Consider the following 115027-nt stretch of genomic DNA (forward strand, 5'->3'; position numbering starts at 1 on the left):
GGAGGCGTTCAACGTCGGTAGCGGGGAACAGGTGAGCATCGCCACCCTCGCCGAGCACGTCCGGAACGCCATCGACCCCGAGATCGAGATCGTCCACACCGGCCCGCGTTCCGGCGACGTTCGTGCGAGCTGTGCGGACATCTCGAAGGCCGAAGCCGAACTCGGCTACGAACCGACACGGGACATCGAAACCGGGATCGGGTCGCTCGTCCAGTGGAAACGACGTCTCCCCGTCAACCGAGGGTGAGGGTCGGACGTCACAGCGCGAAAGCTCACGAGACGAACCTGTCGGAACCGGTCTTCCCGTTCGGCGGGAAAGCGACCGGAAGACTGCTCCCTGCGACACACGAACGCTTCCTTCGGCCCGCGAGGACAGTCCTCGGCACAGCACGTGGGATCCGGCGTACGTATCGCTCGGAACGATCGGGGCTGGGAGAGACCCGACGAAACCGCCTCTCCCGGGCGACCACGCGACCGGTCTCGAACTCGTGGTCAGAACCACACCCGGTGGTCACGACAGCGCTATGTGAACACTTGCCCAAGTACGGGTGTGTTCAGTGAGTGGCTAGAACGACCCCGTTTGCGAGCGGGCGGCGACGTCGAAGAGCGGAGCGCGACGTGGCTCGAACTGTTCTACGACCTCGTGTTCGTGGTGACGGTCGCCGAACTCGTCGGGCTTCTCAGCGCCGGTAGCTCCCCACCGAGCGTGTTCGCGTACGTTGCATTGTTCGTCCCCGTGTGGTGGGGTTGGATCGGCTCGACGTTCTATGCGACCCGCTTCGACACCGACGACCTCGCTCACCGACTCATGACCGCGGTCGAACTCTTCGCGGTGGTTGCACTCGCGGTCAACGTCCACGGGGCGTTCGGCGAGACCTCCCGTGGATTCGCGCTCGCCTATGCGGTCCTCCGGGGCGTCCTCGTCATCAAGTATATCGGTGCCAGTCGAGCCGTTCCCGAGGCACGGCCACTCACGATACGATACGCACGCGGCTTCGGTCTCGACGCCGGCTTGTGGTTCGCATCGGTGTTCGTCCCGCTCCCCTATCGCTTCGGTCTGTGGGCGCTCGGTCTCCTGGTCTCGTTCGGCACGCCCATCACCGCGGGGAGCCTCCACGGCGAACTCCCACCCCACGCCTCACACCTCCCGGAACGATTCGGGTTGTTTACCATCATCGTCCTCGGCGAGTCGGTCGTCGGGCTCGTTCACGGCGCGAGCGAACAGACGTTTTCGCTCCTCGCGTTTCTCGTCGGCGCGTTCTGCGTTGCAGTGGTGTTCAGCCTCTGGTGGATATACTTCGACAATCTCGATGGTGCGGCCATCCGGGCGGCGGTCGCAGCGGGGCGCACCGCCGACTACCAGCGCTGGCTCTACGCCCACTTCCCGCTCGCGGTCGGTCTCGCCGCCGTTGGCGTCGGGATCGACCATCTCCTCGTCGCCGATCCAGCTCTCCGGCTACCGGCGGCCGACCGCTGGCTGCTCTGTGGCGCGCTCGCGGTCGTGTTCTCGGCCATCGGGCTCATCCACCGGACGACCGACGCCTGCGCTAACCGTCCCGTACGAACCCAGTCGTTACATCGCTTCGGCGGCGCAGGTGCGGTGCTCGTCGTCGCCGTCCTCGGTGGACCGCTGACGCCGTTCGCGGTCGCCGGAGTTCTGGTGGTCATCTGTGTGACACAGGTCATCCTCGACCTGCGCGAACGGGAGTCGACAGCCGAGTTCTCGGTCGGTGGATAGCCATTCCCGTAGGAGCGACTCCCTCGAGGAATGTCGTACATCGGCCGTGAGCCGTCACTGGCATGGCTGAACTCCTCGCCCCGTTCTCCCGGTTACGGGTCTTTGTCGTGACTGGTGATCATGTGTCCGGCCTCCTGATATGGGCCACACAGCGCGTCAGAGGACTGACGACAGGCGATCTCCGTGAGCGAGCGCGAAGGGGTGGCCAGCGAGCCCCGTTCGTTCGTGGTATCCGCTGTGGATCCGATGGCTGTATCGGGGAGATAGCGCCACGCGACCACCCCCAGCACGAGACAGCCCGCGGCCGCGAGCGCCGCGTTAGCGAAATAGCCCGGTCCGAAGGCGGTGAAGACCACACCCGCGAGCGCCCCGCCGATGGCGAACCCGATCTGCCCGGTGGCGGCCGTGAGGCTCATCAACGACCCACGGTGGTCGCCAGGAACGAGTTCGGTCAGGAGAGCTTGGAACGAACTCCCGCGCGAGGCGAACAGTGCCATCGCAACGAAAAAGACGACGTAGATCGGCCACAGATCGGCGGCCACGAACGGTGTGACGAGGATCACCAGCGTGACCACGAGCGAGGCACCGACGATGACCGGTTTGCGGCCGACACTATCGGACAGCCGTCCGGCCTCCGGCCCCGCAAGGACGTTCCCGACCCCACCGACGAAAAAGAGGAGCGCGATCGTGCCACCTGTGGCCCCCAGCGTAGTTTCGAGCCAGAGCGGAAGGTACGCAATGTACAACGGAAAGCTCAAAAACACCAGCGCGAACATGAGCGAGGCCGCCCCAACACCGGGGCGTCGAAGCAGGTCGGTGTACTCTTCGATCGCGGTCCGGACACTGAGTGGCGCTTCAGCGCGTTGTGTCTCGGGTTGAGGGACGAACCGCCAGACGAGTACCGAGGCGATACCCATCACGACGGCGAACGCGACGAACGGGGCGCGAAAACCGAACGCATCGGCGAGAACGATTCCGAGGGGGATACCGGCGATCTGACCGGCCGCGAGACCGCTCATGACCCAACCGCTCGCCCAGCCGCGGCGTTCGCGGGGGAAGTAATCACCGACGTACGCGATCGCCGCCCCGTTGAGAATTCCACCGGCCGCCCCGGCGAACGCCCGCACGCCGAACAGCATCGCGAAGCTCTCGACGAACCCGTGCGCGGCGAGCGCGACCGTCATCATGGCGCTCCCGGCCAACAGGATACGTCGCCGACCGACGCGATCCGAAATCGGACCTGCCACGAGCGCGAACATCCCGACGGCGAACGCATAGGCCGTGATGAGCGTTCCCAGGAGACCGGTCGTCACACTGAGCTGTTCGGCGATCCGGGTCAGGATCGGCGCGACGATCATCACCTGACTGGCGAACGAGAACACAACCACCCAGAGCACGAACAGTATCAGGTGGTCGCTGACATCGTCGTGGGTCGGCGCATTCACGCCGTCAGACAGGTGTCCGTAGCGCATAACCCTACCGTCAGACCACCTCGAACGCCTCCATCGGAGTCACACCGAGTATTCGGTGGTGTGTATCGTCGACGACCGACCTCCGGGGCGGTCTCCCGCATCGCTCTCCGACCGCTAACGTGATCTGAGATATCTCCCCTTGGGCAAAACAACTCACCCAGCAGTGAGATGGATGGTCGACGGTTCACCATCGTGAAGAACGAACCCCACGGGGTTGCATTATAAGCCCAGCGACTGAACCGCGAAGCGGACCGATTCGAGCGTACAGTGACCCGAGAAGAGCAATACAGCATCGTCTCCAGCGCCGATCTGTCGCCCGTGGATTTTCTCACCCGGAAAGAACAGTGGCGAGAGTGGGTCCTCCTCGACGGGAACCGATACGTGATCGCCGGTGGACTGAGCGTCGGCTTCGGGGTGTTGACGTTCGCCATCCTGTACGGCCTCGGCGGGATCACGTCGAACACGCAGTCGCTCTTCTACGTTTTCAGTAGCCTCATCGGGGGGAACATCACCCTCATCACCGTCGTCGCGTCGATCAACCAGTTGCTTCTCTCCCAGACGATCCAGACGCCCGGTCAGCTCCAATCGCAGGTGGAGAACATCATCGAGTACCGGTCGGAGGTCGAGGAGGCGGCCGGCGAGATCGCTCCCGCGGAGCCGCTTGGCTTCCTGCAGCTCCTCTTCGAGAACACGCGGGAGGAAGCACAACGCGCCGGCGGTCTCGCGACCGTGGACAGCGACCGAAGCGAGACGGCCATCGACGACCTGGTCGAGGAGCTCACCGATCACATCGACGATATACGCGGGTATCTGGACCAACCGGACATGGAGACGTTCGACGTCCTCTCGGCGACGTTGACGACCAACTACGCGAACCAGATCAACCGTACACGGCAGATCCGCGACGAGTACGACGGACAGCTCTCCGATGCGACGCTCGGGGCCCTCGATACGCTGATCGACCGGCTCCAGGAGATCGACATCGCCCGACAGTACTTCAAGAGCATCTATCTCCAGCGGGAACTGTCGCTCCTCTCGCGGCTGCTCCTCTACGGCGGGATCCCCGCCGAAGCCGCCTCGATGGGTGCGCTGGTTCTCTTCGCGACCCCCGTGACGGGGACGTCCCGGCTGTTCGTCGCCATCGTCCCCGTTCTCATCACGGTCAGTCTGATCCCGTTGGGGCTCCTCCTGTCGTTCATCGTTCGGATCACGACCGTTACCCAGCGAACGGCTGCGACGATCCCGTTCACCACCCCCGGACAGGAGAAGTAAGGTCGCGGTTCCGCGTGACCCGTTCCCGAGGATCGAAACGGGGACGTGTCGGATTTCGCACCGACCAGGGTTCGCCTTCCGGAGCGGGGCGAGGGCGGCTATCGTTTCGTGCATCGAAACCCGATAGCTACCGTCCTGAACCGTCCTCTGTGGGGTCCGTCTCCCGACTTCGAGAACCCGCCGGCCGGAAGTTTTAGGTGTGCCAAAAATCCGAAGTCCTTATTGCTTTTAGGCTTGCCTAAAGAGCTGCATGTACCGGACGAACCACCGAACGGGACGCATCGGAGAAATCGTCGGTCGAGGAGGGGGCCCGCTGTGAGCTACCTCGATGGGGGCAATAGCGAGGTCCTCACACGGCAATCCGAACGCGAATCGAACGCGCGCACGTACCCGCGCCACCTGCCCTTCGCCATCCGTGAGGCGACGGGCGTGACCGTCACCGACATGGACGGGAACGAGTACTACGACTGTCTCGCGGGGGCCGGGACGCTCGCCCTGGGACACAACCATCCCCGGGTCGTCGAGGCGATGGAGCGGGTCATCGACGAGGACCGACCGATCCACACCCTCGATATCTCGACGCCGACGAAGGAGCGATTCGTCGACTCGCTGTTCGAGAGCCTCCCCGACGAGTTCACCGACCGGGCGAAGATCCAGTTCTGTAGCCCCGCCGGAACCGACGCCGTCGAAGCCGCGCTGAAACTCGTCAAAACCGCCACCGGGAACCGAAGCGTGCTGGGATTCCAGGGTGCCTACCACGGCATGACCAGCGGGGCGCTCGGCCTGATGGGCGATGTCGACGTGAAGGGGACGCTCCCCGCTTCGACGGGCGAGGTCCATCACCTTCCGTACCCCTCCAACTACCGTCCGCCGTTCGGCGTCGGTGGCGAGGAGGGCCACCGTATCGCCAGCCGGTACGTGCGGAACCTCCTCGCTGACTCGAAGAGTGGAATTACCGACCCCGCCGGGATGATCCTCGAACCGATCCAGGGCGAGGGTGGGTCGGTCCCTGCCCCCGACGAGTGGCTTCGGGAGATGCGGCGCATAACACGTGAACACGACATCCCACTGATTCTCGACGAGATCCAGACGGGTCTCGGCCGCACGGGCGAGACCTACGCCTTCGAACACGCCGACATCGTTCCCGACGTCGTCACGCTCTCGAAGGCCATCGGTGGCGGCCTCCCGCTCGCGGTCGTCGTCTACGACGAGTCGCTCGACGTCTGGGAACCGGGTGCCCACGCGGGCACCTTCCGGGGCAACCAGCTCGCCATGGCGGCCGGCGAGGCGACCATCGATCACGTCGTCGAAAACGACCTCGCGGAACACGCCGCGGACGTGGGTCGTCGACTGCGCGAGGCGTTCGAAGCGACGGCCGAACGCTTCGAGGCCGTCGGCGACGTTCGCGGGCGCGGGCTCATGCTCGGGGTCGAGTTCGTCGACCACGGGGCCGAGTGGCAGGGACCCGGACCGCACGCCCCGGACGGGGACTTCGCGGAAGCCGTTCAGGCGGCGTGTTTCGAGCGCGGCCTCGTCGTCGAACGCGGCGGGCGGGGGGACGCCACTGCGCGATTCCTCCCGCCCCTGATCGTGACGAGGGCACAGGTCGACGAGATAGCCACCATCTTCGAGGAGGCGGTGGCGGCCGTCGCGGCCGAGCGGTGGGAGGTGACGGCGTGACGCCCGACGAGCTGTTCCTCGGGAGCGACGCGGGCAACGCCGCCTACCGCGAGGCGATGGAATCGGCGACCGAGACCGTCCTCGAAAGCGTCGTCGACGGGGAGAACCCCTATTCAGGGCAACCGCCGGACGTCCTCGCCGAACAGTTCGACGACCCCGTGATCCCGGAGACGGGGGTGGGCCTCGACGAAACTATCGAGGCGGTCGGCGAGCACGTGCTCGCACACTCCGTCGACCCGTCGAACGGCCGCTGTATGGCCCACCTCCAGTGCCCGCCGATGATCCCCGGACTCGCCGCCGAGGCGCTGTTGACCGCGGCGAACCAGTCGCTCGACTCGTTCGACCAGGCACCCGCCGCGACGGTGCTCGAAGGACGCGTCGTCGACGCCCTCTGTGACCTGTTCGACCTCCCGTCAGACGGGGACGGCGTCTTCACCGGCGGCGGCACGGAATCGAACTTCCAGGCGCTGTTGCTCGCCCGCGACCGATGTTGCAGCCAGCGGTTCGACCACGACGTGCAGGCGGACGGACTCCCGGCGAACGCCGATTCGCTTCGAGTGCTCTGTTCGGACGCCGCACACTTCACCGCGAAGCAGGCCGCACACCACCTCGGCCTCGGCGAGAACGCTGTCGTCACCGTGGCGACGGACGACGAGGGACGGATCGACGTGACGGCGCTCGACGCGACGCTCGCGGAGCTCCGCGCCCGTGACCGCGAGCCGTTCGCGCTGGTCGGCACCGCGGGGACGACCGACTTCGGGAGCATCGACCCGCTCTCGGCGCTCGCCGACCGGGCCGGGGACCACGACCTCTGGTTCCACGTGGACGCGGCCTACGGCGGCGCGCTCGCGGTAACCGACCACCGCGCCCTGCTCGACGGTATCGAACGAGCGGACTCGGTCGCCGTCGACTTCCACAAGCTGTTCTTCCAACCCATCAGCTGTGGAGCGCTCTTGCTCCGTGACGGCGACGAATTCGGCTGGATGAGTCGCAACGCCGCGTACCTCAACCCCGCGGGCCACGACGACGCCGGCATCCCGAACCTCGTCGCGAAGTCGGTCCGGACGACGCGTCGGTTCGACGCGCTGAAACCCTACGTCGCGTTTCGCAGCCTCGGGCGGGAGGGGATCGCGGCGCTGGTGGAGTCGACGCTCGAGCTGGCCGACGGGGCGGCAACACTTCTCGACGACGTCGACGACTTCGAACGCCTGCACGAACCGACGTTGAACACGCTGGTGTTCCGCTATCGACCCCACGACGGGATGGACGACCGCGCGGTGAGTCGGTTGAACGCCGCCATCCGGCACGACCTCCTCCACGACGGCCGGGCCGTCGTCGCCCGGACCGAGGTCGACGGCGTGACCAGCCTGAAGTTCACCCTGTTGGATCCGACGGCGACGCTCGACGACGTGGCCGCGACCCTCGATGTCCTCCGGGACCGTGGTGCGTCGGTCGTCGCCGAACGGGGGGCGGTCGTGTGAGCCTCGAAACCGGAGGGGACGAACGCCGCGAGGAGCGCGCACCGGAGCTCGACCCCGAGGCCCGCGCCGACGACGCTACCGTCCACGCGTTTCTCAACTGCTACCTCCGGGAGACGGGCGACTACGAGGTGGTCGACGAGCGCGTCGCCGGGGTCGACCCCGGCGCGGACGGGCTGTTGTGTGCGACGCTCTCCGGACAGGGGGTCGACCTGCTGGCTCCGCTCGCCTACCGTTCCCCGACCGAACGTCACCTGTTCGAGACGCCCGTTCGCTACCGGATGGGAAGCCCGAGGGGGCTCCCCATCGACTCGGCCACGCTCGCCGCGCTGGTGATCAAGGACCTCTCGCTCACGCAGGCGGGGACGGCCGTCCCCGACGAACTGCTCGAACGGGTGCTCCGGAGCAAGCGCGCCACCGAGACGTTCGTCCGGGCGCGTGCCGACGACGAGGAGCGCCTCTACGCCGAGCGGCTGTCGTTCCGCGACGCCGAGCAGGCGCTCGTCTTCGGCCACCACCGCCATCCGACACCGAAGAGCCGGCAGGGGATCGCGGCACGGGACCGCTCGACCTACGCGCCGGAGCTCCGGGGGAGCTTCCCGCTACACTACTTCCGCGCGGACCCGACCCTGGTGTCGGCCGACTCGGCGCTCGACCGGAGCGCCACGCGGTGGGTGACGGACGCCCTCCGTGAGGACCCCGACGTGTCCGAGTCGTTCGTCGCCGAACACGTCGAGAGCGACGACGTCCTCCTCCCGGTGCATCCCTGGCAGGCCCAGTACCTCCTCGATCGACCGGTCGTCGAGGAACGACTCGGCGACGGACTCGAACACCTCGGGGCGGTCGGTCGGGCGTTCTCCCCGACGACGTCCGTCCGGACGCTGTACAGCCCGGCGTCGCCGTTCATGGTGAAGTCCTCGCTGAACGTGCGGATAACCAACTCCCGCCGGACCAACAAGCTGCCGGAGCTGGAGCGGGGCGTCGCCATCGCCGAGCTGCTCGACACCGCGTTCGGCGACGAACTCGCCGCGGCGTTTCCGGACTTCGACGTGATCCGGGACCCGGCGTATCTCGCGCTCGACCTCGGCGACGGCGAGTCGGGGCTGGAGACGGTGTTGCGTGCGAACCCGTTTTCGGGTGTCGACGAGCCGAACGCCACGCCCGTCGTCTCGCTCTGTCAGGACGCCATCGCCGGACGGTCGCGCCTCGGTCGCCTCGTCGCTTCGGTCGCCGACCGGGAGGGCCGCTCGACCGAGGCAGTGAGTGCCGACTGGTTCCGGGACTATCTCCGCGTCTCGGTCCGGCCCGTGCTCTGGCTCTATCTCGTCCAGGGCGTCGGCGTCGAGGCGCACCAGCAGAACACGGTGCTCGAACTCGACGCCGATGGCTACCCCGTGAAGTGTTACTACCGCGACAACCAGGGATTCTACCTCCCCGAGTCAAAACACGCCGACGTCGAGGCGTACCTCCCGGGAATCGGCGAGCGTGCGGGCACCGTCTGTGCCGACGGGATCGCCGACGAACGGCTGCGCTACTACGTCGTCCTCAACAACGCGCTCGGGGTGGTGAACGCCTTCGGGAGCGCCGGCCTCGTCGACGAACGTCGACTGCTGGGGCTGCTCCGGGACGAACTCGAACGTGCTCGCGAACGGTACGACCGACCGAGCTCCGGGCTCCTCGATCCATTGCTCGAATCGCCGACCGTGCCCTGCAAGGCGAACCTGCTGACCCGCTTTCGGGGGTTGGACGAACTGGAGAACGACCTCGAGAACCAGTCCGTCTACACGGACGTCACGAACCCCCTCGTCACCGAACTCGACAGATGACAGGACCCCACACTACTCACTCGACCGACGACGAGTATCGGGCGTACGACCCGGATATCGACCGCACGATATCGCTCCGCCGGGCGACCATCGAACGCGACCTCGACCGACTCCACACCTGGCTGGGGAGCGACCACGTGAAGCCGTACTGGGACCTCGACCTCCCGTTACCGTCGTTCCACGATCGCCTCCAGGCGAAGCTCGCGGACGACCACCTCACGCCGTACGTCGGCTGTCTCGACCACGTCCCGATGAGTTACTGGGAGTGCTACTGGGCCGCCGAGGACGACGTCGGCAACCACTACGACGCCGACCCCGCCGACCAGGGCGTCCACCTGCTGATCGGTCCCGAGGAGTATCTGGGGCACGGATACGCGTCCGCACTGCTGCGGGCGGTCGTCGCCATGCAGTTTGCCCACGCCGACACCGACCGGGTGATCGCCGAACCCGACGTCCGGAACGAGCACGTCATCCACGTGTTCGAGCAGTGTGGCTTCGAGCCAAAGACGGAGTTCGCCTTCGAGGAGGCCGAGAAGGACGCGCTGTTGCTGGTCTGTGAACGCGACCGCTTCGAGCGCGAGGTGATGCCCGGCGCGACCGACGCGACCGCCGGGGCGGCTGAAACGACGGGTGGTGCCGATGGCTGAGCGGTCGAGTGGTGGTGAAGTCCACGACCTCGTCGGTATCGGGGTCGGTCCGTTCAACCTCGGTCTCGCGGCGATGGTGGACGGCGTCGAGGAGGACGTCGAGACCGTCTTCCTCGAACGCGAACCCGAGTTCGACTGGCACGAGGGGATGTTGCTGGAGGGGACGACGCTCGAAGTCCCCTTCCTCGCCGACCTCGTGACGCTCGCGGACCCGACGAGCCCCCACAGCTACCTCAACTACCTGCGGGAGACGGGTCGCATCTACGAGTTCTACTTCTACGAGACGTTCCAGATCCCCAGACGGGAGTACAACGACTATCTCCGGTGGGTCGCCGAATCCCTCGGGGGGCTGGAGTTCAGTCGCGAAGTGGTCGAGATCGGCTGGGACGACGACCACGAGCACTACGTCGTCGTCGCTCACCACCCGGAGACGGGCGAGCGCTTCGAGTACCGCGGCGAGAACCTCGCGCTGGGGATCGGCTCGCGGCCCCAGATACCCGAGCACCTGCAGGGACATCCTGAGAAGGACGTCTTCCACACCGCCCGGTACCGCCACAACCGCGAGCGGGTCTCGACGGCCGACTCGGTCGCCGTCGTCGGATCTGGCCAGAGCGCCGCCGAGGTGTTCGAGGACCTGCTGGAGCGCCAGCCCGAAGCGGGCTATCGGCTCGACTGGCTCACCCGCTCGGACGGGTTCTTCCCGATGGAGTACTCGAAGCTCGGGCTGCAGCACTTCACCCCCGAGTACGAGCAATACGTCTACGACCTGCCCCAAAAGGTCAAGGACGACCTCGTCCCGAACCAGGACCGCCTCTACAAGGGCGTCGACCCCGGGACGAGCGCCGCGATCTACGACCTGCTGTATCGGCGCTCCATCGGCGACCGGGACCCGGACGTGGGACTGTTCGCGATGACGGAGGTACGGGACATCGAGGCCGTGGGGGATGCCTACGCGCTCGACTGTCACCAGTGGCAGGCCGAGGAGTCGTTCGTCCACGAGAGCGAGGTCGTGGTCCTCGGGACCGGCTACGAACGCCCGACCCCGGGTTTCCTCGAACCCATCGAGAACGCGATCGGGTGGGACGACCGGGGCCGGTTCGAGGTGACCGAGGACCACCGTCTCGCTATCGACCACCCCGGCGACGTCTTCCTCCAGAACGCGGAACTCCACACTCACGGCGTCGGCGTGCCGGACCTCGGGCTCGGTGCCTACCGCAACGCGCTGTTCGTCAATCGGCTCGTCGGTCGCGAGGCCTACCCCGAGGACACGAACACCGTCTACCAGGACTTCGCCGTCGAACAGTTCGTCGAACGCTCGTCGGGCGCTTCCCGCCACGGGAGCGACCCGGCACCCACCCGGAACGATTGACATGGATCCCAACGACACGACCCGACAGGACGCACTGACACCCGAGATATGGACGACGACCGAGCGCCGCCTCCTGACGAAGATGCTCGAAGCGTTCGCCTACGAGGAGATACTCGCGCCGCGGAAGGTCCGGGACGGCGACGAGCGTGCCGGCTTCAGGTTCGACCTCGGGCCGGCGAGCTATCGCTTCGAGGCCACCGAGCGGCTCATGGATAGCCTCCACGTCCACGGCGACACCGTCGAGCGCCGAACGGACGGGGAGTGGACGGGGTTCGAGGACCCGTTTCGCCTGCTGCGCGACCTCGGCGAAACCACCGACCTCGACGGGCTCACCGAGGGAAACCTCGTCCGCGAGTACAAGCGAACGCTGCTCGCGGACGCCCACATCGAAGCCAGAAAGCGCGAGCGCGAGGGGTTCGACCCGCTGGACCTCGGCTACGCACAGCTCGAAGGCGAGATGGAGGGCCACCCCTGGATCACCTACAACAAGGGTCGACTCGGGTGGGGATACGACGACTACCGACGGTACGCCCCGGAGATGAAAGACCCCGTGAGGCTCTCGTGGGTCGCCGTCCGGAAGACGGAGTCGACGTTCGCCGCGACCGACGACATCGACCACGACTCGCTCGTTCAGGGCGAACTCGGGGCTCGCTACGGCGTCTTCCGGGACCGTCTCGCCTCGAAAGGTCTCGACCCGGAGAACTACTACCTCCTGCCGGTCCACGACTGGCAGTGGGAACACAGCGTCGTCCCGCTGTTTCCCGACCACATCGCCGACGACCGCATCGTCCCGCTCGGCGAGGGTCCCGACGAGTACCTCCCACAGCAGTCCGTCCGGACGTTCGTCAACGTCGACCACGACGGGAAACACCACGTGAAGGTGCCGATGCGGATCCTCAACACGCTCGTCTGGCGGGGGCTCCCTGGCGAACGGACGGAGCTCGCCCCGACCGTCACCGAGTACATCGAGGGGATCTACGAGAACGATGAATTCCTCCAGGACCAGGGACTCGTTCTCCCCGGCGAGATCGCGGGTATCAACTACGACCACGCGGATTTCACGGCCATCGAGGGCTCCCCCTATCAGTACCACGAACTGCTGGGTGCGGTGTGGCGCGAGTCCATCCACACGTTCCTCGACGGTGACGAGCGCGCGGTCACGTTGTCGGCGCTGATGCACGTCGACGGCGAGGGCGTCCCGTACGTCTCACGGCTCGTCGAGCGCTCCGGACTGACGCTCGACGAGTGGCTGGAGGCGTTCTTCGACACCGTACTGCCGCCGCTGTTGCACTTCCTCTACCGCTACGGAACGGTGTTCTCCCCGCACGGCCAGAACACCATCCTCGTCGTCGAGGACGGCGTGCCGACGCGGCTCGCGGTGAAGGACTTCGTCGACGACGTGAACGTGAGCGACCGGCCGCTCCCCGAGCTGGAGGCCCTCCCAGACGGGATGCACGATGTGCTCAGGAAGGAACCACCGGAGGGGCTCTGTCAGTTCGTCTTCTGTGGACTGTTCGTCTGTGTGCTCCGATACGTCGCGGACGTGCTCGTCGAACACGAGAACTACACCGAGGAACGGTTCTGGCGGCACGCCCGGACGGCCGTTCTCGACTATCAGACGCGATTTCCGGAACTGGAGGAACGCTTCGAACTGTTCGACCTGCTCCAGCCGGAGTTCACGAAGCTCACCCTCAACCGAAATCGTCTGTTCAACTACGGTTACGACGACGCCCCCGCCCGCCCGCACGCCGTCGAACACGGAACGGTGACGAACCCGCTCTACGAGGTCGCGGACGAGCGCTCCGGCTGAGTCGGCCGTGACCGGGTCGGTCACCGGCGGGGTCCGAGAGGAGGAGACGGTGTCCCCGAGTCGGGGTCAGCTGTTACTGATACCGACGTGGAGGGGTTCGTCCGTTTCGAGGTTCTCGATCACGATGACTACTTCGCCGTCCAAGGCGGTCGTGGAGACGTTGGGGATTCCGGCGCTCGCGACCCGTTCGCACGTTATCTCCAGTCTGCCGTTTTCGTCGGCTCTGGTTTCGTAATACTCCATCCGCGATATCTTCCCTGTAGCGTCATCACTCCGCTGCAGGCGAGAGCAGCCCTGGAACTCACGAGAGTCGAGCGGGCTAGGTCGACCATCACCAACCCTCGAGGTCACGACGAACCAGTGTCGCTTACTCACCGCAGCGAGGAGCGCGGCTAATGGAACTCGTCCTTCTCGTGATTCTCGTGGCGGTCTCGTTCGCCGGCGGTGCTGTGGTCACCTCCGTCGGTCCCGGCGGGATATTCGTCGTCGCGGCACTGTACGGGTTTACGGCGCTTCCGGCGGCGGTCGTCGCCGGTACCTCGAGCGTGACCTTCATTGGCGGATCGGTTCTCGGAGCGGCGGGATACGTCTACTCCGACGACATGGATTGGGGAATGGCGCTCCTCATCGGAATCGGCGGTGCCGTTGGGACACAACTCGGGGTCCTCCTCAACGGTGCCGTGTCCCGGCGATCGTTCGGCGTCCTCCTCGGCGTCCTGTTGGGGACGGTCGGCGCGACGATCCTCCTCCGCGAGCGAGGCGACCTCGACCGACTTCCGACGGAAGCACTCGACGTCGCACCGACCAGCGGTGCCGGAGTCGTGGTCTTCGGGACGATCGGTCTCCTGGTTGGAGCGGCCGGCGGACTGTTCGGCATCGGTGGCGCGGCACTCGTCCCGCCGGCCTTGGTAGTGGTCGGCGTCTCGATGATCACCGCGCTGGCGGTCACCCAGGTCGCAGTCGTGTTCATCGCGTCGGCGTCGGCGGTCTCTTACACCCTTCAGGGGTCGGTCGCCGTGCCACTGGTGTTCGCCATCGCCGCCGGCTATCTCCTCGGCGCGCTCGGTGGGTGGCGAGTCGCGAAACGTGTCGACCCGGATCGACTCACCACCGCCTTGGGCGTGCTCTTGATCGGATCGATGCCGGTTCTCGTATATCGATCCCTCCTCCTCTGAGACGCTCCGTCGACCGTTTTCGCTCCCGGGCGAAACGTCTCAACAGCCTGAGCCCGGAGATGGAGGTACCGAAACCGTAGCGAGCACCTCGCTGATAGCTGTCACGACCGCAACGGCGGGTTCGATCTCGCCTCGAGGTTCCCCGAACCAGGGTGGCCATATGCCGCTCAAACTTCCGTCCTTTCGAGTCCGGCGAACGCCCAGCGCAGGATCGGGACCGCAACCACGGTCGTGAGGATAGCCACGAGCACGACGACACCGTACATCGCTTCCGTGAGGACTCCTAACGACAGACCGACGCTAGCGACGACTAGCTCGAGCGCTCCACGCGCGTTGAGGCCCGCTCCCATCCCGATCACCTCTCGACCCCTTCGACCGACGAGTGACGCCCCTGCTGCGGTTCCGACGAACTTCCCACCTACTGCGACGGCAACCGTGACAACTGCAAGGGCTGCGACTAGCGGGTCGGCGAGCGTCGTCAAGTCGGCTTCGAGCCCGGCAGTCGCGAAGAAGACCGGTGCCAGCACTGCGAGAGTCAGGCCCTCGAAGTTCTGCTGTACTTCCCGTGCCAACAGGTCCGTCCGACGAACGAGTATTCCCACGACGAACGCGCCGAGAAACGCCTCGATCCCGAGCTCTTCCGCTAGCGCTGCGATACCGAGTGCGAGAAGGATAAGCGTCGAAAGCTGGCCGATAGGGGGGCCTCGCTGCGTGTGTCGATAGACCGTATCGACGACGCGCTGACCGACCGTAAACATGACAACGAAGAATCCAACGAGGACCCCGACAGTAACGGTCGTGGCGAAAGGATCCACCGAGCCACGTCGAGCGATCCCTGCAACCACCGACAGGAGTATCCACCCGATCACATCGTTGATGAGGGCTGCGGCAAGCAAGATCTGTGTCGGATCGTGGTGAACAACGTCGAGGTCGATGAGGACACGCGCGATAACGGGCACCGCCGATATTGAGAGGGCCGTCGCAAGAAAGAGCGCGAAGAGGAGCCGCTGTCCGGGGTCGACGAGGTAGGCAGCAGGAATCACCCATCCAAGTGCAAAACCTGAGATGAACGGAACCAGAATACTCCCCGCGGCAACGGCTATCGCCACCGACGCTCGCTGCCGGATCAGGTCAAGGTCCGTCTCCAGACCAGCGAGAACGAGCAGGAACAAGAGGCCAAGTTGGCCGACAGCATCGAGCGCGGGCGCTCCGCCAACACCGTCCGGAAAAAGCGTGGCGAAGACGCTTGGGGCTGCCCATCTGAGCAACGACGGTCCGAGGAGGATCCCCGTGAGTAATTCCCCGACGACCGGCGCGAAGCCAAGCCGCTTCGCGATCTCCCCTAAGAGCCGAGCAGTCAGCAGGATCACGAAGAGCTGAAGCGTGAACCGTGTGAGCGTCGGGGCCTCGATGGCGAGCAGCATCTATCTAGTAGAACCCGTAGCCGTGGCCGTCTGTTAAGTGGTCGTGGTCTCCAGCGGTCCGTAGGTCCCCACTTCCCTCGCTACCGTTCAGTGACCGATGTGCGGTCTCGAAACGCCCATCACTTCTGCCCCATGTCGCGTAACGGTTCACGCGGTGTGCACGGGACAGAGGGTGCTAGTCGATCACTCGATCTCTACCTGACCGCTTTCACTACCCTCCCTCGCTCTCGTTTTCGTCCCATTCGAGTTCGAACTCGATACTCAACTTAGCGAAGGACGAGCACCCTCCGCACTACAGTCGGGACCGAGACGCTCACGAACCACGTGGATCGAACGTGTTCCATTCCGTTTAGTACCTCGGACACGTATCGTCACCCGAGACATGTCGGACGACCTCTCCCCCGACGACTTCGACCGAATCCGTGACCAGGCGCTCGAGGCGATCGACCAGGAGGAGGTCGTCTCGATGTATGTGGGACTGATCCCGGAGGACGGAACGAACGAGTATTATTTCGGGAACACGGTCGAGGACGCGGAACTCAGGGAAATGGCCGGCAAGCAGCTCGGGATGATGGCCCGCGTACTCGCGGACCAATCGGAGTGGTCCGTCGAGGAAGTCGCACAACATGCCGTTGAGCAGGCCGAATCGATGCGCCTTCAGCCCTGACGGGTACCGACGCTGTGGTCTCAGAAAACGGCTGCGTCCCCGACGACTCGGGCTACAGCTCTGTCCCATCCGCCCGTTCGACCACCACAAGACCCGTCCGCTGGCATCCGACGGTGATGGTGTGACGCGGTCGCTTTCGCGAGGCCTCGCCAGTACTTTTATGCGAAACAGTAGCGAAATCGACGATCGATGGCGGGTCAACACCGAGCGGTGCGAGAACGTCCGGTACTCGGCTTCGTTCTGCTGAGCATCGTCCTCTCGTGGGCGATGTGGGGGGTACAGCTCCTCTGGCCACGGAACCTGGTCGCCTCGTTCGCACCCCTTCCGTCCGCCGGGCCGGTCGTCGCCGCAGTGGTCGTCGTCCACCTCTCGGGCTTCGATCTGCGCGCATGGACGGACCACCTGAGCGGGCGGGACGTCGAGCCGTACTGGTACGGCGTCGGCCTCGCCCTGCCGCTGGTCTGCGTGGTCGCCACCACGATCGCCGCGGCACTGTTCTTCAACGGGTCGTGGGCCGTTCCGTTCTCCACTCCCCGAACGGCTGCCGGCTACGCCGTCTCGCTGTTGTTCAACGTGGTACTCGCACTCGGCGTGGAGGCGGGATTCCGCGGCTTCGCCCTGCCTCGCCTCCAACACCGCTACAACGCACTCGTCGCCAGCACCCTCGTCGCCGTCGCGTGGGCGGTCTGGAGCCTCCCCTTGTTCGTGTTTCCCGGTACGTACCTCGCCGGGTTCTCGCTCCCGGTCTATATTCTGTTGCTGTTGGTCGTCTCGGTGTTCCTCACCTACGTCTACAACAGCACGGACGGGAGCATCCCGACCACCGCCCTGCTCAACGGCGGCCTCGTCACGATGCTCACGTACGGCGCGGTGGGCGTTTCGGGAATCGAGATACAGGTGACGACGCTGGCGGTGTGGGCGATCCCCGCACTCGTCGTCGCCAACCTCTACGGCCGTAAACGCCTCGCGGATGAGATATCGACACCACGATTTCTCGCCGAATCTTGACATCCTCCCTTCCCTCGTGTTCGGACGAATTGTATGAGGGACAGACGTCTGCCACTATCACGCCGGAAAACTCCTCAGTCTCGGTCGAGCGGCATCCGAAGACCGTAGAGGATGAACACCAGTCCGATGATTTCGCTCACCTTGCCTGCGATCCCGAAGGCGGCGTTCACCGTGACCCGGATGCCAGGGCCGAACTGCGAGAGTTCCCCGGCGAGGACGAAGCCCGCGAGGAGAACTACGGGCGTCCAGAAGGTGAAGAAGAATCCGGTGGCCACGAACAGCATCGGCAGGCTCCGATTCCGCCAGTAGCCACGGAACGCGATGTAGCCGACGGCGATGCCCAACACCGAGGCCGTGAGTGTGAGTGCGATCGATATCGGTTCACCGTTTTGCGTGCCGATCTGGACGAGGGGGTCTATCATCTCATGTCTCCGATGAACTGGGTGAATCGGTCGGCCATGCGGTCGCGGCGGGTGAGTCGTAGATTCAAGCCGTCCTCGGTGAGGTCGACTTCGATCCGGTCGAGCGTTGCCGTATAGACGTTGTAGTGATGGCCGTCCGCGTCGGGTTGGATTCGTTTGCTGACGAGGTCACGTTCTTCGAGGATTTCGAGTCGCCGATAGACCGTCGGTGGTGACACCCCACAGCGTTCGCTGAGTTCCTCGGCCGAGAGGGATTCCTCGACGGTCTCCGTGAGGATGGTTCGCGCACACTCGTCGGCGAGCAGCGAACCGATGGTGTCCACATCGGAGTCATCACCCACACCTATCACCCGTCATACGTGGATATGAAACCGTGAACACGGCTTCAATCGCTGAAGTCGATGGTTTCGGTTTATACTCTTCGCCCCCTTTCTATTGAATTGTCATGGTGGCAATCAACGAAACAACCATCGCGATGGCCTGTGCGGTCCTCGGCGTCGTGTTCTCGGTCGCCTGGTTGGCGCTCGGCCTCTACGGGATCAACTCCCTGCGGGACATCAGGGACAAACTCAACGAACGGGAATCAGCCGACGGGTAAACTCCAAATTCCACTCTCCTATCAGCAACCACTGGGCTACTGACAAGGGAGACCGTCAAACACCATCGATTGTTCATCTGGTTGGTGGCTTCGTGCGCCATTCACTCCCCCGCCAAAGCCCAAGGCATAGGTTTCCGGCTCGAAAGAATCCAGCGTAATGGTTGATTCTGAGACCGCCGAGTCAAAGCTAACCGTCGTGTGCACGGACGGAACGACGATCGGGTGTACGAACTTCGAGGCGATCGAAAACGGGCTCCTCTTGACCGAGGACGAGGAGCGAAATCGAGTGTTCGGATTCGTCTCCGAAAACGAGGTGCGGTTCGTACTACCGACAACGACTGCACAACAACTCGTCAGTGGTACGAAATCCGAAGACAGATACAACGACCCGCTGACACGGATCTCCGGTATCGGTTCGACCTATGCGGACCGCCTCCGGTCGACGGGTTACACCTCCGTCAGTGGAGTAGCTACAGCAAAACCGGACGAGCTCGCTGAAGCAACTGAAACCAACGAGAATCGGGCTTCGGAATGGGTCGAACGTGCAAGGCAAATCGATACCGATGCCGAAGCTGAAGGTAGCACATAGCGGAGGGGCTGAAAGGGCCTTCGAAGACTCATCAGTGAAAAGACGGTCGATAGGGAGAGCTGTTCTCTATCTGAGGAGGATACTCAGCGGTCCGCCTGCGATCTCGAAATCGAATATGGTGGGGATATACAGCCATGATAGGGCCAGACAAGCCGCTTTTCATGGCTGTATAGGTTTGCCCTCAGCCATACGGCCTCATCGGGCGCTTTCTTGTAGTGTGTTCAACCCCCGTTGTGTTCGTGCTCCAAGGGAGGGGTTATCGGATACCGGGAGTTCTATCCTTGACGAACATAAAAGGCACGAAACGCTTTGATTCCTCAGAGTCCTGTGCCATCTAAGGACTATAAATGAAGAAATAGTCAACATTTGCGGCCAAAATTACAAGAGAGTGGGAGAGTCTCGATTACCACGCATGGATTTGTGAGTGATCGCAAAACTGTAGGTATATATAGAGGAGCGACATTTCTAAGCGCCTCTCGGTATAGCTTTTTCCCTGGTGTAAGTACGCGTTTGAACATTATCAAAACTCATTTATTAGCTGGCTCTCAAGGGTCGGTGTAGCGGATTTCGCTCCGCCCTTTCTTCGGTTGCCCATCGGCCGCCACCACACGGGAGGCGTCCTCCGATGGCACTGCTCTGAGATGCGCCGTGCCGGATGCCGCCCCCTCTATTAGCGGTTCATGGGCATAGACAGGGCTGGGTGTGCGCTCTCACACAAAGCCATGATAACCGAAAAAGACCTCCCCTGTTCGGAGTGCGGTGTCGAACTAAAAGAAGAAACCATACCCAGACCCAGGTCACGTACTTCGGATTCGACGCCTGAGTTCGTCACTGTCGCTACGTGCCCTGCTTGTGGTATCCAGTACTATCCGAGCGAGACGCTTTCAAAGCTGTCTGCCACCCCCCAGAGTCCAAATTCACGAAGTCGAGGTGAATACGAATGACCGATCCAGTCGGGGCTTCATCTGACCAGGATGTCGTCGTAGAGGGGTTCCCTAGCGAGCTTTCGCCAAACGCGACGATTCTCGTCACGGGGAATGTCGACCCAGCCCGATATGGAATCGGACTTCGATCTCTGTGTCGATATGGGTCAGTGGGTGACTCCGGTCTCGTTGTAACGACGACGGATAGTGCGGACCAAACCCGTCGGTCGTTCGAGAACGTGTGTGAAAAGTCCGAGGAGTTGCCACTGGGAATAGTAGATACAACGTCTCAACACCAGTATGTGAACCAGCTTTACGGTGTCCATCCGACGGTTCATATTCCGACCCCGGGCGATCTCGAGAAGCTTGTCGTCGCTCTCTCGGACCTCGGGAGAAACGGCTCCTTACCGAATGGTACTCATCATCTGGTGGTCCGTTCGGTAACCCCGATCCTGGAAGCCGCACCACCAGCGCACGTGTATGCAGTTCTGGATCGTCTTTCTCAGTATCGTACGAAGGGGGGATATTGCTTTCTCGGGGTGACCGCAGCAGAGCACGATGCGAAACTGATCGACGAACTGGTTGAGAGGGTAGACGGGGTACTTTCAGTTACAAAATCCCCGGAGAATCGGGTCAAGGTTGCATTACACACCAGAGATAGCTATCTGCACTCTTCTAAGCGAGGTGAGCGATAAAGATGGCCGATCTCGGTATGGATATCCCTAATAACTGGGATAAAATAGCGTCAGCCAACACCTCCGAGGTCATAGCTGCTGAGTATTCAGGGAGTCATGAAAAGGCATTGAGGTTCGTCGTTGCAGTTCATCGACGGGGAATAATGGGCGAACGATATCAGTTGCAACTGTCAACGATCGGTCCTGGACCGGACCGAACCCGACACGATTACTTGGTGGAGGAGTACGATTCACGGGTCGAATCGTTGCGTGATATGGAGGAATTCCTTGTACATGTCGGCTCGAAGCTCAATAGTAACGATCCCTCACGCGAATATCCTGATAGGGGAGACGTACAGGAGATAGTAGATGGATTCACCGACAGTAATCGCCTTCTAGATATGCTTGGAATCTCGAGTGCGACGTCGAAGTAAAGAACGGCCGAGAACACGACCGGACTTAGTTACATTTTCTCCATAGGGAGTACGACCACGTTGAGATCATCGACGTGATCGATGCTGAGTTCGAGATGAGCAGTCAGGTGGCTGAGTGGGTAGATCAGCGTGCTTTGATTATTTCTGCGATCTCCTTTAGAGTTTCATACTCGTCCCGAGAGTAGGCGATGACACGAATATCAGTAAGAGTGGCTGACTCAGCATTCGAGAGTGCCTCACAAACCGTGTGAGCACCTTCTTCGAAGGGGTAGCCAGCAGCTCCCGTCCCTAACACCGGCACGACAATGGAGTCACATTCGAGCTCCTCAGCTTTCGCTATCGTATTTTCTACTGCAGTGCGAATGCTTTCGTCCGATGCTCGTCCATCACCGTAATGTGGCATTGCTGCTGCGTGAACGACGTACTCTGCGTCGAGGTCGTACGCGTCGGTGACTACTACGTCGCCGAGGTCGATCGGACCGTTCGAAACTGCGTCGTCGTTTATTGGACCATTCGCTCCCCGCCTCAACGCGCCAGCGACACCACTCCCCATCTCTAAGCTGGTTCCAGCAGCATTTACGAGAACGTCCGCGCTTTGTGTGGCGATATCTCCCTGAATCACCGTGAAATCCATACCCGCGGTTGGATTGACGACCACATCAATCATGCCACCTGTAGAGGTGGCGTGATCACATAAATCCGAAGGATATCGGATATTCACCCAACACAGTTTTGCTTTTTTGATTCTATAGTAGCAACAAACACTATCTCAAATTATATATGAGGATGCTGGAGATCGTATGTTTTAGGCGGGAGGAGGAATGCTGACCCGATATGGGATTTGGTAGTTACGACGAATCTGAACAGCAGAATCAGGCTGTAGATAGCGACGAAGAAAACGGGGAGGAAATCAACGTCCATGAGAACGATTACGAGGGAGAGATGAAAGTGGAATCCGACATGTCCACAGATGACCTTCTCGACCGTCTCAACGAGATGAAGAACGATTCCGAGGAGGATCGATAACTAGGCTCTGATTCGATCGTTAGCAGGATGGAGCCGTATAGTGTCTCAGAGCCGGTCTAGAATGGCCACAGTAATTATTCGGTGAGTACTGCAGCCACGTGACTAATATCTTGATCGAATCCCAATACTTGCGCTAAAGCTTTCGAGCTCTCCTTCAGTTGCGGCTACACCAGTTGGATGGTGTCCCCGTTCGAGGTCGCGTGGAGGTCACGGCCCAATCTGTACCCCTGACTCGAAGCAAGGTCGACGTAGCTGGCACGTGCACTCAGATTCTGGTGGGCGGGGACGATGTGCTGAGGTTGGAGCGTGTCCAGCATCGTATAGTGCCCTTCTTGTGAGAGGTGTCCGGATACGTGGACGTCGTCGTAGATGCGTGCCCCTTGCATCCCGAGCAACTGTTCGGACTGGTAGCGCTGCCCCACGTTGGTGGGTTCCGGGATGACTCGCGCACTGAAGATGACCTTGTCGCCCTCGTCGAGTTGATAGGGCGTTTCACCGCGACCCATTCGTGTGAGCATCGCGCGGGGTTCGCCCTGATGGCCCGTGACGATCGGCAGGAAGTTCTCCTTGCCCTCGTTCATGACCCGTTCGAACGTGTTGTTGATATCGTGGCGATAGCCGTACATCTTGAGGTCCTCGGGGAAATCGACGATCCCAAGACGTTGAGCCGTGCCCGAGTACTGTTCCATCGACCGGCCGAGGAGGATGGGCTCCCGGCCGATCTCCTTCGCATACTCGACGAGACTCGTTACTCGTGCGATTTGGCTGGAGAAGGTGGTGGCGACGATGCCACCCTTGTAGTCCTCCATGCTGTAGAGCACGTCCCGAACCTCCTTTCGCGCGACCTGTTCGCTCGGGGTTCGGCCCTTGCGGCCGGCGTTGGTGCAGTCCTCGATGTAACAGAGCACGCCCTCGCCCTCGCGGCCGATCTCGCGGAACCGCTTCATGTCGATCGGGTCGCCGATCACGGGCGTGTGGTCGAGACGTTTGTCGAGTCCGTAGACGATCGCGCCTTCGGGGGTGTGGAGCACGGGGTTGATCGCGTCGATGATCGAGTGGGTGACGTTGACGAACTCGAGTTCGAGCCCGTTGCCGATCTCCATCGAGTCGCCCGCGTCCATCGCGACGAGGTCGTTTTGAAGATCGAATTTGTCCTCGTCCTCGATCTCCTCTCGGACGAGTTCGAGGGTGAACGGGGATGCAACGATCGGAGCATCGTATCGATGGCCGAGCTTCGTGATAGCGCCGATGTGGTCGAGGTGACCATGTGTCGGCACGATGGCTTTGACCTCGCCGTCGAGGTCGGCCATAACGCGGTCGTCGGGGATCGCGCCCATATCGATCAGGTCGAGCGAGTGCATGCCCTCCGTCTGCACGTTGTCGTGAATCAGTACCTTCGAGAGGTTGAGCCCCATGTCGAAGACGACGATGTCGTCCCCGGCACGGACGGCCGTCATCTGGCGTCCAACCTCTTCGTAGCCGCCGATGGTTGCGATTTCGATTTCCATAGTCGGAGTCCGATCAGAGCGATCCCAGAACTCTATACAGAGAACGTCTGGTAAAGGAGAGTACGGCGTAGGACACGATGGCGAGCGATTCCCGCAAAATAGCGGTGATCGACCCGCGAGTCTAGCGCCCTTCTCGGGACAGCGCGTGTTTCGGTACGTAACGGTGTGTGGTTGAGACATAAATAGTCCGTGGAGTAGTTGGCAGCCGGATTCAGGATCCGTGTCGCCCACTTCAGGGAAGACGGTCGGGTATTCTGGAAGCATAGCTGTAGCTCCGAGATGGGTTAGTAGCCGTGGTCGGCGACCGGACACCCACTATAGACCTCTAGAAGAGAGGATGTGCTGGAACGATACGTCTGGTGAGCGTGACTCCCAGAACGAGTTCCAGAGGACCGTGAGAACACGATCGAGACCAAACGGTATACGGATGTCGTGTTCACGTTTGAGCGCGGATCGATTCCCGATCACGCTCGCTGCTCTCAGCAGGAACGAGCGAGGCCGTCTCCATAAGGCACTGCAGAACGGACGCCATCCCGATGGAGGGGCTCACGAAAGACTGGATTCAGCGCCATCAGATCCTCGTCTACGCTGTCGGCGTCCTGCTCGCGGTTTTTGCGAGTTCCGCTCAGGCCGGGTCGAGTTCCGTTCTCGAACGGCTCATCAATCCCGTTCTGGCAGTGCTCCTGTACGTGACGTTCCTCGAGGTTCCGTTCGTCGAACTTCGTCGCGCGTTCGCGAACGGTCGGTTTATGCTGACCGCGCTTGGGATGAACTTCCTCATCGTCCCGGTCATCGTCTTCGTTCTCACCCGGTTTCTCCCGCAGAACCCGGTCATCCTCGTCGGTGTGTTCATGGTTTTGCTAACCCCGTGTGTCGACTACGTCATCTCGTTCACGGAGCTCGCGAACGGCAATTCGGAGCAGGTCACGGCCGTGGCACCGGTGCTCTTACTCGCCCAGTTGCTGCTTCTTCCGGCGTATCTCTGGATGTTTATGGGGGAGCGGGTAGCGGAATTCATCCAGGCGGGGCCTTTTATCGAGGCGTTCGTCCTCATCATCGCGCTCCCACTGACGCTCGCATGGCTTACTGAAGCGGGGGCAGAACGCACCGGGATCGCGAGACGGTGGAGAGACACGATGGAGTGGTTGCCCGCTCCGATGATGGGCGCGACACTGTTCGTGGTTATTGGGTCCCAACTTCCGCGTGTCGAAAACTCGATAGGCCAGATCACCGCGGTCGTCCCCGTTTACATCGCGTTTCTCGTCGTCATGTCGCTGCTCGGATGGGTGACCGCCCGAATCGTAGAGATGGACGTGGGCGAAAGCCGTGCGCTCGTGTTCACGTCAGTTACCCGGAACTCACTGGTGATCCTACCACTTGCCCTCGCGCTACCGGCCGGATACGAACTCACTCCTGCGGTCGTCGTGACGCAAACACTCGTCGAGTTGGTCGGAATGGTCGTCCTTACCCGAGTCGTGCCCGCGTGGCTCGTTCCGGAATCGGAACCGGTAGCAGGCGATGGAGGGACGACATCATAGCTGGAAGCTGTCGCATGTTCTAGTCAGTATCGTCTCGTCTTCTTCGTCGTGATTCCCTCGAAACGGGGTCGGTCCGGGGTTGCCCAGCACCTCGTTTAGTGAGCCCCCGTGGCATAGCATCGCCTCCCCTTCTCTCCGAACTGCGCATCAACGGTCGGGATATCGGTACGGTTATGAGTAGCCCTACACCGTCCGGTGACTCTCGATCGATTCGTAAGGAAGCGGGCGCGACGGGATTTGAACCCGCGGCATCTTGGTCCGGAACCAAGTGCTCTGTCCACTGAGCTACGCGCCCTTATCGACTCATACGGGGTCGGCGGTTTAGGCGTTGTGAAAGCCGCGTGGCTCAGGGCGTTTCACGCGTTTCGAGCGTGAGGTCGGCCTTCGGGTAGCCGACACAGGTCAGGGTGTAGCCGTCGTCGAGCTCCTCGGCTTCGAGCATCTCCTGGTTGTCGTGGACCACGTAGTCCTCGGAGGGACCGTCGGCGACGTGACCGCCACACGAGAGACACTGTCCCTGTCGGCAGGCGTAGGGCATGTCCCAGCCCTGGTCCTCGCCGGCTTCGAGGAGGGTCTGGTTCTCGGGGACGTCGAGGGTCTCGCCCTCCTTCGCGTACTCGACCGAGAACACCTCGGCCTCGTCGTCCGAGATCTCGCCGGGGCTCGATGGGGCTTCGGTCGCCTCGCCCTCCGCGAGTTCGCCCTCGGCCTCGCCGCCGCCGACCGCGCCGGCCGGGGCTCCACCACCGCCGATCGAGCGGTTCATCGGTTCGGGGAAGTCGGTCTCGGGGACGCTCGCCGCCCGGCGTTCGAGCACCGACTGGGAGATGTCGTCGGGGATCGGCCGGTCGGTGCCCGAGGAGAAGTGCAAGACCACCATCACGCCGACCAACAGCAGTCCGATCGCGACACCGAGTACCTCGACCATGACCGCGCTACGAAAGCATGGTATAATTAGCTGTTGTTTGTCCCGGTCGATCGTCGTGGTGGCCTACGGGAAGACCAGCACCGTCGCGCCCTCGACGTCGAGCACCTCGACGGTCTCGCCCGCCGCCCGACGCTCCTCGACCACCGAAACCATCTCAGGGTCGAGCACCACCACCTCGCCGCCCGCATCGAGTTCGATCTCGCCGTTCTCGCGTTTCTGGCGTGCGACTTCGGCAGGATCGGCGGCTTCGAGTGCGCCCACGACCGCGCCGGCCCGGTCGCGGAACTCGGGGCCGATCTCGCTGTGGTCGGGGTCGACCGCCACGGGGGTCATCTCGACGTCGGGCTCGCCCGCGAGCACCTCGACCGGCGCGTTCACCGTCGCGGCGAGGTCGCCGGTGTCGAAGTCGGTGTCGTCGTCGGGGTAGACCTCGACGCGGTCGAGCTCGGCGTTGAGCGCCATCCCGGAGTCCGACTTCCAGGCCCGCACCGCGCTCGCCACCGCCGCGATCCGCTCGCCGCGCGCCTCCGCCGCTTCGTCGCCGTCGTCGAGGTCGGGCCACGCCGCGGCGTGAACGCTACCCGAGGTCCCCGGGAGGTGGCGGTAGGTCTCCTCGGCCAGGAACGGCGAGAACGGCGCGAGCATCCGGATCGAGGCCGAGAGGGTCGTCGCGAGCGTCTCGCGGGCGGCGGCCCCTTCCGCTGGCGTCCCCTCGTAGAGCCGGCCCTTGATCAACTCGACGTAGTCGTCGGCGAGGTCGTGCCAGACGAACTCCCGGAGGGTGCGGAGCGCCCGGTCGAACCGGTAGTCGTCCATGTCGGCCGCGACCTCGTCGGCGACCCGCGCGCACTTCGAGCGGATCCAGCGGTCGGCGTCGGTGTGGGCCGGGTCCGCTTCGTTGGTGTCGTCGAGATGCTGGCTCGCGAAGCGGGTGATGTTCCAGAGCTTCGTGAGGAAGCGCGACGCGCTCGTGACCTCCTTGGGCTGGAACTGGATGTCCGAGCCGGGCTGCCCACCGAGCGCGAGCGCCTGCCGGAAGGCGTCGGCCGAGTGGTCCTCAACGACCGCCGCCGGGCTGACGGAGTTGTCCCGGGACTTGCTCATCTTGTTGCCGTCGGCCCCCAGCACCATCCCGTTGACCAGCGCCTGCTCCCAGGGCTTCTCGCCTTCGAGCGCCGCGGTCCGGAGGATGGTGTAGAAGGCCCACGTCCGGATGATGTCGTGGCCCTGCTCGCGGAGCTGGACCGGTTCGAAGTCGGCCTCGGGCCACCCGGTGATGTAGAGCGGCGAGATGGACGAATCCATCCAGGTGTCCATCACGTCGGTCTCGCCCACCCACGCGTCCGCACCGCAGTCCGGACACGTCTCGTCGGGGGTGTCGCTCGTGGGTTCGACCGGGAGCTCGTCGGGCCCGGCGACGTACCAGTGACCACACTCCTCGCACGACCACGCCGGGATCGGCGTCGCGAAGACGCGCTGGCGACTGATCACCCAGTCCCAGTTCATCCCCTCGGTCCACTCCTCCAATCGACCGTACATGTGTTCGGGGATCCACTCGACCTCGCGGGCCTTCGAGATGATCTCGTCCTGGTCGACGCGGACGAACCACTGTTCCTTCGAGAGGATCTCGATCGGGGTGTCACACCGCCAGCACGCACCCACCGACTGCTCGACCGGCTCCTCGTCCACCAGATAGCCCTCCTTCTGGAGCGCGGTGACGATCCGCTCTTTCGCCGCGTCGAGCTCGAGCCCGCCGAACTCCTCGACGTCCTCGTCGAGCCGGCCGTCCTCCGTGACCACAGGACGAAGGTCGAGGTCGTAGGTCGCCCACCAGTCGACGTCCTGCTTGTCTCCGAAGGTCGAGATCATCACCGCGCCCGTACCGAAGTCGCCGTCGACCTCCTCGTCGGCGATGAGTTCGACCTCCTGGCCGAAGACCGGGATCTCGAACGTCTCACCTACTCTATCGACGTAGCGCTCGTCGTCCGGGCTGACCGCGACCCCGACGACGGCCGGGAGGAGTTCGGGTCGGGTCGTCGCGATCTCGATCGCCTCGCCCTCGACGCCGGGGAAGCGCACCGTCGAGAGCGTCCCCTTCGAGTCGATCGCCTCGACCTCGGCGTCGGCGATCGCGGTCTCGCACCGCGGACACCAGTTCACGGGGTGTTCGTCGCGGTGGACGTAGCCGTCGTCGTGCATCTCGACGAACGAGCGCTGGGTCGTCCCCCAGTACTCCGGATCCATCGTCCGGAACTCCTGGTCCCAGTCCTGGGAGAACCCGAGCTCCCCCATCATCTCCTTCATGCCCGCGATCTGGTCCTCCGTGTGCTCGATACAGAGCTCGCGGAACTCCTCGCGCGGGACCTCCGTCCGGTGGATGTCGTTGTTCTCCTCGACCTTCACTTCGGTCGGCAATCCGTGGCAGTCCCAGCCCTGCGGAAACGAGACGTTCTCGCCGAGCATCCGGTGATATCGGGCGGCGAAATCCATGTAGCTCCACCCGAGCGCGTGCCCGATGTGGAGGTCGCCCGTGGGGTAGGGTGGCGGCGTGTCGATGACGTACTCGGTGTCGGAGCTCTCCGCTTCGTGACGATACAGGTCGGCGTCGGCCCACGCCTCGCGCCACTTGGCTTCGAGGGCGGCCGGGTCGTAGCTCTCAGATAGCTCTGTCATTGGTGGATTTGGATGGTCGCGGCCCGATAATCGTACCGAAAACTCGCGCGGTGGTCAGCGACGTACTACCGACGGGGTCACGCTCATAGCAGGAGTTGGGTTCGTTCGGCGTATAAACGTTCGCGTTCGAGGGATCGAGCCTCGGGTCCCGTCGTCGTACGTAAGTGGTCATCAATCATTACCGTGTGCGACCCCAGTCGATCCCATGAGTACCCTGTTCCGCCTCCTCGTCGCGGCGTTCGTCTGCATCGCGCCGACCGCGCTGTTCCTCGGGCTCTGGCACGGTCTCCAGCGGATGCAGAACGGCGAACTCGTCGAACGTGTCGCCACGAATCAGGGCGTGACCGTCGAGGACCTGATCCCCGGAGCCAACCCCTACGGATCACGCGACCTCGATTCGACCGACCGATACACGATCCCGCCGGACCACGACCGACGGCCGTAGCGGCCGATTCGGAGAGCAGTTCGAGGGCGGACCCCCGGCCGCGGGGATCACAATTCCTACCTTTACCCCCGGTGAGAGGCGACTATGCAACTCGGGGTTATCGGACTCGGGCGGATGGGACGGATCGTCGCCGACCGGGCGCTCGACGCGGGTCACGAGGTCGTCGCCTTCGACGTGGACGCGGAGGCCGTCGCGGCCGTCGCCGACGCGGGGGCCGACCCCGCCGGCTCGCTGGCCGACTTCGTCGAGCAGTTGGGAACCGAAAAGCGGATCTGGTTGATGGTGCCCGCGGGCGACGCCATCGACGCCGCGCTCGCGGACCTCGAACCCCACCTCGACGACGAGGACGTCGTGGTCGACGGCGGCAACTCCCACTTCGAGGATTCGACGCGCCGCGCCGAAACCACTCCCGCAGCCTATCTCGACTGTGGAACCTCGGGCGGACCCGCGAGCGCGGAGGCCGGCTTTTCACTCATGATCGGCGGGCCGGAGTGGGCCTACGACGAACTCACGCCCGTCTTCGACGCGGTGGCTACCGGCCCCGCGGGCCACGCGCGGATGGGGCCCGCCGGGTCGGGCCACTACGTCAAGATGGTCCACAACGGCGTCGAGTACGCGCTGATGGAGGCCTACGGCGAGGGGTTCGAACTCCTCTCGGACGGCCGCTACGACCTCGACCTCGAATCGGTGGCGCGGACCTGGAACAACGGCGCGGTCATCCGGTCGTGGCTGCTCGAACTCTGCGAGGAGGCGTTCGCCGAGGAGGGCTCGGACCTGGGAACCGTCGCCGACCGCGTGGAGGGGGGATCGACGGGGACCTGGACCGTCCAGGAGGCGCTCTCCCAGGAGGTCCCGGTGCCGCTGATCTACACCGCGCTCGCCGAACGGTTCGGCTCGCGCGCCGCGAACGGCCGGTTCGCACGTCGCCTCGCCAACCGGCTTCGGTACGGGTTCGGTCGCCACGAGGTCGCTCGAAGCGAGTAAGCGAGCGAGAGCGACGGGAGCCGAACGGGGAGATGACGACCCGTGAGCCGCACGAGGTCGCTCGAAGCGAGTGAGCGAGCGAGAGCGACGGAAGCCGAACGGTTCGTCGCACCCACCGGCCGTCGAGGTGGGTGATACCAACGTTCATGCCGTCCCCGGCCTCGCTTCCGGTGTGAGCAAGACTGCCGTCGCGACCCCGGCGAACGGGCCGGTCGTGCGCCTCACGGACGTCCGGAAGACCTACGACCTCGGCGGGACCGTCGAGGCGCTCGCCGGCGTCTCGCTCTCGCTGGCCGACGGGTCGTACACCGCGGTGATGGGGCCGAGCGGGTCGGGCAAGAGCACGCTGTTGAACCTCGTGGGGGCGCTCGATACGCCCACCGACGGGACCGTGGAAGTCGCCGGGAACGACCTCGGGGCCGCCACCGACGACGAGCGCGCCGCGATCCGCGGCACCGAGATCGGCTTCGTCTTCCAGACCTTCAACCTCCTCCCCCGCTCCGACGCCGTCGAGAACGTCGCCCTCCCGCTGGTGTTCGCTGGCTGGTCGCGCGAGCGCCGCCACGAGCGCGCGACCGAACTCCTCGACCGCGTCGGCCTCGGCGACCGCCGCCACCACCGCCCGACCCAGCTCTCGGGCGGCCAGCGCCAGCGGGTCGCGATCGCCCGTGCGCTCGCGCCCGACCCCGCCGTCGTGCTCGCCGACGAACCGACCGGCAACGTCGACACCGAGACCGGCGCGGGGGTCATGAACCTCCTCGCGGCGGCGAACGACCGCGGGACGACCATCCTACTCGTGACGCACTCGCGGGAGATCGCCGAGCACGCCGACCGTATCGTCACCGTTCGCGACGGCCGCCGGGAGTCGACCGAGGAACTCGGAGGTCACACGGCGACCGGGGCGCGGGACGCCTGATGGAGGTCGGCGAGACGCTCCGGATGGCGTCGCGGTCGGTGCGGTCGCACAGGCTCCGGTCGGCGCTCACGGTCGTGGGCGTCGTCATCGGGATCGCGTCGGTGGTGACGTTCGCGACGTTCGGCGCGAGCGTGAAGGCCGACATCGTGAGCGACGTGGGCTCGTCGAGCGCCAGCGACGTCTACGCCCTGCCGACGGCCACGGACGACGACGGCGGCTTCGGCGCGGGCGTCGGCCAGCCGGTCTTCACCGCCCACGACGTCGAGCAGTTGCGGGCGATCGAGGGGGCTCGTGCGGCGATCCCGCGCGGCAACGTCCCGGTCTCCGCGCTCCGATTCGGGAACGATTCGGTCTCACGGAGCCAGATCCTCGCTACCACCCCCGAGGCGTTCCCGGCCGATTCGGTCGTCGCGGGGCGGGCGTTCCGGTCGGGGGCCCGGGAGGTCGTGATCAATCAGGCCGCGACCGAGACGTTCGATCGGAACGTTTCGGTGGGCGATAACCTCACGATAACGCTGGCGAACGGCACGCGAAGCCGGGTCGCGGTCGTCGGGGTCGTCAACCGTACCGTCGGGGAGCTCCCGTTCACCTCGTTCACGGGCGGGGCCCGGTTCTACGTCCCGGTCGAGCCCTTCTACCAGCAGACCGTCGAGAGCCCCGCCACGGGAACGAGCCAGCGCGCGTACCCGCAGGTCACGGTGGTCGCGGACCCCGCGCGGATCGACGGGGTTCGCGAACGGGTTCGGACCTACCTCCGCGGACCCTCCGATGCCGCCGAACTCGTCCCCGAGTCGGTCGAGCCGAGCGCCGAGACCAGCGGCGACTTTGTCGACCGGGTGGAGTCGATCATCGACCGCGTCACGCGATTCGTCACCGGGGTCGGGGTGATCGCGCTGGTGGTCGCCGCCGTCGGGATCGCCAACATCATGCTGGTGAGCGTGGCCGAACGGACCCGCGAGATCGGGATCATGAAGGCCGTCGGCGCACGGAACCGCGACGTGATGGCGCTGTTCCTCACCGAGGCCACGCTGCTCGGCATCGTGGGAGCCGTCGTGGGGCTCCCGCTCGGCGTGGCCGTGGCCTACGGCGCGACGCTCTACGCCGAGGTGGCGTTCACCCCGGCCTACGGCTGGTTCGCCATCGCAGTCGCCGTCGGGATCCTGGTGGGGGTCCTCGCCGGGCTCTACCCCGCGTGGCGCGCCGCCCGGATCGATCCCATCGACGCGCTCCGGTACGAGTGAGGCGGGATGATTCGACCGCTCGCCGTGACGAGATGCCGAGATGACCGGGAGAAACGAGCCCCCTATGTGCGATGGGTGACGATCCTCCCGCATGTCTCCGTCATCGAAATCGACCGTCGACCTCCGGGAACTCTACGAGCGAGCGAGGGCAGGTCGGTACGGCTTCTTCGCGAGCAACGTCACCCAGTTCGACGTCCTCGTCGGGTTGCTCGACGGGAGCGCCGCCGCCGACGCCGACCTCGTCGTCCAGGCGAGCCGCGAGGAGGCGGCCTTCTTCGGTGGCGGTGACCCCACGGTTGGGCTGGAGGTCCTCGGTGCAGCCCTCGACTCGCTCGCCGACCGATACGGTATCGAGGCGTTCTGCAACGTCGACCACGTTCACCTCCCCGAGGAGCAGTCGTTCCTCGAGACCTGCCTCGACTCGGACGTCCCCGATTCGGTGATGGTCGACGCCTCCGACCGGCCGTTCGAGGAGAACGTCGAACTGACTGCGGAAACCGTCGAGCGGGCCGACGACGACGTGCTCGTCGAGGCCGAACTCGGTCGCATCGCGGGCGTCGAGGGCAGCACCGAGACGGCCGCCGACGAGGCCTTCTACACCGACCCCGGGACCGCCGTCGAGTTCGTCGAACGAACCGGATGCGACCTGCTCGCGGTCTCGATCGGCACCCAGCACGGCGTCGCGTCCGACCGCGACCTCGACGTTCGACCGGACCTCGCCGTGGCGATCGACGAGGCCCTCGTCGAGGCGGGGGAAGAGACCTTTCTCGTCGTGCACGGGGCCTCCGGCCTCGCCGACGAGCGGATCGAGGCGTTGCTCGACGCCGGGGTCTGCAAGTTCAACAAGAACACCCGCTACCAGTACGAGTTCGCCCGAACCGCCGCCGACTTCTACCACGACCACGCTGACGCCATCCGCCCGCCCGAGGGCGTTCCCGACGACCGCTCGAACTTCTTCGCCGGGAGCGACTGGTCGCCGGAGAAGGCGTCCTTCCACCCACACGTCGTCTCGAACGCCGCTCGCAACCGGATCGCGACGGTGATGAGCGAGCTCTGTGAGGTGACGGGCAACGCCGGCGAGACGATGGCCTCGGGGCGATGACCGAGGGCGATCCCGTCCTGATCGGGGTCGATGCCGGCCTGACCAACGTCACGGTGACGGCGTTCGACGGAACCGGCGACGACCTCGCGACCGCTTCCGAACCGACGCCGACGGTCGAGACGCCGCCCGACCGGGACGAACAGGACCACGACCGGCTCTGGGAGACCGTCGGCGAGACGGTCGCGGCGGTAATCGAAGCGCTCGAGGTCACGCCGTCGGCGGTCGCCGCGGTCGGCGTCGCCGGCCACGGCCACGGTCTCTACGGCCTCGACGCGGACGGAACGGCCGTCTGCGGGATCAAGTCGACCGATAGCCGAGCGATCGGAGTCCTCGAAGAACACCGTTCGGACGTGGCCGACGCGGTCGCCGACCGCCTCGGCTGGCAGCCGTTCGGTGCCGACCCGCTGAGCCTGCTCGTCTGGCTCGCCGAGCACGACCCGGCGACGTACGACCGGCTCGATACGGTACTCTTTGCGAAGGACGTGCTCACCCACCGGCTCACCGGCGAGCGGTCGACGGACCCCACGGAGGGGAGCGTCTTCTACGGCCCCGATGCCGAGTACGACAGGGAGGTCTTCGAGCTGCTCGACATCCCGGCGGCCTTCGAGACACTGCCGCCGGTGACTTCGAGCACCGATGCCTGCGGCACGGTGACGAGCGAAGCCGCGGCCCGGACCGGACTCCCCGAGGGAACGCCCGTCGCAACGGGATTCCACGACGTCGCGGCGTGTGCGCTCGGTGCCGGTCTCACCGCACCCGGCGACGGACTCGCGATCCTCGGCACGTGGGGCCAGAGCGTCGCGGTGCTCGACTCGCCGGCGGACGGGAGCGGCGGCCTCCCACGGCGCTACCTCGACGGCTGGATCCGGTACAAGGGACTCAGGGCCGGCGCAGCCTGTGTCGAGTGGTTCACCGAGAACTACGGGGCCGACTGGCATCGGGAGGCCCGCGAACGCGATGTCGACCCACACACGGTATACGAGGAGACGATCGCCGACGTTCCCCCCGGTTCGAACGGGGTCGTCTTCCACCCGTTCCTCAACGGTTCGACGGACGACCCGACCAGTACGGGCGGGTTCTTCGGGCTCCGGATGGACCACACCGCAGCGCAGATGCTCCGGTCGATCTACGAGGGGGTCGCGGTCGCCCAGACCGACGCGCTCTCGGAGCTCGCGCCGGAACTCGACTCGATCCGTCTCACGGGTGGCGGTGCGCGGAGCGACGAGTGGGCGCGGATGTTCGCCGACATCGCCGACCGGCCGGTCACGGTGCCCGCGGAGCGCGAGACCGGGGCGCTCGGGGCGGCGCTGTGCGGTGGCGTCGCCGCCGGCGTCTACCCCGACGCCGAGCGGGCGGTCGCGCGGACCGTCGAACCGGCCCGCCGGTACGAACCGAACCCGGACGTCGAGGCGACCTATCGAACGCTCGAAACGGCGTTCTCGCAGGCCGCCGACGGGATGCGCGCGCCGTGGGAAACGCTCAAGTCGCTTAGGGAGATGTCCCAACACGAAGAATGAACGTGTTGCTCTGCGGTGACCCACAACAGCCGAGCGAGTACATGTACGAGGCGCTCGGCCATCTCGAGGACCGAGGTCTGACGTTCGAGCGGATGGACTGGATGGGCGAGGCCTCCCCCGGCGAGTTCCGAAACGTGACGATGGACATGGAGTCGCTCGGCCCCGGGAGCTACGACACCGACGCCATCGCCGAGCGGCTCGACGGTATCGACGCGCTCGTCGTCCACAAGGCACCGGTCTCCCGCGAACTCATCGAGAGCGGCGAGTCGCTCTCGGTCGTCGGGGCCGCCCGCGGCGGGACGGAGAACGTCGATATCGACGCGGCACACGAGAACGATATCACGGTCTTGCACGCGCCCGGCCGTAATCGCGACGCCGTCGCCGACTACGCGGTGTCGATGCTGCTCTCGCGGGTGCGCGAGATCCCGTTCAACCACGCCGACCTCTCGACTGGCGAGTGGAGCCAGGTGTTCGACCCGGACCGACTCCCCCCGGATATGCGAACCGCGACGGTCGGGATCGTCGGCTTCGGCCACATCGGCCGTGGCGTCGCCCGTCGGCTGGCGGGCTTCGAGACCGAGTGTCTGGTCTACGACCCGTTCGTCGCGGACGAGGAGATCCGGGAAGCCGGCTCCGAACCGGCCGACCTGCCGGACCTGCTCGCCGAGGCCGACGCCGTGACCCTCCACGTCCGACTCTCGGAGGATACGGCTGAGATGATCGGCGAGGAAGAGTTCGCACGGATGAACTCCGAGGCGTTTCTGGTCAACACCGCGCGGGGCGGGTTGGTCGACGAGGACGCGCTCGTCGACGCCCTCGCGGCGGACGAGATCGGCGGCGCGGCGCTCGATGTCTTCCAGCAGGAGCCGCTGCCGGACGACCACCCGCTGCTCGACTTCGAGAACGTCGTCCTGACGCCACACGTCGCCGGCTCGACCCGCGATGCCGTGCTCGGCGGACCGCGGATCATCGCGACGCAGCTCGCGGCCTACCTCGACGACGAGACGCCCGAGCACGTCGTACAGTGAACTGACCGGTGTCGCGGCGACCTAACGGCTCGTCGTTCTCCGCGAATATCGGCTACCAGCGGCTGACTGTCGCCGAGAAGAGCCCCCGGTGCTGCTGACGACCGGGTTCGCCTCTCCGTGGGGTCGAGAACCCACCCACGACGGGCTGAACGGCCCGACTGCGTTTCTCAGTCGACCCTCGCCTCGTCGCCCGCGAGGTCCTCGATTATCTGCATAACTCCTGAATTATCGTCGCGGCCGCGGCCGGTGGTCTCCATCGCCTTGTAGAGTTCGTGGGCCACCGAGGTCTGGGGCATCGGCGAACCGAACGCCTCGCCGGCGTCGGTGGCGATGCGAAGGTCCTTGTACTGATAGGAGGCGAAGAAGCCGGGGTCGAACTGTCCCTGAATCATGTTCGGTGCGCGGTTGTCGAGCGTCCAGCAGCCCGCCGCGCCGCCCGAGATCGCCTCGACGACCGCTTCGAGGTCCGCACCCGCCTGGTGGGCGAAGACCAGCGCCTCGCTCACCCCGACCATCTGGGCGGCGACCACGATCTGATTGCAGGCTTTCGTCGTCTGGCCCGCGCCGTTCGGCCCACAGTGGGTCACGGTGCTGCCCATCACCTCGAAGAGCTCCCGACAGTCCTCGAAGACCGATTCGTCCCCGCCGACCATGATCGAGAGCGTGCCCTCGATCGCGCCCTCCTCGCCACCGGAGATAGGCGCGTCGAGCATCGCGGCTCCCCGCTCGGCGATCGCCTCGGCGAGGTCCTCGGTGACCGTCGGGGAGATGGTCGACATGTCCACGACGACCATCCCCTCTTCCAGCCCGTCGAGCACGCCCTCGTCCCCACGGACGATCTCCTCGACGACCGGCGAGTCGGGGAGACAGGTGATCACGACGTCCGAGCGCTCGGCGACCTCTTTGGGTGAGGTCGCCCCCTCACCGCCGGAGGCTTCGAGCTCCTCGACCGACTCGTCGGAGCGGTTGTGCCCGACGACGTCGTAGCCCGCGTCGAGGAGGTTCTCCGCCATCGGTCCGCCCATGATGCCGAGTCCGACGAATCCGACCGTTTCGGTGGCCATGTCACCCGAATCTCGGGCAGGGGTCAAAACGATGGCGGAGGCGGGGGTCGGAACGATAGCAGAAGTCGAGTACTCAGGTCGCTCCTGATCACGGAGACGAGGCTCGACCACTCTATCGATCGTAGGGTGTATCTCTACCTACACCGCCGAGTGCTATTTCACAGTTCAGTAATCGTCTACTTCGATGATCTCCTTCGTCTCTTTGTGAGTTAGGTCACCATCTCCAGAGACGACGGAAGCAGAGAGTTCACGTCCTACTGCAGCGACGAGAGCATCAACCGCTGTGAGATTCGGTCCCAGGGGACCGATCTCGTCAGCGACCTCCGCCGCGATGACGGCTGTCCGTTGGGAAACTTCGACGATCTCGCCCCACGCAAGCTCTTGGCGTGCTTTCGAGATGTTCGTCTCAGCGTTACTATGCACAGTGCCAAGCAGGTATTCTGTCTAGACTGGTGCTGGAATGATGAACACCTCTTCTTCGTGCTCTTCGAGATACTCCCCAGTTGCATCGACCCCATCCCCGTAGTCGATCAGAAACGAGGTGTCGAGAACCTTCATTCGATATCGCGACTCTCGGCGATACGCTCGATGCGTTCGGCCGACTCTCGCTTTCCCCGATCGCGTACCTCCTGAATGCGCTCCCCTCTATCCGTTCCTTCGAAGGCCCCAAATCCCGCAAAGAGGTCCCGGTCCTCGGTCAGTAGTCGCTCGAGTACGTCGTTGAACGATTCGCCCTCTCGCCGCCGGTTCTCCAATTCGGTTTTCACGACCGAACTGACCCTGATCTGTTCGTCGGCGGTGCTCATATCGCGTTGACATTCGTGTCGACGCGACTTGTCCCTTTGGCTGAGAGGAACTCTACCGTCCGGACTGACTTCGTACGGACGACAACAGGTCAGTGATACTCTCTGTATGAGCACCTAGAAAGGCTGGATACGACGAACGACGAGAGCTAATTCCGGCGTTTCGATTTCGCCTCGCGGACGTCGCTACCGTCCCGGAGCATATCAGGACAATCAGGGCAGACCCGAACGGTATCCATCCCAGTCGGTGCGAACACGCGAACGTACTGCTGAGTGACGAACGCATCGCAGTTGTCGCAATTCGGCATACCCAGTGGTGGCTCGTTCGTCTTACTTGACGGTATCGGGTTCGAGTAGGATAACGACTATCGCTCGGGTATCACGTCGTGTGTTGTGGCGTGCTGGGTGGGTGTACGGGTGGAAGATCCGAGTCGAACGGGTTAGAACCGATCGATGCCGAACGGTTCGAGCACGTCCGGGTCGTCGCCGCACACCGCGCCCGCGACGAGTTTTCCCGAGTACGGTCCGAGCTGGAGACCCGACGGTCCGTGGCCGGTCGCGACGAACGCCCCCTCGACATCCGGCACCGCGCCGAGCACCGGTAGCCCGTCGGCCGAAACCGGGCGAAGACCGACCCGCACCTCCCGGACGGACGCCTCGGCGAGCCCCGGCGCGACCCGCGTCGCCTCGTCGAGCACTTCCTGGAGCCCCGCGACAGTGCTGTGGGGCGCGAACCCCGTCCCGGTCTCGCGGGTCGCGCCGACCGCGACCCGGCCGTCGTCCCACGAGACGAGGTAGTGGCCGCGAAACGGGCTAACGATCGGCCAGTCGGTCGTGTCCGCATCGACGTCGAGGTGGACGATCTGACCGCGCTGGGGTTCGATCGGGATCGAGACCCCCAGTTGGTCGCCGAACGACGCCGACCACGCGCCGCCGGCGACCACGACCCGCTCCGTCTCGATCCGGTCGCCGTCGACGACGACCGCCTCGATCGAGCCCCCATCCACGACGAGCCGTTCCGCGTTCGCGTCCTTCATTTCGAGGCCACGGGCCTCGCTCGCCCGTCGGAGCGCACCCTCGAACCGCCGTCCGTCGACCCGCGCGGCGTCGTCGTAGCGAAACGCGCGCCGGACATCGGCCAGCGGGGGAAACGCCGTCCGGGCTTCCTCGGTCGTGAGTTCGGCCAGCGATCCCTCCCTCGGCGGGCCGGCCGCCGCCTCCCGTTCGCGAACCTCGGCGAGGGTCTCGTCGGACCTGTCGGCCTCGGTCTCGTCGATCGCGACCCGGAGGAGGTCGCGCTCAGCGTAGCCGTGCGGACCGTCTTGGTCGATTTCGAGCGCCGCCACGAGGTCGTCGTAGTAGGCCACCGCCTCGGCGGCGAACCCGAACCACGGCTCGCCGCGCGAACTCGTCGCCGCCGAGAGGATCCCCGCACCGGCGTCGGTCGCCCGGCCCTCGTCCCGACGGTCGACGAGCAGCGTTTCGACCCCATCCTGGGCGAGATGGTACGCCGTCGAGGAGCCGACGATGCCCCCGCCGACCACCACCGCTTCGTAGCGCTCGTGCATACTCCAGGGGTGTGTGGTCGCCGACTCAACGTATCGATCCCGGCGGCTGCTGCCGGTTTTCGCCCGGTCGAGCGGTCTAGATCTCCTGGCCCGAGGTTTGCAGGCGATACATCTATAGGCGGCGAGGGACTCCCTACCATGATGGTTGATGATGGTGTCTGCGGGCGGGATCCCGCCGTTCGCGTCGCCGGGGCGGGGAACGACTCGCGGAGCGACGAACTCCTCGCCGCCGGACGCGACCCCGAGACGGGCGTCGCGGTAGCGGCGGTGGGGTCGACCGGGATCGCCGGTCTCGAACCGCTCATGCTGGCGACGCTCGACGGCGAGACCGCCTTCTTCTCCGAGATGGATACCGACGGCGTTCGAGCACTCGTCGAGGCGCTCGACGAGGGCACGCTGCCGACCGACGACGCGATGGCGGTCGTCGAACACGAGCCCGAGACGGCGTCGCTGCCGCTCCCCGACGAGGGACCGCTCGGGGTCGGCGAGCGGGCCGTGCTAGCGGGCTGTGGCTGGACGGTGCCGACGAGCACTGCCGACTACCGCGACGGGGAGTTCCTCGCGTCCGAAACGACCGCCGACGTAATGGGGCAGCTCCGAGAGGAAGGGCTGCGCGGGCGCGGGCGCGGCGACGTCGCCACCGATACGCCGGTCGTCGAGGAGTGGGAGACCGTGGCCGAAGCCGACGGCGACGCGGTGGTGGTCGTGAACGCCAACGAGGCCGACACCGACGCCGAGGCGGACCGCCTCCTGCTCGAAAGTGCCCCGTTCTCCGTGCTCGACCCGGCGTTCGCCGCCGCCCGCGCGGTGGACGCCACCGACCTCGTGATATACGTCAACGAATCCGAGCGTCTGGCCCGCGAGCGGGCGAAGACGGCGGCGCAAACCCTCGACGAGGCCGTCGACAGGCTTTCGACGCGGATCGTCGCCGGCCCGGACGAGTACAAAGCCGGCGAACCCACGGTCGCCCTCGAAGCCATCGAGGGCAACCACCGGCTCGAATCCCGGCGCACTCCACCCGGCCCCAGTGAGTACGGCGTCGACGGTCGTCCAACGCTGGTCCACACGCCGCGGACGTTCGCCCAAGTCGGGCGCGTTCTCGCTGGCGACGACCTGGGTGGCGTGGCCTCGGACCCCGGAACGCGACTGATCACGGTCACGGGCGACGTCACGTCCCCGGCGACGGTGGAACTCTCGACGGACGACGGCCTCGACTCGGCCCTGTCGGCCGTCGAGGCGGGTGGACGAAGTCTGGCCTGCGTCGGCGGGGTCTTCGGCGGGCTGACGCGCACGCTCGACGTGCCCGCGAACGCGTCCGGGCTGACCGGCGCACAGCTCGGCACCAACGGCGTGGTCGAACTCCTCGGCGAGTCGACCTGCCCGGTGGCGTTCGCGGGCGAACGCGCGAGGTTCGCGAAGGAGGAGAACTGCGGGCGGTGCGTCCCCGGCCGCGAGGGCTCGAACCAGCTTGTGAACCTCCTCCGGGACGTCTACGAGGGCGAGTACAAGGAGGGGATGCTCCGCGAACTCGCCCGGGTGATGCGCGAGACCAGCACCTGTGAACTCGGGCGCGACGCACCCCGACCCGTGACGACCGCGATGGACGGCTTCGGTGCGGAGTTCGCCGCCCACGCCGAGGGCCGCTGTCCGACCGGAGCCTGTGACCGATGACGAGCGACCACGCGACCGACGAGCCGTTCGATGCGACCGACGACGAGGACCTATCATGAGTACGGACCCGATCTGGGAGAACTCCCACACGACCGGACCCGACGTACCGTTCACCGAGGACATCGCCCCGGGAACCGCGAACGACCCCGCGGCAGGCGCGACCGAGGCGGCGACGGTGACCGTCGACGGCGAGCCCGTCGCGGTCGAGGAAGGGGAAACCCTGCTCGACGCGTGCGAACGCGTCGAGACCGAGGGCGAGGTGCTCGCGCTCTGTTCGTACGACGAGGAGGAGAAGATCGGCCCGCGGAGCGAGTGTCGAACCTGTATGGTCGACACCGAGGAGCACGGCGTCGTGCCCTCGTGTAGCTTCCCGCCGGAGGAGGGCATGACCGTCACCACCGACACCGCCGCGGCGAGCGAGGCGCGCGACGTCAACCTCGACCTCCTGCTCTCGAATCACAACCTGCTGTGTACGACCTGCGGCCAGAACGGCCGGTGTGACCTCCAGGACGTCTCGATCCAGAACGAGGTCGAGGAGCCCAGGTACGGCGTGATGCACGACCGGAGCGAACTCGTGCCGCTCGACGATTCCTCGCCGTTCATCCAGATCGACCGGAACAAGTGTATCCTCTGTAACCGCTGTGTCGAGGCCTGCAACGACGTCCAGGTCGAGGGCGTCCTCCGGATGGAGGGCTCGGGCGAGGACACCCGTATCGGCTTCCAGAACGGCGCGGAGACGATGATGGAGTCGACCTGCGTCTCCTGTGGTCACTGCGCGACGGTGTGCCCGACGGGCGCGCTGGTCGAACAGGGGCTCGTGGACTCGACGACGCTTCCAGTCCCCGGTTTCACCCACAAGAACTCCGCCGAGGAGATCATCGGCGAGGACTACGAACACCAGCCGGGCCAGATGACGCCGATGAAACGCCGGGAGGACACCGAGAACGAGCCGGCGGCCACCTTCGAGTCCGTGGGGGACGACTGAGATGAGCCAGGACACATCCGACACCGAGAAGGAAGGCGTCGCGGGCTTCATGGCCCGCGCGAAGGAACAGGCTGGCGAGGGAGCAAAGGAGGCCGCGAACGACAAGGTCGTCAGACCGTTCGAGCACGCGGTCTCGGGCTTCATGGGGGACGCGGTCTCGGAGGGCCGGCTGTTCTCGATCGCCGACGCGGTCGCCGACTACCAGGAGAACGACATCGACGTCACCGACACGACCTGTGAGTACTGCGCGGTCGGCTGCCGGTTCGACGTGCTCACGAAGGACGGCGAGTTCCTCGGGACCAGACCCCGCCCGGAGAAAGCACCCATCAACGGGATCTCGACCTGCGTCAAAGGGAAGTTCGCCCACGGCTACACCCACAGCGACGACCGACTGACCCAGCCGTTGGTCAAGGAGGACGGCGAGTTCCGGGAGGCCTCGTGGGACGAGGCGCTCACGCGGGTCGCGGAGGGTCTCGGCGGGGTCAAGGAGGAGTACGGCCCCGACGGGCTCGGTTTCGTGGCCTCCTCGAAGGCGACCAACGAGGACAACTACGCGATGCAGCGGTTCGCACGCGAGGTCATCGGCACCAACAACATCGACAACTGCAACCGGCTCTGTCACTCCTCGACCGTCTCCGGCCTCTCATCGACGTTCGGCTTCGGCGCGGCCTCCGTCGGGATGGAGGCGCTCGAAGAGACCGACTGTTACCTCCTGACCGGCTCGAACACCACCGAGGCCCACCCGGTGCTCGCGACCCGGATCAAACAGAACGTCAAGGACAACGACGCCGACCTCCTCGTGTTCGACCCGCGGAAGACCCAGATCGCCGAGTACGCAGACCAGTACACCCAGATCAATGCAGGTTACGACAACACCTGGCTCAACGGGCTCGTCAGGTACATCCTGAAGAACGACCTCGAGGACCGGGAGTTCATCGAGGAGCGGACGACGGGCATCGAGCAGGTCGAGGAGAGCGTCGAGAAGTTCACGCCGGAGTTCGTCGAGGAGCACGCGGGTGTCCCGCCGGAGGAACTCGTGAGCGCGGCCGAGACCATCACGGAGGCCGACTCCTGTGTGTTCGGCTGGACGCTCGGGATGACCGAGCACGCCAAAGGCACCGAGAACATCTACGCCATCGCGAACCTCGCGCTGGTGACCGGACACATCGGCAACCCGAAATCGGGCGTCTCGCCGTTCCGCGGCCAGAACAACGTCCAGGGCGGCGGCGGCGACATGGGGCCGCTCCCGAACAACTTCCCGGGCTACCAGCCGGTGACCAACGAGGAACACCGGGAGAAGTTCGCCGAGGCCTACGGGATGGACGTCGAGGAGATGCCCGACAAGGAGGGCTACCGCCTCACGGACATGTTCCTCACGGACGACATCCACGGGATGTTCATCCAGGGCGAGAACTCGCTGGTCTCGGAGCCGAACATCGCCCACGCACGCGAGACGATCGAGAACCTCGACTTCTTCGCGGTGCAGGACATCTTCCTGACCGAGACCGCCGAGCTCGCCGACGTAGTCCTGCCGGCGACCGCCTCGCTGGAGTCCAACGGAACGTACACCGCCTCGACGCGCCACGTCCAGCTGGTGAAGCGGGCGGTCGACCCCATCGGCAACGCCAAACCCGACTGGCGGATCACCAAGGCGCTCGCGGCGAAGTTCGGCTACGAGTGGGAGTACGACCACCCGAGCGACATCATGGACGAGATCAACGACCTCGTCCCGATCTACGGTGGCATCAGCCACGAGCGCCTCGAAGCCCTCGGGGACGGCGAAGGGCTCCAGTGGCCCGTCTGGGACATGGACCATCCCGGCACCCCCTACACCTACGAGGAGGAGTTCCAGACCAACGACGGGCTGGCGCACATGCACCCCGCCGATACGGTGGATCCCTCGGAGACGCCGGACGACGACTACCCGCTGGTGATGACCTCGGGGCGGGTCCTCTATCAGTACCACACCGGGACGATGACGTTCCGCGACGAGGGGGTCATGTCCTACTCAGACAAGAGCTTCGTCGAGGTCCACCCCGAGACCGCCGAGGAGTACGGGATCGCGGACGAGGAGGTCGTCGAACTCACCTCCCGGCACGGCAAGACGGAGATGCTGGTCCAGGTCACCACCCGACCGAACCCCGGCGAAGTGTTCGTCCCGATGCACTACCTCGAAGGCGGCGCGAACAACCTCACGAAGGAGGACCCGCTCGACGGCGCGGCACGCACGCCCGAGTACAAGATCACCGACGTCCAGATCACGGGAACCGAGAAGGAGGCCGACGACCTCCAGGGGAGCGTGCCGCGTGGCGAGGCGAGACGACCCGCGAGCTCGGACGACTGACCGGGCGGGCGGTGCCAACAGTTATTTTCGGTCGTCCCGAACGGAACGACCATGGGAACGGTCACCGAGGACGACGTCGGCAAGCCAATCCTCACGGCGGAAGGGCAGAGCATCGGCACGCTCGGCGGGGTCGACGGCCCCACGATGTACATCGACGTCGACGACGACATCGACGCCGGGCTCCTGAGCGACATGAAGATCGCCGAGATCACGGGTATCAAAGCCGACGGCGAGACCCTCGCGGGCGCGCCGCTGGCGTCGGTCGCCGACGTCACCGACGAGGAGATCCGGTTCTGGCCGTCCTACGCCGCCGAATCCGAACACGAGTCGGTCTCCTACGAGGACATCCCCGAAGAGGACAGCCACACCGAGGACTTCTGAGCCGGCCGCGGACCCGCCGGCGCGGTCAACACCTAAGTGCTCGCGCGCGAAACGTGACCCAATGAGTTGGACCGTGAAAGCGAAGCGGCTGGTCGGCCTCGACCCGACGCCGACCGGCATCGGCAGCCACCAGCGAACCGTCCACGAGTGTACGGTCTGCGGGACCGAGTTCGACGTCGAGGGGTCGACCTGCCCGCGCTGTGGGGGTCACCTCCTGCGCGAGAGGACCACGACCCCCCGGGCGGGATTCAACCTCGCGTTCGCGGTCGTCACGGCCGGCCTCGCGGTAGCGTACAACGTTCTGACGGGCAACTATCCGAAGGAAGGGCCGGGAGCCTGAGCCGGGCGGTCGGGGCTCGCGAACGACACCGATAACAGGCCGTCCCGTCCCGTCTCGGTTCGGTATGGTCGACCGCAACGACCGGATCGTTCGAGCGGCCGCCGACGAGGGCGAATCACTGCTCGTGGACGACTTCGTCCGCCTCGTCGAGCAGTACCACGACAACGACCGGGCGGGGGTCGCCCGGGAGACCCTCGATGCCTACGCGCGCCGGCTGGAGGACGAACGGCCCGACTTCGACGCCGACGCCTTCCTCGGCGCGATCGACGACCGGCTCACCGACGACGGCTACGCCACCGACGCGTTCTATCGCCTCGACGACGACCGGGTCAGCGTCTACCCGGCACAGTGGCACGACGACCTCGGCGGCGAAACCGACCTCCGGGAGTACGTCCGCTATCTGGGCGCGCTCGAACCAGGGGCGGGGGCGGAGCTCGGCGGTGCCGGTCGCGGCGTCCCCGAACACGAACTCCTCGATGCCGTGGGTGTACTCGGCGGCACCGACCCCGACGCGGCGAAGGCCGAACTCGAACGCCTCCGCGACGGGGGCGAACTCGTCGAGGACGCCGACCAGCACCCGAACGCGCGGGTCCGCTTTCCCGACACCGAGCGGGAGTAGCTCGATCCGGGTAGACCGGTAGCCGACGAACCGACCTCCAGTCCCCACGGAGGGGTTTTGCCGTCCCACGACCTACCGGGGGCCATGTCGCTTCTGATCGGCACGCAGGACGGCGTCTTCCGGTCGGGCGAGTCGCTCGACGACGCGGAGCGCGTGGTCGACGCGGGGAACACGCTTCGGGTGCGAACCCTCGATGAGGACGCGTACGCCGCGACCACGAGCGGGCTCTACCGCTCGACCGACGGCGGGAGGACGTGGGAGAACCTCGATGTACCGCGCGAGGAGGTCTACTCAGTTGTTACGAGCCCTGACGGCGAGCGACTCTACGCCGGAACCCATCCCGCTCACCTCTACGTCTCGACCGACAATGGCGCGACGTGGGAGGAGTGTGAGGGCTTTCAGGAGCTCCCGTCGCGCGAGGAGTGGCACACTCCACGTCACCGCAACGAGGCCCACGTCCGGAGTCTCGGTACGCACGCCGACGCGCCCGACAGGCTGGTCGCGGGCGTCGAGGTCGGCGGGGTACACGTCAGCGACGACCGCGGCGAGACGTGGACCGAGCGGCGCGAGGGGGTTCACCACGACGTCCACCACGTCCTCGTGCTCGGCGGCGAGGAGTACGTCGCCTCGACCGGCGGCGGGCTCTACCGAACCCGCGACGCCGGCACGTCGTGGATCCGGCTCGACGAGGCCGTCGACCACGGCTACTTCCGGGAGGCGTTCGCGTTCGAGGGGACCCTCTACGTCGCCGCGGCGCGCGACCCGCCGCCGACGTGGGGCGGCGAGAGCGGGGCCGACGCGGCGTTGTTCGAATCCCGGGACGGCGGCGACACGCTCGACGCGGTATCGTACCCCGGCGAGCCCGCGAGCTTCGTGCTCGCGTGGACAGCGTGGAACGGGCGGGTGGTCGCCGGCACGACCGAAGGCCGGGTGCTGGCTCGCGAGCCCGACGGCTGGACGACGGTCGGGCACGTCCCGTCGGGGGTCCGCTCGCTCGCGGCCGTCTGAGATCCACACCGGAGTAGGGGCTTCGGAGGGACCGGAGTTCGCGGAAGGGGTCGAACACGCGTGGTCAGCGCGCAGGTTTAACCGTCCGCGGGCCGAAGCCGACCCATGCTCGTCGATGGGTTCGGACGGGAGGTCTCGGGGGTCCGGATCTCGCTGACCGACCGCTGTAACTTCGATTGCGTCTACTGCCACAACGAGGGGCTCGGCGACACCCGCGGCCCGATGGACCCCGCCGAGAACGAGATGGGGACCGAGGACGTGGTACGGTTTCTGGAGGTCGCCCGCGAGTTCGGCGTCGAGAAGGCGAAGTTCACCGGTGGCGAGCCGATGCTTCGCGACGACTTAGAGGAGATCGTCCGGCGCACGCCCGACGGGATGGAGACCTCGCTCACCACCAACGGGACCTTCCTGCCGGGCCGGGCGGAGACGCTCCGCGAGGCCGGATTGGACCGGGTCAACGTCTCCCAGGACGCCCTCGACAGGGACGATTTCGCCGCGATCACCGAATCGGGTGCCTACGACAGGGTCATCGAGGGCGTCGAGGCCGCGCTCGACGCGGGGCTCGACCCCGTGAAGCTCAACATGGTGGTCTTCGAGGGCACCGTCGAGTACGTCCCGGAGATGGTCGAACACGTCGCGACGAATCCCGGACTCCGGCTCCAGCTCATCGAGTACATGCCCGAGATCGCCGGCCATCCCGACTGGGCGGTCGACATCGGTCGGATCCACGACTGGCTCGCCGAGCGGGCCGACCGGATCGAACACCGCGAGATGCACGACCGGCGGCGCTACTGGATGGCCGACGAGGACGAAGCGCACGGTGCCCCCGACGACACCTCGGGGGGGATGGTCGAGATCGTCGACCCGGTCGGCAACGAGACGTTCTGTGCGAACTGCCACCGGGTGCGGGTCACCCACGAGGGCTACCTCAAGGGCTGTCTCAACCGCAACGACGACCTCAAGTCGATGGGCGAGATGAACCGGGACGAGATCCGCGAGGCCTTCCGCGAGGTCGTCGGCGACCGGGTGCCCTACTACGGCGAGTACATGGTCCGGGACGGCGACGGCGGCTGGAAGGTCAACGAGAAGTACGTCGAAGAGCCCGTCAGCGCGTAGCGCCGTCGCTACCGTGTGGTTCGGACGGGGCTCCGTTCTCGAACTCGGCCGCGACGCGCCGTAGCTCCTCCCGTGTGTTGACGTTGGTGAACGTCTTTCCAGCATCGCGCTCGCGGACGGTCGACTCCTCGACGACGACGTGATCGAGCGCCGAGAGTGCCGACACCAGTCGGCGCTCGTCGTTCGAGAGCGCCCGCGCAGCGGCCTCGGCCATCGCGGCCCGCCGGTAGACCGCGTGAGTGGGCTGCAGCCGCCCTTCCCATCGAGGTATTGCGGCGTCGTGGCCCGCCGCGCGGTCGAACAGGAACGAGACGAATCCGGGGTCGACCAGCGGCATGTCGGCGGCGACGACCGCGGCGTACGCCGCGTCGGTCGCGGCGAGGCCCGTCCGGACCCCGGCGAGCGGTCCCCCGTCGGGCTCCGGGTCCACCGCGAACTCGACGGCTATCTCCGAGAGCGCGCGTTCGATTTCCTCGACCTGCGCGGCCCGACAGTTCACCACGAGTTCGTCGACGACGCCGTCGAGCCGCGTCGCGACCCGCCGTATCATCGGAACGCCGTCGACGTCGGCGAGGGTTTTGTCGGCCTCGCCGAAGCGCGTCGAGTAACCGCCGGCGAGGATGACTCCGGCACGCATCGTGGGCAAGTAGGCGTCCGTGAGGATGACGGTTCCGCCCTCCGGCTTCAGTCGTTCAGCGGCCGGTCCGCGGTGGCCATGGCGGGGCGAACCTCGACGCGCGTCTGTCCCTCCCCGACCAGCGGGTCGGCGGCGCGGGCGTGGAGGTAGACACACCCCTCACGGACGCTCTCGGTGCATCGAACGGTCGTTTCGATGGTACCGTTCGCGTTCTCGACGGTGGCCCGGTCGCCGTCTACGAGTCCGCTCTCGTCAGCGTCCGTGGGGTGGATCGCGAGCGTATCGTCGTGTCGGTCGCCGTCGCGCCCCATCGTGGTGTTGGTGGTGTCGCCGCTCCGGCCGCCCGTGAGGAGCACGAGTCCGGCGTCGGTCGCCCCGTCGGCGATCGCGGCGGTCGGGACGAACGACGCGCGCTTCTCGCCGGTCAGGAATCGCTCGCGGTGGAGGACCGCCGTCCCTTCGTCCGCCCCCTCGGGGAACGGCCAGCGCTGACTCCCGGTCCCGATCCCGTCGTAGCTCATACCGGCGTAGCGCGGGTTCACGGTGACCAGCTCCTCGAACACCCGTTCGGGGTCGTCGTCGAACGCGACGTCGGTGAGCCGGTCGCCGAGCGCCCGGAGAACCGAGAGGTCGTCCCGCGCCTCGCCCGGCGCGGATTCGAGAGTCCGCATACGCTGGACCTGGCGGTCGAGGTTCGTGACGGTCCCCGACTTCTCCGACCACGCGCTCGCGGGGAGCACCACGTCGGCGTGGGCGGTGGTCTCGGTGTGGGTCACGTCCTGGACGAGCAGGAAGTCGAGCGATTCGAGGCCGCGCGCGACGCGCTCGGTTCCGAGCTTCGTCACCGCCGGGTTCTCGCCGAGGACGAACGCCCCGCGGATCCCGTCACCGAAGCCGCGCACGAGGTCCTGTTCGTTCAGCCCGGGTTCGGCGGGGGGTTCGATGCCCCACACCCCAGCTACCCGTTCCCGGACCTCTGGGTCGGTGACGGGCTGGCCGCCCGGGAGCCGGTGTGGGAGCGCGCCGACGTCGGAGGCCCCCTGCTCGTTGTTGAGCCCGCGGAAGACGTTCATCCCGGTCCCGCGCTCGCCGAGGTTCCCCGTGAGCAGGAGGAGGTTCAACAGCGCCTCGGCGGTGTCAGGGCCGTCCTCGATGCCGGTGCCGGTGATGACCGTCGCGCGGTCGGCTCGCCCGAACCGACGGGCGACGTCCCGAACCGTCACGAGGTCGACGCCGGCCCGGTCGGCGACCGCCTCCGGGTCCTCGCCCGCGACCGACGCCGCGAACGCCTCGACCCCGGAGGTGCGTTCGGCGACGAACCCCTCGTCGACCAGCCCTTCGTCGAGGATCGTCCTCGCGAGAAGCGAGACCACCTGCGCGTCGGTTCCGGGGCGCGGCGCGAGGTGGCTTTCGGCGAGCCGCGTGGTGGCGTTCGCGCGCGGGTCGACGTGGACGAGGGTTGCGCCGTCGTTGACCGCCGGCCGGACGTACGAATCGAACGCCACCGGCTGCTGGTCGGCGGGGTTCGACCCCACGACCAGAAAGACGTCGGCCGCTTCGAGGTCCGCCAGCGAGTTGGTCATCCCGCCCGCGCCGAGGCGGGCCTCCATCGCCGAGACGCTCGCGTCGTGACACAGCCGTGCCCGGTTGTCGACGTTGTTGGTCCCGAGAACCCGCGCGAGCTTCTGGAAGGTGTAGTTCTCCTCGTTGGTACAGTGTGGCGCGCCGAGGAAGGCGAGCGCGTCCGGGCCGTGGTCGTCGACGATCCCCTCGAACGCCGCTTCGACCCGGTCGAGGGCGTCCGTCCACGTCGCGGGTTCGAGGTCGCCGTCGTGCCGGACCAGCGGCGTCGTCAACCGTTCGTCGGGGTCGAACACGTCGAACGCGCCGAGCCCCTTCGGACAGAGCTCGCCCCGTCGGTTGACCGGCGCGCCGCTGATACCGCGCGCGCGTTCGGCGTTCGCGTCGTATCGAAGCGAACAACCCACCGAACACCGCGGACAAACGCTCTGGATGCCGTCTGCTGGTTCCTGGCTCATGGTGAAACGAACCGCGACCGTGGGACCGACTCGGGGTACCCTTCGGCCGAGAAACGCAAAAACCTGTTTGCGCCGGGCGGACCGCCGACGAGGTCGAGCTATCCGAATTTTCCGGTGATGTAGTCCTCGACGCGCTGGCTCTCGGGGTTCTCGAAGATCGCGTCGGTGTCGCCGTACTCGACGAGCTCCCCACCCGTCAGGAAGACCGCCGTCTGGTCCGAGATCCGAGCCGCTTGCTGCATGTTGTGGGTGACGACGACCACGGTGTACTCCTCGGCGAGGTCCTCGATCAGGTCCTCGATCTTCGCGGTCGCGATCGGGTCGAGCGCCGACGCCGGCTCGTCCATCAGGATCACTTCGGGGCCGACCGCGAGACACCGGGCGATGCAGAGGCGCTGTTGTTGCCCGCCGGAGAGCCCGAGCGCGTTGTCGTCGAGCCGGTCCTTCACCTCGTCCCAGATCGCCGCCTGCCGGAGCGAGCGCTCGACCAGCTCGTCCTCNGAGAGCCCGAGCGCGTTGTCGTCGAGCCGGTCCTTCACCTCGTCCCAGATCGCCGCCTGCCGGAGCGAGCGCTCGACCAGCTCGTCCTCCTTCTCCCCCGAACCCCGGTCGAAGAGTTTGGCCAGCAGCCCGGTCCTGATGTCGCCGTGTTTTCGCGGGCCGTAGGCCACGTTGTCGCGGATCGACTTCGGGAACGGGTTCGGCTGCTGGAACACCATCCCCACTNTTTCGCGGGCCGTAGGCCACGTTGTCGCGGATCGACTTCGGGAACGGGTTCGGCTGCTGGAACACCATCCCCACTCGCTTTCGAAGCTCCACGAGGTTCGTGCCGTCGGCGTAGATGTCCTCGCCGTCGAGGGTCACGGACCCGTCGACGCGCGCCGCCTTGATCCGGTCGTTCATCCTGTTGAGACACCGCAGGAACGTCGACTTCCCGCAACCCGAGGGACCGATCAGCGCCGTCACGCTCTCTTCGGGGATGTCGAGGCTGATGTCGGTGAGCGCGTGGTCGTCGCCGTAGTGGACGTTCACGTCCTCGGCCCGGAGCTTCGTCGGGCCGTCGAAGTCGTACTCGGTCCAGGCGGGGTCGAGTCGTTCGTCCGTTTCGCCGGTCGTCCGTTCGGTGGTTGGTTGTGTCGTGGTCATGAGTCGAGTTTCCGCTGGAAGTAGGACCGCGAGGCGATGCCGACGGCGTAGAAGGCGAAGACAACCAGCAGGAGGACCAACGCGGTGGCCCACTGGAAGCCGCCGGAGACGTTCTCGGCCCCGGCGGTGATCGTCGCGAACAGCTGATACGGGAGCGCGGTCGAGGGCTGGAGCAGTGCGTCGGAGCTGACCACGCCGAGGTTCACGAACGGGAACGAGGCGGTGAACCCGAAGGAGAGGTCGACGACGTCGGGACCGACCGCGGGGAACGGTTCGCCGGTCAGCACGAGGAGGATCGGAGCGGTCTCGCCCGCGATCCGCCCTACCCCGAGGATCGTACCGGTGATGACGCCCGGCATCGCGGCCGGCAACACCACCGTCTTGATCGTCTCCCACCGGCTCACCCCGAGCGCGGCGCTGGCGTCGCGGTACTCGTCCGGCACGTTGAGCAGCGCCTCCCGGCTCGTGATGATCACCAGCGGGAGGAGCATGAAGCCCAATACTATCATCCCCGAGAGGAGGCTGCTCTGGTTCGCGATCCGCGGGACGAGGAAGGCGAGGCCGAACAGACCGTAGACGATGCTCGGGGTGCTCCAGAGGCCGTTGGTGGCGACCTCGACGAGCGCGGTGAGCCGGCCCTGCTCGGCGTACTCGGTGAGGAAGACGGCGGTGCCGACGCCGAGGGGCACCGCCAGCAACACCGCGCCGACCACCAGCCAGGCGGTGCCGACGATGGCGGGCGCGACGCCGTTCACGGGGTTGGTCATCGAGAACCCCTCCATCGTGAACGGCCAGTGGAACCAGACCACCGGCCCCTCGACGACCACGTACTGGCCCCAGAACGGCACTTGGAACCAGGTGATCGGCTCCCAGAACAGCCCGTACTGGATCCCGCGGAGCATCGGGCCGACCCCGCGGACCGCGATGAACGAGACCAGCCCGAGGAGCAACGCGATCATCCCGGCGGCGTTCGCGCCGACGAGCAACGACGCGCCGCGGGCCTTCCCCTGCGGGCCGAACCCCGCGCTGGCCTGGGCGGCGCTCCAGGCCAGCACGAGGCCCGCGAGCGAACACAACAACGGGACCGTCGTCGCCGACCGGAAGACCCCCGACAGCCCCGCGGGCTGCCAGGCCCACCCCGGACCGAGAACGCCCGCGAGGACCAGCCCGGCGACGACCAGTCCGAACCCGCCGCCGGTCGCCGCGAGCGCGACGTCCTCGCGTGGCCCCAGCGCGACGCCGACCCCGACCGCCGCGCCGACGAGCGCGCCGACCGGCCAGAGGGTCGACAGGCCGAGCGTCTGGGCCGCGACGAGCCCCCCGGCAGCCAGGCCGACGAGCCCGAAGACCGCCGCGACCAGGAGGCCGGCGGTGCGGTCGGGCGTGGTCTCGAACACGCCTGCCCGGGACCCGAGACCAACCGCTATCATCCCGAGCGAGCCGAGACCGAGAGCGGCCGCGAGCCAATCGACCAGCGCGACGCCGGCGACGGACCCCGGGAGCACGTTCGCGAACCCGAGGAGCCCCGCGAGCACGACGGCGACGGCGAGAACGGCGATCCCGCTCCCGACGTACCGGAGCGTTTCCGCCGCGGTTCCGACGAGCGGGTTCGATCGCTGTGTCAGCGAATCCGTGCTCATCGGTTCCCCCCGAAGCTCCGTTCCATCCGGCGTTCGACGTACTGCGAACCGAGGCTGAGACCCAACACGGTGACGAAGAGGATCACGCCGGCGGCGAACAGCGCGCTCATCTGGGTGCCGCTCGCGATGCCGTACTGGCTCGCGATCAGGCTCGTGAGCGTGATGGTGTTGCCGAAGACGTCGTAGAGCGGGTCGGGGAGGGTCGTGACGTTGGCGAGGATCACCGTCGCGGCCATCGTCTCGCCGACCGCCCGCCCGACGCCAAGCAGGACGGCGGCCGAGACCCCCGAGAACGCCGCCGGGAGCGTGACGTCGGTCGTGGTCTGCCAGTCGGTCGCGCCGAGCGCGAGCGAGCCGTCCTTCATCGCACTCGGGACGCTGTCGATCGCGTCCTCGGCGACCGAGACCACGGTGGGGAGCGCCATCGCGCCGATCACCGCGCCGACCACGAGCAGGCTCCCGAGCGTCGGCAGCCCGAAGTTCGTCGACATGAACGGGCTGAGAAGCGTGAGACCGATGAAGCCGTAGACGATCGAGGGCACGCCCGCGAGCCCCTCGACCGCGGGTTTGAGCAGGCCGCGCGCCCAGTCGGGGGCCATCTCCGCGATGAACACCGCGCCGGCGACCCCGAGCGGTGCGGCGACCAGGGTGGCGATCAGGGTCGTGACGACCGTCCCCCAGATCATCGGGACCAGCGAGAACAACCCCGAGTCCGGGTTCCAGAACGGTGCGCGCTTGAGGACGATCCCGGGCCCCATCGTCCGGAACGCGGGGATCGACTGGGCGACGAGGTAGACCGTGATGAGGGCCAGGACGAGTACCGTGACGACCGTCGCCGCGAGCGTGAGCGCGCGGACGGTCGTCGCCTGGTCGGCGAACAGGCCATAGCCCACGACCAGCACCGCCGCGACGAGGGGATAGCCGACCAGTTCGGGCGCGAGGAGGAAGGTGCCGACCGCGACGAGCAGGACCGCGCCGACGAGCGCGCCGACGCGGCTCGGCGGGTCGAGCCGGGCCAACCGACCCCCGAAGCCGGCTCGCCCGCTCATCGTGTCGGAGCCGGGAGCTTTCGGATCTGGTTCCGACGGCGGTCCGCGGGGAGCACCGAGTAGCCCGCCGCCGCCACGAACGTCTCCTGCCCGTACTCGCTCAACAGCATCCGGAGGAGCGCCGCCTCCTTCTTCGAGGTGCCCTCGTAGGTGTAACAGTGGAGGTCGCGTGCGAGCGGGTAGCCCGCCTCCGCGAGGTTCTCGCCGGGCGTGTAGGTCGTCCCGCCCGCCGTGAGCGCGATCGACGGGACGGAGTCGTCGACGAACGCCAGCGCCATGTAGGCGATCGCGTTGTCGGAGCCGTTGACGATCTGTTTGACCTGCTGGTTCTCGCCCTTCCGGACGTCGACGCCGGGGATCGGCGCGTTCGAGTTCCCGAAGAGGTTGCTCCGGAACGCGGTGTCGGTGCCCGAGCCCTCGGCCCGCCCGACCGCCTGGATCTCCTTCGGCGGTCCCGAGTAGCCGGGAACGTCCCGCCAGTCTTTGACCTCGCCGGTGTAGATCGCCTTCAAGGTCTTCGCCGAGATCTCGGTGACCCCGGCCTCGTAGACCGCCTGACTCACCACGATCGGCTGGGCGTCGACGCCCACGACGTGGTCGGTGTAGTTCCCGAGCTCCGCTCGACCGAGGTCGGGGAACTCGGCTTCCACGGGCGCGCTAGCGTTGGCCAGGTCGAGCCGGCCGCTCCGGAGCTTTTCGAGCCCGGTTCCGGAGTGGCTCAGGCTCACACGTATCGAGAAGGGCGGTGCACCGCCGTCGGCGGGCCCGAAACCGTACAACCCCGCCCAGTAATCCGCGAGATGCTGTTGGGTCTCGATCCCGTAGACGTCGGGGTGCCAGTAGGGTTCGTTGGTACTCCAGTAGCCGGCGGCGGTGCTCACGATCGGGTAGACCGTCGAGGAACCCCCGGCACGGAGCACCGGCCCGGACTCCTCGTCGGCGGAGCCCTCGCTGGAGACGTTCGGTGGCGTCGCACTCGTGCTGATACAACCGGCGAGCGCCGCGCCGACCCCCACCCCGCTCGCGAGGACGGCACGTCGACTCACGGGCCTTTGCGTCATCGGCTATTGATATCTCCGGAGCCGGTAAATACGCTACTATGAAATCTATATAGTCAACCGTTCACCAACCGACGGTCGCGGCGGGAACGACGCGTGAAAACCGGAAGAGTTCGCGAGAACCGAGCCGAAAAGTGAGGTCTCAGGCGTCCTCGTCGTCGAAGTCGAGCGCGGCCGAGTTGATGCAGTAGCGTTTACCCGTGGGGTCGGGGCCGTCGTCGAAGACGTGGCCGAGGTGGCCCTCACAGGTCGCACAGACGACTTCGGTTCGGACCATCCCGTGCGAAGTGTCCTTTCTGAGTTCGACCGAGTCCCCGACGGCGTCGGTGAAGCTCGGCCACCCGGTCTTCGAGCTGTCTCTTATACACATCTCTGNGAGTCCCCGACGGCGTCGGTGAAGCTCGGCCACCCGGTCTTCGAGTCGAACTTGGTCTCCGAGTCGAACAGCTCGGTGCCACAGCCCGCACAGACGAACGTGCCGTCGTCGTGCTGGTCGAGGAGCTCGCCCGAGAACTTGGGTTCGGTCCCCCGCTCGCGCAGGATCTCGTACTCCTCCTCGGTCAGCACCTCGCGCCACTCCTCGTCGGTCTCCGGAAGGTCGGACCCGGTCGTCGCCTCTTGATTCGACATGGCTCGAAGGAGGCGACGAGCGCTCTTGTGTGTTGTGGCACGCGACCGACGGGCGAATCAGAACATTGCGAGCGCGTTCAGACCGGGAACTCCGCGTCGGGGTCGACGACCCGGTCGGGTTCGGGGGGCATCCGCCAGTCGGTGGCGAGTTCGAGGAACTGGACGAGCATCTGGGCGGTCGCGCCCCAGACGACGTAGCCGTCGACCCGGAAGAAGTGGAGGCGGGTCTCGCCGTAGTGGGGGTGGTCGCGCCGCTCGGAGTCGTAGTTCGCGAGGTCGGTGAGGTCGGCGAGCGAGAGCACCGCTATCTCGGCGACCTCGCGTTCGTCGGGGACGTACTCGTGGTCGGGAACCCGCGCGACGAACGGCCGGATGGCGTACCCGGTGACGGTGTGGATGTCGTCGAGCCGGCCCACTATCTCCGCGGTCGTCGGGTCGAGCCCGATCTCCTCGTCGGCCTCGCGAAGCGCGGTCGCGGCGAGGTCGTCGTCGGCCGGTTCGCGGCCGCCGCCGGGGAAGCTCATCTGGCCCGGATGCTCGCCGAGGTGGTCGGCGCGCTTCGTGAACAGCAGCGCCGGACCGGCGTCGCGGGCGATGACCGGGACCAGCACCGCGGCGTCGCGTTCCCCGTCGGTGACCGCCACGGCGGACCGGTCGACCACCCGCGAGAGGTCCATACACCGACGAGGTGGCCGTGCGGTATAATTCGTGTGTTCGACCCACGGGGAGCCCGCCCATCGGCTCGGCACCGAAACGGCGACCACAGCCGCCGGGGACGACCGGACGGGCCGTCTCGGTGTCGGGTTTCACGCGATTTATGGAGCTCTCGACCCTCGAACCGAGCGAATGGAACGTGACACTGTGGCCGGTCGCCGATGGAGAGGGTGCCCGTAAGTGGCGGTCGAGTCCACGGACCTCATCGACCGGCGGTCGGTCGTGAAGATGGTCGTCGGCTTCGCCGTCGCCGCGGTGTTCGTCTACTTCCTCGGGCGCGTCGTCGGCTGGAGCGAGATCCTCGCCGCGCTCGGGCGCGCGGACCCGCGCTGGGTCGTCGTCGGCTGTCTCGCCACATGTGGCTACCTCCTCGCGTGGACGAAGACGTGGCAGGTGGTGCTCGACGCCGGCGGGATACGGGTCGGCTACCGTCGGCTGGTGCCGACGTACCTCGCGGCGACGTTCGCCAACTACACCACCCCGTTCGGCCAGGCCGGCGGCGAACCCTTCATCGCGTACGTCCTCGCCGCGGACACCGACGCGAGCTACGAGGAGAGCCTCGCGAGCGTCTCGACCGCGGACCTGCTGAACCTCCTCCCGTTCTTCACCTTCGCGGGGCTCGGGCTCGCCGCGCTCGCGGTCACCGGCACCGTCCCGCCCGGCGCGCGGTCGATCCTCGCCGGGCTGGCGGCGATCGCCATCGGGATCCCGGGACTGGTCTACGCCGCCTGGCGACGGCGCGACCTCGTGACGCGGCTCCTCATGGGGGTCGTCGGTCCGGTCGCGGCCCGCATCGACCGTATCGAGGCGGCGGCGGTCAGGGCGCGGATCGACGGCTTCTACGACCACGTGGCGCGGATCGCCGACGAGCCACGCGACCTGGCCGTCGGCCTCGTGTTCTCGTATCTCGGCTGGGCCTGTTTCGCCGCCCCGCTCTACTTCGCGGGGCTCGCGCTCGGCTTCACGATCAGTCCGTTGCTGGTGGTCTTTCTCGTGCCCGCGAGCTCGCTCGCCGGGGCCGTACCGACGCCGGGCGGGCTGGGCGCGGTTTCGACGGCGCTCGTTGCGCTCCTCGTCGCGCTGACCCCGATGGGAGCCGGCTCGGCGGCGGCAGTCGCGTTGCTCTACCGCGCGATGAGCTACGTCTTCGCGCTCCTCGTGGCCGGTCCGACCGCGCTCTACGTCACCGCTCGCGTCTGAGAGCCGGACCGTCTCAGTCGGCGGCGGCGTCCAGCCGGTCGCGGATGTCGCCGAGATCGACCGGTGCCCAGGCCTCGATGTCGTAACTGGTGTCGAGGAGGCGGTCGATCTCGCCCGTCCCGTCGCCGAGCGCGCGGGCCGCGTCCGTCCGGAAGCGTTCCTCCACGACGGTCCCGAGCGCCGCCCGGTCGGGCGTCACGGGTTCGCGGTCGAAGATGTGCGGGAGGTCCTCGGCCCCGTCGGGGAGCGCCGGAAACGCGGCCGGGCCGGCGGCGAGCAGCGTTTCGTCGGCCCCCTCGACGACGCCGGCGTCGGGGCCAAAGCGCACGAGATGGTAGGTGGTTATCGCGTCGTCGATGTTTCCACCGTCGAACGTCGTGCCCCGTTTGTAGGCGAGTTCCTCGCCCGCGCTGACCAGGTCCGCCGGCGGCAACGCGCCGAAGAGGTCGACCACGCCGGCGAGTTCGTCGCGACTGAGTTCCATTGGTGGCGGGTCGGGCGGAACGGGTTTAGTCCTTCGTCGCCGCGAGGTCGGCCGCCGCGACCTCCCGAACGTCGTCCGGATCGAGCGGCGCGTCGGTCCACGCCGGGAGCCGGGTGTCCGCGTCGGGGGGAACGATGGCGTCGGCGTACGTCGCGACCTGGTCGCGTTCGGCCATCGGGTCGTAGTCCAGCCCGTTGTGGCGGGCGTCGGCGGCGTACTGACGGACGAACCGGGCCCCGGTCCGTTCGTAGCGCGACGGCAATGCGTCGTAGTCGGGCCGCACACCGTGTGCCTCCACGATACGGAGCAGCGCCCGGCCGACCGCCCGGCTCATCGCCGCCAACCCCTCTCCCCCCGAGATCCCGCGGTGGTCGTGGACGTCGATCCCGAGGTCGACCTGGGCCGTCCGCTCGAATCCCCCCTGTTCGAACGCCGACCCGAGGGTGTCGATCTCGAGCCCCCAGCCGCGCGAGAGCCGGACGCGCCGCGCGAGGTCGCCGGTGAGTCCGACCTCGCCGGCGAGCGCGTAGCGAAACGCGCCCAGATAGTCGAGCACGTCGGCGGTGTGGCGCTCGCGGAGGGTCGCGACCAGGGGTTCGTAGAACAGCCGGAACAGCCGGCCGAAGAGTTGAGTTCGTTCGATACGGGCGTAGTATCCCTTCACGAACTCGAACTCGCCGTCGGCCAGCGGTGCGCAGAGTCGTGGAACGTCCGCGGCCGAGTAGGAGGTCGCGTCGGCGTCGTGGACCACGACGAACTCGTGGCGGCTCGCGAGGCCGAGCGCGAGCCAGACGTCACGGCCCTTGCCGGTCTCGCCCGCGAGGCCGCGGTCGGCGAGCAGGGCGTCGAGCCGGGGGCCGTCACACCACAGGAGGTCGACGGGGAGGTCGAAACCGTCGAGCCACGCCCGGACGTCGGCCACCCGTTCGGGGTCGGCCTGGAGCGCGACGACCACCCGCGCGGGGGAAACGCGTTCGAGCGTCGAGAAGACCCCCGTTGCGGCCGGCGTTCGGTACTCGCGACCCGCCATCGGCACCACGACCGCGGTCCGGTCGGTCGGGGCCTCGGGTGCGGCGTCGCGCACGCCGTGCAGCGTCGTGATCCGTTCCTGTACGTATTCCATCGTCGTCGCTGTCGAACCTGTCGGCCGTCGGACCTCCTCGGGGTCAAGGCTTCCGAAAGCGGCACGCGACGCCGAGCGTCGAAGGGTGAAAAGCACGGGACAAAGGGAATGATGCCAGGACAACGGACCGATGTCCCGTGCGGCGGAACCGATGGGTTCCATTCGACGGAAGACCCCCCGGAAACCTATACTTACTCGCTGCACGGATTTCGTCCCGTGACACACGTTTCAGGTCGTGACACATCCCGGTCGTTCGACTCCACCGGGATCGGTGGACCCACCGGACGGGGCCGACCCGTATCCAAACGTTAACGCCGGTCGATCCCGGATCGCCGGTAATGGGAACACAGACGGTCTCACGACGGCGAGCGTGGCTGATGGCCGCACGCCCGCAGACCCTCCCGGCGGCGGCCTCGCCGGTGGTCGTCGGCATCGGCCTCGCGCTCGGAACGGAGGTGTTCGCGCCGTTGCCGGCGCTCGCGGCGCTCGTCGGCGCGCTCCTCATCCAGGTGGGGACCAACTTCGCGAACGACTACTACGACGCCAAGTCCGGGGTCGACTCCGACGACCGCGAGGGGTTCACGCGGGTCACCCAGTCGGGTCTCATCTCGCCGCCGCAGGTCCGGTCGGCGATGATCGCGACGTTCGCGCTCGCGATACTCGTCGGGATCTATCTGGTCTACGTCGGCGGCGTACCGATCATCGTCATCGGTCTCGCCAGCGTCGCCGCCGGGGTCCTCTACGCCGGCGGGCCCTACCCGTTCGGCTCCTACGGGCTGGGCGACCTGTTCGTCTTCGTCTTCTTCGGCCTCGTCGCCGTCACCGGGACCTACTACGTCCAGGCCGCCGCGCTCGCGACGGCGTTCCCGCTCTGGCTGCCCCCGGACACCCTGCCGCTCGCGGCGGTCGTCGCCAGCCTCCCCGCCGCGGCGCTCTCGACGAACATCCTCGTGGTCAACAACCTCCGCGACCGCGAGACCGACGAGGCGGCCGGCAAGCGCTCGCTCGCGGTCATCATCGGCTACCGCTGGAGCCGCGTCGAGTTCGCCCTCCTGCTCGGGATGGCGTACACGGTCCCCGTCGTCTTCTGGCTCACCGGCTTCTCGCTACTCGTGCTCGCACCGTTGCTCACGGTCCCCTACGCCGTCTACATCGCCGAGACGGTGATGACCCGGACCGACGGCGACGTCCTGAACCCCGCGCTCTCGCAGGTCGGCAAGCTCCTCGCGGCACACTCGGCGCTGTTCGCGCTCGGCCTCGCCCTGCCGGGGGTCCTCGGGTGAGGGTCGAGCCGTTCTCCCTTCGCCTCTCGACACCGCTCTCGACCGCCCACGGCACGATCGACGCCCGTGATGGGTTCGTCGTTCGAGTCGAGGTCGACGGTACCAGAGGGGTCGGCGAGGCGTCGCCGCTCCCCGGTTGGACGGAGTCACTCGACGACTGCGCGGACGCGCTCGAACGGGCGCAGCGGACGGGTTGCGACGGCTGGGACGCGGCGCTCGCCGACCTCGACGACGCGCCGGCGGCGCGCCACGGCCTCGCGCTCGCGCTCGCGGATGCCCGCTCGCGCGCAGCGGACGTCCCCTTTTACCGCTACCTCGGCGGCGATTCCACGGATCGCGTCCCGGTGAACGCTACGATAGGCGATGGCTCGGTCGAGGAAACCGTCGCGGAAGCCCGACAGGCGGTCGAGGCGGGGTTCACGACACTCAAGGTCAAGGTCGGCACGCGAGCCGTCGACGCGGACCTCGAACGCCTCCGTGCGGTCCGGGCGGCGGTGGGGGCCGACATCGCCCTCCGGGCCGACGCCAACGCCGCGTGGGACGCGTCCGAAGCGCGTAGGGCGCTCCCCGAACTCGCCGACCTCGACCTCGCGTACCTCGAACAGCCCCTCTCGTCTACCGACCTCGCGGGCCACTCCGATCTCCGGGGGGACGTCCCCATCGCGCTCGACGAGTCGCTCGCGGAGCACTCGGTTGCGGCGGTCGTCGAGGCCGGGGCGGCCGACCGAGTGGTACTGAAGCCGATGGTGCTCGGCGGGCCGGACCGCGCCCGTGAGGCTGCGCTCGCCGCCCGGGAGGCGGGGCTCGATGCGGTGCTCTCGACCACCATCGACGGCGCGCTCGCGCGTGCCGGTGCGGTCCACGTCGCCGCGAGCCTCCCCGACCCGCCCGCCGCGGGCCTCGCGACCGCCGACCGGCTCGCGACGGACCTGATCCCCGACCCCGCACCCGTCGACGATGGCCACGCGGACGTACCCCAGGGAGCGGGAAACGCACCCGACCCGGCGGAGGGCTGACCCATGGACGTCTTCGGCCAGCGCGTCGAGACCTCGCCGACCGCGACCGCGCTCGTCGCGGGCGAGCGCGAGTGGAGCTACGCCGACCTCGATGCCGGGGTCGAACGGGTCACGGGACGGCTCGCGGCCCTCGGGCTCGGGCCCGGTGACCACCTCGGGATCCTCACCGAGACCCGGCCGGCCGCGGTGGAGCTCGTCCACGCCGCGGCGCGCCTCGGCTGCGTGCTCGTCGCGTTCAACGCCCGACTCACCCCGTCGGAGCTCGGCTCGCAGGTCGAGCGCGCCGACCTCGCGGCCCTGGTCTGTGCGGCCGACACCGAGGCGACGGCTGTCGACGTGGCGGACGGGATTCCGGTCGCGTCGCTCGACGGAACCACCACGGACGATGCAACCGCGCTCGATACCGTCGACCCAGCAGATTTCGAACCATCCCCGCGACCCGCCGACCGGCCCGCACTGTTGCTCGCCACGTCAGGTACCACCGGCGAGCCGAAACTCGTCGTGCTCACGGGCGAGAATCTCCGGTCGAGCGCGGTGGCCTCGGCGTTCCGGCTCGGGACGTCCCCCGACGACCGCTGGCTCGACCCGCTCTCGGTCTATCACATGGGCGGGTTCGCACCGATCTTTCGCTCGGCGTTCTACGGCACGGCCGTCGTGCTTCCTGAGGGGGGCTTCGACCCCGAGACGACCCTCGCGGCCCTCGACGACCACGACTGTACCGGGGTTTCGCTCGTGCCGACCATGCTCCGTCGGCTGCTCGACGCCGGCTCGCTCCCCGACTCGCTCCGGTTCGTCCTGCTAGGTGGTGCGCCGACCCCGTCCGAACTCGTCGAGCGGTGCGCCCGCCGCGGGGTCCCCGTCCACCCGACCTACGGCATGACCGAGACCGCCTCGCAGGTCGCCACCGCCCGTCCCGAGGAGGCGATCACCCACACCGGCACCGTCGGCCGACCGCTGTTCGGCACCCGACTGTCGATGCTCGACGATGCGGGGAACCCCGTGGAGACGGGCGAGACCGGCGAGATCGTCGTCTCGGGTCCGACGGTCTTCGAGGGATACTACGGCGACGACGACGCGACCGCGTCCGCGTTCTCGGAGGCGGGCTTTCACACCGGCGACGTCGGCCACCGCGACGCGGCGGGTCGGCTCTGGGTTACGGGACGGCTCGACGACCGGATCCAGACCGGCGGCGAGCTCGTCGACCCGGGAGAGGTCGCCGCGGTGCTCCGGAACCATCCCGCGGTCGAGGACGTCGCCGTCGTCGGGCTCCCCGACCCCGAGTGGGGCGAGCGCGTCGGTGCCGTCGTCGTCGCAGAGCGAGAGGTGGATCGCGAGGGGCTCGACGCGCACTGTCGCGAGCGCCTCGCGGGCTTCAAACTCCCACGAGCGATGGCGTTCGCCGACTCGTTGCCGCGAACCGCCTCGGGAACCGTCGAGCGCGACGTGGTGCGGGCGTATCTCCGCAACCACGGCGAATAGGGGATCGAGTGTTCGCTTTTTTTGCGTTCTCTGCGGGAGCGACTATGAAGGGGATCGCCGGTTCCGTTGGATCCGCGACCACAACCACGACGCGCCACGGGCCTCCCCGACCGATCCCCCCGTTCGGACGTCGTCCTCGCTCGTTCAACCCACTGGCAGAACGTTGCTCCGCCAAGCCTGCACTCGCTTCGCTCGCGCAGACCTCGCACGGGCGTCGCGGGCCGCCCGCGCCCGTAAGCGGCCCGCAGGCCGCGCGCCACAGCGCCACCAACGTCAGGCGACGGCTCACTCGTCCCATCGACTGACCGGCCGGGGAGTTTAGCCGCCTCGCCCCCTACCCCAACCTATGTGCACGCTGGTTGTCGCGTGGAACGTCTTCTCGGACGTTCCCGTGACCGTGGCGGCCAACCGCGACGAATCCGTCGACCGACCCTCGAACCCGCCCGAGCGGGTCTCGACCGACCCGGGGGTCGTCGCGCCGACCGACACCGAGGCCGGCGGGACGTGGATCGGCTACAACGAGTTCGGGGTGTTCGTCGCCGTCACGAACCGCTGGACCGACGCCGACCTCGCGGGCGAGCGCTCGCGCGGGCTGCTCGTCCGCGACTGTCTCGAATCCGAATCCGCCGAGGACGCGGCCCGCGTCGCCGAGCGCGCGGTCGAGACCGACGAATACGAGGGGTTCAACCTCGTGGTCGCCGACGCGAACGCCGCACTCCTCCTCGAATGGGCCGGCCAGCTTCGAGTCCGAAACCTCGACCCCGGGGTTCACGTGGTGATGAACACCGGCGCGATCGGCGACGTCACGATCCCGGAGTCGTGGCCCGAACGGGGCGAGCGCCAGGCCGCGAACGGCCGCAAGGTACGCGAGGCGCTCCAGCCCGAACCCGGCGAAACGGGTGACGGGTGGCTCGCACGCGCGGCCGACGTCCTCTCGGACCACGACTACGGCGTCTGCGTCCACCACGAGGAGTTCGGCTTCGGGACGCGGTCCTCGTCGCTGATCACCGTCGACGACGCGGACGAGGCGACCTATCGGTTCGCGGACGGCCCGCCGTGTCGCACGCCGTTCGAGCCGGTCGAAAGTCAGGTTTAACCCACCCGGCGGCGTTCGACCGGTATGAGCACCACGGTCGAGGAGGAACTCTCGGAGGACGAGCGGGCGGGTCTCGAACTCGTCCGCACGACGGGCGGGATCCACCAGAGCGACTTCTGGAAGGAACTCGACGTCACCTCCCGGAAGGGCAGCCGGATCGCCGAATCGCTCGAGGACCGCGACCTCATCGAACGCGAGGACACCGTCTACGAGGGCCACAACACCTACTACCTCTCGCCGGTCGCCCGCGACCTCGATTTCTCGCTCCTGATGGCGGGCAACAACCTCTCGCCGCTGGTCGGCGAGGAGGACGTCGAACCCGAGAGCGACGTCTTCTCCCAGTGGATCATGCAGCTCGCCTACGAGTAACCGGACCCCACTTTTTTACTGCGGGGGGTTCCGCTCGCTTGCAAAAACCTGTTCTGTCGAGTGAAGCGAGACAGAGCTTGGAAGAGCGTGGCTCTTCCAATGGACTAAAAACTGCCGCTCACTCACCTGCGGCTCGTTCGCGGTACAATCATTGATTCCCCCGCGACTGCACCACACCAGCACCGCCTCCGCCGAAGCCCTCGCGCTCCTTCCAGTCGCGCTCGCCCTTCATCCACCAGGCACCATCGACGCCCGCGCAACCGCACCGCGCCATCCGCGCGCCGCAGCCGCACCGTCGCGGCCGCGCTGCGGCTGACGACCCGCCCGCCAACCGGCCCAGGATCGCCCAAAATCGCACTACGGCACCGCCCTGAAGACGTGTCGAGGCGGATAAACACCGTTTTCACGGGAACGAGCCCACATCGAACGAATGACGGTGCTCGGAACGGTGACGACGGCGATCGCGGGGATGGTGTTCGGCCTCTCGGTCGCCGCGCCGCCGGGTCCGATGAACGCGGTCATCGCGGAGGAGAGCGTGGCGCGGGGCTGGACGGCGGGCTTCCGGGCGGGCCTCGGCGCGATGACCGCCGACGCCTGCTTTTTCGTGCTCGCGCTCGTCGGGGCGGTCGCGGTCGTCGAACGCGTACCGGCGGTCCGCGGCGTCGCGTTCGCGGTCGGCGGCCTTCTCATGCTCTACTTCGCCGTCGGCGCGGCGCGCGACGCCACCGCCACCCACGAGGCACCCGCGGAGAGCCGCGGCTTCCGGAAGGCGTTCGTCCTCGCGATCACGAACCCGTTCCAGATCGCGTTCTGGCTCACGGTCGGCGTGGGGCTGCTCGAACCCGGACGGATCGACGTGCTCGGACCGCTTCCGGTGGGTGAACTCTCGGGCCTGCTGGTGGTCCGAACCGGGAGCCCGCTCCTCCTCGTCGGCTTCTTCGCCGGTATCCTGCTCTGGGTCGTGGGGTTCCCGGCGACGCTGGTCGCGGCCGAACGGCGCGCCTCGGGGGTCGGACCGGCGGTCGCCTACGCCAGCGCCGTCGTGCTCGCTGGCTTCGGGGTCGTCTTCCTCGGCGAAGCGCTCACGATGCTCGGCTCACTTCGATGACCCGTCGGTCACCGCACCCTCGACGGTCATCCCCGCGACCTCCTCTTCGAGCCACTCGCGCAGCCACTTCACCCGCTTGAGTCGCTGGTGGATGATGCTCCCGCCACGGTCGGTCTCGATCCGGGTCTCGGCGTCGCGACCGCGGTCGGCCACCCGCGAGACCATCTCGGCGGCGTCCATGTGGGTCCGTGACTCGTAGCCCATCCGGAGCAGGAGGAGTATCGCGCCGTTCGCGCCGATCTTGTCGAGAAGGTCGGCCTCGATGAGACACTGTGTCTCAAGGGGGAGCTCCGTGAGCGGGCCCTGATAGGAGTGGTCGGTGACCGCCGAACAGACCTCCGCGATGAACGACGGCGGGTAGTCGCCGTGGGTTTCGAGGTACTGTCGGGCGACGCGCGCGCCGGCCTCGGCGTGGAGGTCCTGTTCGGCCTCGAGTTTCGAGACGTCGTGGAACACCGCGGCGACTCGCACGACGTCGACGTTCGCGCCCTCGTGCTCGGCGATGTCGGTGGCGATCGCCACCACGTTCTTGATGTGGTTGAACCGGTAGCTCGCCGAGTGCCAGGGGTACCACCGCATTCGGCCGCCCTCGCCCTCGTTGTTGAGGCTGGCTTCGAGGTAGCCCCGGACGAACCGCTCCATCTCCTCGAACGCCTCGGCCGAGACCGGCGATTCCCTCACCTCGACGCCCACGCAGCAACCCCCCGAGATTCGCGATTCGTAGTCATGTTATTCCGATAAACGTTTGTTCATCTCTTTAGCGTTACGACACTGTCATCAGCTATCCCATCACGACCGTCGGGCCACCGGGGCCGGACGGGAGTTCGCCGGCCGGGGGTTTATGCTACTGACCCACAAATCGGTGGCATGGAGATACGCGAGGCGACGATCGACGACGGCGACGCGATCCGGCGGATCGCGCGCGATTCGATGGAAGGCTCCTACTCGCTCAGCCCGCGGGCGATCGACGGCGCGATCACCCAGTGGTACGACGACGACCGCCTCGAACGCAAGCTGGGCGAGGACGACTACCTCTTTCTGGTCGTCGAGGAGGACGAGGAGATCAGGGCGTTCTCCGAATCCGACCTCGTGACCGAGGGCGGCAACGGCGACCTGCTCTGGCTCCACGTCGACCCCGCCTACCGCGGTGCGGGCATCGGCGCGGAGCTGTTCGAGGAGACTCGCGACCACCTGGTCGAGATGGGCGCGGCCCAACTGCGCGCGAAGGTTCTGGAGGACAACGAGGAGGGCAACGAGTTCTACGAGTCGTTCGACTTCGAGCACGTCGGCACCGACACCGTCGATATCGACGACGAGCCCTACATCGAGAACATCTACATGAAGGCCGGCACCGCGGAAGCGACGCCCGAGGAGGTCCGGGAGGACTCCCCGGCGACCGCCACCACCCCCGACGGCCGCGAGATGTACGTCAACAGCGAGGAGGTCGAGCGCGGGGAGAAGGGCCCCTTCTTCACCGCCTACACCGACCCGAGCATGAACGAGGAGGACAAGTACGGCTACTTCTGTGCCAACTGCGAGAGCCTCGACAACGCGATGGACACCATGGGCCGCGTGAAGTGTAACTCCTGTGGGAACCTCCGGAAGGCGACGCGGTGGGACGCGACCTACGGCTAATCGAAACGAACATTTCCCCGACACGTGTGTTCGGATAGAACACACGATGAGCGAGCGCTCGAAGTGGGAACTTTACGGTGGGATCGCCATACTCTTCCTCGGAGTACTGTCGGTCGGGCTCGAACTGTTCTCGCTCATCGTGCTTGGAGAGCACACTGAATACTTCGATGGTGGGTGGCTGACGGCCCTGGAGCTCGTATTTGGTACGTTCTTGCTGGCTCGATACCGCTCCGACCGATTCCGAGAGCTTTCGAGAGTGATCGGCGAAAGTGTCTATTTCAGACTAGCTTTGGCCCTACTCTATCTCGGATTCGGTATTCTCGGTGCGTATCTCGCGATTCAGGCGTACTCCGACGTGGGAGAGGAGGGTGCGACAATCGTACTCGGTTTAGGAGCGCTGTTCGCTATCAGTGGGTTCGCCACCGCCGGAAAAATCGTTCTGGACAGTGAACTCGCATAACATCTCCTTCGGTGCGTTTTAGCCGTACGTCTCCCTCGACATCTCCATGCAGGTGTTCGGCCTCCTCGGCAACCCCGTCTCGCACTCGCTCTCGCCGCCGATGCACGAGGCGGCCTACGACGAACTCGGGATGGACGCCCGCTACGTCACGTTCGAACCCGACGAGTCGGACCTCGAAACGGCCATCGAGGGCGCGCGAGCGCTCGGGATCGAGGGGCTGAACGTCACCATCCCGTTCAAACAGGCCGTGCTCGACCACTGTGACCCCGACGACCTCGCGACCCGGATCGGGGCGGTCAACACCCTCGATTTCGGCGGGGAGGAGGTCACGGGTCACAACACCGACGCGGTCGGGGTCACGCGGGCGTTCGCCCACCACGACGTTCCGCTGGCTGGTCGTGCGGTACTGGTCGGTGCGGGCGGGGCGGGGCGGGCGGCGGCGTTCGCGCTCGCCGACGAGGGAATCGAGGTCTCGATCGCGAACCGGACCGTCGGGACGGCCCACGACCTCGCTGAAGCGGTCGACGGCGCGTCGGGACACGGGCTCGACGAACTCGATGGATTGCTCGCGGGGGCGGACCTGCTGGTGAACGCCACCAGCGTCGGGATGGAGGGCGACGAGTCGCCGGTGCCCGAGGGCGCGCTCCACGGCGATCTCGCGGTGCTGGACGCGGTCTACTCGCCGATCGAGACCCGTCTGTTGCGGGACGCACGGGCGGCGGGCGCGACGACGGTCGACGGGGGCTGGATGTTGCTCTATCAAGGCGTCGCGGCGTTCGAACGCTGGACCGGGCGCGAGGCACCCATCGAGGCAATGAACCGGGCGCTTCGGGCACGTATTTAAGTCTCGGGGGAGAGGATCAGGCAACATGGCGTTGATCGACACGATCAAATCGTTGCTCGGGCTCGACGACGACCGACGGTCGGACGGCGCGGACGACTGGTTCGACGACGACCGGTCGGCCGACCCGGAGACGAGCTCGGAAGCCGCGGTGAAGGGCACCGACGAAAGCGTCGAGGAGTCGGCGGCAGCCGAAGGCGACGCCGCGGGCTCGACGGGCTCGATGACCGAGGAGACGAACGAGTCACCCTCCGCGGCCGAGGACGCCGAGGCCGCCGGACCGACCGACGGCGGTAGTGGTGACGACCTCGAACTCGACCACGACGAAGCCGGCGCGACCGACGACGAAGCGACGGCGGACGTCGGGAGCGGCGAGGACGAGTCGGCGGCCGCGGGGGGCGACGCGGCGGGCTCGACGGAGTCGATGGTCGACGAGTCCGCGGAGGGCGGAGCCGAACCCGGGGAAGTCACCGGATCGGCCGGGAGCGAGCCCGAACCGACGGACACCACGACCGATGCAGGATCGAGCGACGAAAGCGCCGAGGAATCGGCGGCAGCCGAGGGCGACGCGGCGGGCTCGACGGGCTCGATGACCGAGGAGACGAACGAATCACCCTCCGCCGCCGAGGACGCCGAGGCCGCCGGGCCGGCCGACGGCGGCGATGGTGACGACCTCGAACTCGACCACGACGGTGCGGAGACGACCGACGACGACCCCTCGGCCGAGGGAGCGGCGGACGAGACGGTCGACGAGAGCGCCGAGGAGTCCGCGGCCGCCGGCGGTGACGCCGCGGGCTCGACGGGTTCGATAACCGAGGAGACGAACGAATCGATCTCCGCGACCGAGGACGCCGAGGCCGCCGGGCCGACCGACGCCGAGCCCACCCAGGGAACCGAGGATGCCGACACCGACGCGCTCAAAGGGATCGGCCCGTCGTACTCCGAGACGCTCGCCGAGGCCGGCGTCGAGACCGTCGCGGACCTCGCGGACGCCGACCCCGCCGACCTCGCCGACGAGACCGGAGTCTCCGAGAGCCGGGTCGAGCAGTGGACCGAGCGCGCGAAGGCCCGACGGCAGTAACGGCCCAGTATCGCTTTCTTGACCCGGCGTTCCCGTGACCGGCAGCGTATTCTGCCCGGGACCCGACGGGTCGCCGTATGCACGACGAGCTCGAAGCGGTGGTCGTGGCGTTCGACGAGGAGTCCGGCATCGCGACGCTGACGCTCGACCGGCCGGACTCGCTGAACGCGCTGAACGCGCGGATGCGAACGGGGATCGAGACGGGGCTCGACCGCCTCGCCGAACGCGACGCGGACGCCGAGGGTGTCGCGGTTCGCGCGGTGGTCATCGAGGGGGCCGGCGGGAAGGCCTTCTGTGCCGGCGCGGACATCAACGAGTTCTCCGGCACCTCGCCGGGCGCGTTCGAACCCCACACCATGCGGGACTCGGTCGGTGAGTTCCCCGCGCCCGTAATCGCGAAGATCGACGGCTACTGTCTCGGCGGCGGGCTCGAACTCGCGCTGGCCTGTGACTTCCGGCTCGCGAGCGAGTCGAGCCGGCTGGGCTTTCCCGAGGTCGACCTCGGCATCCTGCCCGGGGCGGGCGGGATCCAGTACGTCGCGCGGCTCGCGGACCCCTCGTTCGCGACGGAGCTCGCGATGACCGGCGAACACATCACGGCCGAGCGCGCCGCCGACGCGGGGGTCGTCAACCACGTCCACCCCGACGACGAGTTCGAGGAGGAAGTCGCGGGATTCGTCGAGACCATCGCGGAAAAGCCCCCGCTCGCGGTGCGGGCGATAAAGGATTCGGGCAACGTCGCGGTCGAATCCGACCGCCACGCGGGCCGGAAGTACGACCGCCGGGTGTTCGCGACGCTGCTCGAAACCGACGACCACGCCGAGGGCGCACGGGCCTTCGCGGACGACGACTACGACCCCGAGTTCACCGGCCGCTGACGACCCCGGTCGGTGGTCGTGGGCTCGAAAAACCCGGACAGGGCGCAGAACCTGTCCGAATTGGCACAATGTTTAATTACTGACCACCCCCTATATAATATCTCATGGCGGAAAAGAACATCACCGAGGACGAACTCGACCGTAGCGAGGCCGCCGACCGCCTCCGAACGATCGCCGACGACCTCGAGTCCGGCGAGCAGTTCGACGTCGACATCGACAACAAGACCATCACGCTCCACCCGCCCACCGCGGTCGGATTCGAGGTCGGCGCACGGGAGAGTTCATCCCTCCTCCGGGGAAGTCGTGAGTCGGTGACGATCAAGATGGACTGGAGGCCGAAGTAATGGCACTCCTCGACAGCGTCGTCATCTTCCTCATCAGCCTGATCCTCGGGACGGTCGGCATCTACGCCGGCGTTCGGCTCGTGGCCGACCGCGACGTGGGCTTCGTCAACCCAGCGATCACAGCGCTGATCGGCGCGCTCGTGTGGGGGCTCGCGAGTTTCTTCCTCGGTTGGATCCCGCTGCTCGGCCCGCTCCTGATGTTCGTCATCTGGGTCGGGGTCATCAACTGGCGCTACCCGGGCGGCTGGGTCACCGCCGCCGGCATCGGTCTCGTCGCGGTGATCGTCATCTATGTTGTCGTCTACGCGCTCGCCACGGTCGGAATCGTCACGCCCGACGCGCTCGGCGTGCCCGGGATCTAGTTACTCGCCGACGACCTCGACGCTCCGTTCTCCCATCTCGTCCTCCTCGAAGACGAACACCCGTCCACGAGCTACTCCTGGGTCCGCCTCGATGGTAATCCGATAGCTCCCGGCAGCCACACTGACGCCGGGAAAGAGCGTGGTTTCGTCCCCGTCGTCGACGAAGACCCGCCCGACCCCGGTGTTCTCGATGATCTCGTCGGCGGTCGTGCGATCATTGACGTAGACGAGCACGCCTTCAGTTTCGGTAGGGTCGGTCACGAGGACGTGAACCTCCTTTCCCGGTGCGGTGGTGTAGCTCCCGTCGACTTTCGCAGGGATACCGTGATAGAACACCTCGCGACCGTCGGTGTACTCGACCGCGATGCCGGCCTCGGTGAGTTCGAGCGGGAGGGTGTCCGGCGAGACCTCACTGTGCTGGCTCATGACGGGGAGAGGGATGGACGGCCCAAAAGCGCCGCGTCCGACCGCCAGCGGTAAGTGCGGTCGCGCGGATGCCGGGGCATGGAAGGGCACGCGAGCGCGCCAGGGGCGGGCACGATCCTGAACGCGCTCGCCACCGGCACGGGCGGCGCGTTCGCCATCGACCGCGAGACGACCGCCGCTGTGGAACTCACTGACGACCACTCGATAACGGGAGCAATCGAGGGCGCACCCGACGCCGACACCTACTTGATCGAGCGGTGCGTCGAACTTGTGGTCGAAGAGTACGGCGACGGCGAGGGTGGACGGGTGAGGACCGAGAGCGAGGTGCCGATGGCGGCGGGACTGAAGAGTTCGAGCGCGGCGGCGAACGCGGTGGTGCTGGCGACGCTCAACGCGCTGGGTCGCGAGATACCGCGCGAAGCGGCCCTCGATCTCGGGATCCGGGCGGCGAAGGACGCGGGCATCACCATCACCGGGTGTGCCGCCGGCGCGCGTGCGAGCATGTTCGGCGGCGCGGTGCTGGCGGACAACACCACGACCGAACTCCTCCACACCGGCGAGGTCGACTGGGACGTCCTGATCTGGATGCCGGACGAGCGGGCGTTCAGCGCCGATGCGGACATTGAGCGGTGCGAGCGCGTCGCTCCGCTGGCCGACCTCGTGGCCGACCTCGCGTTCGACGGAGCCTACGAACGCGCGATGACGGTGAACGGCTTCGCCTTCTGTGCGGCGCTCGACTTCCCGACCGACCCGCTGCTCGATGCGCTCCCCCACGCCGCGGGCACCTCGCTGTCGGGAAGCGGGTCGAGCTACACCGCGGTCGGCGAGCGCGAGGCACTAGAGAAAGTACAAGAGGCGTGGGACGACTACGAGGGAGACACATGGCTGACGACGACACGGACCGACGGCGCACGGATGGGATGAACCTCGACGAACTCCGCGAGGAGATCGAGACTATCGACCGCGAGATCGTCGAGCACATCGCCCAGCGAACCTACGTCGCCGAGACCATCGCGAACGTCAAGCGCGACCAGGGACTGCCGACCACCGACGAATCCCAGGAACAGCGCGTGATGGACCGTGCCGGCGAGAACGCCCAGCGCTTCGATGTCGACGACAACCTCGTGAAGGCGATGTTCCGGCTGTTGATCGAACTGAACAAGGTCGAGCAGCGCGAATCGCGGTAGTCTCGGGTTCAGTTTCGGAGAACGACCGCTCTTCGGTCCTCGTTCGGATGACGCTACTTCGATACGGGGACCGTTCCGTCCTCGAATGGTGGTTCGACAGCGTTGGAAGTCCGCACTCTCATCCCCGCCGTCGATGCGGGACCTGAGCCCATTGTCGCCTCCAGCACCGGAGCGGGCGGTCGGATGGCGGGGATAGCAGAGGTGTGAGTACGGGGTACTCGCGTTACAGAGGGGAGCGCCGAATCGCTCGGCGGATTCGCCGTGCTTCCGAATATCCAGCCCACCACCGGTTCTCGGAGCGGGCTAACCGCTCTCCTGCGGATGATTCGTGCCGATATAGAATATTGACAGGTGATATAGGTGAGAGCCCAGATGAAGTTCCGCCAGCAAACCTATCGATAGCTGAGCAACGTTGGGATCTCTGAAACACTTTCAGGCATCTCTCTGCCTGCAAAAGCCCGCACGGCGCTCTGTGAGCGCGAGTAGGACCGTGAAGGTGGGCGAGCGCTCCGTGGGTACGCGCTCGGACTTTGGCCAACCCGGAGGGTCGGGGTTTTTTGGCGGCGCTATCACGGTTGCTGTCTCAAGTGAGAAACGCGTGTGTTAGGTCACGTGAGGTGCAGTAGGCCCTGATCTGGTTGACAAGGCCCTCCTGTTCCTGCCTGCAGTAAGGAGAATTAGGGACCTACCATCTGTCTCGGACGTATTTGACCAGCGCGTTACCCACCGAGCCAACGAGCATGAGAAACGAGCCAACGATGAACGCCCATATACCGACCGTCTGTAGTTGGTCTTCGAAGAGGAACAGGATACTGCCACTGAAGAACAGCATGTTTCCGACGACTCCCAGAGTCAGATGGATCCATTCGTATTCCGCGAAGAACTCCTCTAACTCGTCGCTATCTGGGAGGTGTATCTGCTGATACGTTTCGGTTTCCATTGTCCCATGTGCGACCATTACCCATCTTTGGTAAGCATTTCTGTTCGTAGGATCGGCATTTATAGATGGAGTATCCACCCATCGAACTCTTACAACGGATTCGAACGAAGCATCCGACAGACCTGATGGGTGTATCGTCCACTCTTTGCACACCAAAGCACCATCTTCGCATAACTCGCGAGTTACGTTTTCGTATATGGCTCGACCAGAACTATATGCGCTGAACACTGCGGATTGGGAGTACGAGTACAGTGCGATGATGCGCAATCAAAAGCCGGGTGAGACGTATCCTTCACTCACCCCGTTCTACGTGGTCGACCATCCCGAAGGCACGGTGCTAATCGATACCGGAACGAGCTATGAGATGCTCCAAAACCCGGAGGAATATGGTCCGTATGGTGCGGGCTATATCAGCGAGTTCGCTGCTGACGAGATCGAGATGAACGAGGACCAAAAAGCGGCCAACCAGGTCACTGACCTCGGCTACGACCCTGATGAAATCGAGTATGTCGTCATGACTCACCTCCACCTCGACCATGCAGGTGATATTCGCGAGTTCCCGGACTCCGAATTCATCGTCCAGCAGGATGAACTCGAATACGCATGGTGGCCTGCCGACCCTATTCAGCAGAATCTCTACGTCGAAGGTGACTTCGGTGTGTTTCACTCCTCGGAATACAGTGTGACCGCGATCAGTGGGAACTATGATGTATTCGGTGACGGGACCATCGAATGCATCCCGACGCCGGGTCACTCTCCGGGTCATCAAGCAGTGAGGGTTGAACTAGAGGATGCGGGTACAGTCATCCTCGGGGCTGACCTCGCGTTCACTCAGGAGGCCTACGAGACGGAATTGCAGCCAGCGTTTGCGTGGGATACCGAGGCCGCAATCCGCTCGAATCGAAAGATCCGAAATCTCGAACGGACGGAAGATGCGGCTGTATACCTCGCTCACGACCGCGACCATTTCGAAGAACTTCCAGAACCACCGGAAAGCCTCGTCTAACAACAGATCAGTGGGTCAGCCACTGTTTTCGAGCACTTGTGTACTGCGACTATCCCTCAGTGAGTGAGAAATGGGCCGGAAGAGACCGCCGACCCACAACTCGTCGAAGTCCTTGGGCAGGTCTTTCAGTAGGGTCGGATTGGATGGCTCTGCTCCTCTGGAACGCCTAGTCGTTGCAGGAATCCTGCGGACATTTGCGAACTCTTCGCTATGCTGACCGACCCGGAAATGGACTAACCGATGGAGTAATTATTACGAAAGCGAGTACAGGTCTGGCGAAGAGTTGATCACACTCTCCGCTTCCCGTTCTTATCATACGGCGGGAGATCTTCTGCAGCTAGTTCAACAATTCTCTCGATACGATTTTCCCTCGTCTCTGTCGTTTTCGCCTCCTCCACCGACGTTATATAGGTATGCTGATCCGTATTGGACAAGTTTCGGAAGTTCATCCACGCTGTTTGATTCTGTTGTAAGGCGTCCCTGAGTGCAGGTGGAACCTTGTGGTCTTCGCCGACGCGATAGGCCTCGTCCCATTCACCGGACTCCTTGGCCGCTTCAATGAGTTCTATGCCAGCGGAGGTCATCTTCCCGGCTTGGACCATCGCTTGAGCGCGCTCTGTGTTGATTTTGGACCACTTGCTGTTCGGTTTGCGCGGAGTGAACCGCCGCTTGTATGTTTCGTCATCGATCCCGTTGACGAGGCCGTCGATCCAGCCGAAGCAGATGGCTTCTTCAACTGATTCACCGTACTCAATACCGGTCCGTTCTGCGTCCTTTTTGTAATAGCCAAGCCATACCTCGTCGGCACTATCGTGATTTGATTCGAGCCAAGTACGAAATGCTATCCGTGACGTGAAGAACTGTAGGTTCGAGTTCATAGTAGTGAGCAACCAACAGTGTCTATTGAACTTGCACCTCACGATTCCTTCTATACATTGAGAGTCCCAGCCTCGACTTCTGCGCGCCGCTTGAAGATAAGACTACAGCAAGTATAGAGAGGCTGTGATGCATGATATCAGTGGAATAGCACAATCAGATCGTCACCGAAGCGGGGTAGAGCATTCGATTGGTGTTGATGACCTGATTAGAAGGAAATCCGAGAGAACACTGGAGAAAGATGTGATCAAACCTATACTTTCGACCGAACTACTGATCGGCCATCTGACTCCGATTTGCTTTTACAACAGCGTGAGTGTATTCTGTGCTGTCACTATCGGCAACTGCCCATACTTGTCAGTCAGCGCCACGAAAGGTCGTATACATAGACGCCTCTTCGAAGAGGAGCCCCGGGAAAGCCATGCTCACAATCTATATGTGACCTCTGAGAGTCTTTTCAAAGATGACTAAAGTAGTTGTAAACCCAGAGGTAGGAGAGGAGAATGAATCGGAGAGTCAGTTGCTTATGTGTGATGAATGTGGAAAGATCCATCCGACGAAAGACACGACGACCGGTGTCATACCCGCGAGCCACAAACCCGGAAAAACCTGTCATCGTTGTGGAGGTCATGACTTCTCACGAGTAGTTGTCTGAATACTTGATTTCGTACATTAAACGAACCGCGGTCTGGTGATGAGATCGTCAATACTGTGGTCGGGACTGTTGAGCGCCCACGTGAGGGGGTTTGAACGCTTTCACGCTAGGAGCGTTTGGTGTCGTTACGTACCGAGCTCGCGTATACGAGAATCGTTCCGAGGGCACTATCTGCGGCACAAAGTTTGAGGAGGCTGTGAGTCAATCCCAGCAGGTGCCAATGCTGATTGTCACTTGCAGCGTGCCGGAGCTCGTGGTTTCCTCAACCAAGATACTGCTTGATGTCCCGAAAGAACGTCTCCACCCGCTATCTCATCGTATACGACTTGATGAGATGGTGCTTGATCCTGGCTAAATAGACTTCGAGAGCTCGCTCGCTACTGCGAGAGCATCTCTAGACGGGGAGAGGGACCAAGTCTCGCAGAAACAACTTGGCTCTCAGCGCGATCCAGGAGTTGATCAAACAGTGAATGGCGACTTTCGGACATTGAGCGCTGACACTCCGTTCGGTCGCTATCAGGTGTCGGTAGATGGACGCGAAGGGTGGTGGTTGGGTGATGCTAGAGAGGTTTGGAGCTCCAAACCACTCCAACGCACGGAGTTCTCTGTCCCTTCACGCCTACCTGATCCTCTACATGCAAGGAGAAGAACAGAAGACATGGGTAGCAATGGAGCCTACGCTCGTCGAATGAGAACAGAATCCGACCCGAAATCGGTCCTGGGAGCTATTCTCTCGAGAGGAGCCGGGACCCGGTATCACTGGCAACTTCCGTAACTTCGAGCTGGAGGCTTCGGTTGCTGACCTTACCAGTCTGGAAATCGTAACAGCCGAGGAGCGACACATCGTTTTCGTCTGCCTTTGCGACGAGCTGGTGGAGTTGCTGTTCGAATTCTTTACCGTCCATAGTAGCACGCCGACACACGATATATACCGACAAAGTTATTCTGGTGTTGGCTTCGTCCACCCGAGAACTAGCCCTACATTTGCAGGTTCACAGAGAGTGCGCGCGAGAAATCAATACGGATTCGGGACGATTTTTTCCGTATATCCACTAGCTTCCCCAATGGAAATTATAAACCACCGTATTATGATTATCCTTCTATATCGAGACGCAAAAGTAGAAGAAAGAGAATCGTAATACGGGGGTACTTTGATCGAATTCCGAAACCATGCAACACAAACACACATATAACACGCTCGGAGGGTGGGAACCAGTAGCGACAAAACGGCGCTAGGTGGTTGGGATGAAGTATGCAAGCCAGTGGACGGAGACTTCCACACCGGAACAGGAGATTCGTACGTCCGAACAGCGCTCTCATCAGCCCCGGGGAAATCGGGTTCTAAAGGGAGCGAGGAGATGAGCCTCATCGCGACCTACCAACTCGATACTCCGGTCTACGACTCGCTTTTCGAGGAGGTCCCCGACCTCCGACTCGAAGTCGAGCAGGCCGTTGCGTGCAGCCCTGACTCCCTCTCCGTGACGGTCTGGGCTGAGACGGACCGCTGGACGGCGTTCGAAACCGAACTCGAACGCTCGGAAACGGTGAAAGGAAGCCAGCATCTCCGCTCCGAAGACGACCAGGCGCTCTATCAGATTTGGGTGCCCGTCTCGGAGACTACCTACTGGGATTGGACCTCCCTTGGGAGTGTCCTNGCGACCATCACGCGTCACGGAGCGACGGTCCGAATGGAGTTCCCAGATCATGAAGCCCTGAGTACGTATCGGGACTGGTGTCTCGAACAAGACATTCAGTTCTCGCTGAACAGCCTTAGTGACGCTAGTTCAGGATCCCCGCTCAACTTTCAGTCACTCACGTCGTCGCAGCGCGAAGTCATTGCATTGGCTGTCGAACATGGATACTTCGAGGTCCCGCGTGGGATCAGTATGATCGAGCTCGCCGCCGAGTGTGGCATCTCCGATCAGGCGGCATCCGAACGCCTTCGACGTGGCCTCTCGAACCTTCTCGGAGACGGCAGATTCGACACACTATGGGCTTCTTCCCCGGAGAGTGCTCTCGAGGCGAAGTAAATGGCACCCGATCAGTACGGTGGTTGGAAGTACTGATCGAGGGCCACTCCTCCCTTCTACCCCATCGGCTAAAGACTTTTTGTGAGGATTCGGGTAACAAGACCGTCCACTCGTTCAGTAGCGTCTCGTACGGCGACTGAGAACGTTCATAAAGAAGGTGGGCTTGCTTAGGATATCGTCGTGGAAAGGAGTCAACTCGGGAAGAGACATATACGTTCTCAAGACCAATTGCTTAATCGGTGGTTGGACCTTGGTAAGCGCGATCGAAGCGGAGGCGATAGAGCTGCTCCAGGAGCTCGGGCTCAAGGAGTACGAAGCGAAGTGTTTCGCGGCACTCACGAGGCTCCCATTCNATCAGTGACACTGCGGAGGTTCCCCGTACCCGCGTCTACGAGGCCGTTCGAGTCCTCGAATCCAAGGGATTGGTCGAGATCCAGCAGGGGAATCCACAGCGCTTCCGCGCCATCGGAGTCAACGAGGCGGTCGTCGTGCTCGCGGACCAGTACTCGTCCCGCATCGACGAATTGGACCAAGCACTGCACGATATCGAGAGCCGACAAGAGAGCGCCGAGCAGCGTTCCCACGAAGTCTGGTCGCTTACAGGTACTACTTCGATCGCGGCGCGTGCCCAGGAGATGGTCAACGCCGCGGACGAGGAGGTGTTTCTCGTCGTTGGATCCGAAGCCGTGCTCACCGACGACCTCTACGAGAGCCTCGAAGAGGCCGCCACGACTGGAACGGACGTGCTCGTTGGCGCGCTCCAGTCGGAAACCCGCGACGCGATCCGTGATCACGTCCCGAGCGCGGAAGTGTTCGAAACCGGTCTGGAGTGGCTTGAGGGGCCTGAGACGGAGGTAGAGGAAGCCTCGATCGGGGTACTACTGATGGTCGACCGGACCGAAATCCTCGTGAGTTCACGGACCCCGACTGAAGGCAGTGAACTGATTGAGCGAGCGATATACGGGGATGGCTTCTCGAATGGGCTGATCGTTATCGCTCGGCGGTTACTCTCATATGGGCTGCAGGACATTCGGGACCCTGCCGAAGAGGAGTAGGCACGCGACGGGAGATAACGTACTACTGCAACGACTCGCCGTGGATTCGAAAACCGGACTCGGTCAAGTGAGTGCTGAACCCGGTCCTGGGAGAGCAAATCGCCTCGAAATTTGTGTCTATCCGCTCTACTGAGCTGTGTTCAGCCGTCTTGATGAACCCCCTCGGAACCCATGGTATCCTGCTATAGCTCTCACCCCCGATCTAACGAGAGAAAGGAAGAGGGCGACCTCTCTCATCCGTAATTGCGCTTCGTGTGAGAGGTGAAGTCCGAGGCGATGGAGAACACCTCGGCTATCGATTCACCCTCTTCATGTTCTTCGTACCCACTCACCAATGAGCTCAAATCAAACGTGCCTTGTTACGGGCGCATCGAGGGGAATCGGCCGGGGAATTGCCGAGGAACTCGGTCGACACAACGAGACCATTATCGTGAACTATCGTTCATCCGAAGCCGCCGCCTACGACACGGCAAGAGCGATCAAAGATGGAGGGGGGACTGCAATCCCGCTCCAGGCCGATGTTTCCAACCGAAAGGAAGTCGAAGCCATGTGCGACCGGATTCACGAGTTGGTCGGACCTGTGGATGTACTCGTGAACAATGCGGGTGTGACGGTCGACAGGACCTTTTCCACCATGACTCGTGAGGAGTGGGAGCACGTGATTGACGTCAACCTTGGTGGAGTATTCAACTGTACGAGCGCCTTTTTCGACGATATTCGAGAATCCGACGACGGGCGGGTCATCAATATCTCATCAGTAGTCGGCCAACAGGGTAATTACGGTCAAGCCAACTACGCAGCGACGAAAAGCGGCCTGTTCGGCTTCACGCGGACGATCGCACTCGAACTCGCTCAAACGGAGTCAACCGCGAACTGCGTTGCACCCGGGTTCGTCAAGACGGACATGCTCGAGGATGTGCCCGAGGAAGTCAAACAAAAAATCCTGCAGCGTATCCCGCTCGAGCGGTTCGCAGAGGTCGAAGATATCGCCGGTATCGTTCGCTTCGTTGCAAGCGAGGATTCGGGGTACATGACCGGTCAAATTCTTGCTGTCAACGGCGGTATGGAGTGGTAGCTCTTCATTCGGTGCGAATGGCAGACGCCGATAAGAATTAGGAGACGTCAAGCAGGCACTCATCGATGTTGGTCTGGAGAGGAGTGCATGAGTCTCTCAGACGTCCAAACCTGCTGTTGGTGAAGGAAGTTCGCAACACTACTCCTTGCTATCTCTTGATGCATAGTATCTCAGGAACGGTCACCGGACAACTGTCACTGGGATTGGCGATCGACGAAATACTGCCTTTGCAATATCCCCTACGAACAACCTATCCGCTAGAGTCCCTGTATGGCTTCCGAGAACGATCGTATCGAATGTTTCTGCCTCTCTAAGTATCTCTTTTGCTGGGCTTCCCCATCTGACGTCGGTCTCGATATCGGTATCGTACCCCGTACCGATTTCACGAGCTTCCGCAAGAACGTTCTCGGCAGCGTTCTCAGCTGCCTGTTTGATATCGTCTTCGAGAGCCAACTCCATTGCTTTGCCCATCATCCCGGACGGCTCACCGACCACGTGCAACACAGTGATTTCAGCGCCCGAATGGACTTCTAAGGCGTACCGGAGCGCCTCTTTCGCCATCTCCGAATCGTCCATCGGGACGAGAACACGTGAGGTCATACACTAGGTAGGACTGACTACCCGATAAATACCGTGTATAGCTCACAAAACCCACGGAATTGGGTTCGAGCTCGCGTGTGTATTCGAACAAACAGGAACGCTGCGTATCTGTAATATGGCCGTAGTCCGAGCGTTCTCCGTATTCGGCACGCTATCCCTTCCGTCGTCGCGCTATCGATTTGACTCTGGGGCATCTACTTGAAAGACAGCTCAGTTCACACAGCTTGCACTCACTGACCTGTTGTTCTGAAATTCGAACCGATCGTTGTCGCTCTGTCTTACAGTCGGGTGAGGTTGCTCGCGCGCGGCCCCTTCTGAGACTCCTCGATCTCGAACTCCACATCTGTACCTTCTTCGAGGTCCGGACCGCCGACGTCTTCCATGTGATAGAAGACGTCCTCGTCGTCATCGAGGTCCGTTTCCTCGTCATCGTCGACTTTGATGAAGCCGTACCCGCCCGAGTCGTTGAAGAAATCAACCGTACCTTTCGTCATTACTCATAGTCGTAGAGCACTGTCGGGGATAACGCTTCCGAGGGTCCTGATACCACGATTCCGGGTATGGACAGAGAGAGTGGGTAGTTACACGTATCGCTCTCTCAGCATGTAGCAGTAGTTAGGGCAAGTATTTCCGGGGTGGTCACGAGGTGTACTATGCATCGCCATGAAACCGTGCCACAACTGCCAGACAGTCATCGACGAGTATCTCCTAGATAAACAACTCGAACCCCTGCGCGAACTCACGGTTGACGACTTCAACGTCTGTGCGGACTGCGCGACCATCGTCGTAGATGCATGTGTGAAGTGCGGCGGCGCGGTGTACGTTCCCCGAAGCGAATCCGACGTCCCTGACTACTGCCCGGCGTGTCGGTCCGATCTCATAAATCACACCGGGCACGACCCTGGCTGGATGCGGAATCACGTGTCCACCTGAACGGCGGTTGCGTCCGAACACCAATGACACAGTGTGAGTCTAACGATTGACCGACCGCTATTTCGTCCAGCCGTATACAACGAGCAGTCTTAGCGAGCAAACAGATATTACCTGGGAGACAAAGCGCTGGGGAGCGGTGCAACAGCAGTGAAACAAATACCTCGAGGCGTGCGCTCACCACAGTATCGGTCGTTGGTCCCGATAAAAGCGGGGGCTAACACGTAGCGTATCGAGAAACATCGAACGTAAGGAGCGCTGGTAGCTGGTGTCGATGTCATCCGAGGAGCGTGCCGCGCTGTATGTCGATGGAGAGCACACCCAATCGAGTGTGCGATCGCGGCGGTCGCCTCCGTCGGTAATCACTCGGCTGTCGGCAAGGAGAGAGAGTGAGAGAGAACTGAGCTACTCGCCGTGTGGCCGCAAGAATCGAAACGGGTCGCTGGCGACCAGTTCGTCCGACACCTCGCCGGAAAACGTATTCGACTGTCGTGGTCCCAGTTGGAGGGTCTTCGCACTCGTTTCGGATGAAAAATCGAGTGCATCGAGCTTCACCCAGAACACGTTCGGCGTGAACGCCGATTCGAAGTAGTAGATCCGGTCCTTGTGGTCTGCAACAGTACGCCAGCGTGTCGATGAGATATGTGGCGCATCCGGTGTGCTGAGCCCGTAGGGAACGGACACGTTGCGTATCACGCTAAACACGCTCGCGGTCGCGGCGTGACGGTCCTCGACCTGTGGAATAGCATTGATGTAAAAGCGAGCACGCACGAATCGGTCCGCTGGTCGGTTCGTTCCTGGAAGCATAACAGTTCCGCCGATCTCGTCCCAATATTCGGCGAGTGCGAGCTGTTTGTCGAACGTTGGCGAGTTGGTCATCACTTGATGATCGCGGTCGTGGTGAATGACCAGCTCGCCGTCGATGAACTCCATGATTGCACTGTCACCGGTCGGATCTGACAGGGACAGATGCAACGCCGCGAATCGGTCATCGTCAGGTAGCTGCTGTGTGACGACGACGAAGTCGTCGTTTCGAACCGCTTCGACAGCCTCGGCCACGGTAGCGAAGTTGTCGAGCATATACTGAGCCCACATCGAGACCGGCAAGGCGGACGCTTCATCGTTCCAATCGGGATATTCGGACTCCGGGAGCCACAACAGATTGGCCATCAAACCGGGTTCGTTCATCCCGTCGGTAGTACAGATATCATAGGCCGTAGTGACCACGCTACCGTATTGGGCTGTCCAGCTTTTGTACGGGAGATCGGTCTCGATGTTGCGTTCAATACCACGAGGGAAGGTCCAAATATTGGAGCCGATTTCTCGTGTCCAATCCATCGATCGGCCGGTAAGAACACGACCTTCTGAGCCGAGATAGACTAAACGGCTACACATATATACCTCTCTTGGATGAAAGCACTCGAAGCAGTGGTTTTTGGGATTTCATCGCTGTGATAATTATCTCACTCGTAGAAATATGTAGCGGTGAGTCTATAATGATACACCCTACGGGATTTCACGCCGAGAAATCACTTCTCTCTCGTTGCAGACCGATCGCCTGTTGTGTGAATCCTATCGCGACGAGCTAGTGATCCGGTTCGGCGGCGAGGTCGGGCTTCGGTCGTTCGAGATACCACAGATTACGCCCGAGCACGTTCGGCGCGAGGTGATCGATGACGAGGATTATTACTTCCTCCGTGTTCCGCAGAGCAAGGACACCACAGGGAGCGTCGAACTTCTACCGACACCTTTGACTCGATGTTCGGTAGGAAGTTCGTGTCTACGCCTCTACCCCCTCATGATGGATACTTGTAATGAGTGGATGCAAGTCACAAAACCACTTGAGAGAACTCGTTGCATCCACATTCGTCGCACTCCCCGTTTCGTTCCCTGCTGTGAGGTATCCTTCCGTTTGCCATGTTATGAACGGGCCGAACAACGCCACAACTCTCGCACATCAAAAGTTGACTCTCAGTTGGTTCCATATTCGTCATCGGTGAATGGACACGAAGGGTGGTGGTTGGGTGATGTCAGAGAGGTTTGGAGTTCTAAACCGTCCTACTCGGAACCCTCTGTCCCTCCGCGCCTGCTCAGGTAATCTACACGTGAAGAGAAGAATGGAAGACATGGGTAGCAATGGGGGTCGATCGATCTTCGAAGAGTAATAGGATATATCCCGGAGTCAGTGCTGCGAGCTATTCCCTCGAGGGAAGCCGGGACCTAGTGTCACTGGCGATCTCCGTAACTTCGAGTTGGAGGGTTCGATCGTTCGCCTCGCCAGTATCGAGGTTATAGCAGCCGAGAAGCGATACGCCGTTTTCGTCTGCCTTTGCGACGAGCTGGTGAAGTTGCTGTTCGAATTCATCGCCGTCCATAGTAGCACACCAGCACACGGCAGAAAGTCACATAGTCGTTGTGGCACCGGCTTCGTTTGCTCTCAGACTGATTTCATATCGGTTCAGTATGCGCGCGAGAAGCCGATAGGAATTCGGGATACCATTTGTGCTCGTCCATCATTCGCTTCCCAGTAGAGATTACCGAACATCGTTTTATGATCGTTTTTCTCACCAACACGGAAGACTCGGAGGAAAAACGAACCGAAATACGGAGTCAGCTTTCCTGAACTTCGGAACCGTATAACGAAAGCCCACATATAATGCGCTCGGAGTGTGGGAGGCAATAGCGCCAAACTGGCGCTAGGTGGTTGGGATGACGCATACAATCCAGTGGACGGAAATCTCCACACCGGAAACGAAGACTCGTACGTCCGAACAGAGCCGTCATCAGTGCCGCGGAAAACGACGAGCAGGGGTGATGGGGAGATGAGCCTCATCGCGACCTACCAACTCGATGCTCCGGTCTATGACCGGCTGTTCGAAGCGGTACCTGACCTTCGGCTTGAAGTCGAGCAAGTCGTTGCGTGCAGTCCCGAGACTCTCTCGGTGACGGCCTGGGCTGAGACGGACCACTGGAGGGCGTTCCAAACCGAACTCGAACGCTCGGAAACGGTGAAAGGAAGCCAGCATCTCCGCTCCGAAGACGACCGAGAACGTTACCAAATCTGGGTACCCGCTTCGGAGACCTCCTACTGGGATTGGACCTCCCTTGGGAGTGTCCTCCTCGGTGCGACCGTCACACGTCACGGAGCGACGATTCGAATGGAGTTCCCGGATNCCTACTGGGATTGGACCTCCCTTGGGAGTGTCCTCCTCGGTGCGACCGTCACACGTCACGGAGCGACGATTCGAATGGAGTTCCCGGATCACGAGGCTCTGAGTGCGTATCGGGATTGGTGCCGCGAACAAGACATTCAGTTCTCGCTGAATGGCCTTACTGATGCTCGTTCGGAATCCACGTTCATCTCACAGCCTCTCACGTCGTCGCAGCGCGAAGTCATTGCATTGGCTGTCGAACATGGATTCTTCGATATCCCACGTGGGATCAGTATGGTTGAGCTCGCCACAGAATGCGGCATCTCCGACCAAGCAGCATCCGAACGCCTTCGACGTGGTCTCTCGAACCTTCTCGGAGACGATAGATTCGACACCCTCTGGGCCTCGCCGTCAGAAACTCCCTTAGAGGCAAAGTAAGTGGCACCCGGTCAGTACGGTGGTTGGAGGTACTGACCGGCCGCCACTCTCCCCTTCTATCTCATCTACTAAAACACTTTTGTGAGGATTCGGGTGACAGTCTCGATGGCTCGCTCAGCGTAGGCCCAAACGGCGATTAGACCATTCATGAAGTAGATGAGCCTGCTTAGAATATCGTCGTGGGAGGGAGTCAACTCGGGGAGAGACATATACGCTCTCACGAGAAACGACTCAATGGGTGGTTGGACCATGGTAAGCGCGGTCGAAGAGGAGGTAGTAGAGCTGCTCCAAGAGCTCGGGCTCAAGGAGTACGAAGCGAAGTGTTTTGCAGCACTGACGAGACTCCCCCATGGAACGGCGAAAGAGATCAGTGACACTGCGGAGGTTCCCCGTACCCGCGTCTACGAGGCCGTTCGAGTCCTCGAATCCAAGGGATTGGTCGAGATCCAGCANATCAGTGACACTGCGGAGGTTCCCCGTACCCGCGTCTACGAGGCCGTTCGAGTCCTCGAATCCAAGGGATTGGTCGAGATCCAGCAGGGAAATCCACAGCGCTTCCGCGCCATCGGAGTCAACGAGGCGGTTGTCATTCTCGCAGACCACTATTCGTCGCGCATCGACGAGTTGGACCAAGCACTGCACGATATCGAGAACCAACAAGAGAGCACTGAGCAGCGTTCCCACGAAGTCTGGTCGCTTACAGGTACTACTTCGATCGCGGTGCGTGCCCAGGAGATGGTCAACGCCGCGGACGAGGAGGTGTTTCTCGTCGTTGGGTCCGAAGCCGTGCTCACCGACGACCTCTACGAGAGCCTCGAAGAGGCCGCCACGACTGGAACGGACGTACTCGTTGGCGCGCTCCAGTCGGAAACCCGCGACGCGATTCGTGACCACGTCCCGCATGCGGAGGTGTTCGAAACCGGTCTGGAGTGGCTTGAGGGGCCTGAGACGGAGTCAGAGGAAGCCTCGATCGGGGTACTACTGATGGTCGACCGGACCGAACTCCTCGTGAGTTCACGGACCCCGACTGAGAGTGATAAGCCGACTGAACGAGCGATATATGGGAGTGGGTTCTCGAATGGGCTGGTCGTGATCGCTCGGCGATTGCTATCCTATGGGTTGCAAGATATTCAGGACCCAGCCAAAAAACAGGAAGCACACGACGACAGATGATGCACTCTCGTGAATGGATGCAACAGACTAGGGTACTACACCTCCATAGCCGATCGACCACTAACCCACTTTCGAAGTAGAGCGTGGGGTAGAAACGACGTCTTTCCCACACTCTCGGCAGACATCCGGTCGCCATGGAACGTCCTTGATGACTCGACGAACCGCTTCACACCGTGGACAGTACCTCTCCACGTTCCTTCCCCAAACAGTTGGCATAGTCCTCGCTATTAACACACCGAAATGATTGAAACCAACACCTGACTGTTCAACGGGTATATATCGAACTAGCAATGTGGCCTAGTTCCGAAACCCGTTGAGTTGGCAGTAAAACTCCCGTGTTCGGGAATTAGAGGTCATGTGTGGCCTACCTGCTGCAACAGTAGTGACCAGGACGACCGATCTCACCAAACTTCCAGCGACAGTCTTCGATTCAATATTAGGGAAGACGATCGCGAGCAGCGCGGCCAGGCACAAGATATCATGGACGCACTCGGATGTGAGGCCGAGTGCGAGAGCGTGACGCCCTTCGACGGCAACGAGGGGCCGATCCAGTCAGTATTGACCGACCGTCAACGGACCGCACTCCTCACGGCATTCGAGATGGGGTATTACGATATTCCTCGATGCGCCACTGCAGAAGACATCGCAGACGAGTTTTACAATAGTTCCGATGGTATGCCATCGATCACCGATAATACTTCTCGCTTCACGGTAAAGTTTCACGTGGTCGCGGAAACGAGGCGGATCCTTTCTAGACGAGAGTTCGGTACAGAGGTCGGTCGGTATCAGTACGGGCATTGCTAGAGCCGTGAGATAGGTCAAACCCTCATCTACGGAGCACATCAACGCAATCTTCGGTACGATCGACGGCGAAGCCCAGCACAACTGGATACGGAAACGCGATATCAGATGTCGTTCGTAACGGCGGTCGGTGAGTCCGATGCCGTTCCAGCGCGGACTGATGTCCTTGCTGACAACCTCATCGTACACACAACGAATCGGGAGCGGACATCTATTCGTCAGTATTCGTCTCGTTGAGTTGCTTTAGCGCTTCCCGAAGATGATGGCGACTATCAGCGTCGCGTGCCAGTACTTGCTGGGTCCACGTTCCATCCCTGAAAGCGAGGTCGATGACTGTCCGGTCGGTCAACGCCACGGCTTTTCGGAGGCCACCGTTCCGGTAGACGACTTTCGGTTCGAGTTCGATCAATCCATCGACACTCGCATCAGATCTGAGTCGCTCCACCTCGGAACGCCTCAGCGGGTGGGAGGGCAGCGAGCCAAATCCTTCCATACACGGTATTTCGGACGTCTGTCCCAAACACCCTTGACCGGGACAACCAAGCTGTTTTTAATACCTCTTTTCTGCTAGCCGGTGCTGGTGCGAACCACTGGGTACCGACCGAGTGACACAGCGCGACAGCAACGACGAGGAGTGAGCGACCACACCAGGACGAGGCCACCAGCACGCGAAATCAGGTCGTGAGACTTGCAGCGTAGGCTCCGATGCCAAGTCCCACAGCAATAGTAGCTGCCAAAAACAGCGAAAAGTCTGAGAACATGAATCCGAGGGCAGAAATCACGACGAATCCACCCACCGCCATCATCAGCGCGGTGCCTGCAGGCGAGAGGCTGTCTCCCCACTGATTGAACCGCGAGACCAACTGCAGTGGACTGTCCATACCCGAGAGATAGTTGGATAGCGTGATAAATTTTCAGCAACGCCGCGAGAGAGCCATCCAGCGCGAAACACCGAAAATCGCGCTCTACAGCAGTGTAAATCCCACTTCTGCACCGTCTACACAGGATATGAAGTGGCAGGATAGAGCCGCAGAACACGATCCCCCGACTGTCCACTGGTCGAGAGACTATAGCCGACGAAAACCGCTGTACGGAATCCTCGACTGTCCACCGGGTAGGGCAGCTACGAGACGCCCGATTGTCCAATTAGAGCACCGCGCGTTTCCGGCGAAGTAACCGTGGAGAGACGGTCACGGATCGACTCTCTGTCCTGGCAGCACCGGCTGAGAGTACGTCGCTCCACTCTCAGAACCCCCAGCTGGTAATGCTATGGGCATCTGGTGGCGACCGGGAGTAACTGGTATAGCACATTGGCTGGCCGGGATGGACGTCTCCCTGTTGTTCTACTGGCTTACACTGATGCCTGAATCTGGATGGTCAGTGTGGAAGCCCCCAGCGGGGTGAGAAAACCCATCGGACCGTTCTGAGGTTTCGCTGTCGCGACGCCTGCTTTTTAAAGCCCAAGGCTGAAACAGGAGATACCGCTATTCTTCGACCAAGGCACGCCGTAGTGCCAGTGACTAAATTATGCAAGAGAATGAGTTCCTCAACGCCGTCCAGCAGCGAACAGGTCTCGAATCACGTGATCAAGCGTATACGATGACGAGCGCAGTACTCGGCGTGTTCGGCCAGCGTATCACCCAAGGAGAGGCCGAAAACATTGCCTCCCAGCTTCCTGCACAGATCGACAACGTGCTGATAAGCGAAACTCCAGAAGCGGAGGAATTCTCGGTTGACGAGTTCATTTCGCGAGTCAATGATCGGGTAGCGACGCTCAGTGATGCCACTGCATCCAACACCGAACACTACATTCGAGGAGTGATGACGGTACTTGGTGATGCTGTGAGCGGCAGTGAACTCGAAGACGCACGCAATCAATTCCCAAGTGAGTTCGACTCGTTGTACGAACCCATTGATATGAGCGAACAGCAACTGTGACTCGTCGCAAACCAGTTTCTGGGTGACCCAACCAAGTTAGCATCAAAAGCAGCGTTACTGTGGATGCAGTACCACCCGCCATACTGCGCCGGTCAGCTACGACGTCACTCGATTGTTTGCTGGAGTCGCGACCAGCATCCGATACCCGGTATTGTATTTCGAATCAGAATGTATCATTTGTCGATGTATTATCGGTTGGGTGGTATGTTTTTAGCAGAATAGAGTCGAATGATCGGAACCCCTCGGAGTTGACGGCGCGGATACGGAGAGACCGAGCGCGTTGATGCTCCCGACCGCATACAGCAACAACTGAATTCGACGAACGCCGTCCTCGACAACGACCCGTATGAAGAAACCCGTATAGTGGACGTTCGAATCAGCAGTTATTACCCAGCGGATTCCGAGGGAGTAACCTCGTCGAACAACGTCTCGACCCGGTGTTTCACCTCATCACGGATCTCGCGAACTCTTTCGCGGTCCTGCCCGGCAGGATCGGGGAGGTCCCAGTCGCGGATGTCCACTGTCCGAGCGTTCTCGCCTACATCGAGCGTTGAACAGCCCATCGTCGCCACGTAATCGCACGACTGCAGTTGTTCGGTCGTGATTTCGCGGGGCGTCCGCTCCGAGAGATCGAACCCTTCCTCGTGCATGACCTCGATGACTTCCTCGTGAACGTGGTCTGCTGGGTGGGTTCCGCCAGTGAGTATCGCGATGGAACCTTCGAGATCGCGGCGCTCGCGTTCGCGTTCGGCGAATTCGGTCGCCATCTGCGAGCGGCCGGCGTTCTGGACGCACACGAACGCGAGTCGAATCGGGTCAGTCGTATCAGTAGTGGTGGTCATTAGTTTTGGTTGGTGCAGGTGGTTAGTCGTCAGTCGTCGCCTCGGGAGGAGATGCGTCAACACTGCCAGTCCCAGTTCCACTCCAGTCGAGTTTGCGCTGGAAGTATAGCGCAACGTTGACCAGCGCGAGCAGGACTGGTACCTCGATGAGCGGGCCGACGACGGTTGTGAAGGCGACGCCGGAGCCGACACCGAACACCGCGACCGCGACCGCGATGGCGAGCTCGAAGTTGTTCGAGGCCGCTGTGAATCCGATAGCCGTCGTCGTCGAGTAGTCCGCTCCGATGCCTCTGCCCATGCCGAAGCTCACGAAGAACATCACCACGAAGTAAATCGTCAGCGGCACGGCGATCAGCAGGACGTCGGCGGGTGCCGAGACAATGTTCTCGCCCTGCGTGGCGAACATCACGATGACGGTGAACAGCAACGCGACCAGCGTCAGTGGGTCGATCTTCGGCACGAACTCCTCCTCGTACCACTCCTTGTCTTTGGTGCGTGTGCCGACGTAGCGAGTCAGAAAGCCGCCGACGAAGGGAATCCCGAGGAAGACCACGATGGCTTGGAACACCTGCATCGGCGTGATGTCAAAGGTCGTGATGCCCGCGACGAGCGATTCCATTCCCAGCAGCGGCGGCAGGAACAACCCGAAGAACCAGACGTAGACGCCGTAGGTAACGATCTGGAAGAGGCTGTTGAACGCGACCAACCCGGTAACGTATTCGGGCGAGCCTTCGGCGAGTTCGTTCCAGACGAGTACCATCGCGATACACCGGGCCATCCCAATGAAGATGAGTCCGAGGAAGAACTCGGGGCGGGCTGGCAGACCGGGGACGAGTCCACTGAAGAAAACGACCGCCAGTCCGAACATCAGCGTCGGGCCGATGAGCCAGTTCTGGATGAGGCTCAGCCCGAGGACGCGCCAGTTGCCGAACACCGTCCGGAGCTGCGAGTAGTCCGCTTTCGCCAGCGGCGGGTACATCATGACTATGAGGCCGATCTCCACGAGGTGGAAGTTCTGAATCGGTTGGGTCACCGATGGGGCAACGTAGCCCAATCCCACGCCGACGGCCATCGCGCCGAAGATCCAGACGGTGAGATACTTATCGAGGAAGTCCATCGAGCGTGGGTCGCCACACTGCGGACACGAGCAGTTCGGGCCGTGGTCGTGCTCGACGCTACTCACCGTTCACGCTCCCGTCGAGAACAGTCACGAGGGTAATGGCACGATTGGTAGCCTGGTACTTCTTCCAGCGACCGTCCTTGCGCCCGGTCACGAGCCCTGCATCGACAAGTGCCGAGAGCGCGTGACTGAGGCCGCTTTCACTCACGTCGACGACGGCCTGAAGCTCACAAACACAGAGTTCCTCCCCAGCCGCTACGAGCACGCGAACGAGCGTGTAGCGTGTCTCGTTGGCGAGCGCGGCGAGCACGTCGAGTTCGCCACTCACCTGTGCCGGTCCGAGTGCTCTTTCGAGCGTCCCGAGTTCGTCGAGTCGTCGCTCGACGTCCTCGTCTCGACACTCCCCGAGTTCGTCTTCTAGGTACCGCTGAAGTCGTTCAGTCGCTTGTGCCACGAATCCAATTGAGCGCTGGCTCAATTAACTATTTCGATGCTGGTGTGGTTCTTCCATCTAAATGTGACTGATTTGCTTCTCTCCGTTCATACGAGAGTCGGCGGAAAGACTCCACTTGAACGAGTGGTGAAGTAAAGTGTGCAATCAGACCAGGCCAACAGAACGACTCCGGAGCTGATACCGATGATGGCTCTGGGAGAGGAAGCTGCGAATAGCGTCGGTCCCCACACGTACTGATTTGTGAGAAGCGGATGGTAATGTAGCTCCCCGTCGCCCGTTGTTCGATCACAGTCCGACCCTCATCGTGAATTCCCATCGAGGATAGAGGTGTGCGACGATCGCGTCCCTGTCGACGAACGAGGGCACATGACCGGTGTCCCCAACGTCTACTGACTGGAAGCGTGAGTGCCCGTCGCTCACTTATTGGCCCACTCGCTAGCGAGAGCGTCCCCCAGGATCCCGTCAGTATCCTCAGCGTCGAGCGGTTCACCAGCTTCTACTTCTAGCGGAGCCCCACCGAAGAGTAGCCCATCAGAGTCGACTCCCCGGTCCTGAAATGTATCTCACTCATCAGTTGATGGTAGCAGCCGCGCTTGCTGTGATATCTTCGCGCTCGACTTTCTACCAGCCTACCGACCGCACTCTCGTCTTTTTGCGATCGATGGGTCCACGGTCGAACATCTGCTAAATGGGTTATTTCAAGGGGTGGTCGAGATACTCCCCAGAGAGTGTCTCACGCAATTCTCGCGCCTCTGTGAGGTACGTTTCACGGGAACGTTTTTCGGATTTCGCGCTACGGATCGCCGCACGTGCTTCGGAATCAGCGAACACATCGATGAGCGTACAGGCAGTCGCCTTTGCTGGCAGGAGATAAGCCATTTCGGCGTCGGCGACAGCAAAATCGCGGGCATGGACGTTACCTTCGAATCCACCGATCCAGGGGTGAATGCCGGGGACGATCTGTGTTAGGTCACCCATGTCCGTCGATCCAGTGAGGTGCGAACGCTCGGCAACGAGCGCGTCTTCTCCGAGAACACGTCGGACATTGTCATTGTAGTGGTCAACGAGCGTTTGGTTAGTTCGCAACGGCATATAGCCGGGATAATCTTCGATGGTCACGTCTGCACCGACGGCCATCGCACCCGATTTTAGCGCACGATTGACTTTTTCATTCGCGTCAGTGATAGCATCGAGATCCTTTGCACGGACGTAGGACTCCACGCGTACGTCTGCGGGTACGACATTGACGCCGTCGCCACCTTTCGTGATAACTGGATGGACACGTACGTGGTCCTCGTCAGCGAACGTCTCCCGCTGAGTATGGATAGCATTCAGACCGAGTGTTGCCGCGTTGAGAGCATTGACACCCGCTTCAGGCGCGCTGCCAGCATGAGATTCTTTGCCCTCGTAAGTGATGAATTTCCCGACGAACCCGTTGGTTGAAAAGTCAGTCGTTATCTCGCGATCGGGCGTCTCATTAGCGGCGTGGACCATTGCCGCACAGTCTACATCCTCGAAATATCCGCGCTTTATCAGTTCCTGCTTGCCACCAAAGAACTCTATCTGACCCTCATCAACGAGATTGCGCCGGTATTCGAGGTCAAGATATTCTTCTGCAGGGACCGCCATTAGTTCGAGAGCAACATCGAAGTCTTCGATAATATCGGTATCAGTAAACCCGTAGCCGACGGCAACGAGATGGGCGAGCTGTGCATGGTGGCCGCAGGCGTGCACTGCGCCTGTTTCTGGATCGGCCAGTGGATGCTCGCTATTGATAAGTGCATCAAGCTCCCCGAGAACCGCGGCAACAAAGTCGCCTCCACCAGCACGGGCACGCACTCCAGTTACGGCCGCTTCCGTCTCGACCTCGAGGTCCATCTCCGAAAACCGGTCCGCTATCTTTTTCGCGGTCTTGGTTTCCTTATACCCAAGCTCCGGCTCAGCCTGTACTGACTCGGCGAGCGAGATGATATCGTCCGATCGCTCGTCGATGGTCGCACAAACCCGTTCTTTGACTGCCTCGGTATCTGTCCCATCCATCGCTAGAGCGACCCCTGTATCGACATAACAGCCTGTGCTACGAGTGCGGAGCCGAAGAACGTCCCGAAGAAGACGAATACGGCAACAACGACGAGCTTCCAGCTCACTTTGCGCATCTGTGTGACCTGTGAGCCGACAGAGAGACCAGCATAGGCGAGAATCGGGGTCGTGGTCGCAAGGAAGTTTACGGGCTCCGTGAGCGATAGTATGGTCGCCTGTACGGGGGAATACGGTAAGGAGAGTAAGAACGCGATGACCATCGCATACGCGAATGACGGGAGCTCAAGCGGGACGAACCGACCAAGGAGCAATGACACTACTCCGATAACGACGATGAGTGCCATTCCGGGCGCAGCCTCGACGGGTGAAATACCATATCCTACCCAGTTACCGATGAGCGTGATAGTTCCGATAACGAGCAGCATAATCAACGTGTTTTGGCTGAACTGGCGAGTAGTGAGTTCCATCACTCATCCCCTCCTTCAGCGAGGTCAGCTTCACTCCCACTACCCTGAATACGCGGTGCAAGCACACGATACAGATAGTTGATGAGTGGTAGCCCGACGAAGAGTACTATGTAGAGACCAGTAATGCCTGTCAAGAGGTTACTCGTGGCTGCAAATGACAAAATTTGGTCACGTGGAATGCTCTCGACCGCTGTCGACAATGACGCAGCACAAGCGGTCATCATGCTTGCGCTCCCCATTCCACATGCCATCGCGAGCGCCCGCGGATCGAGACCTGTCGCCGTAGCGAAACCACCAAGCAGACCGAAGAAGATCGTCCCGAGAACCGTTCCTGTGAGATAGGTTCCAAGAACGCCTCTACCTTCGGGGGATTCGATTCCGTATTTGTCAGTGATAACTCCCAGGGTCGGTTCACGTGCAATGCTTACTGCACTCCCGATTGCCTCGCGCTTCAACCCAAGAAAGAGCGCAAGGGGGAGGGCGAGGAAGATCGTCCCCAGATTACCTAGCTCCTGGAGAACGAATGCACCCCCGGACTCTATGAGTCTCTCAAATGAGGGTCCAACTTGAGTGCCATATTTCACTCCAAGAGGCATGAGAGCGATGACGAGCAAGGGCGAACTGAGGACGCTCACATCTTTGCTGACGACTCGTCGTAGTGGCTCAATATAGGTACCCAAAACACTGTAGCTGATAGCAATGCCAATGACTACTGCAAACAACAGCGGCAATAGCACCACCGTTCCAGGACCAATCGGGAATTCAATAGTCCCGATCGACTCCGCAACGATCACAATAATCAACACTGTCAGGTGTGTTCGTGCGTGAACCGTCCACCGTCCTACTATCCGAATCGGCTCCCAACGATCTGTCGATTCCCCTTCACTCATGATACCAGTCAACACGCATACCCGAGCCACAAGATAGTCTGGGTTAAACTAATCGACTTCGAGCTCACCACCACGGTGAAACACGATACGATCAGGAGAACGCTCCTCGGGCTTTGTCCTCTTACAGAGTGATCGAAAGATAGGTTCTGGGGAACACGGGCGACGAACTGAGTGACTCACACAAGACTTGGATACCAGTACGACGAGGAAGACCGACCATGAATGTACAGAGCGTGAGGGTCGCTGTGAATCCCGAGCAGGGTCCGGACTGTGGCTCGGAGCAGGTTACGCCGAGAAGGACAAAGAGAATATTATCTGATCCCCATCTCCCTCTCCCCAGTCGATCGAGGATACCGTAGCTCTCGGACATCTTTGCGATCACAACGCTTAACGACCAACCAACGGGCATAGGGGTATGACAACGGTCACAGTCTGGAACGAGTATCGCCACGAGAGAGAGAACGACACCGTTGGCGAAATATATCCCGAGGGAATTCACACCGTCATTGCTACGGCGCTCGAATCCGAGGGGTTCGAGACGAAAACGGCAACCCTCGATGAGCCCGAGCATGGGCTTCCTGAGGACGTACTCGACGAGACTGACGTTCTGATGTGGTGGGGGCATGCAGCGCACGAAGAGGTCGAAGACGAGGTCGTCGACCGTGTTCATCAGCGAGTTCTCGATGGGATGGGTCTCATCGTTCTACACTCGGGGCACTACTCGAAGATCTTCCGACGGTTGATGGGTACGACGTGTTCGCTGAAGTGGCGTGAAGCAGCGGAGAAAGAGCGTCTTTGGGTTGTCGAACCGAGTCACCCGATCGCTGATGAGATAGACGAGTACATTGAGGTACCCGAGGCGGAAATGTACGGCGAACGCTTCGATATCCCAGCACCCGATACGTTAGTCTTCACTTCGTGGTTCGAGGGAGGCGAGGTATTCCGATCCGGGTGCTGTTACCGTCGGGGAAATGGCCGTGTGTTCTATTTCCGTCCGGGCCACGAGACCTACCCCGTCTACCACGATGAAACCATCCAACGAGTGTTGGCAAATGTCGCTTCGTGGGCGGCTCCCAACGACGGACCAACGCCGGATTTCGGTAACGCTGAGCCACTAGAGGACATCGAGATGACCGACGACCGCTCTGTTCACTAAAGTCCGTACTACCGAGATTCGTGAGCGTCCAGTCGTTGCGACCGAGGCCAAGTCGAACGCTATCTAATAATCCAATCAGTGGGAGCGGCGCGCTTGAGGACGAATAGGGTCACGACAGTTCTGGGGAGGGGTTCTGCTACTCGGTCGCTAGGGTGTCAACTAGGTACTCGTCAGTTCGTTCAGTGTCCACCCGATCGCTCGACGAGCCGGTTCGGCCGTCCAGAAATCATCCTCAGCAGCGACATCTGCCTCTATGTGATTAGAAGAGCGGCGACCGCCACGTTCAGTCACGGAACAGGCTCGCTCTCGATAGGGATGAGCTCGCCCTGATACATCGGGATATCGGTGTTGGTTGCTTATTCGTCAGTGATGAGGCGCTCAAGACGCTCTCGGTCCGCCTGGGCGAGTCGTCGCCGGGCCTCCCGATATGCTTTCGTCGACTTCACAGAGCGGGTGATTTCTCGAAGCTCTCGACGTTTTATCCCCTTTGAGCATCAGGGTCTATGGCTATCAACCCCGTCTGTATCCACTCAGGTGCGGGAGAGGGAGATTCTCATCAGACTGGTCACCGCCCCTTCCGCTCATAAGACAAGACGAAGCACTGATGAGTCACCTACACTCTCAGTGCTTTTCTCTCCACGATGACTCAGGCATTGCAACTACGAGAGAGCTGGATTTCCACCTATATGGCGGGAGGGGTTTCGAGTAGCTCATATTGGCCGCTAAAACCCCCTCCCGTTCGTGATACCTCGCCTGTAGCGACGAGCCACCAACATTCTTCGAGTTCCTCGTCCATGAGTGTTCATGGGTCGGGATTATCATCATTCCTATTGTTTCGACGAAGTGCGGAGGAGAGAGATCCCGAGGTTCACGACTCACGAACCATATCCATTAGTTTCCCTCTCCTCCCGTGCGCTCTCAGTTCTCATCAGCGTGAGCTATCCGCTCGACGGCGTTGTGGCCATCCCTCATCCACTACTATAATTTACAGCGACCGAATCGATCACTCGGCGACCGTGTCCCGATCGAGGAGGTGCTAGAACGAGGACAAACAGTGCCATAATCAGCAAGACGTCGGCCAATGGCTGTATTTGCACCCTTGTTTCGGTACAAGAGGACCGTCAATATGCGTCGACGTCAAGACCCGACCCTCTGGGCCGAGCTCTTTGGGAGCGCTGTCGCGATCGCTCAACGACGTTCGAAAAACACGCGTGCTAGTGCAGGAAGTCCTGCTACGGTTGATACTATGAGGACTCATTCGCGCGCCCTCACAAAGAGCGTCTCAGCCACGAGATGGAGTGCGGCAATGAACGTTGAGTCAGTCCCGGCTGCGGGGTAGACCCTATCGATTGGAACGTCGGTATCGGCGGTGCTGCGCTGCTTCGAGTATCAATTTGGACTGTAATAGGTGGGATTCGAAACCATACTTCGTGTCACACTATTCTTGCACGGAGACAAAACTATTCGTGACCGAATGCTGATAGAGCCGGATCGATAACCGCCGTCAGTGTGCTTATCTGATATCTCGGCTCAAGAAATCTACATTAACACATACTACTGTCAATCCCAGGGTATAATCGAACGGAGAAGTTATAGTCTGAACGTGAATCATCGCTCGTAAGATTCGAGCCCTTGAGTAGCGAGTTTGAGAAGAGAAGATGCTACTTTCGAGGACGGATCCCGGTTCTAGCGAATTGGGATGGGGTATTCACCATTGGCTCTTGATACCGTTCACGAAGGTGCTGAACGAGTCGCTTCCTAATCGAATTTGTAGACGTGGATGGTTGCTCTTGGGACCCACTCATTGATCGATCACTGTTCTGTCTACCGTGACGAATGAATCGTGTTGGAATCCAGTCTTGTCTCGGAGTTCGTCTTCACAACGCGGGCGGAGCGGAGCGTTGTATATGTTGTTCGGTGCGAATATCCGTACAGCGAAGCTACGAACGAGCCCTCCGCAATTTTGAGAGTGTGACATGCAGTTCTTCCTCCTTGGAATGAATGACTCTCGTAGACCGCCTAATTCTCGAACATGGGTGCCCAAGGGAAATACCAGTCAAAGTTGGGGGCACCGTTGTGCAGGTATCCGGCGAACGCAACCGCCTGCCGGTAGTGGTCCGGCGGATGGAGGGCCCCTGATCTCGGTTACAGCGGAAGCACGGTATCCGTCAGAGTTAGCCCACTACTGCAACTCAGTCTGCTATCGAGGGGTTGATCTCTCAAAACACCCCGCCGTTGATCTGTAACTTCGGCCAAAACCTTGATGCACACGATCACGTTACTAACTAACAGAGAGGGACGACCCGCCATAAGGCACGGTAGGCATGTGTTCCTCTCTATCCCATAGCTTTGAGAGGAAAGTACAGTTCTCAAGTAAACATGCTAGAATCAGGGGGAAATCCGCTGTTGAGCGTCGAGTGTCGACTCCGACGATAGCAAACTATCTACCACTTGCTCAGGTTGATATCGGAGACCAAGCTGATTCACTACATCCCTCATACTGAGCATCGGGCTGGTGAACAGAAGTCGATCTAGCAGTCGATGTCCGGTTCCCATGAAGTGGTCCTCAATCGCCTTACTGACCGCAGAGACCATAATCAGTCCGGCAGCTCGCTCCGGATGTCGAAGAGCAACTTGGAGTGCTGGCGGGCCACCACCCGAGATACCCACAATGATGGCTTTTTCGAGATCAAGCTCATCTAAGAGTGCAACTACCAGATCGGCTTGCGATTCAAACGTTCGACCGGAGTCGAGCGGTGTCCTAAGATAGCCTGGCCGGGACGGAGCGATCAGTTGCACTCCGTTCTCGGTTGAAGGTCGGCCGACGAGTGCCCCTTGATCGTGACCGCCGGGAGTCCCATGAAGAGCGATAACAGGAAAGCCGGTGCCAGTTGTACTGACCTCGATCGGCCCGTGTGAAGTCTGTCGTATGTCGCTCCGAGCATTGAGTCCATCACGATATGTGTGTATCGATACCATGATTTGCGCAGTTCGTTATAAGTGATAAGTGTGTCAGCTAATAACCAATATCTATCTTATATGTCGGTGCTTTCCCTTAATGAATCTAAACCACAGGCAAGAGAGATAATGTAGGATACTTTATGCTAATGCCGATCTAACAGATGTTAGCCAAGAGATGGTTGAACATGTCAATTCAAGGTCAATCAATCGAGACTGCCGAATCCCCAGAAACGAATCAAACACTCGTCGATCGAATCGTGAGTGCCTATCCAGTAGTGTTCGTCGTCGCCGCGCTCGCTGCCGCACTCGTTCAGGTACTACTGCTTGGGCAACCGATAGTTGAATCGCTCTTAGTAGGGTTCCTCGTGTTTACGGTTGGTATGCAAGGACTCTGGGCGTTCCTCGGCCACTACTTTCAATCGGACGAGGTCGCTACTTCCATCGGCTGGCCAACGGGAAATCCATTCCAAAAGGAGATTGCCTTCACCAATCTCGCATTTGGTACCCTCGGTGTGCTGTGCATCTGGCTCCATGGAGGGTTCTGGATCGCCGCGGGACTCGGACATGCAATTTTCGTTCTCGGTGCAGGGACGGTTCACTTCGCCGAGATCCATGAGCACGGGAATACACATCCCGGTAATCGTGCCAGTTTCGCTGCGTTTAATGCGGCAGTTCAAGTCGTGATTCTGGTCCTCCTCACTGTTCAGTTCGCCTAAAGACAGAATATCAAATACAGCACAATGTCGATTCAACACACCCAATCCGAAACCGAGCAAGAAACGAAACCAAGCCGAGCCGGCGGAATGACCGAGAGTATTCTCTTCAATTTCGTGCTGCCGTTCGTCGCCTTTCAGTATTTCTCGACCCAATCTATCCCGACGAGCTGGGCGCTCGCTATCTCCGGTGTCTTTCCAGTGATTCAACTGGGGCTCAGCTGGCGGCGTACTGGAAGCGTCGACGGACTCAGCATCATCGTTTTGGTGGGTGTCGTCGTGGGGGTCGTCACGGCACTGTTTTCAAGCAACGTTAACCTCCAGTTCGACGAATCAGCACTCGGCACCATTCTGCTGGGGATAGCATGTTTCGTTTCGATCTTCGTAGGGCGTCCGGTACTGTTCTACCTCTCGCGTGATTTCGATGCGAAGGGCGATCCGGACCGTATCGAGTTCTGGAACGCACAGCGCCAGCATGCCCGGTTCAATCGTATCGAGAGCCTCATTACGGCGGTCTGGGGGATCACGTTCGTCGTCGTGGGAATCGCACAGTTCGCGCTAGTGACGAGTTTCGGCGCGGACGGGAATTTCTTGAGTTCGAACGTCTCGAGTATCGTGGTCGCTGCGGCGCTAATCATCTGGACGCAATGGTACTCGGAACACAAACGACTCTTTAGCGAGTCGCTAGCCGCGTAGGTGAACTGCAGTTTTGAGTCGTTCGTATTCCTCCGGCTCAAACCCATCCTTTCCAGAGTGGTGTTCGGTCTCTTCGACAACCTCGTGGACGATCTCCTCCTCACCCATTTGAGCCACTCACCAATCGAAGCCGACGACGAATGTCCATACAACCATGTCGGTGACCACCGACATAATTTACCGCTTCCAAACGAAGATGGGAATAAGAAGATGTCACGAGCCGATTTCAGAGGGGCACGACCGAGTGAGGGATTCGATGAGTGGACGGCTTTGGAAGCTGTCACTCAGGACTCACGGGCGAATCTCATCAGCGACATGGTGGGCCACCCAGATGGAATGCCAAGCATGGCCGAGCTCGAATACATGAATCCTAGTCTCACCCGGAGTACAATTATAGGACATCTCGATGTGCTCAAAGAGGCAGGAGTGGTCGCCATCGCCGAGTTCCCCACTGGGCAGCGTCCAGGTCGAGACCTCCCCTACAAATTCTACTACATCACCGACCAGGCACGCGACCTCTTCGATCGAAGCAGTATCTTCGATAAGGGAGTCTGGCGAGATACATACGCTCAAGTGAAGAAAACAGAGGATATCGAACGATACGAGGCAGTCACCCGTCCACAGCGTTGATGACAGACCGTTGAGTGAGACCTGAAATCCCCTCGCGATCTCGCGCGTTCAGAACTCACCCATCGGATAACCTCTCATTGTAGCACTCCTGAGTACAGACATGAGTGCTACAACCGAGACGGATACCCTCGCAATTAAGAGCAGCAGCCACGCCAAATGTGTCTGGGGGAGAGTCTGATGACACCGCCAGATGTCGATGCACTCGTCTTCGACGTTTTTGGAACGGTCGTGGACTGGCGAAGTGGGGTTATCCGTGACGGCGAGAAACTCGGCGCAGAACGAGACATCGATGTCGACTGGGCGGCCTTTGTGGATGCATGGCGCGAGGAATACCAACCGTCGATGGACCGGGTTCGCGACGGTGAGATCCCCTGGCGAAACCTCGACGCCCTCCATCGAGACTCGCTAGAGACACTCCTCGACCGATTTGGGGTCGAAGCACTCACTGAGACCGATAAGGAGTGGCTCACAGGCGCATGGCATCGTCTCGATCCATGGCCGGATTCGCTTCCAGGACTTCGCCGACTCCGTTCTGAATACTTCGTCGCGACGCTCTCGAACGGTCACGTCCGGTTGCTCGCGGATATGGCCAAGCGAGCGGGGATTCCCTGGGATCTGATCCTCTCAGCTGAACTCTCGGGGCACTACAAACCAGCCGAGGAAGCCTACCTGAGAGCGGTGGAGCTGCTAGATGTGGCACCTGACCGAGTCATGATGGTGGCTGCCCACGAGATGGATCTTGAAGCCGCCAGTGAAGCAGGACTCCGAACAGCGTACGTCCACCGACCACTGGAGTGGGGCCCAGACGAGTATCGGTCGACGAACGAACCTCCTGATTCAACGGCCGAGATCATCGCCGATAACTTCGTTGACCTCGCCAAGATTCTCGATGTATAAAACGGCGAATTCGAACGGTATCTGTGCTCATCGCGTGATACACTGAGGCCTGCTAGGTTTCCTCATCCTTTGCTCTCCAATCAGGAGTACACCTCTTGGTTTTTGCCGATCCCTCCTTTCTAATGAACTATACGGGGCCATTGACAGGATGTTAGCAACCATGTGGCTACTGACAAGGGGGTGGTTGAGGACCCCCTCACTGACTCCTCCCGTCTCGGGCTCGGAGCATCGTTCTCGCGAACATCCCTTCGACACGAGCGGCCCCTTTGAGGACGTGTAACGCGCACAGAATGGCTACGAAACTGCCGACCGAAACCAGTAGCGCCTCGCTCAGTGTATCGGTTCTGCTCTCAAAATCGACCACTCATCAGTGGTGGCTTCCGGGTCCATCTTACCAAACATTGAATCAGTGTCCTCATCTTTGTGTTAGGTAAGCGTCCGCGAGTCAGTGGAGAGCTGGTTCGATTCCTCATGAGATCTCGAGGAGTGGACGGCTATGGTTGGGCAGAGGACCCAAATACTAGTTAGGTGTGTGTTCAAATATTCCGCTCAATACCATACTCCCCGCTCAACTTCCGCCAATCACCGCTGGAATGGTTGTCGTGTTCGCGATTACTCTTCTCGCATTTGGATTGTTCGCAACCGAGCGGGTTCCAGTCGATGTTACCGCACTACTTGTGTTGGTCGCGCTGATGGTGCTTGAACCCTGGACACAGATTTCCGCTGAAGAAGGCGTGGCGGGCTTTTCGAATAGTGCTACGATCACCGTACTCGCGATGTTCATTCTAAGCGCAGGGGTGAGCCGTACGGGCGCAGTCCAGCGTCTTGGCGCACGAATGGCAGCGTTCGCCGGCGATAGTGAACGACGACAGCTTCTCTCGGTGATATCGGTTGCTGGGCTGCCCTCAGGAGTTCTGAACAACACGCCGATCGTCGCCATGTTGATCCCCGTGGTTTCGGACCTCGCACGCGAAGGCCACACCTCGCCGTCAAAGCTCCTGATCCCGCTCTCATATGCATCGATGGTTGGTGGTATGCTCACGCTGATCGGGACCTCGACGAACCTCATTGCAAGCGATGTTTCGGCACGACTGCTTGGTCGACCATTTTCGATGTTCGAGTTTACAGGACTCGGAGTGATAGTCTTCCTCACCGGTGCTGGGTATCTCCTGTTTGTGGGTCATCGACTGATCCCCGAGCGAATCAGTGCTAGCGAAGGGCTGCTTGCAGAATATCGAATGAGTGAATACCTCACTGAGGTCGTAGTTACCGATAACTCCCCCCTTGTAGGACGCACGATCGAAGCCATCAACGAGACACTCCCCTCTGATGTCGCTGTAATTCAGATACTTCGCAACGATCGGGAAGTTGAGAGGCCCGATACCGAGACCCAGATAAGAAACGGCGATGCACTTATCATCCGTGCTCGTCCTGAACGTCTCAAGCGCCTTGTCTCTACACAGGGACTTTCGATTGCCCCGATAGATGTCCCCGAAACGGTCCTTGATGGAGCGACAAACGGGGCGGTTGCAGATGCGAACGATCAGGGAGGAGCCACCGGTACAACTCACCGTTCACGAACCCTGGTTGAACTCGTAATCCCGACTGGTTCGTCGTTCGTAGGCGAGCGGGCAGCTGGGACACCATTGAAACGCGAATACGATACCGACCTTCTATCGATTCGACGTGGAAGTGACCTCCTGCACCGCCGAATTGAGGGCCTCCTTCTCGATCGTGGGGATACTTTGCTTGTCCACGCGCCTACGGACACGCTCGAACAAATGGCAGCTGACCCGAATCTGATCGTCGCACACGAAATTCCCAATAAGGAGTATCGAACGGCAAAGCTTCCCCTTGCAGTCGGGATCGTGCTTAGTGTCGTAGGTCTTGCAGCGCTTGGCGTGCTCGACATCTTGGTTGCTGCGCTCGGTGGCGTGGTTGCGATGGTATTTGGAGGGGTACTCAAACCCGACGAACTCTACGATGCGGTTGAGTGGGACGTCATCTTCCTGCTCGCGGGGTTGATTCCGTTGGGAACTGCATTTGCCGAAACCGGGGCTGCAAATCTGATTGGCGGGTTGGTCGCCGAAACTGCCGCCTACCTTCCGGTACTCGGTGTACTCTGGGTATTCTACGTTATCACAGCGCTCACGACTGCGGTAGTGAGCAATGCCGGGAGCGTTGTGCTCCTCGTCCCGATAGGAGTGGCGACTGCCGCCGAAATCGGTGCGAATCCGTTTGCGTTCGTGCTCGCAGTAACGTTTGCGGCGAGTGCCGATTTCATGACGCCAATTGGCTATCAGACTAACTTGCTAGTGTACGGTCCTGGGGGCTACCGGTTTACTGATTATACTCGGGTTGGTGCACCGCTGCAGGTAGTGCTCTCGATCGTCACAGTCCTTGGGATCGCTACACTATGGGGAGTATAGAACGACCGCAGGTATGGCATATCACTCGCGTGTATATCCAGAATCGCACTGCTCTCAACGCGCACCTTGCGGCCACACTAAAGGGGTACTCGCACACTACCTAAGAGCATCTTAGCTACGAAGACGAATCACCGCAATCTGGTCATGAAGTGCTGAAATATATCCTTTTGGGAGGTGATCGGTTCACAATACTGTTCTTTACAAGGGAATCCGTATCTATATCATGCAGAGGGATGTAACATGCAGTTGCCACTGGAATCGGATAGAGAGAACATTGGCGCGAAGCGAGATTAAATCTCTTCTGCGACGTAATAGTTGTCTCTCCCGAGGTCTGCGCCGGTTACCGAGCCCACTGTTTAAGAACACAAATCGAGTACCACCCTTATGGACGGAACACGTCGCGTCCGATCAGATGGGACCCACAGATCCCGAGAGGCTTAATCTGTGGAGGAGCGAGAACGGCGATTTGCAACCATCGGCGTGCTGGTCGGTATCTTCCTCGCCGCGGTCGACGGCACCGTCGTGACGACCGCGATGCCGACGGTCGTCGCCGCGCTCGGCGGGCTCGAGCTCTACCCGTGGGTGTTCACCTCGTATATGCTGTTTACCGCGGTGACGATGCCGTTGTTCGGTCGGCTGGCCGACACCTACGGCCGGAAGAAGCTCTTCTACGTCGGGATCACCACCTTCGTCGCCGGCAGCGTGCTCTCGGGGGCGGCCGGCAGCATGGCCGAACTCGTCGCCTTCCGTGCGGTCCAGGGTATCGGCGGCGGGGCGATGCTCGCGCTTCCCTACACCATCCTCGGCGTGATCTACCCGCCCGACCGTCGTGGCTGGGCCATCGGGCTCGGCGGTTCAGTCTGGGGCGTTGCGAGCGTGCTCGGCCCGCCGCTTGGCTACGCGATCGTCTCGACGCTCGGCTGGCGCTGGGTCTTCTACGTGAACGTTCCCGTCGGGATCGTTGCAGTCGCGTTCATTGCGACCACGCTCGAGGAAACGACGGGTGCGGCCACAGGCGATATCGACTATGCAGGGGCACTCACCATCACGGTGGGGGTCGGCGCGATCTTGGTCGGTCTCGAACTACTCACGACGCGACCGCTTGCTGCCGGCGTCGCAGTCGCGATCGGCCTCGCCGCGCTCGGTGGCTTCTATCTCGCCGAACGACGGGCCAGGGAGCCGATCATCCCGCTGGTACTGTTCGGGGATCGAACCTTCCTCGCTACTATCACCGCCGGCTTCCTCACGAGCTTCGTGGTCTTCGCCGGGCTGACGTATATCCCGCTGTTCGTCCAGAGCGTTCACGGCGGCGCGAACAGCTCGGCGATCGCGGTCGTGGCGATCTCGGTCGGTTGGTCGGGTATGAGCGTACTTGCAGGCCGTGCAACCGAACGCATCGGCGAACGCCGGCTCTCGATCGTCGGCACAGCCTGTATCGTGGTGAGTTTCGCCGCAGGAGCGTTCTGGACACCCGCAACGTCGCTCATCGTGATCGTCGCTGTATCATTCGTCATGGGTGTCGGCATGGGGACGGTGACGCCACCATTGCTCACTGTCATCCAGAACCACCTTGGAACCGAGCAGATGGGGCTCGCGACCTCCTCCCAGCAGTTCTTCCGCCAGCTCGGCGGCGCGATGGGCGTATCCATACTCGGTTTCGTAATTACGACGCTCGCGCGCGAGCAACTCGCTGCCGTCCCCGGTGTGTCGACGCTGGGCGACCTCCAACGCGTCCTGTTCGAGACGAACACGCCCCCGGCGGGGGCGGCCGCTGCATTAGCGAGCGGGCTCTCGTCGGCATTCGTCATTTCGGCGGTCATCGGGGTCGGTGCGCTCGTGGCCGTCTTCGGGCTCCCGCGAGGGGAGAGCGGGAGTAACGCAAACTCCGAGCAAGCCGATCCCGCCACGGACTGACGAGTTCAGAGTAGCAAGACCCATTTGTTCAGTCGGGGATTGAACGACAGCCAACTCCTCACACTCAGAGAGTCGAGCTGGAACGGAGTCGGACAAGGAGACAGAAACACTATACGTCGCTGACCAGTAGGTCAGCAATAGCTCAGTCGGATGGACAGCACGGTTTTCGTTCGCTGCCGATCGGGATCACGAGTCGAGAGAACCCACTCGAACCGTTTGAATGGTATGCCCAGATGCGCCAAGAGGCACCGGTTCACTACGATGCGGACCGTGAGATGTGGGACGTATTCCGGTACGCCGATGTACAGCGAGTGATCACCGAAGACGAGACCGTCAGCTCGGATCGGATAGTTCCTGTTTCGGAGCCATCGGAGACGGACGTCCCCGAGCAGCTGGCGAGGAACATGCTCGACATCGATCCGCCCGAACACGACCGGCTGCGAGGCTTTGTCGACGAACGGTTTCGACCCCGTACGATTCAAGAGAAGCGGCCACTCGTCGAACAGGCGGCTGCTGACGTTCTCGACACTATCGAAATCGATACGAGCGGAGCGGAAGCGACATTCGACCTCGTCTCGGAGTTTGCGTATCCGGTTCCAGTCACGGTAATCGCTGCTCTACTCGACATACCGACCACTGACCGCGAACAATTCAGGCAGTGGATGGGCTCCTCATCCCCTTTCCGCACTGCTCACAGTTCTCTATACCTTGCTGCAGGTTGGTTTCGGTGTCTTCTGGCACGACACCCATCCATGCCTAACGACCACACATATATAAGAATATCCGATTATCGCGGTCCCTGACTGATCAGATATTGGGATATCTACTTCTAAATATTAGCTATTGTTCTACAGCGTTACTCATTCGGTAGTTCTGTCTCTGAAGCTTCATAGCTAGGTAGTGTGTTTGACTGAGAGCGAACAAACGACGATTTCGCGTGTCCATCAAGTCGCTCAATAGTAGACTGTCTTGTCGCCCATGGTTCAAGGTCGGACACTCCCTCATCTGAGACCTCCTGATACGTTTGCTTTTTTACCACCGCATGAACCGACAGCCCATTTGTGTGTCTTGCACTACGTTGGGTTGGCAAAGTGTGGTTTGTCCCAATGAGTTTGTCCGAAAACACGTTCGCTGTATTTTCCCCAAGAAATAGGGTTCCAAAGTTCCGAAGGTCATCTAGCAGTTCTCGAGGTGCTTCAGTATGGACTTCGACGTGTTCTACTGCCAATTCATTCGCGATTGTAACTGCTTCATCCATGTTCTCTGCAAGAGCCACAATACCCATCTGCTCCCATGCATCACGGGCAATCTCCGCAGTTTCAAGATTTCCGAGTTGATCCTCTACTTCGCCGATAACTGCTTCTCCGATTGCAGTGGATGTCGTGACTAAAAGCGGACGAGCAGACGTATCATGTTCAGCCTGCGCTAGCAAATCCGCCGCAATGAGTTCAGCATCCGCTGTATCATCGGCAAGTACGAGAATTTCGCTTGGACCAGCGAGAAGATCGATACCGACCGTTCCAAACAACTGACGCTTTGCTTCGGTAACAAATGCATTACCCGGGCCGAGAAGCTTGTCTACAGCGGTCACTTCATCCGTGCCATGAGCCATTGCGGCAACCGCCTGTGCGCCACCCATAACAAAGATTTCGTCCGCTCCAGCTTCCATGGCTCCGTAGACGACTGCTGGATGAGGAAGACCATCCTCTTGTGGTGGTGTCGATACCACAATACGTTCAACACCAGCGACTGCTGGTGGGACGACCGTCATAAGTGCTGATGAGAGAAGTGGATACTCACCACCAGGAACATACGAACCGACTCGTTCAATAGGTACAAGTTTCTGTCCTAAGACGACACCGTCTCCGAGAGACATCTCGAATTCGTTGATACTCTCGAGCTGTGCTTCGGCGAACGTTTGAATCCGATCCAAACTGTGGTCGATGATTCGCTTCTCTTCTTCACTAACCCGACCGATTGCGTCTGAACGCTCTTCTTTAGTCAGCTGGTTTTGGTCACGGGAGATATCGTCGAACCTCCTTGTGTAATCCAGAACAGCGTTGTCACCGTCTGAACGCACTGCTTCGATGATATCCTCCACCGTTTCTCTGACATCAGCCGAAACGGTCGGCGTCTCCAAGGGGTCTTCTCGAGCCCGTTTCAAGTACTCCATAGGTAGGTTCATCGTCCACTCACAGTTTATGTCTTATCAATAATCCGAGTCGGGCACTCCTGATAGAATTTGGTCCTATTTTCACACAAATTGTGGGACATATCTCAGAGAATGAAGATAGTGTTGTAGGAAGTTTTATTGCTGTGGTGTCAGCTGGTATGAGACAGAATGTCTAAGACAAGCAAGAGTGGTCTAAGCAAGGCGTTATCCACACCAGAGATGCTAATACTGGGGCTTGGAGCGATGATCGGATGGGGATGGATTATTTTGACTGGGACGTGGGTCAACGATGCTGGGGCAATGGGTGCAATCGCTGCATTCGTGCTTGGGACAGTGCTTGTCAGTGTAATCGCTGTCGTATATGGAGAACTAGCCTCAGCAATGCCATTCGTTGGTGGAGAACATGCGTACAGTCTTCGGGCCCTCGGTCCAGTAGGTTCGTTCGTATGTACGTGGGCGATCATATTCGGTTACGTAACTGTAGTAGCTTTTGAGGCAGTTGCCCTCCCCTCGGCATTCTCCTATCTCATTCCTGGTTTCAACACGCTACCACTTTGGACCGTTGCAGGTGAGACTGTCTACGGTAGTTGGGTTCTTGTCGGCCTACTGGGAATGCTGCTAGTTACATATCTGAACTATCGCGGCATCCGCTTTGCAGCGCAGTTCCAGATAGTGTTGACAGTCGTGATTGCGCTCGCTGGCATTGTTCTTCTCATTGGCGGGGTCACTAACGGGGAACCGTCACCGGACCCAGCTTTCATTGGAGGAGCAGCGGGCGTGTTCTCGGTCGTGCTTGCGATACCCTTCATGTTTGTTGGATTCGATGTGATTCCACAGCTCGCCGAGGAAGCAGATATGTCGCCGCGCATGGTCGGCCGAATTATTACGGTTGCTGTGCTACTAGCTGCGGTATTTTACATCGCGGTCATTTGGGGGGCCGGCAGAGCACTGCCAGGAGCAGCACTTGCAGAGAGCCCACTTCCAGCAGCAGCAGCGCTCTCGGCACTTTACGATAGTGTTCTCGTTGGGCGGATTATGGCCTTAGCCGGCATCGCTGGCATCTTGACCAGTTGGAATGCGATGGTTATTGGTGCAAGCCGAGCGATGTTTGCCCTCGCTGATTCCGGAATGCTACCCGAATCCCTCTCTTCGCTTCATCCTGAGTATAACACACCGACAAAGGCGATTCTACTCGTCGGAGGGATTTCAGGACTAGCACCGTTCTTCGGCGAGGGAATGCTCAATTGGGCGGTGAATGCAGGTGGACTCGGTATTGTCGTCGCATGGTTCTTAGTTACTGTCTCCTTCCTCCTTCTTCGGTATCGAGAGCCAGCGATGGAGCGCCCGTACAAAGTGCCTGCTGGGAAAGCTGTTGGAGTCTTCGCGCTTGTCCTCAGTGCATTCTTCGTTTATCTATATCTACCAACCGGCGCTTCAGCATTGGTATGGCCGTACGAGTGGGCAATCGTGTTTATGTGGGGACTGTTAGGAGTCGTTCTGTATGCCGTCTCTACTGGCGAGTCACGTGACACCGCTGAAGATGTAAGCGATTTGTAGCATATATCCGGCCTATGTAGTGACTTGATCTATGGCCGTTCTCAAATCCAATAGCAATCAACCAGACGACCAGTACCTATACATACGGAACTCTCGTTGTGGAACGGTAGCATGTCGGTTGATCAGATAACGCCTGTCGAGTTACCAGAGCCGCGATACGAGTACGGTGGCGACGACCACGTATTCGTGGAACTTGCTGAGGAGATGAGCTTCACAGCGAATTTCAAGGCGATGGCGATCACACAGCAGGTTGCCGAACGCGACATCGATGGCATCGTCGAGAACTGCCCATCGAACGCTTCGTACATGCTCCGAATCGATCCGGATGTTATCCACCCAGACGACGTCATCGCGGAGCTCAAATCCATCGAAACGGATGTCAGCGTCGAGGACTATAGCTGGGAGTCACGCATCATCGATGTCCCCGTCCTCTTCGAGGACCCTTGGACGCATGAGACGGTTATGAATTTCCGCGAGCGCCATCAAGACCCGGACGCAACCGACCTTGAGTACTCCGCGGAACTCAATGGCTACAACGACGTCGACTCGTTCATTGACGCATTCGTCGGGGCACCACACATGGTAACGATGGTTGGGTTCGTTCCAGGTCTCCCGTGGTGTTTCCAGATGGTTCCACGAGAACAGCAACTGGAGGTTCCAAAGTATGTCGAACCACGAACACAGACACCAAGTCGTGCCGTCGGCTTTGGCGGCGCATTCTCCGTTATCTACCCGGTTGAGGGTGCGGGTGGGTACCAGCTATACGGTCGGACACCAGTCGAAGTCCTTGATGTTGACCAAGCACTCCCGAACTTCGAGGAGTCGATGGTGCTTCCGAACCCCGGTGACATCATTCGGTACCGACGGATCAACCGTGACGAGTACGACGAGATCCGAGCCGCCATCGAAGACGGGACGTATGAGTTCGAGATGGCCGACGTGACGTTCTCACCGGAGGAGTTCTTCGAAGCGCCAGCTGATTACAACACGCGGTTAGTGGAGGGGTTAGAGTGATCGAGATCCGAAACGGCGGCGTAGCGAGCACGATACAGGACACAGGCCGCAGCGGCCATTACCACATTGGAATGCCGCCATCAGGCGCAATGGACCCTTATGCGCATACGGTCGCGAACGCCCTCGTTGGCAATAAGAAGGAAGCGGCAACTGTCGAGATGACCTATCAAGGCATCACAGCCGTATTCAACGAGGATACGGTCGTGGCTGTGACAGGGGCAGACGTCTCCCCTACGGTCGACGGTGACCCGGTCGGTATGTGGGAGGCGGTCGCCGTTGAGGCCGGCGACGAACTCGACATGGGGTTCGCTACGAGCGGTGCGCGGGCCTACCTCGCAGTTGCGGGCGGTATCGACGTTCCAGAGATCATGGGCAGCCAGTCGACCTACACGCTCGTCGGCATTGGGGGCCACGAGGGGCGTACACTAGAGTCGGGTGACGAACTTCCTGTCGGGACGCCATCCGATGGTCTGGCGGACCTCAAGGACCGTGCACTCCCTCATGAGATGGTACCTGAGTACGCCGATGAGGAGACGGTCCGGATCATCCTCGGGTTGACGGACTACCGACTGACAGACGAGAGCCGTGAGGCGCTTTGTACGGAGGAGTGGACGGTCACCCCGGAGGCCGACCGCGTCGGCTATCGACTTGATGGCCCGGACATCGAGTTCGTGGAGCGCGAGCAACCATTTGGGGCGGGCCCGGATCCATCAAACGTCGTCGACCTTGGCTACCCAGTCGGATCGATACAGGTCCCCCAGAAACCGATCGTGCTTATGCAGGACGCGGTCACGGGCGGTGGGTATGCAACGGTCGGGACCGTGATTAGCCCAGATCGTGGCGTGCTCGCACAACGACAGACACACGATTCAGTCTATTTCGAATCCGTTGACGTTGAGGAGGCACTCGACGCACGGGACACCGCAGCCACGTATCTCGAGGAAGCGACAGATGCGATCCGAGACTAGCGGGTAGTCTCGGACAAAACCACCACAAATACTATGCGTCCAGAACGTCGTCCAGAGTATAGCGATTACAATGTCAAACGAAACCACAATAAACGCGCCGATGCCGGGGATATTCTACCGACAATCGGACCCGGATGATCCGCCATTCGCCGAGGAGGGCGACACCGTTGAGGAGGGCGATGTGATCGGTCTCGTCGAAGTCATGAAGAACTACCACGAGATCCAGGCGGACAGTGCGGGAACCGTCACAGCGTTCCTTGTGGAGAACGAAGGGGAAATCACGGCCGACCAACCTATTGCTGAGCTAGAGTAGGGGTTTGGGATGGCCAACCTGTAGGTTGGACTCGATCCGATTACTGAGCCTGTCACTGTACATTCGCCGCAAGTACTATGTTAGTTTGAGACACAAGCGAAGCCATGGTAGAGATCGATATAAACTGTGATATGGGTGAGAGCTTCGGAAACTGGGAGATGGGACACGATGTGGATGTCATGCCCTACATCACGTCAGCGAACATCGCGGCCGGCTACCACGCGGCCGACCCACACGTAATGCGTGAGACGGTTGCCCTCGCAGCCGAACACGATGTCGGAATCGGTGTCCACCCAGGTCTCCCGGATAAAATGGGATTTGGTCGTCGTGCCATGGATGCAACTCCCGACGAGGTCCGCGATTATGTCACCTACCAGCTCGGTGCTCTCACCGCGTTCGCCGAACAACAGGGGACGAGCGTCCAACACGTCAAGCCCCACGGAGCGATGTACTCAATGCTTTCCGCGGACTCGGAACTCGCTCGGGCCGTCATGGAGGGTGTTCTCGCCGTCGATGAAGACCTCGTCTACCTCGCGACGGATATGAACATCTACGAGGTCGCCCAGGATATGGAGGGGCTTCGGACCGTTTTCGAGGGATACGTCGACCTCGACTACCGCCCGGATCGCTCGCTCATCGTCGAACAGTCCGTCGAGAACAAAGACCCCGAGACCGTCGCCGATCGTTTTGTCTCCATCGCAACCGAAGGCGTCGTTGAGGCGGCAAATGGCGAGGAAATCGAAGTACCTGCAGACAGCATCTGCATCCACGGTGATAACCCACACGCCGTCGACCTCCTTGACGCAATCCATGACCGCATCGAAGAATACGATCTCGACCTCGTTTCCCTCGACCGAATCGCCTGATTAGGTTTCGTCGTTGTCGCGCATTCTATCGACGTACTTCGTCGTATGGCGGTTCTCGAGGAATACATCGTCTTCGAGAAGATCGCGATGAAACGGAATTGTGGTTGGGATGCCCTCGATTGTCGCTTCGTCGAGTACCCGGCGCGCCCGCGCTAACACCTCCTCTCGGTCCTCACCGTAGACGACGAATTTCGCGAACATCGAGTCATAGAACGGGGCGATTGTGTCGTCCTCATCAACGCCGTCGTCGACTCGAATGCCGATGCCACGTGGGGGGTCGTATGTTGATAGCGTCCCCGGGAGCGGCGTAAAGTCGTTTTCGGGGTCCTCTGCGTTGATTCGGAACTCCATTGCGGCCGCGTGAGTGTCGACGTCCTCCTGAGCGAAGTCGAGTTCCTCGCCTGCCGCGATGCGTAACTGCCATTTCACGAGGTCGACGCCCGTCCGAAGTTCTGTCACTGGGTGTTCGACCTGAATACGAGCGTTCGTCTCGATGAAGTAGAACTCGTCATCTTCATAGAGGAACTCAACGGTTCCCGCGTTCACGTAGTCCGCGGCCGCCGCACCCCGGCAAGCAGCGTCACAGATCTCCTCTCGCGTCTCTTCGTCGAGTACTGGCGATGGGGACTCCTCGACGAGTTTCTGTTGTCGGCGCTGGATACTACAATCGCGCTCGCCGAAGTGGCGGACGTTCCCATGTTCGTCCGCGAGGATCTGGACCTCGATGTGCTTCGGGTCCTCGAGGAACCGCTCAAGGTAGACGTCGGGATCGTCAAAGTACGCGTCTGCCTCTCGACTCGCGTCCCGAAGCTGCGACTCGGCTTCCTCGGGTTCCTCTACAATGCGGAACCCACGACCGCCGCCACCGCCAGCCGCCTTGATCGCGACTGGGTAGCCACGCTCGTTGCCGAACGCGTGCACCTCTTCAGCGTCTGTGACTGCCTTGGTGGTCCCTGGAACGA

The 115027-nt window shown here is 62.6% G+C and carries 113 protein-coding genes, 1 tRNA gene and 4 pseudogenes (1 of these 118 cut by a window edge); 72 read left to right on the forward strand and 46 right to left on the reverse strand.

The features are described from left to right. Both C447_RS11480 and C447_RS11485 read left to right on the forward strand, forming a co-directional pair. Positions 1–247: pseudogene (locus tag C447_RS11480) on the forward strand (nucleoside-diphosphate sugar epimerase); the annotation flags it as partial. Positions 248–550: 303 nt separating this feature from the next. After that, the gene (locus tag C447_RS11485) at positions 551–1738 is read left to right on the forward strand and encodes a low temperature requirement protein A (protein ID WP_237713477.1); all 1188 of its coding nucleotides are present in this window, start codon (positions 551–553) and stop codon (positions 1736–1738) included. A gap of 92 nt (positions 1739–1830) precedes the next feature. Here C447_RS11485 and C447_RS11490 read toward each other — a convergent pair whose 3' ends face one another. Then, positions 1831–3183, reverse strand: coding sequence for an MFS transporter (locus C447_RS11490; protein ID WP_237713478.1), 1353 nt, complete (start codon positions 3181–3183; stop codon positions 1831–1833). Positions 3184–3477: 294 nt separating this feature from the next. Here C447_RS11490 and C447_RS11495 point away from each other — a divergent pair, with 294 nt between their 5' ends. The 7 genes from C447_RS11495 to C447_RS11525 all read left to right on the forward strand — a co-directional run bounded on the left by C447_RS11495 (position 3478) and on the right by C447_RS11525 (position 13292). Continuing rightward, entirely contained in the window at positions 3478–4482 is a 1005-nt protein-coding gene (locus C447_RS11495; RefSeq protein WP_239639171.1) for a hypothetical protein, read from the forward strand. A gap of 315 nt (positions 4483–4797) precedes the next feature. After that, positions 4798–6162 (forward strand): diaminobutyrate--2-oxoglutarate transaminase, encoded by a 1365-nt coding sequence (locus C447_RS11500; RefSeq protein WP_007694040.1) that lies wholly within the window; start codon positions 4798–4800, stop codon positions 6160–6162. Continuing rightward, the gene (locus tag C447_RS11505) at positions 6159–7643 is read left to right on the forward strand and encodes a pyridoxal phosphate-dependent decarboxylase family protein (protein ID WP_029602012.1); all 1485 of its coding nucleotides are present in this window, start codon (positions 6159–6161) and stop codon (positions 7641–7643) included. Before C447_RS11500 ends, C447_RS11505 begins: the two co-directional genes overlap by 4 nt. Further along, entirely contained in the window at positions 7640–9466 is a 1827-nt protein-coding gene (locus tag C447_RS11510; protein WP_007694042.1) for an IucA/IucC family protein, read from the forward strand. Before C447_RS11505 ends, C447_RS11510 begins: the two co-directional genes overlap by 4 nt. Continuing rightward, positions 9463–10113, forward strand: a complete 651-nt coding sequence (locus tag C447_RS11515) for a GNAT family N-acetyltransferase (RefSeq protein WP_007694043.1) — start codon at positions 9463–9465, stop codon at positions 10111–10113. The genes C447_RS11510 and C447_RS11515 overlap by 4 nt, the downstream gene beginning before the upstream one ends. Further along, a complete protein-coding gene (locus C447_RS11520; protein ID WP_007694047.1) occupies positions 10106–11482 on the forward strand; it encodes a lysine N(6)-hydroxylase/L-ornithine N(5)-oxygenase family protein in 1377 nt (458 codons plus the stop codon). Before C447_RS11515 ends, C447_RS11520 begins: the two co-directional genes overlap by 8 nt. A 1-nt stretch (position 11483) precedes the next feature. Continuing rightward, on the forward strand, positions 11484–13292 hold the full coding sequence (locus tag C447_RS11525) for an IucA/IucC family protein (RefSeq protein WP_007694048.1): 1809 nt from the start codon (positions 11484–11486) through the stop codon (positions 13290–13292). Between the two features lie 66 nt (positions 13293–13358). On the opposite strand, the gene C447_RS17955 is transcribed toward C447_RS11525, so the two are convergent. Further along, on the reverse strand, positions 13359–13535 hold the full coding sequence (locus C447_RS17955) for a hypothetical protein (protein WP_153300726.1): 177 nt from the start codon (positions 13533–13535) through the stop codon (positions 13359–13361). Positions 13536–13687: 152 nt separating this feature from the next. Here C447_RS17955 and C447_RS11530 point away from each other — a divergent pair, with 152 nt between their 5' ends. Beyond that, on the forward strand, positions 13688–14467 hold the full coding sequence (locus tag C447_RS11530; RefSeq protein WP_007694050.1) for a sulfite exporter TauE/SafE family protein: 780 nt from the start codon (positions 13688–13690) through the stop codon (positions 14465–14467). Between the two features lie 167 nt (positions 14468–14634). On the opposite strand, the gene C447_RS11535 is transcribed toward C447_RS11530, so the two are convergent. Beyond that, positions 14635–15891, reverse strand: a complete 1257-nt coding sequence (locus C447_RS11535) for a cation:proton antiporter (RefSeq protein WP_007694052.1) — start codon at positions 15889–15891, stop codon at positions 14635–14637. A 382-nt stretch (positions 15892–16273) separates the two neighbouring features. Between C447_RS11535 and C447_RS11540 the strand changes: the two genes are divergently transcribed. Both C447_RS11540 and C447_RS11545 read left to right on the forward strand, forming a co-directional pair. Beyond that, positions 16274–16558 (forward strand): hypothetical protein, encoded by a 285-nt coding sequence (locus C447_RS11540; protein WP_007694054.1) that lies wholly within the window; start codon positions 16274–16276, stop codon positions 16556–16558. Positions 16559–16747: 189 nt separating this feature from the next. Beyond that, positions 16748–17566, forward strand: coding sequence for a CPBP family glutamic-type intramembrane protease (locus C447_RS11545; RefSeq protein ID WP_007694056.1), 819 nt, complete (start codon positions 16748–16750; stop codon positions 17564–17566). Between the two features lie 74 nt (positions 17567–17640). Here C447_RS11545 and C447_RS11550 read toward each other — a convergent pair whose 3' ends face one another. Beyond that, entirely contained in the window at positions 17641–17988 is a 348-nt protein-coding gene (locus tag C447_RS11550; RefSeq protein WP_007694057.1) for a hypothetical protein, read from the reverse strand. After that, positions 17985–18329 carry an ArsR/SmtB family transcription factor gene (locus C447_RS11555; protein WP_029602013.1) on the reverse strand — a complete coding sequence of 115 codons (345 nt, stop codon included), beginning with the start codon at positions 18327–18329 and terminating at the stop codon, positions 17985–17987. The genes C447_RS11550 and C447_RS11555 overlap by 4 nt, the downstream gene beginning before the upstream one ends. Positions 18330–18433: 104 nt before the next feature. Here C447_RS11555 and C447_RS17960 point away from each other — a divergent pair, with 104 nt between their 5' ends. The 4 genes from C447_RS17960 to C447_RS17685 all read left to right on the forward strand — a co-directional run bounded on the left by C447_RS17960 (position 18434) and on the right by C447_RS17685 (position 21206). Continuing rightward, positions 18434–18586 carry a hypothetical protein gene (locus tag C447_RS17960; RefSeq protein ID WP_153300727.1) on the forward strand — a complete coding sequence of 51 codons (153 nt, stop codon included), beginning with the start codon at positions 18434–18436 and terminating at the stop codon, positions 18584–18586. A gap of 157 nt (positions 18587–18743) precedes the next feature. Beyond that, on the forward strand, positions 18744–19175 hold the full coding sequence (locus tag C447_RS11560; RefSeq protein WP_007694061.1) for a helix-hairpin-helix domain-containing protein: 432 nt from the start codon (positions 18744–18746) through the stop codon (positions 19173–19175). A gap of 940 nt (positions 19176–20115) precedes the next feature. Further along, entirely contained in the window at positions 20116–20793 is a 678-nt protein-coding gene (locus C447_RS17680; protein ID WP_152416152.1) for a DUF7504 family protein, read from the forward strand. Between the two features lie 2 nt (positions 20794–20795). Then, complete coding sequence (locus C447_RS17685; RefSeq protein ID WP_152416153.1) at positions 20796–21206, forward strand: hypothetical protein; 411 nt, start codon at positions 20796–20798, stop codon at positions 21204–21206. Positions 21207–21330: 124 nt separating this feature from the next. Here the strand turns inward: C447_RS17685 and C447_RS11565 are convergent, their stop codons facing one another. After that, on the reverse strand, positions 21331–21840 hold the full coding sequence (locus C447_RS11565) for a macro domain-containing protein (protein WP_007694063.1): 510 nt from the start codon (positions 21838–21840) through the stop codon (positions 21331–21333). A gap of 200 nt (positions 21841–22040) precedes the next feature. Here C447_RS11565 and C447_RS11570 point away from each other — a divergent pair, with 200 nt between their 5' ends. Further along, positions 22041–22232: a DUF5786 family protein gene (locus tag C447_RS11570; protein ID WP_007694064.1), complete on the forward strand. Its 192-nt coding sequence runs from the start codon at positions 22041–22043 to the stop codon at positions 22230–22232. A 164-nt stretch (positions 22233–22396) separates the two neighbouring features. On the opposite strand, the gene C447_RS11575 is transcribed toward C447_RS11570, so the two are convergent. Continuing rightward, positions 22397–23740: an RNase J family beta-CASP ribonuclease gene (locus C447_RS11575; RefSeq protein ID WP_007694068.1), complete on the reverse strand. Its 1344-nt coding sequence runs from the start codon at positions 23738–23740 to the stop codon at positions 22397–22399. A 536-nt stretch (positions 23741–24276) separates the two neighbouring features. On the opposite strand from C447_RS11575, the gene C447_RS11580 reads away from it, so the two are divergent. Continuing rightward, entirely contained in the window at positions 24277–25278 is a 1002-nt protein-coding gene (locus tag C447_RS11580; protein WP_007694070.1) for an arsenic resistance protein, read from the forward strand. A gap of 222 nt (positions 25279–25500) precedes the next feature. Here C447_RS11580 and C447_RS11585 read toward each other — a convergent pair. From C447_RS11585 to C447_RS11595, 3 genes are all read right to left on the reverse strand, one after another. Next, positions 25501–25573: transfer RNA gene (locus C447_RS11585), tRNA-Arg, on the reverse strand. A gap of 51 nt (positions 25574–25624) precedes the next feature. Further along, a complete protein-coding gene (locus tag C447_RS11590) occupies positions 25625–26206 on the reverse strand; it encodes a 2Fe-2S iron-sulfur cluster-binding protein (protein ID WP_007694072.1) in 582 nt (193 codons plus the stop codon). 63 nt (positions 26207–26269) lie between these two features. Then, entirely contained in the window at positions 26270–28879 is a 2610-nt protein-coding gene (locus C447_RS11595) for a valine--tRNA ligase (RefSeq protein WP_007694074.1), read from the reverse strand. A 205-nt stretch (positions 28880–29084) separates the two neighbouring features. On the opposite strand from C447_RS11595, the gene C447_RS11600 reads away from it, so the two are divergent. From C447_RS11600 to C447_RS11630, 7 genes are all read left to right on the forward strand, one after another. Further along, positions 29085–29324, forward strand: coding sequence for a hypothetical protein (locus C447_RS11600; protein WP_007694076.1), 240 nt, complete (start codon positions 29085–29087; stop codon positions 29322–29324). A gap of 84 nt (positions 29325–29408) precedes the next feature. Next, complete coding sequence (gene gnd / locus C447_RS11605; protein ID WP_007694078.1) at positions 29409–30308, forward strand: phosphogluconate dehydrogenase (NAD(+)-dependent, decarboxylating); 900 nt, start codon at positions 29409–29411, stop codon at positions 30306–30308. Positions 30309–30480: 172 nt separating this feature from the next. Next, positions 30481–31224 carry an ABC transporter ATP-binding protein gene (locus tag C447_RS11610; protein WP_049904478.1) on the forward strand — a complete coding sequence of 248 codons (744 nt, stop codon included), beginning with the start codon at positions 30481–30483 and terminating at the stop codon, positions 31222–31224. Continuing rightward, the gene (locus C447_RS11615) at positions 31224–32465 is read left to right on the forward strand and encodes an ABC transporter permease (protein ID WP_007694082.1); all 1242 of its coding nucleotides are present in this window, start codon (positions 31224–31226) and stop codon (positions 32463–32465) included. The genes C447_RS11610 and C447_RS11615 overlap by 1 nt, the downstream gene beginning before the upstream one ends. A 91-nt stretch (positions 32466–32556) precedes the next feature. Then, a complete protein-coding gene (gene fba / locus C447_RS11620; protein ID WP_007694083.1) occupies positions 32557–33567 on the forward strand; it encodes a class II fructose-bisphosphate aldolase in 1011 nt (336 codons plus the stop codon). Continuing rightward, positions 33564–35084 carry an FGGY-family carbohydrate kinase gene (locus C447_RS11625; protein WP_007694085.1) on the forward strand — a complete coding sequence of 507 codons (1521 nt, stop codon included), beginning with the start codon at positions 33564–33566 and terminating at the stop codon, positions 35082–35084. Before fba ends, C447_RS11625 begins: the two co-directional genes overlap by 4 nt. Continuing rightward, positions 35081–36112, forward strand: coding sequence for a 2-hydroxyacid dehydrogenase (locus C447_RS11630; RefSeq protein ID WP_007694088.1), 1032 nt, complete (start codon positions 35081–35083; stop codon positions 36110–36112). Before C447_RS11625 ends, C447_RS11630 begins: the two co-directional genes overlap by 4 nt. A 167-nt stretch (positions 36113–36279) precedes the next feature. Here C447_RS11630 and C447_RS11635 read toward each other — a convergent pair whose 3' ends face one another. The 6 genes from C447_RS11635 to C447_RS11650 all read right to left on the reverse strand — a co-directional run bounded on the left by C447_RS11635 (position 36280) and on the right by C447_RS11650 (position 39547). Beyond that, complete coding sequence (locus C447_RS11635; protein ID WP_007694090.1) at positions 36280–37176, reverse strand: NAD(P)-dependent oxidoreductase; 897 nt, start codon at positions 37174–37176, stop codon at positions 36280–36282. 165 nt (positions 37177–37341) lie between these two features. After that, entirely contained in the window at positions 37342–37599 is a 258-nt protein-coding gene (locus C447_RS17690; RefSeq protein ID WP_010612122.1) for a PIN domain-containing protein, read from the reverse strand. 21 nt (positions 37600–37620) lie between these two features. After that, positions 37621–37734 (reverse strand): PIN domain-containing protein, encoded by a 114-nt coding sequence (locus C447_RS18580; protein ID WP_007694092.1) that lies wholly within the window; start codon positions 37732–37734, stop codon positions 37621–37623. Then, the gene (locus C447_RS11645; RefSeq protein WP_007694094.1) at positions 37731–37982 is read right to left on the reverse strand and encodes an antitoxin VapB family protein; all 252 of its coding nucleotides are present in this window, start codon (positions 37980–37982) and stop codon (positions 37731–37733) included. The genes C447_RS18580 and C447_RS11645 overlap by 4 nt, the downstream gene beginning before the upstream one ends. Positions 37983–38128: 146 nt before the next feature. Continuing rightward, on the reverse strand, positions 38129–38287 hold the full coding sequence (locus tag C447_RS19045) for a DUF7563 family protein (protein ID WP_449404671.1): 159 nt from the start codon (positions 38285–38287) through the stop codon (positions 38129–38131). A 132-nt stretch (positions 38288–38419) separates the two neighbouring features. Continuing rightward, the gene (locus C447_RS11650) at positions 38420–39547 is read right to left on the reverse strand and encodes an NAD(P)/FAD-dependent oxidoreductase (RefSeq protein WP_007694096.1); all 1128 of its coding nucleotides are present in this window, start codon (positions 39545–39547) and stop codon (positions 38420–38422) included. Positions 39548–39688: 141 nt separating this feature from the next. Here C447_RS11650 and C447_RS11655 point away from each other — a divergent pair, with 141 nt between their 5' ends. The 8 genes from C447_RS11655 (at position 39689) to moaA (ending at position 48011) form a co-directional block, all read left to right on the forward strand. Beyond that, entirely contained in the window at positions 39689–41218 is a 1530-nt protein-coding gene (locus C447_RS11655) for an NADH-ubiquinone oxidoreductase-F iron-sulfur binding region domain-containing protein (protein WP_306460009.1), read from the forward strand. A 55-nt stretch (positions 41219–41273) separates the two neighbouring features. After that, the gene (locus tag C447_RS11660; RefSeq protein ID WP_007694099.1) at positions 41274–42203 is read left to right on the forward strand and encodes a 2Fe-2S iron-sulfur cluster-binding protein; all 930 of its coding nucleotides are present in this window, start codon (positions 41274–41276) and stop codon (positions 42201–42203) included. 1 nt (position 42204) lies between these two features. Next, a complete protein-coding gene (fdhF, locus tag C447_RS11665; RefSeq protein ID WP_007694100.1) occupies positions 42205–44547 on the forward strand; it encodes a formate dehydrogenase subunit alpha in 2343 nt (780 codons plus the stop codon). 51 nt (positions 44548–44598) lie between these two features. Next, a complete protein-coding gene (locus C447_RS11670) occupies positions 44599–44928 on the forward strand; it encodes a hypothetical protein (RefSeq protein WP_007694101.1) in 330 nt (109 codons plus the stop codon). Between the two features lie 61 nt (positions 44929–44989). Continuing rightward, positions 44990–45268 (forward strand): hypothetical protein, encoded by a 279-nt coding sequence (locus C447_RS11675; protein WP_007694102.1) that lies wholly within the window; start codon positions 44990–44992, stop codon positions 45266–45268. A 64-nt stretch (positions 45269–45332) separates the two neighbouring features. Next, positions 45333–45887, forward strand: coding sequence for a hypothetical protein (locus tag C447_RS11680; RefSeq protein ID WP_007694103.1), 555 nt, complete (start codon positions 45333–45335; stop codon positions 45885–45887). Between the two features lie 84 nt (positions 45888–45971). Then, positions 45972–46895 (forward strand): WD40/YVTN/BNR-like repeat-containing protein, encoded by a 924-nt coding sequence (locus tag C447_RS11685; protein ID WP_007694109.1) that lies wholly within the window; start codon positions 45972–45974, stop codon positions 46893–46895. A 105-nt stretch (positions 46896–47000) separates the two neighbouring features. Continuing rightward, positions 47001–48011: a GTP 3',8-cyclase MoaA gene (moaA, locus tag C447_RS11690; protein WP_007694110.1), complete on the forward strand. Its 1011-nt coding sequence runs from the start codon at positions 47001–47003 to the stop codon at positions 48009–48011. On the opposite strand, the gene C447_RS11695 is transcribed toward moaA, so the two are convergent. The 8 genes and pseudogenes from C447_RS11695 to C447_RS11730 form a co-directional block, all read right to left on the reverse strand. Beyond that, positions 48001–48648 carry a molybdenum cofactor guanylyltransferase gene (locus C447_RS11695; protein ID WP_007694111.1) on the reverse strand — a complete coding sequence of 216 codons (648 nt, stop codon included), beginning with the start codon at positions 48646–48648 and terminating at the stop codon, positions 48001–48003. The two genes, moaA and C447_RS11695, sit on opposite strands and share 11 nt — an antisense overlap. Positions 48649–48695: 47 nt before the next feature. Further along, entirely contained in the window at positions 48696–50687 is a 1992-nt protein-coding gene (locus tag C447_RS11700; protein WP_007694112.1) for a molybdopterin oxidoreductase family protein, read from the reverse strand. Positions 50688–50785: 98 nt separating this feature from the next. Beyond that, positions 50786–51833: pseudogene (locus C447_RS18795) on the reverse strand (phosphate ABC transporter ATP-binding protein). Next, positions 51830–53473 carry a phosphate ABC transporter permease PstA gene (pstA, locus tag C447_RS11710; RefSeq protein WP_007694115.1) on the reverse strand — a complete coding sequence of 548 codons (1644 nt, stop codon included), beginning with the start codon at positions 53471–53473 and terminating at the stop codon, positions 51830–51832. Before pstA ends, C447_RS18795 begins: the two are co-directional and overlap by 4 nt. Further along, positions 53470–54522 (reverse strand): phosphate ABC transporter permease subunit PstC, encoded by a 1053-nt coding sequence (gene pstC / locus C447_RS11715; RefSeq protein ID WP_007694117.1) that lies wholly within the window; start codon positions 54520–54522, stop codon positions 53470–53472. Before pstC ends, pstA begins: the two co-directional genes overlap by 4 nt. After that, positions 54519–55568, reverse strand: a complete 1050-nt coding sequence (locus tag C447_RS11720) for a PstS family phosphate ABC transporter substrate-binding protein (protein WP_007694119.1) — start codon at positions 55566–55568, stop codon at positions 54519–54521. The genes pstC and C447_RS11720 overlap by 4 nt, the downstream gene beginning before the upstream one ends. 154 nt (positions 55569–55722) lie before the next feature. Beyond that, positions 55723–56210, reverse strand: a pseudogene (gene msrB / locus C447_RS18595) (peptide-methionine (R)-S-oxide reductase). 77 nt (positions 56211–56287) lie between these two features. Beyond that, positions 56288–56887 (reverse strand): NUDIX hydrolase, encoded by a 600-nt coding sequence (locus tag C447_RS11730; protein WP_007694125.1) that lies wholly within the window; start codon positions 56885–56887, stop codon positions 56288–56290. Between the two features lie 217 nt (positions 56888–57104). Between C447_RS11730 and C447_RS11735 the strand changes: the two genes are divergently transcribed. Then, positions 57105–58124: a lysylphosphatidylglycerol synthase transmembrane domain-containing protein gene (locus C447_RS11735; protein WP_007694127.1), complete on the forward strand. Its 1020-nt coding sequence runs from the start codon at positions 57105–57107 to the stop codon at positions 58122–58124. A 13-nt stretch (positions 58125–58137) separates the two neighbouring features. On the opposite strand, the gene C447_RS11740 is transcribed toward C447_RS11735, so the two are convergent. After that, the gene (locus C447_RS11740; protein ID WP_007694129.1) at positions 58138–58608 is read right to left on the reverse strand and encodes a DUF7109 family protein; all 471 of its coding nucleotides are present in this window, start codon (positions 58606–58608) and stop codon (positions 58138–58140) included. A 25-nt stretch (positions 58609–58633) separates the two neighbouring features. After that, entirely contained in the window at positions 58634–59731 is a 1098-nt protein-coding gene (locus tag C447_RS11745) for a glycosyltransferase family protein (RefSeq protein ID WP_007694131.1), read from the reverse strand. Positions 59732–60069: 338 nt separating this feature from the next. On the opposite strand from C447_RS11745, the gene C447_RS11750 reads away from it, so the two are divergent. From C447_RS11750 to C447_RS11775, 6 genes are all read left to right on the forward strand, one after another. Beyond that, positions 60070–61014 (forward strand): 1,4-dihydroxy-2-naphthoate polyprenyltransferase, encoded by a 945-nt coding sequence (locus tag C447_RS11750; RefSeq protein WP_007694133.1) that lies wholly within the window; start codon positions 60070–60072, stop codon positions 61012–61014. Then, positions 61011–62030 (forward strand): o-succinylbenzoate synthase, encoded by a 1020-nt coding sequence (gene menC / locus C447_RS11755; protein WP_007694134.1) that lies wholly within the window; start codon positions 61011–61013, stop codon positions 62028–62030. The genes C447_RS11750 and menC overlap by 4 nt, the downstream gene beginning before the upstream one ends. Positions 62031–62033: 3 nt before the next feature. Continuing rightward, positions 62034–63509, forward strand: a complete 1476-nt coding sequence (locus tag C447_RS11760) for a class I adenylate-forming enzyme family protein (RefSeq protein WP_007694136.1) — start codon at positions 62034–62036, stop codon at positions 63507–63509. A gap of 346 nt (positions 63510–63855) precedes the next feature. Then, entirely contained in the window at positions 63856–64605 is a 750-nt protein-coding gene (locus tag C447_RS11765; RefSeq protein WP_007694138.1) for an NRDE family protein, read from the forward strand. 24 nt (positions 64606–64629) lie between these two features. Next, positions 64630–64974, forward strand: a complete 345-nt coding sequence (locus tag C447_RS11770; RefSeq protein ID WP_007694140.1) for a helix-turn-helix transcriptional regulator — start codon at positions 64630–64632, stop codon at positions 64972–64974. A gap of 430 nt (positions 64975–65404) precedes the next feature. Beyond that, the gene (locus C447_RS11775) at positions 65405–66082 is read left to right on the forward strand and encodes a LysE family translocator (RefSeq protein WP_007694142.1); all 678 of its coding nucleotides are present in this window, start codon (positions 65405–65407) and stop codon (positions 66080–66082) included. Here C447_RS11775 and C447_RS11780 read toward each other — a convergent pair. After that, positions 66071–66775, reverse strand: coding sequence for an HD domain-containing protein (locus tag C447_RS11780; protein WP_007694145.1), 705 nt, complete (start codon positions 66773–66775; stop codon positions 66071–66073). The two genes, C447_RS11775 and C447_RS11780, sit on opposite strands and share 12 nt — an antisense overlap. Before the next feature lie 174 nt (positions 66776–66949). Here C447_RS11780 and C447_RS11785 point away from each other — a divergent pair, with 174 nt between their 5' ends. From C447_RS11785 to C447_RS11815, 7 genes are all read left to right on the forward strand, one after another. Beyond that, complete coding sequence (locus C447_RS11785; RefSeq protein ID WP_007694147.1) at positions 66950–67717, forward strand: GNAT family N-acetyltransferase; 768 nt, start codon at positions 66950–66952, stop codon at positions 67715–67717. 46 nt (positions 67718–67763) lie between these two features. Next, entirely contained in the window at positions 67764–68177 is a 414-nt protein-coding gene (locus C447_RS11790) for a hypothetical protein (protein ID WP_007694149.1), read from the forward strand. 46 nt (positions 68178–68223) lie between these two features. After that, positions 68224–69021: a shikimate dehydrogenase gene (locus C447_RS11795; protein WP_007694151.1), complete on the forward strand. Its 798-nt coding sequence runs from the start codon at positions 68224–68226 to the stop codon at positions 69019–69021. Positions 69022–69046: 25 nt separating this feature from the next. Beyond that, positions 69047–70099, forward strand: a complete 1053-nt coding sequence (locus tag C447_RS11800) for a DUF4332 domain-containing protein (protein WP_007694153.1) — start codon at positions 69047–69049, stop codon at positions 70097–70099. Between the two features lie 77 nt (positions 70100–70176). Beyond that, entirely contained in the window at positions 70177–70977 is an 801-nt protein-coding gene (locus tag C447_RS11805; RefSeq protein ID WP_007694155.1) for an enoyl-CoA hydratase/isomerase family protein, read from the forward strand. A 104-nt stretch (positions 70978–71081) separates the two neighbouring features. Beyond that, on the forward strand, positions 71082–71321 hold the full coding sequence (locus tag C447_RS11810; RefSeq protein ID WP_007694157.1) for an amphi-Trp domain-containing protein: 240 nt from the start codon (positions 71082–71084) through the stop codon (positions 71319–71321). After that, complete coding sequence (locus C447_RS11815; protein ID WP_007694159.1) at positions 71321–71683, forward strand: hypothetical protein; 363 nt, start codon at positions 71321–71323, stop codon at positions 71681–71683. Before C447_RS11810 ends, C447_RS11815 begins: the two co-directional genes overlap by 1 nt. On the opposite strand, the gene C447_RS11820 is transcribed toward C447_RS11815, so the two are convergent. Then, positions 71684–72109 (reverse strand): DUF5796 family protein, encoded by a 426-nt coding sequence (locus C447_RS11820; RefSeq protein WP_007694161.1) that lies wholly within the window; start codon positions 72107–72109, stop codon positions 71684–71686. A gap of 78 nt (positions 72110–72187) precedes the next feature. Between C447_RS11820 and C447_RS11825 the strand changes: the two genes are divergently transcribed. Then, the gene (locus C447_RS11825; protein WP_007694162.1) at positions 72188–73033 is read left to right on the forward strand and encodes a shikimate kinase; all 846 of its coding nucleotides are present in this window, start codon (positions 72188–72190) and stop codon (positions 73031–73033) included. Then, positions 72991–73296, forward strand: coding sequence for a chorismate mutase (locus tag C447_RS11830; protein ID WP_029601770.1), 306 nt, complete (start codon positions 72991–72993; stop codon positions 73294–73296). The genes C447_RS11825 and C447_RS11830 overlap by 43 nt, the downstream gene beginning before the upstream one ends. A 685-nt stretch (positions 73297–73981) precedes the next feature. Here C447_RS11830 and C447_RS11835 read toward each other — a convergent pair. Beyond that, entirely contained in the window at positions 73982–74236 is a 255-nt protein-coding gene (locus C447_RS11835; protein ID WP_010612094.1) for a YrhK family protein, read from the reverse strand. A 196-nt stretch (positions 74237–74432) separates the two neighbouring features. On the opposite strand from C447_RS11835, the gene C447_RS11840 reads away from it, so the two are divergent. Then, the gene (locus C447_RS11840) at positions 74433–75242 is read left to right on the forward strand and encodes an N-acyl homoserine lactonase family protein (protein WP_010612093.1); all 810 of its coding nucleotides are present in this window, start codon (positions 74433–74435) and stop codon (positions 75240–75242) included. A 287-nt stretch (positions 75243–75529) separates the two neighbouring features. Here C447_RS11840 and C447_RS11845 read toward each other — a convergent pair whose 3' ends face one another. Then, the gene (locus tag C447_RS11845) at positions 75530–76120 is read right to left on the reverse strand and encodes a YdeI/OmpD-associated family protein (RefSeq protein WP_007694166.1); all 591 of its coding nucleotides are present in this window, start codon (positions 76118–76120) and stop codon (positions 75530–75532) included. A 1378-nt stretch (positions 76121–77498) separates the two neighbouring features. Then, a complete protein-coding gene (locus C447_RS11850; RefSeq protein ID WP_029601630.1) occupies positions 77499–77678 on the reverse strand; it encodes a hypothetical protein in 180 nt (59 codons plus the stop codon). Positions 77679–78131: 453 nt separating this feature from the next. Between C447_RS11850 and C447_RS11855 the strand changes: the two genes are divergently transcribed. The 4 genes and pseudogenes from C447_RS11855 to C447_RS11865 all read left to right on the forward strand — a co-directional run bounded on the left by C447_RS11855 (position 78132) and on the right by C447_RS11865 (position 80933). After that, positions 78132–78803, forward strand: a complete 672-nt coding sequence (locus C447_RS11855; protein ID WP_007694167.1) for a helix-turn-helix domain-containing protein — start codon at positions 78132–78134, stop codon at positions 78801–78803. 353 nt (positions 78804–79156) lie between these two features. Further along, positions 79157–79213 (forward strand): annotated as a pseudogene (locus C447_RS18600) (hypothetical protein); the annotation flags it as partial. A 12-nt stretch (positions 79214–79225) separates the two neighbouring features. Then, on the forward strand, positions 79226–79858 hold the full coding sequence (locus tag C447_RS11860) for a hypothetical protein (protein WP_007694169.1): 633 nt from the start codon (positions 79226–79228) through the stop codon (positions 79856–79858). Positions 79859–80192: 334 nt separating this feature from the next. Beyond that, positions 80193–80933 carry a beta-ketoacyl-ACP reductase gene (locus C447_RS11865; RefSeq protein WP_049904465.1) on the forward strand — a complete coding sequence of 247 codons (741 nt, stop codon included), beginning with the start codon at positions 80193–80195 and terminating at the stop codon, positions 80931–80933. A 180-nt stretch (positions 80934–81113) separates the two neighbouring features. Here the strand turns inward: C447_RS11865 and C447_RS11870 are convergent, their stop codons facing one another. Next, a complete protein-coding gene (locus C447_RS11870; RefSeq protein ID WP_007694171.1) occupies positions 81114–81533 on the reverse strand; it encodes a universal stress protein in 420 nt (139 codons plus the stop codon). Between the two features lie 278 nt (positions 81534–81811). Then, positions 81812–82027: a cold-shock protein gene (locus C447_RS11875; RefSeq protein WP_007694173.1), complete on the reverse strand. Its 216-nt coding sequence runs from the start codon at positions 82025–82027 to the stop codon at positions 81812–81814. 169 nt (positions 82028–82196) lie between these two features. Here C447_RS11875 and C447_RS18605 point away from each other — a divergent pair, with 169 nt between their 5' ends. Further along, a complete protein-coding gene (locus C447_RS18605) occupies positions 82197–82466 on the forward strand; it encodes a DUF7571 family protein (protein ID WP_007694175.1) in 270 nt (89 codons plus the stop codon). A 402-nt stretch (positions 82467–82868) separates the two neighbouring features. On the opposite strand, the gene C447_RS11885 is transcribed toward C447_RS18605, so the two are convergent. Together C447_RS11885 and C447_RS11890 are read right to left on the reverse strand one after the other, a co-directional pair. Further along, positions 82869–83858 (reverse strand): linear amide C-N hydrolase, encoded by a 990-nt coding sequence (locus C447_RS11885; protein ID WP_029601633.1) that lies wholly within the window; start codon positions 83856–83858, stop codon positions 82869–82871. An 800-nt stretch (positions 83859–84658) separates the two neighbouring features. After that, positions 84659–84838, reverse strand: coding sequence for a hypothetical protein (locus C447_RS11890; RefSeq protein ID WP_049904466.1), 180 nt, complete (start codon positions 84836–84838; stop codon positions 84659–84661). A gap of 447 nt (positions 84839–85285) precedes the next feature. On the opposite strand from C447_RS11890, the gene C447_RS11895 reads away from it, so the two are divergent. The 3 genes from C447_RS11895 (at position 85286) to C447_RS18800 (ending at position 88030) form a co-directional block, all read left to right on the forward strand. Further along, positions 85286–86053 (forward strand): helix-turn-helix domain-containing protein, encoded by a 768-nt coding sequence (locus C447_RS11895; RefSeq protein ID WP_007694181.1) that lies wholly within the window; start codon positions 85286–85288, stop codon positions 86051–86053. Between the two features lie 249 nt (positions 86054–86302). Then, on the forward strand, positions 86303–87226 hold the full coding sequence (locus C447_RS11905) for a TrmB family transcriptional regulator (RefSeq protein ID WP_007694185.1): 924 nt from the start codon (positions 86303–86305) through the stop codon (positions 87224–87226). A 480-nt stretch (positions 87227–87706) separates the two neighbouring features. Beyond that, complete coding sequence (locus C447_RS18800; protein ID WP_272942149.1) at positions 87707–88030, forward strand: helix-turn-helix domain-containing protein; 324 nt, start codon at positions 87707–87709, stop codon at positions 88028–88030. A gap of 208 nt (positions 88031–88238) precedes the next feature. On the opposite strand, the gene C447_RS11915 is transcribed toward C447_RS18800, so the two are convergent. Together C447_RS11915 and C447_RS11920 are read right to left on the reverse strand one after the other, a co-directional pair. Continuing rightward, positions 88239–88520: a hypothetical protein gene (locus C447_RS11915; RefSeq protein WP_007694189.1), complete on the reverse strand. Its 282-nt coding sequence runs from the start codon at positions 88518–88520 to the stop codon at positions 88239–88241. A 181-nt stretch (positions 88521–88701) separates the two neighbouring features. Beyond that, positions 88702–88908: a hypothetical protein gene (locus tag C447_RS11920; protein ID WP_007694190.1), complete on the reverse strand. Its 207-nt coding sequence runs from the start codon at positions 88906–88908 to the stop codon at positions 88702–88704. 646 nt (positions 88909–89554) lie between these two features. Here C447_RS11920 and C447_RS11925 point away from each other — a divergent pair. Continuing rightward, the gene (locus C447_RS11925) at positions 89555–89965 is read left to right on the forward strand and encodes a DUF2267 domain-containing protein (protein WP_007694192.1); all 411 of its coding nucleotides are present in this window, start codon (positions 89555–89557) and stop codon (positions 89963–89965) included. 386 nt (positions 89966–90351) lie between these two features. Here the strand turns inward: C447_RS11925 and C447_RS11930 are convergent, their stop codons facing one another. The 6 genes from C447_RS11930 to C447_RS11955 form a co-directional block, all read right to left on the reverse strand. Beyond that, positions 90352–90807, reverse strand: coding sequence for an arsenate-mycothiol transferase ArsC (locus C447_RS11930; protein WP_029601826.1), 456 nt, complete (start codon positions 90805–90807; stop codon positions 90352–90354). Between the two features lie 22 nt (positions 90808–90829). Then, positions 90830–91990 (reverse strand): ACR3 family arsenite efflux transporter, encoded by a 1161-nt coding sequence (gene arsB, locus C447_RS11935; RefSeq protein WP_007694196.1) that lies wholly within the window; start codon positions 91988–91990, stop codon positions 90830–90832. Beyond that, entirely contained in the window at positions 91983–92381 is a 399-nt protein-coding gene (locus C447_RS11940; protein WP_007694198.1) for an ArsR/SmtB family transcription factor, read from the reverse strand. The genes arsB and C447_RS11940 overlap by 8 nt, the downstream gene beginning before the upstream one ends. Before the next feature lie 693 nt (positions 92382–93074). Next, the gene (locus C447_RS11945) at positions 93075–94421 is read right to left on the reverse strand and encodes an amidohydrolase (protein WP_007694200.1); all 1347 of its coding nucleotides are present in this window, start codon (positions 94419–94421) and stop codon (positions 93075–93077) included. A gap of 2 nt (positions 94422–94423) precedes the next feature. Further along, a complete protein-coding gene (locus C447_RS11950) occupies positions 94424–94888 on the reverse strand; it encodes a hypothetical protein (RefSeq protein WP_007694202.1) in 465 nt (154 codons plus the stop codon). Then, positions 94888–95778, reverse strand: a complete 891-nt coding sequence (locus C447_RS11955; protein WP_029601844.1) for a DUF3100 domain-containing protein — start codon at positions 95776–95778, stop codon at positions 94888–94890. The genes C447_RS11950 and C447_RS11955 overlap by 1 nt, the downstream gene beginning before the upstream one ends. A 415-nt stretch (positions 95779–96193) precedes the next feature. On the opposite strand from C447_RS11955, the gene C447_RS11960 reads away from it, so the two are divergent. After that, on the forward strand, positions 96194–96934 hold the full coding sequence (locus C447_RS11960; protein ID WP_007694206.1) for a ThuA domain-containing protein: 741 nt from the start codon (positions 96194–96196) through the stop codon (positions 96932–96934). Between the two features lie 2388 nt (positions 96935–99322). Here the strand turns inward: C447_RS11960 and C447_RS18960 are convergent. Beyond that, positions 99323–99913 carry an alpha/beta fold hydrolase gene (locus C447_RS18960; protein WP_079255016.1) on the reverse strand — a complete coding sequence of 197 codons (591 nt, stop codon included), beginning with the start codon at positions 99911–99913 and terminating at the stop codon, positions 99323–99325. Between the two features lie 167 nt (positions 99914–100080). Here C447_RS18960 and C447_RS11965 point away from each other — a divergent pair, with 167 nt between their 5' ends. From C447_RS11965 to C447_RS11995, 7 genes are all read left to right on the forward strand, one after another. Further along, positions 100081–100611, forward strand: a complete 531-nt coding sequence (locus C447_RS11965; RefSeq protein WP_237713361.1) for a DUF6790 family protein — start codon at positions 100081–100083, stop codon at positions 100609–100611. A gap of 24 nt (positions 100612–100635) precedes the next feature. Further along, positions 100636–101304, forward strand: a complete 669-nt coding sequence (locus C447_RS11970) for a VC0807 family protein (RefSeq protein ID WP_237713360.1) — start codon at positions 100636–100638, stop codon at positions 101302–101304. Next, entirely contained in the window at positions 101305–101934 is a 630-nt protein-coding gene (locus C447_RS11975; RefSeq protein WP_007694210.1) for a helix-turn-helix domain-containing protein, read from the forward strand. Positions 101935–102111: 177 nt separating this feature from the next. After that, the gene (locus tag C447_RS11980) at positions 102112–102831 is read left to right on the forward strand and encodes a haloacid dehalogenase type II (protein WP_029601843.1); all 720 of its coding nucleotides are present in this window, start codon (positions 102112–102114) and stop codon (positions 102829–102831) included. Positions 102832–103388: 557 nt separating this feature from the next. Next, a complete protein-coding gene (locus tag C447_RS11985) occupies positions 103389–105260 on the forward strand; it encodes an SLC13 family permease (protein ID WP_272942154.1) in 1872 nt (623 codons plus the stop codon). A 444-nt stretch (positions 105261–105704) separates the two neighbouring features. After that, positions 105705–107174 carry an MDR family MFS transporter gene (locus tag C447_RS11990; RefSeq protein ID WP_010612174.1) on the forward strand — a complete coding sequence of 490 codons (1470 nt, stop codon included), beginning with the start codon at positions 105705–105707 and terminating at the stop codon, positions 107172–107174. Between the two features lie 233 nt (positions 107175–107407). Beyond that, positions 107408–107977: a cytochrome P450 family protein gene (locus C447_RS11995; RefSeq protein ID WP_007694214.1), complete on the forward strand. Its 570-nt coding sequence runs from the start codon at positions 107408–107410 to the stop codon at positions 107975–107977. A gap of 53 nt (positions 107978–108030) precedes the next feature. On the opposite strand, the gene hisD is transcribed toward C447_RS11995, so the two are convergent. Beyond that, positions 108031–109314 (reverse strand): histidinol dehydrogenase, encoded by a 1284-nt coding sequence (gene hisD / locus C447_RS17200; RefSeq protein WP_160162924.1) that lies wholly within the window; start codon positions 109312–109314, stop codon positions 108031–108033. A gap of 201 nt (positions 109315–109515) precedes the next feature. Between hisD and C447_RS12005 the strand changes: the two genes are divergently transcribed. The 5 genes from C447_RS12005 (at position 109516) to C447_RS12025 (ending at position 114065) form a co-directional block, all read left to right on the forward strand. Beyond that, a complete protein-coding gene (locus C447_RS12005) occupies positions 109516–110904 on the forward strand; it encodes an APC family permease (RefSeq protein WP_079255008.1) in 1389 nt (462 codons plus the stop codon). 111 nt (positions 110905–111015) lie between these two features. Beyond that, positions 111016–111918, forward strand: a complete 903-nt coding sequence (locus tag C447_RS12010) for a 5-oxoprolinase subunit B family protein (protein WP_007694222.1) — start codon at positions 111016–111018, stop codon at positions 111916–111918. Then, positions 111915–112886 (forward strand): 5-oxoprolinase subunit C family protein, encoded by a 972-nt coding sequence (locus C447_RS12015; RefSeq protein ID WP_029601828.1) that lies wholly within the window; start codon positions 111915–111917, stop codon positions 112884–112886. The genes C447_RS12010 and C447_RS12015 overlap by 4 nt, the downstream gene beginning before the upstream one ends. Positions 112887–112956: 70 nt before the next feature. Continuing rightward, positions 112957–113199 carry an acetyl-CoA carboxylase gene (locus C447_RS12020; RefSeq protein WP_029601829.1) on the forward strand — a complete coding sequence of 81 codons (243 nt, stop codon included), beginning with the start codon at positions 112957–112959 and terminating at the stop codon, positions 113197–113199. A gap of 104 nt (positions 113200–113303) precedes the next feature. Then, positions 113304–114065: a LamB/YcsF family protein gene (locus tag C447_RS12025; protein ID WP_010612148.1), complete on the forward strand. Its 762-nt coding sequence runs from the start codon at positions 113304–113306 to the stop codon at positions 114063–114065. Here C447_RS12025 and C447_RS12030 read toward each other — a convergent pair whose 3' ends face one another. Continuing rightward, positions 114066–115027, reverse strand: the 3' portion of a protein-coding gene (locus C447_RS12030) for an acetyl-CoA carboxylase biotin carboxylase subunit (protein WP_007694230.1). The gene runs 388 nt beyond the window's last position; 962 of the gene's 1350 nt are visible here — the last part of the coding sequence; its start codon lies off the right edge, out of view; the stop codon is at positions 114066–114068. It lies immediately after the preceding gene.

This window comes from Halococcus hamelinensis 100A6, from assembly GCF_000336675.1.
Taxonomy (GTDB): domain Archaea; phylum Halobacteriota; class Halobacteria; order Halobacteriales; family Halococcaceae; genus Halococcus; species Halococcus hamelinensis.

Bases quoted from the DNA above. Each gene is read 5' to 3' on its own strand.
- C447_RS11595 (WP_007694074.1), bottom strand. From the start codon at position 28,879: ATGACAGAGCTATCTGAGAGCTACGACCCGGCCGCCCTCGAAGCCAAG.
- fdhF (WP_007694100.1), top strand. From the start codon at position 42,205: ATGAGCCAGGACACATCCGACACCGAGAAGGAAGGCGTCGCGGGCTTC.
- C447_RS11825 (WP_007694162.1), top strand. From the start codon at position 72,188: ATGGAAGGGCACGCGAGCGCGCCAGGGGCGGGCACGATCCTGAACGCG.
- C447_RS12025 (WP_010612148.1), top strand. From the start codon at position 113,304: ATGGTAGAGATCGATATAAACTGTGATATGGGTGAGAGCTTCGGAAAC.
- C447_RS11820 (WP_007694161.1), bottom strand. From the start codon at position 72,109: ATGAGCCAGCACAGTGAGGTCTCGCCGGACACCCTCCCGCTCGAACTC.
- C447_RS11685 (WP_007694109.1), top strand. From the start codon at position 45,972: ATGTCGCTTCTGATCGGCACGCAGGACGGCGTCTTCCGGTCGGGCGAG.
- C447_RS11625 (WP_007694085.1), top strand. From the start codon at position 33,564: ATGACCGAGGGCGATCCCGTCCTGATCGGGGTCGATGCCGGCCTGACC.
- C447_RS11915 (WP_007694189.1), bottom strand. From the start codon at position 88,520: ATGGAAGGATTTGGCTCGCTGCCCTCCCACCCGCTGAGGCGTTCCGAG.
- C447_RS11770 (WP_007694140.1), top strand. From the start codon at position 64,630: ATGAGCACCACGGTCGAGGAGGAACTCTCGGAGGACGAGCGGGCGGGT.
- C447_RS11540 (WP_007694054.1), top strand. From the start codon at position 16,274: ATGTCGGACGACCTCTCCCCCGACGACTTCGACCGAATCCGTGACCAG.
- C447_RS17960 (WP_153300727.1), top strand. From the start codon at position 18,434: ATGGTGGCAATCAACGAAACAACCATCGCGATGGCCTGTGCGGTCCTC.
- C447_RS11980 (WP_029601843.1), top strand. From the start codon at position 102,112: ATGACACCGCCAGATGTCGATGCACTCGTCTTCGACGTTTTTGGAACG.
- C447_RS11615 (WP_007694082.1), top strand. From the start codon at position 31,224: ATGGAGGTCGGCGAGACGCTCCGGATGGCGTCGCGGTCGGTGCGGTCG.
- gnd (WP_007694078.1), top strand. From the start codon at position 29,409: ATGCAACTCGGGGTTATCGGACTCGGGCGGATGGGACGGATCGTCGCC.
- pstA (WP_007694115.1), bottom strand. From the start codon at position 53,473: ATGAGCACGGATTCGCTGACACAGCGATCGAACCCGCTCGTCGGAACC.
- C447_RS11600 (WP_007694076.1), top strand. From the start codon at position 29,085: ATGAGTACCCTGTTCCGCCTCCTCGTCGCGGCGTTCGTCTGCATCGCG.
- C447_RS11885 (WP_029601633.1), bottom strand. From the start codon at position 83,858: ATGTGTAGCCGTTTAGTCTATCTCGGCTCAGAAGGTCGTGTTCTTACC.
- C447_RS11560 (WP_007694061.1), top strand. From the start codon at position 18,744: ATGGTTGATTCTGAGACCGCCGAGTCAAAGCTAACCGTCGTGTGCACG.
- C447_RS11815 (WP_007694159.1), top strand. From the start codon at position 71,321: ATGGCACTCCTCGACAGCGTCGTCATCTTCCTCATCAGCCTGATCCTC.
- C447_RS11965 (WP_237713361.1), top strand. From the start codon at position 100,081: ATGTCAATTCAAGGTCAATCAATCGAGACTGCCGAATCCCCAGAAACG.
- C447_RS11805 (WP_007694155.1), top strand. From the start codon at position 70,177: ATGCACGACGAGCTCGAAGCGGTGGTCGTGGCGTTCGACGAGGAGTCC.
- C447_RS11635 (WP_007694090.1), bottom strand. From the start codon at position 37,176: ATGGCCACCGAAACGGTCGGATTCGTCGGACTCGGCATCATGGGCGGA.
- fba (WP_007694083.1), top strand. From the start codon at position 32,557: ATGTCTCCGTCATCGAAATCGACCGTCGACCTCCGGGAACTCTACGAG.
- C447_RS11950 (WP_007694202.1), bottom strand. From the start codon at position 94,888: ATGGAACTCACTACTCGCCAGTTCAGCCAAAACACGTTGATTATGCTG.
- C447_RS11660 (WP_007694099.1), top strand. From the start codon at position 41,274: ATGAGTACGGACCCGATCTGGGAGAACTCCCACACGACCGGACCCGAC.
- C447_RS11840 (WP_010612093.1), top strand. From the start codon at position 74,433: ATGGCTCGACCAGAACTATATGCGCTGAACACTGCGGATTGGGAGTAC.
- C447_RS11670 (WP_007694101.1), top strand. From the start codon at position 44,599: ATGGGAACGGTCACCGAGGACGACGTCGGCAAGCCAATCCTCACGGCG.
- C447_RS11945 (WP_007694200.1), bottom strand. From the start codon at position 94,421: ATGGATGGGACAGATACCGAGGCAGTCAAAGAACGGGTTTGTGCGACC.
- C447_RS11575 (WP_007694068.1), bottom strand. From the start codon at position 23,740: ATGGAAATCGAAATCGCAACCATCGGCGGCTACGAAGAGGTTGGACGC.
- C447_RS11650 (WP_007694096.1), bottom strand. From the start codon at position 39,547: ATGCACGAGCGCTACGAAGCGGTGGTGGTCGGCGGGGGCATCGTCGGC.
- C447_RS11835 (WP_010612094.1), bottom strand. From the start codon at position 74,236: ATGGAAACCGAAACGTATCAGCAGATACACCTCCCAGATAGCGACGAG.
- C447_RS11750 (WP_007694133.1), top strand. From the start codon at position 60,070: ATGGGAACACAGACGGTCTCACGACGGCGAGCGTGGCTGATGGCCGCA.
- C447_RS11925 (WP_007694192.1), top strand. From the start codon at position 89,555: ATGCAAGAGAATGAGTTCCTCAACGCCGTCCAGCAGCGAACAGGTCTC.
- C447_RS17680 (WP_152416152.1), top strand. From the start codon at position 20,116: ATGACCGATCCAGTCGGGGCTTCATCTGACCAGGATGTCGTCGTAGAG.
- C447_RS11800 (WP_007694153.1), top strand. From the start codon at position 69,047: ATGGCGTTGATCGACACGATCAAATCGTTGCTCGGGCTCGACGACGAC.
- C447_RS11745 (WP_007694131.1), bottom strand. From the start codon at position 59,731: ATGGAATACGTACAGGAACGGATCACGACGCTGCACGGCGTGCGCGAC.
- C447_RS12010 (WP_007694222.1), top strand. From the start codon at position 111,016: ATGTCGGTTGATCAGATAACGCCTGTCGAGTTACCAGAGCCGCGATAC.
- C447_RS11890 (WP_049904466.1), bottom strand. From the start codon at position 84,838: ATGGACGGCGATGAATTCGAACAGCAACTTCACCAGCTCGTCGCAAAG.
- C447_RS11580 (WP_007694070.1), top strand. From the start codon at position 24,277: ATGGAGGGGCTCACGAAAGACTGGATTCAGCGCCATCAGATCCTCGTC.
- C447_RS18605 (WP_007694175.1), top strand. From the start codon at position 82,197: ATGAAACCGTGCCACAACTGCCAGACAGTCATCGACGAGTATCTCCTA.
- C447_RS11810 (WP_007694157.1), top strand. From the start codon at position 71,082: ATGGCGGAAAAGAACATCACCGAGGACGAACTCGACCGTAGCGAGGCC.
- C447_RS11695 (WP_007694111.1), bottom strand. From the start codon at position 48,648: ATGCGTGCCGGAGTCATCCTCGCCGGCGGTTACTCGACGCGCTTCGGC.
- C447_RS11675 (WP_007694102.1), top strand. From the start codon at position 44,990: ATGAGTTGGACCGTGAAAGCGAAGCGGCTGGTCGGCCTCGACCCGACG.
- C447_RS11830 (WP_029601770.1), top strand. From the start codon at position 72,991: ATGGCTGACGACGACACGGACCGACGGCGCACGGATGGGATGAACCTC.
- C447_RS11875 (WP_007694173.1), bottom strand. From the start codon at position 82,027: ATGACGAAAGGTACGGTTGATTTCTTCAACGACTCGGGCGGGTACGGC.
- C447_RS11995 (WP_007694214.1), top strand. From the start codon at position 107,408: ATGCGCCAAGAGGCACCGGTTCACTACGATGCGGACCGTGAGATGTGG.
- C447_RS11535 (WP_007694052.1), bottom strand. From the start codon at position 15,891: ATGCTGCTCGCCATCGAGGCCCCGACGCTCACACGGTTCACGCTTCAG.
- C447_RS11765 (WP_007694138.1), top strand. From the start codon at position 63,856: ATGTGCACGCTGGTTGTCGCGTGGAACGTCTTCTCGGACGTTCCCGTG.
- C447_RS11630 (WP_007694088.1), top strand. From the start codon at position 35,081: ATGAACGTGTTGCTCTGCGGTGACCCACAACAGCCGAGCGAGTACATG.
- C447_RS11790 (WP_007694149.1), top strand. From the start codon at position 67,764: ATGAGCGAGCGCTCGAAGTGGGAACTTTACGGTGGGATCGCCATACTC.
- C447_RS11530 (WP_007694050.1), top strand. From the start codon at position 13,688: ATGGAACTCGTCCTTCTCGTGATTCTCGTGGCGGTCTCGTTCGCCGGC.
- C447_RS11960 (WP_007694206.1), top strand. From the start codon at position 96,194: ATGACAACGGTCACAGTCTGGAACGAGTATCGCCACGAGAGAGAGAAC.
- moaA (WP_007694110.1), top strand. From the start codon at position 47,001: ATGCTCGTCGATGGGTTCGGACGGGAGGTCTCGGGGGTCCGGATCTCG.
- C447_RS11850 (WP_029601630.1), bottom strand. From the start codon at position 77,678: ATGGACGGTAAAGAATTCGAACAGCAACTCCACCAGCTCGTCGCAAAG.
- C447_RS18580 (WP_007694092.1), bottom strand. From the start codon at position 37,734: ATGAAGGTTCTCGACACCTCGTTTCTGATCGACTACGGGGATGGGGTC.
- C447_RS12005 (WP_079255008.1), top strand. From the start codon at position 109,516: ATGTCTAAGACAAGCAAGAGTGGTCTAAGCAAGGCGTTATCCACACCA.
- C447_RS11795 (WP_007694151.1), top strand. From the start codon at position 68,224: ATGCAGGTGTTCGGCCTCCTCGGCAACCCCGTCTCGCACTCGCTCTCG.
- C447_RS11525 (WP_007694048.1), top strand. From the start codon at position 11,484: ATGGATCCCAACGACACGACCCGACAGGACGCACTGACACCCGAGATA.
- C447_RS11845 (WP_007694166.1), bottom strand. From the start codon at position 76,120: ATGAACTCGAACCTACAGTTCTTCACGTCACGGATAGCATTTCGTACT.
- C447_RS18960 (WP_079255016.1), bottom strand. From the start codon at position 99,913: ATGGTATCGATACACACATATCGTGATGGACTCAATGCTCGGAGCGAC.
- C447_RS17955 (WP_153300726.1), bottom strand. From the start codon at position 13,535: ATGGAGTATTACGAAACCAGAGCCGACGAAAACGGCAGACTGGAGATA.
- C447_RS11730 (WP_007694125.1), bottom strand. From the start codon at position 56,887: ATGGACCTCTCGCGGGTGGTCGACCGGTCCGCCGTGGCGGTCACCGAC.
- C447_RS11680 (WP_007694103.1), top strand. From the start codon at position 45,333: ATGGTCGACCGCAACGACCGGATCGTTCGAGCGGCCGCCGACGAGGGC.
- C447_RS11955 (WP_029601844.1), bottom strand. From the start codon at position 95,778: ATGAGTGAAGGGGAATCGACAGATCGTTGGGAGCCGATTCGGATAGTA.
- C447_RS11740 (WP_007694129.1), bottom strand. From the start codon at position 58,608: ATGGAACTCAGTCGCGACGAACTCGCCGGCGTGGTCGACCTCTTCGGC.
- C447_RS11920 (WP_007694190.1), bottom strand. From the start codon at position 88,908: ATGGACAGTCCACTGCAGTTGGTCTCGCGGTTCAATCAGTGGGGAGAC.
- C447_RS19045 (WP_449404671.1), bottom strand. From the start codon at position 38,287: ATGCCGAATTGCGACAACTGCGATGCGTTCGTCACTCAGCAGTACGTT.
- C447_RS11545 (WP_007694056.1), top strand. From the start codon at position 16,748: ATGGCGGGTCAACACCGAGCGGTGCGAGAACGTCCGGTACTCGGCTTC.
- C447_RS11590 (WP_007694072.1), bottom strand. From the start codon at position 26,206: ATGGTCGAGGTACTCGGTGTCGCGATCGGACTGCTGTTGGTCGGCGTG.
- C447_RS11515 (WP_007694043.1), top strand. From the start codon at position 9,463: ATGACAGGACCCCACACTACTCACTCGACCGACGACGAGTATCGGGCG.
- C447_RS11700 (WP_007694112.1), bottom strand. From the start codon at position 50,687: ATGAGCCAGGAACCAGCAGACGGCATCCAGAGCGTTTGTCCGCGGTGT.
- C447_RS11645 (WP_007694094.1), bottom strand. From the start codon at position 37,982: ATGAGCACCGCCGACGAACAGATCAGGGTCAGTTCGGTCGTGAAAACC.
- C447_RS11760 (WP_007694136.1), top strand. From the start codon at position 62,034: ATGGACGTCTTCGGCCAGCGCGTCGAGACCTCGCCGACCGCGACCGCG.
- C447_RS11520 (WP_007694047.1), top strand. From the start codon at position 10,106: ATGGCTGAGCGGTCGAGTGGTGGTGAAGTCCACGACCTCGTCGGTATC.
- C447_RS11865 (WP_049904465.1), top strand. From the start codon at position 80,193: ATGAGCTCAAATCAAACGTGCCTTGTTACGGGCGCATCGAGGGGAATC.
- C447_RS12020 (WP_029601829.1), top strand. From the start codon at position 112,957: ATGTCAAACGAAACCACAATAAACGCGCCGATGCCGGGGATATTCTAC.
- C447_RS11550 (WP_007694057.1), bottom strand. From the start codon at position 17,988: ATGATAGACCCCCTCGTCCAGATCGGCACGCAAAACGGTGAACCGATA.
- C447_RS11870 (WP_007694171.1), bottom strand. From the start codon at position 81,533: ATGACCTCACGTGTTCTCGTCCCGATGGACGATTCGGAGATGGCGAAA.
- C447_RS18800 (WP_272942149.1), top strand. From the start codon at position 87,707: ATGGACGCACTCGGATGTGAGGCCGAGTGCGAGAGCGTGACGCCCTTC.
- C447_RS11775 (WP_007694142.1), top strand. From the start codon at position 65,405: ATGACGGTGCTCGGAACGGTGACGACGGCGATCGCGGGGATGGTGTTC.
- C447_RS17685 (WP_152416153.1), top strand. From the start codon at position 20,796: ATGGCCGATCTCGGTATGGATATCCCTAATAACTGGGATAAAATAGCG.
- C447_RS11785 (WP_007694147.1), top strand. From the start codon at position 66,950: ATGGAGATACGCGAGGCGACGATCGACGACGGCGACGCGATCCGGCGG.
- C447_RS11565 (WP_007694063.1), bottom strand. From the start codon at position 21,840: ATGGATTTCACGGTGATTCAGGGAGATATCGCCACACAAAGCGCGGAC.
- pstC (WP_007694117.1), bottom strand. From the start codon at position 54,522: ATGAGCGGGCGAGCCGGCTTCGGGGGTCGGTTGGCCCGGCTCGACCCG.
- C447_RS11655 (WP_306460009.1), top strand. From the start codon at position 39,689: ATGGTTGATGATGGTGTCTGCGGGCGGGATCCCGCCGTTCGCGTCGCC.
- C447_RS11930 (WP_029601826.1), bottom strand. From the start codon at position 90,807: ATGACCACCACTACTGATACGACTGACCCGATTCGACTCGCGTTCGTG.
- C447_RS11570 (WP_007694064.1), top strand. From the start codon at position 22,041: ATGGGATTTGGTAGTTACGACGAATCTGAACAGCAGAATCAGGCTGTA.
- C447_RS11970 (WP_237713360.1), top strand. From the start codon at position 100,636: ATGTCGATTCAACACACCCAATCCGAAACCGAGCAAGAAACGAAACCA.